90 protein-coding genes and 1 pseudogene (2 of these 91 only partly in view) are annotated in these 115,343 nt (G+C 43.2%); 26 read left to right on the top strand and 65 right to left on the bottom strand.

Going from position 1 to position 115,343, the window contains the following annotated elements; genetic code table 11:
- The 5 genes from DL796_RS10655 to DL796_RS10635 form a co-directional block, all read right to left on the bottom strand.
- A protein-coding gene (locus DL796_RS10655; RefSeq protein WP_110201688.1) for an efflux RND transporter permease subunit crosses the window boundary here: on the bottom strand, positions 1-3,090 show its 5' portion. The gene continues 105 nt to the left of window position 1, outside the view; the window shows 3,090 of its 3,195 coding nt (coding positions 1-3,090); it begins with the start codon at positions 3,088-3,090; the stop codon falls past the left edge of the window.
- Positions 3,091-3,106: 16 nt separating this feature from the next.
- A complete protein-coding gene (locus tag DL796_RS10650) occupies positions 3,107-4,417 on the bottom strand; it encodes an efflux RND transporter periplasmic adaptor subunit (protein WP_110201822.1) in 1,311 nt (436 codons plus the stop codon).
- 16 nt (positions 4,418-4,433) lie between these two features.
- The gene (locus DL796_RS10645) at positions 4,434-5,666 is read right to left on the bottom strand and encodes a TolC family protein (RefSeq protein ID WP_110201687.1); all 1,233 of its coding nucleotides are present in this window, start codon (positions 5,664-5,666) and stop codon (positions 4,434-4,436) included.
- Positions 5,667-5,764: 98 nt separating this feature from the next.
- A complete protein-coding gene (locus DL796_RS10640) occupies positions 5,765-6,130 on the bottom strand; it encodes a hypothetical protein (RefSeq protein ID WP_012801194.1) in 366 nt (121 codons plus the stop codon).
- 120 nt (positions 6,131-6,250) lie between these two features.
- The gene (locus DL796_RS10635; RefSeq protein WP_018624881.1) at positions 6,251-7,201 is read right to left on the bottom strand and encodes a DNA-binding protein; all 951 of its coding nucleotides are present in this window, start codon (positions 7,199-7,201) and stop codon (positions 6,251-6,253) included.
- A gap of 176 nt (positions 7,202-7,377) precedes the next feature.
- On the opposite strand from DL796_RS10635, the gene DL796_RS10630 reads away from it, so the two are divergent.
- The 3 genes from DL796_RS10630 to DL796_RS10620 all read left to right on the top strand — a co-directional run bounded on the left by DL796_RS10630 (position 7,378) and on the right by DL796_RS10620 (position 11,991).
- Positions 7,378-8,319 carry a site-specific integrase gene (locus DL796_RS10630; protein ID WP_018624882.1) on the top strand — a complete coding sequence of 314 codons (942 nt, stop codon included), beginning with the start codon at positions 7,378-7,380 and terminating at the stop codon, positions 8,317-8,319.
- A 261-nt stretch (positions 8,320-8,580) separates the two neighbouring features.
- A complete protein-coding gene (locus DL796_RS10625; RefSeq protein WP_110201686.1) occupies positions 8,581-11,556 on the top strand; it encodes a Tn3 family transposase in 2,976 nt (991 codons plus the stop codon).
- Positions 11,557-11,811: 255 nt separating this feature from the next.
- On the top strand, positions 11,812-11,991 hold the full coding sequence (locus DL796_RS10620; RefSeq protein WP_110201685.1) for a DUF2219 family protein: 180 nt from the start codon (positions 11,812-11,814) through the stop codon (positions 11,989-11,991).
- Positions 11,992-12,010: 19 nt separating this feature from the next.
- Here DL796_RS10620 and DL796_RS10615 read toward each other — a convergent pair whose 3' ends face one another.
- Positions 12,011-12,367 carry a winged helix-turn-helix transcriptional regulator gene (locus DL796_RS10615; protein WP_110201684.1) on the bottom strand — a complete coding sequence of 119 codons (357 nt, stop codon included), beginning with the start codon at positions 12,365-12,367 and terminating at the stop codon, positions 12,011-12,013.
- Between the two features lie 123 nt (positions 12,368-12,490).
- Between DL796_RS10615 and DL796_RS10610 the strand changes: the two genes are divergently transcribed.
- The 3 genes from DL796_RS10610 to DL796_RS10600 all read left to right on the top strand — a co-directional run bounded on the left by DL796_RS10610 (position 12,491) and on the right by DL796_RS10600 (position 14,329).
- Positions 12,491-13,084 carry an NAD(P)H-dependent oxidoreductase gene (locus DL796_RS10610; RefSeq protein ID WP_110201683.1) on the top strand — a complete coding sequence of 198 codons (594 nt, stop codon included), beginning with the start codon at positions 12,491-12,493 and terminating at the stop codon, positions 13,082-13,084.
- The gene (locus tag DL796_RS10605) at positions 13,084-13,626 is read left to right on the top strand and encodes a redoxin domain-containing protein (RefSeq protein ID WP_110201682.1); all 543 of its coding nucleotides are present in this window, start codon (positions 13,084-13,086) and stop codon (positions 13,624-13,626) included. Before DL796_RS10610 ends, DL796_RS10605 begins: the two co-directional genes overlap by 1 nt.
- 79 nt (positions 13,627-13,705) lie before the next feature.
- On the top strand, positions 13,706-14,329 hold the full coding sequence (locus DL796_RS10600; RefSeq protein ID WP_110201681.1) for a LysE family translocator: 624 nt from the start codon (positions 13,706-13,708) through the stop codon (positions 14,327-14,329).
- Between the two features lie 125 nt (positions 14,330-14,454).
- Here the strand turns inward: DL796_RS10600 and DL796_RS10595 are convergent, their stop codons facing one another.
- The 7 genes and pseudogenes from DL796_RS10595 to DL796_RS10565 all read right to left on the bottom strand — a co-directional run bounded on the left by DL796_RS10595 (position 14,455) and on the right by DL796_RS10565 (position 20,311).
- Positions 14,455-14,619: a DUF1328 domain-containing protein gene (locus tag DL796_RS10595; protein ID WP_110201680.1), complete on the bottom strand. Its 165-nt coding sequence runs from the start codon at positions 14,617-14,619 to the stop codon at positions 14,455-14,457.
- A gap of 431 nt (positions 14,620-15,050) precedes the next feature.
- Positions 15,051-15,901 (bottom strand): annotated as a pseudogene (locus tag DL796_RS11840) (pirin family protein).
- 30 nt (positions 15,902-15,931) lie between these two features.
- Positions 15,932-16,255, bottom strand: coding sequence for a GNAT family N-acetyltransferase (locus DL796_RS10585; protein ID WP_110201679.1), 324 nt, complete (start codon positions 16,253-16,255; stop codon positions 15,932-15,934).
- Between the two features lie 157 nt (positions 16,256-16,412).
- Positions 16,413-18,173: a cation:proton antiporter domain-containing protein gene (locus DL796_RS10580; RefSeq protein ID WP_196597999.1), complete on the bottom strand. Its 1,761-nt coding sequence runs from the start codon at positions 18,171-18,173 to the stop codon at positions 16,413-16,415.
- A gap of 96 nt (positions 18,174-18,269) precedes the next feature.
- A complete protein-coding gene (locus DL796_RS10575) occupies positions 18,270-18,815 on the bottom strand; it encodes an NADPH-dependent FMN reductase (protein WP_110201678.1) in 546 nt (181 codons plus the stop codon).
- 143 nt (positions 18,816-18,958) lie between these two features.
- Positions 18,959-19,393, bottom strand: a complete 435-nt coding sequence (locus DL796_RS10570) for a YqaA family protein (protein WP_110201677.1) — start codon at positions 19,391-19,393, stop codon at positions 18,959-18,961.
- A 12-nt stretch (positions 19,394-19,405) separates the two neighbouring features.
- Positions 19,406-20,311 carry a LysR family transcriptional regulator gene (locus DL796_RS10565; protein WP_110201676.1) on the bottom strand — a complete coding sequence of 302 codons (906 nt, stop codon included), beginning with the start codon at positions 20,309-20,311 and terminating at the stop codon, positions 19,406-19,408.
- 123 nt (positions 20,312-20,434) lie between these two features.
- Between DL796_RS10565 and DL796_RS10560 the strand changes: the two genes are divergently transcribed.
- From DL796_RS10560 to DL796_RS10540, 5 genes are all read left to right on the top strand, one after another.
- Complete coding sequence (locus DL796_RS10560; RefSeq protein WP_110201675.1) at positions 20,435-20,866, top strand: DoxX family protein; 432 nt, start codon at positions 20,435-20,437, stop codon at positions 20,864-20,866.
- Positions 20,867-20,895: 29 nt separating this feature from the next.
- Positions 20,896-21,597 (top strand): pirin family protein, encoded by a 702-nt coding sequence (locus DL796_RS10555; RefSeq protein ID WP_110201674.1) that lies wholly within the window; start codon positions 20,896-20,898, stop codon positions 21,595-21,597.
- A 142-nt stretch (positions 21,598-21,739) separates the two neighbouring features.
- A complete protein-coding gene (locus DL796_RS10550) occupies positions 21,740-22,198 on the top strand; it encodes an AtaL-like protein (protein WP_110201673.1) in 459 nt (152 codons plus the stop codon).
- A 14-nt stretch (positions 22,199-22,212) separates the two neighbouring features.
- Positions 22,213-23,820, top strand: a complete 1,608-nt coding sequence (locus DL796_RS10545) for an MFS transporter (RefSeq protein ID WP_110201672.1) — start codon at positions 22,213-22,215, stop codon at positions 23,818-23,820.
- Positions 23,821-23,928: 108 nt separating this feature from the next.
- Positions 23,929-25,896, top strand: a complete 1,968-nt coding sequence (locus DL796_RS10540; RefSeq protein ID WP_110201671.1) for a pyridoxal phosphate-dependent decarboxylase family protein — start codon at positions 23,929-23,931, stop codon at positions 25,894-25,896.
- 119 nt (positions 25,897-26,015) lie between these two features.
- Here the strand turns inward: DL796_RS10540 and DL796_RS10535 are convergent, their stop codons facing one another.
- The 8 genes from DL796_RS10535 to DL796_RS10500 all read right to left on the bottom strand — a co-directional run bounded on the left by DL796_RS10535 (position 26,016) and on the right by DL796_RS10500 (position 35,588).
- On the bottom strand, positions 26,016-27,326 hold the full coding sequence (locus tag DL796_RS10535) for an APC family permease (RefSeq protein ID WP_110201670.1): 1,311 nt from the start codon (positions 27,324-27,326) through the stop codon (positions 26,016-26,018).
- A 26-nt stretch (positions 27,327-27,352) separates the two neighbouring features.
- Entirely contained in the window at positions 27,353-27,817 is a 465-nt protein-coding gene (locus tag DL796_RS10530; RefSeq protein ID WP_110201669.1) for a nuclear transport factor 2 family protein, read from the bottom strand.
- 11 nt (positions 27,818-27,828) lie between these two features.
- Positions 27,829-28,701: a CopD family protein gene (locus tag DL796_RS10525; RefSeq protein WP_110201668.1), complete on the bottom strand. Its 873-nt coding sequence runs from the start codon at positions 28,699-28,701 to the stop codon at positions 27,829-27,831.
- A gap of 2 nt (positions 28,702-28,703) precedes the next feature.
- Positions 28,704-29,063: a copper resistance CopC family protein gene (locus DL796_RS10520; protein ID WP_170114251.1), complete on the bottom strand. Its 360-nt coding sequence runs from the start codon at positions 29,061-29,063 to the stop codon at positions 28,704-28,706.
- 8 nt (positions 29,064-29,071) lie between these two features.
- Complete coding sequence (locus tag DL796_RS10515) at positions 29,072-32,194, bottom strand: efflux RND transporter permease subunit (protein ID WP_110201666.1); 3,123 nt, start codon at positions 32,192-32,194, stop codon at positions 29,072-29,074.
- Positions 32,187-33,704 (bottom strand): efflux RND transporter periplasmic adaptor subunit, encoded by a 1,518-nt coding sequence (locus DL796_RS10510; protein ID WP_110201665.1) that lies wholly within the window; start codon positions 33,702-33,704, stop codon positions 32,187-32,189. The genes DL796_RS10515 and DL796_RS10510 overlap by 8 nt, the downstream gene beginning before the upstream one ends.
- Positions 33,697-35,085, bottom strand: a complete 1,389-nt coding sequence (locus DL796_RS10505) for a TolC family protein (protein ID WP_110201664.1) — start codon at positions 35,083-35,085, stop codon at positions 33,697-33,699. Before DL796_RS10505 ends, DL796_RS10510 begins: the two co-directional genes overlap by 8 nt.
- A gap of 131 nt (positions 35,086-35,216) precedes the next feature.
- Positions 35,217-35,588, bottom strand: coding sequence for a hypothetical protein (locus DL796_RS10500; protein ID WP_110201663.1), 372 nt, complete (start codon positions 35,586-35,588; stop codon positions 35,217-35,219).
- A 386-nt stretch (positions 35,589-35,974) separates the two neighbouring features.
- Between DL796_RS10500 and DL796_RS10495 the strand changes: the two genes are divergently transcribed.
- Positions 35,975-36,886 carry a pirin family protein gene (locus DL796_RS10495; protein ID WP_110201662.1) on the top strand — a complete coding sequence of 304 codons (912 nt, stop codon included), beginning with the start codon at positions 35,975-35,977 and terminating at the stop codon, positions 36,884-36,886.
- Between the two features lie 27 nt (positions 36,887-36,913).
- Here the strand turns inward: DL796_RS10495 and purT are convergent, their stop codons facing one another.
- Positions 36,914-38,095 (bottom strand): formate-dependent phosphoribosylglycinamide formyltransferase, encoded by a 1,182-nt coding sequence (gene purT, locus DL796_RS10490; protein ID WP_110201820.1) that lies wholly within the window; start codon positions 38,093-38,095, stop codon positions 36,914-36,916.
- Between the two features lie 162 nt (positions 38,096-38,257).
- Here purT and DL796_RS10485 point away from each other — a divergent pair, with 162 nt between their 5' ends.
- Complete coding sequence (locus DL796_RS10485; RefSeq protein ID WP_110201661.1) at positions 38,258-39,004, top strand: HesA/MoeB/ThiF family protein; 747 nt, start codon at positions 38,258-38,260, stop codon at positions 39,002-39,004.
- A 9-nt stretch (positions 39,005-39,013) separates the two neighbouring features.
- On the opposite strand, the gene DL796_RS10480 is transcribed toward DL796_RS10485, so the two are convergent.
- From DL796_RS10480 to DL796_RS10355, 26 genes are all read right to left on the bottom strand, one after another.
- Entirely contained in the window at positions 39,014-39,949 is a 936-nt protein-coding gene (locus tag DL796_RS10480; RefSeq protein WP_110201660.1) for a zinc transporter ZntB, read from the bottom strand.
- Positions 39,950-39,955: 6 nt separating this feature from the next.
- A complete protein-coding gene (locus tag DL796_RS10475; RefSeq protein ID WP_110201659.1) occupies positions 39,956-40,852 on the bottom strand; it encodes a mechanosensitive ion channel family protein in 897 nt (298 codons plus the stop codon).
- A gap of 115 nt (positions 40,853-40,967) precedes the next feature.
- On the bottom strand, positions 40,968-43,151 hold the full coding sequence (locus DL796_RS10470) for a carboxy terminal-processing peptidase (RefSeq protein ID WP_110201658.1): 2,184 nt from the start codon (positions 43,149-43,151) through the stop codon (positions 40,968-40,970).
- A 184-nt stretch (positions 43,152-43,335) separates the two neighbouring features.
- A complete protein-coding gene (locus tag DL796_RS10465) occupies positions 43,336-44,514 on the bottom strand; it encodes an acyl-CoA dehydrogenase (protein WP_110201657.1) in 1,179 nt (392 codons plus the stop codon).
- 201 nt (positions 44,515-44,715) lie between these two features.
- The gene (locus DL796_RS10460) at positions 44,716-47,190 is read right to left on the bottom strand and encodes a S8 family serine peptidase (protein ID WP_110201656.1); all 2,475 of its coding nucleotides are present in this window, start codon (positions 47,188-47,190) and stop codon (positions 44,716-44,718) included.
- A 145-nt stretch (positions 47,191-47,335) separates the two neighbouring features.
- On the bottom strand, positions 47,336-47,971 hold the full coding sequence (locus DL796_RS10455; protein WP_110201655.1) for a response regulator: 636 nt from the start codon (positions 47,969-47,971) through the stop codon (positions 47,336-47,338).
- The gene (locus DL796_RS10450) at positions 47,971-48,702 is read right to left on the bottom strand and encodes a sensor histidine kinase (protein ID WP_110201654.1); all 732 of its coding nucleotides are present in this window, start codon (positions 48,700-48,702) and stop codon (positions 47,971-47,973) included. Before DL796_RS10450 ends, DL796_RS10455 begins: the two co-directional genes overlap by 1 nt.
- Positions 48,692-52,075: a serine/threonine-protein kinase gene (locus DL796_RS10445; RefSeq protein ID WP_110201653.1), complete on the bottom strand. Its 3,384-nt coding sequence runs from the start codon at positions 52,073-52,075 to the stop codon at positions 48,692-48,694. Before DL796_RS10445 ends, DL796_RS10450 begins: the two co-directional genes overlap by 11 nt.
- Before the next feature lie 67 nt (positions 52,076-52,142).
- Positions 52,143-53,042, bottom strand: a complete 900-nt coding sequence (locus tag DL796_RS10440) for an FHA domain-containing protein (RefSeq protein WP_110201652.1) — start codon at positions 53,040-53,042, stop codon at positions 52,143-52,145.
- A gap of 15 nt (positions 53,043-53,057) precedes the next feature.
- Positions 53,058-53,891 carry a DUF6689 family protein gene (locus DL796_RS10435; RefSeq protein ID WP_110201651.1) on the bottom strand — a complete coding sequence of 278 codons (834 nt, stop codon included), beginning with the start codon at positions 53,889-53,891 and terminating at the stop codon, positions 53,058-53,060.
- Positions 53,892-54,056: 165 nt separating this feature from the next.
- The gene (locus tag DL796_RS10430; RefSeq protein ID WP_110201650.1) at positions 54,057-56,522 is read right to left on the bottom strand and encodes a S8 family serine peptidase; all 2,466 of its coding nucleotides are present in this window, start codon (positions 56,520-56,522) and stop codon (positions 54,057-54,059) included.
- A 195-nt stretch (positions 56,523-56,717) separates the two neighbouring features.
- Positions 56,718-58,781, bottom strand: a complete 2,064-nt coding sequence (locus DL796_RS10425) for a S8 family serine peptidase (protein ID WP_110201649.1) — start codon at positions 58,779-58,781, stop codon at positions 56,718-56,720.
- Between the two features lie 130 nt (positions 58,782-58,911).
- The gene (locus DL796_RS10420) at positions 58,912-59,700 is read right to left on the bottom strand and encodes a TatD family hydrolase (RefSeq protein WP_110201648.1); all 789 of its coding nucleotides are present in this window, start codon (positions 59,698-59,700) and stop codon (positions 58,912-58,914) included.
- A gap of 82 nt (positions 59,701-59,782) precedes the next feature.
- Positions 59,783-60,133, bottom strand: a complete 351-nt coding sequence (locus DL796_RS10415) for a PilZ domain-containing protein (protein WP_110201647.1) — start codon at positions 60,131-60,133, stop codon at positions 59,783-59,785.
- A 35-nt stretch (positions 60,134-60,168) separates the two neighbouring features.
- Positions 60,169-61,191, bottom strand: a complete 1,023-nt coding sequence (locus DL796_RS10410; RefSeq protein ID WP_110201646.1) for a DNA polymerase III subunit delta' C-terminal domain-containing protein — start codon at positions 61,189-61,191, stop codon at positions 60,169-60,171.
- Entirely contained in the window at positions 61,188-61,832 is a 645-nt protein-coding gene (gene tmk / locus DL796_RS10405) for a dTMP kinase (RefSeq protein ID WP_110201645.1), read from the bottom strand. Before tmk ends, DL796_RS10410 begins: the two co-directional genes overlap by 4 nt.
- A 9-nt stretch (positions 61,833-61,841) precedes the next feature.
- Complete coding sequence (mltG, locus tag DL796_RS10400) at positions 61,842-62,843, bottom strand: endolytic transglycosylase MltG (RefSeq protein WP_110201644.1); 1,002 nt, start codon at positions 62,841-62,843, stop codon at positions 61,842-61,844.
- Positions 62,844-62,861: 18 nt separating this feature from the next.
- Entirely contained in the window at positions 62,862-63,668 is an 807-nt protein-coding gene (gene pabC, locus DL796_RS10395; RefSeq protein ID WP_110201643.1) for an aminodeoxychorismate lyase, read from the bottom strand.
- A gap of 182 nt (positions 63,669-63,850) precedes the next feature.
- Positions 63,851-65,089: a beta-ketoacyl-ACP synthase II gene (gene fabF, locus DL796_RS10390; RefSeq protein ID WP_110201642.1), complete on the bottom strand. Its 1,239-nt coding sequence runs from the start codon at positions 65,087-65,089 to the stop codon at positions 63,851-63,853.
- Positions 65,090-65,309: 220 nt separating this feature from the next.
- Positions 65,310-65,549, bottom strand: coding sequence for an acyl carrier protein (gene acpP / locus DL796_RS10385; RefSeq protein WP_046561130.1), 240 nt, complete (start codon positions 65,547-65,549; stop codon positions 65,310-65,312).
- 454 nt (positions 65,550-66,003) lie between these two features.
- Positions 66,004-66,750: a 3-oxoacyl-ACP reductase FabG gene (fabG, locus tag DL796_RS10380; protein WP_110201641.1), complete on the bottom strand. Its 747-nt coding sequence runs from the start codon at positions 66,748-66,750 to the stop codon at positions 66,004-66,006.
- A 49-nt stretch (positions 66,751-66,799) separates the two neighbouring features.
- Positions 66,800-67,726 (bottom strand): ACP S-malonyltransferase, encoded by a 927-nt coding sequence (gene fabD, locus DL796_RS10375; RefSeq protein WP_110201640.1) that lies wholly within the window; start codon positions 67,724-67,726, stop codon positions 66,800-66,802.
- A gap of 261 nt (positions 67,727-67,987) precedes the next feature.
- On the bottom strand, positions 67,988-68,950 hold the full coding sequence (locus DL796_RS10370) for a beta-ketoacyl-ACP synthase III (RefSeq protein WP_110201639.1): 963 nt from the start codon (positions 68,948-68,950) through the stop codon (positions 67,988-67,990).
- Between the two features lie 47 nt (positions 68,951-68,997).
- Positions 68,998-70,032, bottom strand: coding sequence for a phosphate acyltransferase PlsX (plsX, locus tag DL796_RS10365; RefSeq protein WP_110201638.1), 1,035 nt, complete (start codon positions 70,030-70,032; stop codon positions 68,998-69,000).
- 45 nt (positions 70,033-70,077) lie between these two features.
- On the bottom strand, positions 70,078-70,242 hold the full coding sequence (rpmF, locus tag DL796_RS10360; RefSeq protein WP_110201637.1) for a 50S ribosomal protein L32: 165 nt from the start codon (positions 70,240-70,242) through the stop codon (positions 70,078-70,080).
- A 14-nt stretch (positions 70,243-70,256) separates the two neighbouring features.
- Entirely contained in the window at positions 70,257-70,781 is a 525-nt protein-coding gene (locus DL796_RS10355; protein WP_110201636.1) for a YceD family protein, read from the bottom strand.
- Between the two features lie 262 nt (positions 70,782-71,043).
- Here DL796_RS10355 and DL796_RS10350 point away from each other — a divergent pair, with 262 nt between their 5' ends.
- Entirely contained in the window at positions 71,044-71,631 is a 588-nt protein-coding gene (locus tag DL796_RS10350) for a Maf family protein (protein ID WP_110201635.1), read from the top strand.
- 46 nt (positions 71,632-71,677) lie between these two features.
- Here DL796_RS10350 and DL796_RS10345 read toward each other — a convergent pair whose 3' ends face one another.
- From DL796_RS10345 to DL796_RS10330, 4 genes are all read right to left on the bottom strand, one after another.
- Positions 71,678-71,908, bottom strand: a complete 231-nt coding sequence (locus DL796_RS10345) for a hexameric tyrosine-coordinated heme protein (protein WP_110201634.1) — start codon at positions 71,906-71,908, stop codon at positions 71,678-71,680.
- A gap of 193 nt (positions 71,909-72,101) precedes the next feature.
- Entirely contained in the window at positions 72,102-72,851 is a 750-nt protein-coding gene (locus DL796_RS10340; protein ID WP_110201633.1) for a fructosamine kinase family protein, read from the bottom strand.
- Positions 72,852-72,873: 22 nt separating this feature from the next.
- The gene (locus tag DL796_RS10335; RefSeq protein WP_110201632.1) at positions 72,874-73,377 is read right to left on the bottom strand and encodes an O-acetyl-ADP-ribose deacetylase; all 504 of its coding nucleotides are present in this window, start codon (positions 73,375-73,377) and stop codon (positions 72,874-72,876) included.
- 26 nt (positions 73,378-73,403) lie between these two features.
- A complete protein-coding gene (locus DL796_RS10330) occupies positions 73,404-73,946 on the bottom strand; it encodes a GNAT family N-acetyltransferase (protein WP_110201631.1) in 543 nt (180 codons plus the stop codon).
- Positions 73,947-74,039: 93 nt separating this feature from the next.
- On the opposite strand from DL796_RS10330, the gene DL796_RS10325 reads away from it, so the two are divergent.
- The gene (locus DL796_RS10325; protein WP_110201630.1) at positions 74,040-74,567 is read left to right on the top strand and encodes a peroxiredoxin; all 528 of its coding nucleotides are present in this window, start codon (positions 74,040-74,042) and stop codon (positions 74,565-74,567) included.
- Between the two features lie 4 nt (positions 74,568-74,571).
- On the opposite strand, the gene DL796_RS10320 is transcribed toward DL796_RS10325, so the two are convergent.
- Both DL796_RS10320 and rluC read right to left on the bottom strand, forming a co-directional pair.
- Entirely contained in the window at positions 74,572-75,210 is a 639-nt protein-coding gene (locus DL796_RS10320) for an HAD-IIIA family hydrolase (RefSeq protein WP_110201629.1), read from the bottom strand.
- A 5-nt stretch (positions 75,211-75,215) separates the two neighbouring features.
- Entirely contained in the window at positions 75,216-76,172 is a 957-nt protein-coding gene (gene rluC, locus DL796_RS10315; protein ID WP_110201628.1) for a 23S rRNA pseudouridine(955/2504/2580) synthase RluC, read from the bottom strand.
- Between the two features lie 611 nt (positions 76,173-76,783).
- On the opposite strand from rluC, the gene rne reads away from it, so the two are divergent.
- Positions 76,784-79,786 (top strand): ribonuclease E, encoded by a 3,003-nt coding sequence (gene rne, locus DL796_RS10310; RefSeq protein ID WP_227593060.1) that lies wholly within the window; start codon positions 76,784-76,786, stop codon positions 79,784-79,786.
- A 100-nt stretch (positions 79,787-79,886) separates the two neighbouring features.
- Here the strand turns inward: rne and DL796_RS10305 are convergent, their stop codons facing one another.
- Positions 79,887-80,465 carry a SixA phosphatase family protein gene (locus DL796_RS10305; protein WP_110201626.1) on the bottom strand — a complete coding sequence of 193 codons (579 nt, stop codon included), beginning with the start codon at positions 80,463-80,465 and terminating at the stop codon, positions 79,887-79,889.
- Between the two features lie 122 nt (positions 80,466-80,587).
- Here DL796_RS10305 and DL796_RS10300 point away from each other — a divergent pair, with 122 nt between their 5' ends.
- Both DL796_RS10300 and DL796_RS10295 read left to right on the top strand, forming a co-directional pair.
- Positions 80,588-81,481 carry a hypothetical protein gene (locus tag DL796_RS10300; protein ID WP_110201625.1) on the top strand — a complete coding sequence of 298 codons (894 nt, stop codon included), beginning with the start codon at positions 80,588-80,590 and terminating at the stop codon, positions 81,479-81,481.
- Positions 81,478-83,637 carry a diguanylate cyclase gene (locus DL796_RS10295; RefSeq protein ID WP_110201624.1) on the top strand — a complete coding sequence of 720 codons (2,160 nt, stop codon included), beginning with the start codon at positions 81,478-81,480 and terminating at the stop codon, positions 83,635-83,637. Before DL796_RS10300 ends, DL796_RS10295 begins: the two co-directional genes overlap by 4 nt.
- 65 nt (positions 83,638-83,702) lie before the next feature.
- On the opposite strand, the gene ligA is transcribed toward DL796_RS10295, so the two are convergent.
- The 3 genes from ligA to smc are packed head-to-tail and all read right to left on the bottom strand — an operon-like array spanning position 83,703 to position 90,295.
- Complete coding sequence (gene ligA / locus DL796_RS10290; protein ID WP_110201623.1) at positions 83,703-85,724, bottom strand: NAD-dependent DNA ligase LigA; 2,022 nt, start codon at positions 85,722-85,724, stop codon at positions 83,703-83,705.
- A gap of 23 nt (positions 85,725-85,747) precedes the next feature.
- Positions 85,748-86,770, bottom strand: coding sequence for a cell division protein ZipA (gene zipA / locus DL796_RS10285; protein ID WP_110201622.1), 1,023 nt, complete (start codon positions 86,768-86,770; stop codon positions 85,748-85,750).
- Between the two features lie 27 nt (positions 86,771-86,797).
- Complete coding sequence (gene smc, locus DL796_RS10280) at positions 86,798-90,295, bottom strand: chromosome segregation protein SMC (RefSeq protein ID WP_110201621.1); 3,498 nt, start codon at positions 90,293-90,295, stop codon at positions 86,798-86,800.
- 144 nt (positions 90,296-90,439) lie between these two features.
- Between smc and cysZ the strand changes: the two genes are divergently transcribed.
- Positions 90,440-91,219: a sulfate transporter CysZ gene (gene cysZ, locus DL796_RS10275; RefSeq protein WP_110201620.1), complete on the top strand. Its 780-nt coding sequence runs from the start codon at positions 90,440-90,442 to the stop codon at positions 91,217-91,219.
- Positions 91,220-91,296: 77 nt separating this feature from the next.
- Positions 91,297-92,574, top strand: coding sequence for a diguanylate cyclase (locus DL796_RS10270; RefSeq protein ID WP_110201619.1), 1,278 nt, complete (start codon positions 91,297-91,299; stop codon positions 92,572-92,574).
- On the opposite strand, the gene hrpA is transcribed toward DL796_RS10270, so the two are convergent.
- Together hrpA and DL796_RS10260 are read right to left on the bottom strand one after the other, a co-directional pair.
- Positions 92,571-96,458, bottom strand: coding sequence for an ATP-dependent RNA helicase HrpA (gene hrpA / locus DL796_RS10265; RefSeq protein WP_110201618.1), 3,888 nt, complete (start codon positions 96,456-96,458; stop codon positions 92,571-92,573). The two genes, DL796_RS10270 and hrpA, sit on opposite strands and share 4 nt — an antisense overlap.
- A gap of 98 nt (positions 96,459-96,556) precedes the next feature.
- Positions 96,557-97,420, bottom strand: a complete 864-nt coding sequence (locus DL796_RS10260; RefSeq protein ID WP_110201617.1) for a hypothetical protein — start codon at positions 97,418-97,420, stop codon at positions 96,557-96,559.
- Positions 97,421-97,592: 172 nt separating this feature from the next.
- Between DL796_RS10260 and DL796_RS10255 the strand changes: the two genes are divergently transcribed.
- Positions 97,593-100,007 carry an acyl-CoA dehydrogenase gene (locus DL796_RS10255; RefSeq protein ID WP_110201616.1) on the top strand — a complete coding sequence of 805 codons (2,415 nt, stop codon included), beginning with the start codon at positions 97,593-97,595 and terminating at the stop codon, positions 100,005-100,007.
- Positions 100,008-100,644: 637 nt separating this feature from the next.
- Here the strand turns inward: DL796_RS10255 and DL796_RS10250 are convergent.
- Positions 100,645-101,091, bottom strand: a complete 447-nt coding sequence (locus DL796_RS10250; protein ID WP_110201615.1) for a hypothetical protein — start codon at positions 101,089-101,091, stop codon at positions 100,645-100,647.
- 15 nt (positions 101,092-101,106) lie between these two features.
- Positions 101,107-101,751, bottom strand: a complete 645-nt coding sequence (locus tag DL796_RS10245; protein WP_110201614.1) for a site-2 protease family protein — start codon at positions 101,749-101,751, stop codon at positions 101,107-101,109.
- A gap of 139 nt (positions 101,752-101,890) precedes the next feature.
- On the opposite strand from DL796_RS10245, the gene DL796_RS10240 reads away from it, so the two are divergent.
- Positions 101,891-103,195 (top strand): amidohydrolase, encoded by a 1,305-nt coding sequence (locus tag DL796_RS10240; RefSeq protein WP_110201613.1) that lies wholly within the window; start codon positions 101,891-101,893, stop codon positions 103,193-103,195.
- A 107-nt stretch (positions 103,196-103,302) separates the two neighbouring features.
- On the top strand, positions 103,303-104,316 hold the full coding sequence (gene ansA, locus DL796_RS10235) for an asparaginase (RefSeq protein WP_110201612.1): 1,014 nt from the start codon (positions 103,303-103,305) through the stop codon (positions 104,314-104,316).
- A gap of 98 nt (positions 104,317-104,414) precedes the next feature.
- Here ansA and DL796_RS10230 read toward each other — a convergent pair whose 3' ends face one another.
- Positions 104,415-104,735, bottom strand: a complete 321-nt coding sequence (locus DL796_RS10230) for a YeaC family protein (RefSeq protein ID WP_227593059.1) — start codon at positions 104,733-104,735, stop codon at positions 104,415-104,417.
- A 235-nt stretch (positions 104,736-104,970) separates the two neighbouring features.
- Between DL796_RS10230 and DL796_RS10225 the strand changes: the two genes are divergently transcribed.
- Both DL796_RS10225 and DL796_RS10220 read left to right on the top strand, forming a co-directional pair.
- Positions 104,971-106,176: an HD-GYP domain-containing protein gene (locus DL796_RS10225; RefSeq protein ID WP_110201610.1), complete on the top strand. Its 1,206-nt coding sequence runs from the start codon at positions 104,971-104,973 to the stop codon at positions 106,174-106,176.
- Positions 106,177-106,323: 147 nt separating this feature from the next.
- Entirely contained in the window at positions 106,324-108,240 is a 1,917-nt protein-coding gene (locus DL796_RS10220; protein ID WP_110201609.1) for a cation:proton antiporter, read from the top strand.
- Positions 108,241-108,402: 162 nt separating this feature from the next.
- On the opposite strand, the gene DL796_RS10215 is transcribed toward DL796_RS10220, so the two are convergent.
- Both DL796_RS10215 and DL796_RS10210 read right to left on the bottom strand, forming a co-directional pair.
- Complete coding sequence (locus tag DL796_RS10215) at positions 108,403-110,436, bottom strand: GGDEF domain-containing protein (protein WP_170114250.1); 2,034 nt, start codon at positions 110,434-110,436, stop codon at positions 108,403-108,405.
- 207 nt (positions 110,437-110,643) lie between these two features.
- Positions 110,644-111,978 carry a hypothetical protein gene (locus tag DL796_RS10210; protein ID WP_110201607.1) on the bottom strand — a complete coding sequence of 445 codons (1,335 nt, stop codon included), beginning with the start codon at positions 111,976-111,978 and terminating at the stop codon, positions 110,644-110,646.
- A 182-nt stretch (positions 111,979-112,160) separates the two neighbouring features.
- Between DL796_RS10210 and mfd the strand changes: the two genes are divergently transcribed.
- A protein-coding gene (mfd, locus tag DL796_RS10205) for a transcription-repair coupling factor (RefSeq protein WP_110201606.1) crosses the window boundary here: on the top strand, positions 112,161-115,343 show its 5' portion. 282 nt of this gene lie beyond the right edge of the window; 3,183 of the gene's 3,465 nt are visible here — the first part of the coding sequence; it begins with the start codon at positions 112,161-112,163; the stop codon falls past the right edge of the window.

Raw genomic sequence — 115,343 nt, 5'->3', positions numbered from 1 at the left:
GGCAAGCGGTTTTTGTATCTCTGCTCCAACGCCATTTGATAGCAACATCGGTATTAGGCCTAACGCAGATGTTACTGCTGTCATCAATACCGGTCTAAGCCTGGATACGGCACCATCAAAAGCGGCTTCACTGACAGGTAGGCCATCCTTGATACGCTGATTGATACTTTCAACCATCACTACACCGTTAAGTACCGCGACGCCAAACAGGGTAATAAATCCGACCGAGCTGGGCACTGATAAATACTGCCCTGACAGCCAGAGTGAGAATACCCCACCAATAATGGCTAGAGGTACATTTACCAGAATCAGCATAGCCTGACCAACCGAAGCAAAGGCAAAATAAAGCAACAAGGCGATAAGCGCCAGCGATAATGGCACGACCAGCGACAGACGCTTTTGTGCTCGCTGTTGATTTTCGAATTGTCCACCTATATCCACGGAGTAACCCGTTGGCAAATCAACTTGTTCAGTAATCGCTGCGCGAATATCTGCTACCACGCTGCCCATATCACGCCCTTGCACATTGGCCTGAACGACTACTCTGCGCTGAACATCATCGCGGCGAACCTGCGGCGGGCCGGAAGCAATATTTACAGAGGCTACATCACCAAGGCGAACCCAGGCTCCTGAAGGTGCCTGCAAACGAAGGTCAGCAATAGTTTCGCGATCTTGGCGAAAACGTTCATCCAACCGAACATAGATATCATAACGTTCGTTACCATTGATGATTTGTCCAGCGCTGGCACCGCCAAGCCCATTTCGAACCACTTCCATGACATCCGCTACGTCGAGTCCATAACGAGACAATGCGCGGCGATTGGGCTTTACGACCAATTGAGCTTCACCGACAATTTGCTCCATGGCAACATCACGCGTACCGTCGATCTTTTTGACCACTGCCTCAATTGCCTGCCCTTTTTCAGCCAGCACATCAAGATCTTTACCAAAGAGTTTTATCGCTAGTTGCGCTTTAACCCCCGATAACAGCTCATCCACACGGGTGGCAATTGGTTGTGAAAAATTGAACAGCAATCCGGGATGTTGTTCCAGCTTTTGCTCCATCAGGGATTGAAGTTCATAACGATTATCGGCGCTGGTCCATTCTGGCACTGGCTTAAGACCAATATAGATCTCAATGTTATTCACTGGCTCTGGATCACCGCCAATTTCGGCACGTCCAATGCGTGATAACGCATAGGTGACTTCCGGGAATTCCATCAGCATTGCTTCGAGTTTTGGAGCGACTTCAAGCGCAGTATCCAGGCTGGAGGACGGAGCGAGAGTTACCCGGAGGTTGACCGTTCCTTCTTCGAGTTCAGGCACAAACTCGGTACCCAGACGCGGTATTACTAAAGCTGCCGCAACCACGAGCGTTACAGCAATACCAACGACGACCTTACTGTGGCTCATAGCCCACGACAAACCCTTGCGGTAGAGTTTATCAAGTGGTTTCAAGACGAAACTCTCCCGCGGGCGTATCCCTTTGCGAAACAGGTAGGTGGCTAATGCTGGGACTATGATTAAAGCTACAACCAGCGCGGACAGCATAGACAGCATGATACTGATAGCCATCGGCTGGAACAGTTTGGCTTCGACCCCTTCGAAACTGAATAGCGGCATGAAGACAACTAAAATAATTGCTGTCGCAAAAAATATAGGTCTTGCTACCTCTCTGCCAGCTTCTTGCAAGCGTAAAGCAATCCCATGGCTATCATGAGCTGCATCAACAGGATCTGGATCATCCTGAACCATTGTCTGTCTATCTTTGTCATGGGTGGCATCGGGATGGGTCAAATGTTTGAACATGTTTTCGACCATCACTACAGAGCCATCCACGAGCATGCCAATGGCCACGGCAATACCGCCTAGAGACATTAAGTTTGCCGAAAGACCAAACCACGCCATCACCATCAAAGCAATACCGATGGAAATTGGAATTGAGATCAGTACCAGTAAGGTAGCACGCAAATTCATTAGGAACAGCGCCAAAATGACCACAATGAAGACAAACGCCAGTAACAGAGCATTGACAACGGTATCAACCGCTTGCGTCACCAGATCGGCCTGATCATAGTAAGCCTCGAACTTAACTCCTTCCGGTAACGCCTGATTAATACGCTCGATACGGGCATTAACCCCATCAATGGTGCTTTTGGTATTGGCGCCTAAACGTTTTAATACAATGCCTGAGACGACTTCGCCTAGTGTCTCAACTTTCCCATCCAAAGTTCGGCGTGTCATGGTCACTGCGCCCTGGCGGATTTCGCTACCCAGATTCACTTTGGCTACATCCGATACGGTGATAGTGGTGCCATCCACCGTTTTCAGGGGAACTTGACGGATCTGCTCCAGCCCTTGCTTGCCATGATCGAGCCAGCCGGTACCTCGGATCACCAATTGCTCCTGACCACGGTTCATATACCAGCCGCCAACATTGGTGTTGTTACGCTCCAGAGCCGCCATGATATCGTCCTGGGTCAGATCGTAAGATAACAGCTTTGACGGATTCAGATCGACCTGATACTGACGCACCTCACCGCCGAAAGACAGCACATCAGTCACGCCTTCGGCCGGGATAAGCAACAACTTGACCACCCAGTCATTTAAGCTGCGTAGCTCCATGGCATCGAAACCCGAACCGGGTTCGGCAACCAGTAAATACTGATAGACTTGCCCCAGCCCAGAAGTGTTTGGCCCCATTTCGGGTGTACCAACGCCCTCTGGAATCAGCTCTTTGGCAGCCTGAAGTCGCTCGAATACCAGTTGCCGGGCAAAGTAAATATCAGTGCCTTCCTTAAACACAACAGTAACGCCAGACAAGCCAGTCTTTGAAATAGACCTTACTTCTTCTACATCAGGCAGAGCGTACATGACAGCTTCAATCGGATAGGTTATCAGCTGCTCGACTTCCTCAGCAGCCAAGCCAGGAGCTTCAGTATTGACCGAGACCTGAACGTTGGTAACATCCGGAAATGCATCAAGATTCAGCCTTGGAATAATAAAAAAGGCGCTGACCGTTAGTGTAATGAGCGCAATCGCCACCAGCAAACGGTTAGTGACCGCCCAATCGATAATTCGATTAAACATAGAGTCTCCTTAATGCTTAGTGGTTATGCGGATCAAAACCGCCTTTGGCGATTTGTGAAGCAACAAAAAAGGCACCGTCGGTAACAATACGTGTTCCGGGAACAATGCCGTTAATTTCACGCAACGAACCTAGTGCTCGCTTTAGTTCAACTTCTTGAGAGCGAAACTGCCCTGGACTCTCTTCTACAAAAATTGCCCAGTCTCCATCGGGATTTCGCATCAGTGCTGACTCTGGCACAGCCAATACCGGCTCTTCTGTACGAAAACGGAAGAAGACCTCTGCAAACTGTCCCGGATGCAGCCTATGCTCCAGGTTGTCCACCAATAAGCGCACTGTTCGGGTTCGTGTAACGGGGTTTATGGTATGTGCTTCTTGGGATACCTTGCCTTGAATTCGGATATCACCAGCCACAATGTCAGCCAATGTACCGAGCGGAAGTGATATAGACTGATCTGCTGGAAGGTGTGCTTCGACCCAGAGCTGCTTCTCATTGGCCAGCTTGATCAGAGGAGAACCAGCTTCGACGCGCTGCCCCTGCTCGAAGTCGTCAGATAACACAGAACCATCGGTTTCGGCACGTAGGGTATATTCGCCCAATGCCTTAATATCTTGCGATGCCAGAGACTGCAAATCTGACTCAGCTAACCCATAGGCCTGCAACGTTGCCCGAGCAGCCTCCCAGCTGGTTTTGGCCTGGATATAACGCTGCTCTCCAACGGTTTTGCGACCGAGCTTGCGGACTCTTTCCCATTCAGGCCAAGCGGTGCGATAGTCTGCCTGGGCCTGCGCCACATCCTCACTGAACAGGGTTACCAGTGGCTGACCTTGTTCAACATGAGCGCCCAATGCTACGTGACGACGTAATACAACGGAAGCAACTCGCGGTGACACTATGTAGCTAGTGTATCCATTAGAAAGAACTTCCCCTGGTGCGTAGAACTCATAATCAATACGCTTGGCAGTGAGAGGAGCAACCTGGATATCAGCAATAGTCATTTGGGCAGTATTTAGTGCCGTAGTGGCAGAAGCTTCTTCTTGATGCCCATGTCCATCTTCTTCAGTATTACTTTCGCTGTGTCCAGCCTCATCATGACTTTCATTGTGGGAACTATCGCTAGACTCATGTTCTGTATCACCATGACGCTCATGTTCATCCGTGGCATTTGATGGGTGCTCCTTGTGAGACGCATCATCCTTATGCTCAATAACCTCTTGAGCAGTCTTGCTCTTATCATGTTCGTGCGCCTCACTACTCATTGTTTCTGCAAGCCCTACGCTTGGTGCAGTCATTGCGGCGCTTAGCATCACTATCAATAATCTATTCATGTTCATTGTCCTATCTTTAATTCAGTGGCTTAGTCGCAGTTGGTGCAACAGCTCTGAGCTGGCCGGAGTGCAGCAACACTTCGGTTAACGCAAGTTGTGTGTGCTTTTCGAGTGAGATTCCTGCCAGCAGGCTCTCCGAACGCTGGTTGAGAGCGAGCAGGTAGTCAGTTGTTGATAGATCACCGCTTCGCCACTGGCTTTCCAACAAGTCAGCACTATTTTCAACTCTGCCATGAGCCAGCTCGAGCCAGCGTCGGTATTGCTCGTCATAACGTTTCCAGGCAGCTTGTGCAGCCTGCCAGTCAAACCGTAGATTGCGATAAACGGCCAAGAATCGGGCCTCTGCTTCTAGTGCTGCACGATTAGCCACACGAGTTTCGGCACTGTAGTCATTACGTACATTCAAAGGAATCGAGAAGGTCAGGCCGACAGTATTTTCTCCACCGTCGCGACCAGCATTGACTCCAAAGGTCGGCTCTGCTTTGGCTGCGCGGCGGGTTGCTTCGGCCTCTTCCTTGATGGACTTCCAGCGAGCCTGAGCGCTGGCAACATAGGGATGTTGTAACAACTCCTGGTCAGTAATGGACACTGGCTCCGAAGGCCAGAAATCTTCGGGAATGCCTCCTTTTTCAGGAGTCCACTGTGGCAAAAGTTCGCGCACTCTGCTTTCGGCTTTTTGCAAAGCGACTTCAAGCTCAGCGACCTGTGCCAGCTGTTTTGATAAAGATAGAAAGGTGAGCTCAGCATCAATAGTGCCTATATCCCCTGCTTTTTGGCGCTTTTCAGCCACTTGCAATAATGCATTAAGCTGCTCTTTTTGTGCCTGAGCAATAATGGCGGCTTGATTACTGGCACGCCACTCAACCAATGCTGATAGAGCCTCAGCAGTCTTACTCATAACCTGTTGCTGATACTGGGCTTTGGCTGCTTGTCGGATAAAAGCCGCCTGCTGCTGTTTAGCACCTCGTCTATCCCACCAGTCAACCGTTTGAGAAACACCTACACGGTAGTTATTTTCTTCACCAACCTGTTCCAGCTCAGAAGATAACTCCGGGTTGTAAAGTGGCTGTTCCGCTGCGTCCGCAGTAGCTTCCGAGCCTTGCAGTTGCTCGCGGGCCGCGATGATGTCTGGGTGCTGCTTTATCTGTGATGCCAGCCAGCGCTCCCAATCAACGGGTTGCGCTTGCGCTGAAGCCGACAGCAAATAAATAACGGCACACATCGCATAAGAAACTGATAGTTTCTTCATGAAATTTCCTCACAATTAAAATCAAAGTACATCAGGCACAGCTGGGTTGGCATTTGCACAACGCTATACCTCAGAATAAAAGTTTATTTGTACTGTATTTAACTGATCGGAGGGGGATTATCAGGGAATGCTATATGGGAACTGTAATGGGAAGGGTTGCCTAAAATAGCCCCCTTTTGATAAAGAGAAGCAGAGATATCTTGGCGACCCAGAAAGAAAGGGTGTGATGAGCCATGACAGTGACAACAATGGTGGCAATCAAGCTGGTAGCTTTTGCTCTTTTCTGATTCTAACCAACGCTTGTCATCATCTGGTATTGGAGAGGAGTGAGCTTTTTGATGCTCGTGATCAAAAGTAAGATGCTCAGAACCGGATTGATGAAACTGATGGACGTCCGCCACAGCAACTACCGATTGCAGGGCAATCAATATGGCTAGAGCGAAAGTTAAAAGTTGACGGTTCACGGTAAAAAAGAGTCTCTACTCGTTCTCATAAATGCAGGGCAGTAGACTAGCAGATTATCAGTTAGTTCACAAGAGATAAGTGGATACTAACCAACTATTACACAGCTTTGTGCTTAAAGGCTAGCTTTTAGACTTGGCTACTTCCTGTTTTTTTGCGAGTTTCTCGGGCGATTTCAATTCCTCAACCTCATGCTCTAGCTGAACAACGGAAGTGTTTAGCTCATTGTTTTCTTTGGTTATAGCATCAAGTTGCGCTAGTAGCTCCTCTCTGTCAGTACTGGCTGACTGCACCTGTTCAGTTAACGCTTTTAATGAGTTTTGAAGTTCGCGCTGTGACTTGGCCAACAACCGCTTTTCGGTGATTAGCTCAGCGTTCTGACGGTTCAACTGCGTGAGTTCTGACTGTTGAGAGGCAATGGTTTGCCCCAGCTTTCGCTGCTCTGCTCGCAATCCCGACACTTCTTCAGCGTGCTTGCGCTCTTGTTGATCACGCTGTTCTTTAGCGGATTCGCGGAAGTGGCTCAAGTTGTCATAACTGTGTTGCAGACTCTTCTCCAGATCGATAATTCGTTCATCTTTTTGTCCACAAACGGCTGTAAGTTCTTTCAAGTCACTTTGAATACCTTGCAACTCAGTGTTCAGTTGCTCACTCTCACGGCTGGCAGTATTGAGCTTCGCCTGTAGTGAGTGAATGTTATCACTTAGAGCTTTATTTTGCTCTGTGGCTTGGCTTAACGACTCCTCAAGTCCTGACTTTTCTTGATTCCAAGACTTACGCTCTTTATCAAAGGCTTGCTCCATGTCTTCAATGGTTTTATTCGCTTCAGCGTTGAGCCTGGCAGCAAGCTGGCTTACCAGGTGCCCAATGGCGTCGGAGACTTTGACCTCGGTGAGTGTACCGTTAGTACGGGTCTTTTTAATGTCTTTGAGGTATTTTGAGATGGTGGTTTTGGAGCCAGTGTTACCCAGCTCAGCTCGTATTGCATCAATTGATGGGTTATTTACACCCTGTGAAGTCAATGATTTATATGCTTTTTCAACGTCAAATTGAGAGATGCCTGTGCGCGCCATTTTTTAAGTCTCTGATTATTTTGTAATGTAATACATAATATGTATATACATATTATTACTGTGTCATCTACGTGTCTATAGCTTTCGAAAATTCATTTTAGATAATAGTAGATTATCTATTGTGATGTGCGTTTTTGGGCGATATGATGAGGCAAAGCCGTACATAACACGCAATCATGCCCGATTCTAAAAATACTGATTTAGTCAGCTTTTACGTCAACGCCGCCACTCGAGAACACACGGTACGCAGTTACCGTGCCGCCGTTGAGCACTATGAGCGTCACTGGGGCGGCCTGTTACCTGCAACACCTGATGCGATTGCGCAGTACCTCAGTCACTATGCCGATAAGTTGTCGTCCAGTACCTTAGCACATCGTTTGGCCGTACTCGCTAAATGGCACAATGAGTACGGTTTTCCCGATCCCACGAAAGCTCCCCTGGTTAAACAGGTGATGAAAGGCATACGTCAAACGCATCCGTACCAACCTAAGCAGGCTCGACCGCTTCAGTTAGAAGAGCTCGACACCATTATTCAGTCGTTGGATTCATTGATTACAGAAAGTAAAGATTACTGGCAGCGCTTAAGGCATATCCGAAACAAAGCCATTCTGCTGCTCGGGTTCTGGCGAGCCTTTCGTGCAGATGAACTCACCAACATCTACATTGAGCACGTAATCGTGATCCCCAATAAAGGAATGTCATTGTATTTGCCAAACTCCAAAGGCGATAGAAACAATAAAGGTACGACCTATAAAGTACCGGCTCTGCAAAAACTCTGCCCAGTCACCGCCTATCAGGACTGGATAACAGCTGCTGAATTAACCGAGGGCCCACTGTTTATCGGGATCGATCGCTGGGGGCATTTCAACCAACACAATATGACGCCGAATACCATCATCAATATCGTGCGCGATTGCGCCAGGGATGCAGGGCTTGAGCATCCTGAGAGCTTTAGCAGTCATTCTTTACGCCGAGGATTTGCTTCATGGGCAGACAGTAATGATTGGAGTCTCAAAGATTTAATGGAGTACGTTGGTTGGAAAGATCCCAAAACGGCTCTACGCTACATAGATTCATATAATCGAATTCAGCAACGCTTTATTGAGCCACTCAAGTAGTGCAATACAATAAAACTGGAATGAAGACTACAATGTTCCACAGGCCTCATGAAATATGAATGTTAAGCATTAATTCAATATAGAGTGAACTTGAGCACGAAATGTCTAGGGCGGGTTCATTAAACTGCGCAACATTAAATATTACTATAGGTAAGGTGCAAGGTGTAGCGACTGAGCTAAACAGCTGAACCTTTAAAAGGTAACCAAATGATCAAGCCACCTAATTGGCCATGATATCCGTGGACGTTATTTTATATCTCTATGACAACAATCAATGAAACCGCTTACCCGCGCATTAAACCCAACATGAGTCAGTCTGAATTAGAGTCTGTATATACACCGACACCAGAGGACATGGCCTATATTCGCCAGCATCGCCGGCGCAAATTAGATCAGCTTGCCCTGTTAGTTCATATTAAATTAACTCAGCGCTTAGGGTATTTTCTCAAATCTTCTGACATCCCAAACAAGATTGTTACTCATATTTCTGAGCTGATGAAAATGGGCGACACTCCCAAAAAGTACTTAGCACGCTTTGACAGGGGTGGGAGTCGAACCCGTTTAAAGATTTTAGTGAGGCGGTATCTAAACATTAAGCTTATTGAGAATAATAATACAGCAACATTATTGCTTCATAAGCTTTCATCCGAAGCATCAGAAAAAAAGCATGAGCTCGCTGATGTTATCAATGTAGTTATCGAGGAGCTGGTTAAACAGCGCTATGAATTACCAGGCTTCTCAACTCTGGTTAAACATGCCAAATCAGCTAAAAAGCAGGTCAACGATACCTATTTCAAGCAAACACATAAAAAGCTGAATCATGAGATGACAATTGAGTTGGATAAAATGCTCAATAGCTCTGGAAGAAAAACGCGCTGGGACTCGATTAAACGAGAAGTTAAAAAACCCACGAATAAAGAAGTCAAAAGCTACCTTCAACATTTACAATGGTTACAAGGCCTAGTCGAACGCTTACCAAATATGGAGTTCCTACCGTTAACGAAAAAACACCATTACACTTTAGAAGCTCGTTCACTGGATGCTTTTCACTTAAAAGAAATGAAGCAAGCTAAACGTTACACACTGATGGTGCTATTGATCCAGTCAAAATTAAGTCAATCGTTAGACGATGTGGCGGGTATCTTTAAGCGTAAACTGAATAAGTTGCACCAGTCTGCGGAGACTCGGCTGATGGAATACCACCAGGAGCATACTCAGCGAACGGAAAAGCTCATCAACCAATTTCGTAATGTCTTAAAAACTTATGGTGATAATGAAGCTGACATACAGCCGTCACTGGAAGATATCCGAAACGCCATGAGCGAAGAGCCAGCGATACTATTAGCTGAGTGTGAAGAGCACTTAGCCTATGCTGGAAATAATTATTATCCCTTTATGCTTAAATTGTATAAACCGCAACGTGCCCAGCTTCTGAACTGTTTGGAGCTTTTAGAGTTAGGGTCATCATCTGAAGATAGCTCGATTCTACTGGCGCTAGAAACCATTCTGGAGTATCGAAATACCCACAAGCAGGAACTGGGTCACTATGAGGAGTTTGTCGCGCAGCCCTGGGTGAACGATAAATGGAAGAAGCTGATATTCAACGCAGACACGAAAACGGTCAACCGTAAATACTTTGAGTTGTGTGTTCTGTCTCGGATCAAGAATGAACTCAGCTCAGGTGATTTATTCATTCGTTACAGCCTGGAACATTCAGATTATCGCAAAGAACTAATCAGTTGGGATGAATACGAGCAAGGTTTATCTGAATATACTGACATGCTAGGTTTTTCAAAGGATAGCAAAACCTTTGCAACTGAATTAAAGAAAACTCTCAGCGAATTATCAACTCAGGTGGACGAGCAATTTCAATCCAATGAGTTTCTTGATTTCAATAATGATCAGCTTGTGATTAGAAGACATCAGAATATCCCTGAGCCCCAACAACTCAAGAAGCTTGATGAAGCCTTACGGGACTCTCTTGAGGAAAAGAGCATTGTCGATATTCTGGTAGAATCCGAGCAATGGCTGGACGCCCACAAATTGTTTAAGCCTGTATCTGGATTTGAAAGCAAACTTGATAATCCTCGTAAACGCTTTATATCGACCCTTTTTTGTTATGGCTGCAATCTTGGGCCAACTCAAACAGCTCGCTCAATCAAGACCTTAAGCCGTAAGCAAGTTGCTTGGCTGAATTTAAAGTATGTCACTGAAGAGAAACTTGAAAAAGCTATTGTAAAAACCGTGAATGCTTATAACAAGTTTGAGCTGCCATCCTTCTGGGGATCAGGTAAATCAGCATCAGCTGATGGTACCAAGTGGAACGTGTACGAACAGAACCTATTATCAGAGTATCATATCCGTTATGGGGGGTATGGCGGTATAGGTTATTATCACGTCTCGGACACTTACATAGCTTTATTCAGCCACTTCATTCCGTGTGGCGTTTATGAAGCTATCTACATCCTTGATGGCCTCATTAAGAATGAATCGGACATACAGCCGGATGTGATCCATGGAGACACTCAAGCTCAAAGCACAACCGTTTTTGGCCTGGCTCATTTGCTAGGTATTGACTTGATGCCCCGAATACGAAACATCAAGAAGCTGGTATTTTACAAAGCTGACGGTCGAACCAAGTACAAGCATATAAACCGTTTGTTCCGAGGTAATATCAATTGGTCATTGATTGAACGACACCTGCCCGATATGTTACGTGTGGCACTGTCTATTCAGGCAGGAAAAATATCACCGTCTACAATTTTAAAACGTTTGGGAACTTACAGCCGTAAAAACCGACTGTATTTTGCCTTTCGTGAGTTGGGTAGAGCGATACGAACTATATTCTTACTGAAGTACATTAGCGATGTGGAGCTCAGGCGCACCATTCATTCTGCTACCAATAAAAGTGAAGAGTTCAATAACTTCACCAAGTGGTTGTTCTTTGGGGGTGACGGTATTATTGCGGAAAATGTGCGACATGAACAGCGGAAGGTCATTAAGTATAATCAGCTTGTGGCTAATCTGGTTATTTTGCATAACGTTCAATCCATGACAGAAGTTCTGTCGCAATTGAAACAACGTCAAATGCCAATTTCAGAAGAGGTGTTGAAGTTTCTTTCGCCATATCGAACTGAGCATATTAATCGCTTCGGCGATTACCATCTCGATTTAAGTAAAAAGCGAAAGCCCCTAAACTACAAACTTGACATCATAAAAAGCCAAAGCCCGCAGTAATACGGTTGGACGAGATTTTACATTTTGTTGTATACAGCGTCGGTAAATATATTAAATGGAAAACTTCAAATAGACTTATCTGATAACTTCGCAAAGCAAAATCAACAGTTTGACTTGAATTTTTCTTTTAATTCAAGTGGTTAATTATTTTATTGGTCGATTTGTTACGAATCGTGGCCGTACCTCTTCTTCTATGGGCAGTCTGTAATTCCTAATATTTAGTTCAAGTAGGAAGTTTTTTGTTGCTGGTTTCGAGTGACTTTCTCTGGTAGCGAACTTGAACACTTGATTGGCGAAGCCTGGGTTGGAGTGACGAAAAAAGTAGAAAACTACAGAGTTAGCTATGTCGTAAGGTATCAAACGAACGAAATTAAACAAGGTGTCGGTTCTCGCAACTCTTTGTGGGCGGGCGTTACTGTTTCTATCGATTACTAAACCGATCAATATTTAATGCTTACAACTTGTTAGATTCAGACCACACCCTAAGTTGTTCAAGTATGTTTAGTGCGGAATGACCAAACTCTGTCAGTTCGTAGGTTACAGCAACTGGTCTATCGCTAATGACTTTTCTAATAACCATACCCCTAGACTCGAGCTCTTTTAATCGTTGATCGATCATTTTTTTGCTCGCGCCTCCAAGCATCCGAGTTAAATCGTTAAAACGTACAGGTTCGTCTTTCAAGTGATAGATGATGGAGGCCGTCCACTTACCACCAATTAGACGCATCCCCTTCTCTATTGCACAAGGCTCTGTACAGGCGTTTAAAACTTTCTTCCTGCCCTTATTGTCTGTTTTAACAACACTTTCCATCACTTCACCTCTAAATAATTGCAGGTTACCAAAAGTATACTAATTGATTTACTAGTCTAGGTTACCATAATATACCTAAAGAAAACAATTCACCTAGTATTTTTAATTTAAAGGTAAGCAAAAATGAAGAACGTCTTAATTATTAATGGTCACCAGTACTACCCTTTTTCAGAAGGCAAACTGAACGCGACGTTAGTCGATAAAGCTGTGGCTATGTTAGAAACGAAAGGCTATTCCACTCGTGTCGTTACAATGTCTGAGACTATAAATGTTGAGAAAGAACTAGAAAACCATACGTGGGCAGATGCAGTAGTGTTTCAGTCGCCTGTTAACTGGATGGGCGTCAGCTGGTCGTTCAAAAAATATATGGACGAAGTCTATACGGCAGGTATGGGCGGTGCTTTATGTGTGGGTGATGGTCGAACGGAAGATGCACCTAAAAAGAACTATGGTATGGGCGGAGCTTTAACCAATACGAAGTACATGATGTCTTTAACTTTAAATGCTCCGGAAGAGGCATTTAATGATAGCAGTGAGTTTTTCAACGGTAAGTCTATTGATGATTTAATGTTCCCGATGCACATGAACTTCAAGTTCTTCGGTATGCAGCCATTACCAACGTTTGCTGCCTTTGACGTTATGAAAAATGCCGACGTTGAAAACGACTTTAAACGCTTTGAAGCTCACATCAATGAGCATTTTAAAGGAGCCGCTTAATGAGTATCGAGTACACCAATAAATTACACGCTGGAGCAGACTTTCCAGAAATCAAAGCAACCCTTCTTAATGGTGAGGTTAAAACACTAGCAACGCCAGAAAATGGTTTAGATTGGAAAATGATAGTGATTTATCGTGGTAGGCATTGTCCATTATGTACTCGATACCTTAACCATCTACAAGGCATGAAAGACACCCTAGCACAAACGGGTGTTGATTTAATTGCTGTTTCTGGTGATAGCAAGGCACAACTTGAAAGCCATTTACAGCAATTAGACGTGGACTTTCCTATCGCTTATGGATTGACCCTTGAGCAAATGAAAGAGCTTGGTCTTTTTATCTCTGATCCTAGGTCTCCTCAAGAAACTGACCATCCGTTCGCTGAGCCAGGCTTATTTGTTGTAAATAGCCAAGGGAAGGTACAGGTTGCTGATATTTCCAACAACCCCTTTGTTCGACCAGAGCTGAAATCTCTAGTTAACGGACTGGCTTGGATACGTAACCCGGAAAACAATTATCCAATTCGTGGTACGCATAAATAGGAAAGATGTATACGGATATTTATTCTATGGTAGGATTCAGTTTCCTTTTTAAAAGTACAGTCTTAAGACTTAACAATAAATGCTCGATACCACTCTACTCTTACTCTTTATTCCAACCTTTCTGGTGATATCTGCTACACCTGGAATGTGTATGACTTTGGCGCTGACGCTGGGCATGAGCATTGGTGTCCGTCGAACCATGTATATGATGTGGGGAGAATTAATTGGTGTTGCCTTGGTTTCGGTGCTAGCTGTTGTTGGTGTGGCCAGCATCATGCTGAATTATCCCTCTGCATTCCTAGTTTTAAAGTATGCTGGCGGTGCTTACCTTGTTTACCTGGGCATTCAAATGTGGCGTTCTCGCGGTAAAATGGCCATAAATCTTGATGATCACTGTCCTAATTCTGTTTCTGGCAAGCAATTGGCGATGCAAGGCTTTGTAACAGCAATCGCCAACCCAAAAGGTTGGGCTTTTACCGTATCTTTATTACCTTCATTTATAAACCCTACTCTAGCTATGCCACCACAATTGTCCGCCCTTGTGGTAATTATTTTGTTGAGTGAATTTATGTTTTTGATGATTTACGCTACTGGCGGAAAGACTTTAAGGCGTCTGTTACAACGCAGTAATAATGTCCGGCTAATAAATCGACTTTCTGGAAGCTTAATGATCGCCGTTGGTATCTGGTTGGCTTTAGGTTAAGAGTTTTTTTGGTATCAAATAATACTATTACCAGTTTTGCACTTAGTTATACAGCTACTTTTCTGCTCACAAATAAAAAAGGGCAAATTAATGCCCTTCTTCTTTATTTATTCTAGCTTGTATAGCTACTTCCCTTTAATTAAATGCATAACTGCAGAAATAACTAATAGTACTAGAAAAATATAAAAAATAATTTTTGCAATTCCTGCTGCTGAACCAGCAATACCACCAAATCCTAATGCCGCAGCAACTAATGCGATAATTAAAAATATTAAGGCATAACGTAACATGAGTATCTCCTATACATTTAATATTGATGTGTGGTTACTCGCTTGCTTAAAAACCACGATATCTAAATTAGCGGCCCAAAACAAATAATTGGCTGTAAAGAAATGTTAAATAGAAAAAACTTATTTCATTACTCAGGAGCTGCACAGAGGCTATTTAAAGACGTTACTGAAGCTATAAGTAGAGAGTGAAGAGCGCTTGGTTGTGTACATTCAAGGTCAATTAAAAGAAGATGGCTAAGACACTAGTACTTGTATGCTTTCAGACTTATTAGACAACTAATAGCCGCGCACACCGTTGATATAAAAAAATAGGTACTTCAATAAATAGCCTGCCCTACCTTTTTATGTCCAACTATTACAAATTTAATCTTTTTGAATTAACAAGCCGTACAAGCAATTGCTCATTTATATCAAGTCTTCGACTATAAAAGCTACCTAATAAAAGTACCATTATTAAAGTCTTCGAAGGCTTGTTTAATTTCTTCTTCTGAGTTCATCACAAACGGCCCATAGCCTACAACGGGGTCATCAATCGGTTCGCCGGTTAAGAGTAGTAACTTCACATCATCATTTGCTTCTATCTTTACGGTTTGTCCTTCGCGATGAAATACCGCAACTTGGCCTTGGCGTAAAATGTCTGAGTCGTTAATTTGAACTGAACCTGAGCGACTTAGAATGAGACAGTTATGCCCTTCTGGTATCTTGAATTCATAATCGCCTGTTGAGAGCATGAGATCCCACATATTGATCGGGCTGTGTACCTTAGCTGGCCCTTCAACACCGTCATAAATTCCAGCAATTACACTTAGTTTACTGTTATTGTCTAGCTCAACCGATGGGATATCGGCTCGGACAATTCCCTGGTAGCCTGGCTTGGTCATTTTATCTTTCTTAGGTAAATTAACCCATAGCTGCACCATTTCCATACTGCCGCCAGTTTTCGCAAAGTTCTCAGAATGATACTCTTCATGAATCACACCAGATCCCGCCGTCATCCACTGCACATCACCAGGGCCAATGGTTCCACCGGCTCCAGTGGAGTCTTTATGCGATATTTCACCTTCATAAGCTATAGTAACTGTTTCAAATCCTTATGCGGATGCTTCCCTACTCCTCTTCTTTTATCGGTTGGAGAAAACTCGCGAGGCTCAGCATAGTCTAGTAATAGGAATGGGCTGAGTAGCTCACTATAATTTTGATAAGAAAAGAGTGATTGGACGGCGAAACCATCGCCTACCCAATGCATTTCTCTACCTCTATGTATCGTTTGGACTTTTTTCATACTATTTTCTATAACGAATCTTAATCTTCTTTATAATTTTGGCGTCTCACCGGGCTCTGTTGTAAAAAGATCACTCCATTCTGGATGTCGTGCATACTGCGCTCTGACGAAGGGACAAATCGGAATTATTTTAAAGTTTTCTTTTTTAGCATCTTCAAGCATGAAGTTAAGTAATGCCTTTGCTATGCCCTGCCCTGACATACTTTCTGGAACACCCGTATGATCAGCGCTAATTACCTGTTCGTCTCGTATGGTAAAAGTGATTTCTCCTTCGCCTTCGCGACTATCGATACGGGCAACGTATCGGCCACCTTTATCACCATTTAGCTCTTTAGAAATTTTTATATCAGACATAATTAGCGAGTGTTGAATTGGTTTACACCTATCTTTCCATAAGATTTGGCGACTTGCAATGTAGCTCAATTAGCGACTTGGGGTTAGTTAATGTTGTTGCAATAATAGCTAACCCGGACGATGAATGCAGAGCCCGAGGCTGGTTATTGAGCTGATGCTATAAAGGTTCGGGTTTTACCGCTTTAATATGAACTCGATCCTTGCCTGAGTAACGATCGCCTTTGACCTGTTCCATTAGTCGCTCTTTGTCTCTTTGGCGGATATCGTTGATATGATCAAGCGCCTCGTTCTCATCCACACCAACCCCGATCAATACTTGTTTGCTTAGCTCTAATGCTGAGTCAAAAGTTTCTCTTACTGAAAAGCTAATGTCTTTTGAGTAAAGTTCGATAGAGTGAATGCGATCATAAGAGCGTGCAAAAATCTTCGCATTTGGGTTTGAAGCCTGGATCTTTTTAATAATATGGTTTGTGGTAGACGGCTCATCGGTACAGATAATTACTGCACTAAAGCGTGAGATGCCAGCGGCTTTAAGAATATCTCGCCTTCTGCCATCGCCAAAGTGAATTCTAAAACCGAACGTAGCGGCATCTCTTACGCGATCCGCGTCATTATCTAGAATAGTAATATCGTAGCCTTTAGAAAATAATGGCTGCGATACGACTTGTCCAAATCGGCCAAAACCTATAATCAGAACTTCGCCTTTTGTGTCGTTAAAGTCCTCGTCGATAATATCTTCGGGAGCTTTAGATAGAGCCAGTGGTGCTAACTTTTCAAACAGTGGTGAAATTGCCATAGAGACTGAAACAATGGCGATTAAAATTGATGAAAGCTCTGAGTCAAACACGCCAGCAACAACGGCCGCGCCGAAAAGGACAAAGCCAAACTCGCCTAGTTGAGCCAGTCCGAAAGAGGTTCGAACGCTGTTATTGTGAGCATTGCCGAAAAGTCTGGCAATTGTGTAAATTGTTATAGCTTTTACTAGCATCACAGCAGGTGCTGCCAACAAAATGATGGGCCAGTTTTGTACAACTATTTGTAAGTCTAGCGATAAACCAACAGCAATAAAGAACAAGCCTAGGAAAAGGCCGCGGAAAGGTTCAATGTTGGCTTCTACTTCGTGTCGATAGGAAGACTCAGCCAGCATCACGCCCGCAATAAAGGATCCCATTGCATAGGACATACCCACCGCATCCATTAGCATGGCCGCGAAAATAACCACGCCAAGGGCGCTAGCGGTCATGATTTCTTGAGTTCGGGTTTTAGCTAGAAGTTTAAAAAGTGGGTCCAACAAATATTTTCCAACGAGGATTAGAATACCTATGGCACTAATTGCCATGCCTAAATTGATTAAGCTTTGCTGGGTATCGATGCTTTCGCCTGAAGGTGAAAGCAACGTCACTATCAGGAGTAATGGGACAATAGCGAGGTCTTGAAACAGTAAAATACTAAAAGATTTCTTGCCATGAGCCGTGTTTTTCTCACCACTCTCTTCCAGTTGACTCATAACAATAGCTGTTGAGGATAGCGCCATACCGAGTCCAATAACGAGCGATACAGGAACGCTATAGCCAAGCGCTAAAGAAGCACCGCCAATCACGAAGCCACAGCCAAGCACCTGGAATAGACCTAAACCAAAAATATCCTTGCGCATATTCCATAGCTCTGAGGGTTTTAGTTCTAGTCCAATGACGAATAAAAAGAGCACCACACCGAACTCTGAAAAATGCAGCAACTCTTCGGGGTGTTCAGCAAACTTGCCGGAGAACAGCAGGTTGACCGTAATCCCTGAGACTAAAAAGCCGAGAATTGCACCAAGTCCAATACGCTTAAATACTGGCACAAACAGGCATGACACTACGATAAGCAGTAGTGCTTGGAGAAACATTAACTCCATATGATTAAAGTTTAATTCCACGCGTCCCTCTTTAATGATTGTTTAATCGTTCTAACTTACTGGCTATTAAAAGCTTTCAGCCCTATCTCACACCAACACCTTAACTATCGTGTGGGACTAGAGTGCGGCTAAAAACTCACTGACTAAGTTTTTTACTTTTGCTCTGGTTTCATCATCCAGGCGCCCGCTTTCTTTGTCAAAATGCTCATAAAATGAGGGCACGCTCAGAGTGTTTTTAATATCAGCGCCCCACCACGGCATGATGGACGATAAATGTTCGAGGTTGTTCATACCGCCTCTTTTGCCAGGAGATGTACTTAATAAACAAAGAGGTTTGTCATGGAAAACTTTGTTCTTCCCAAGATCTGGGTAACGAGAGCACCAGTCAACAAGATTTTTGAAAGCCGCGGGCATTGAGCTATTGTGCTCGGGAGTAGCGAGAATGATTGCATCACTATCTTGTACGTGCTGTAAAAATTCTAGCGCCGCAGCTGGGTATGGTTGGCCATCGCCTTCCAAGTCCTGACTAAATACAGGAAGGTCAAAGTCGGCCATAGTTTTAAAAGTGAAGTCGTTGCCGTTTAGATGCTGCACACATTCTTTAAGTAATATTTTGTTGATAGATTTGCTGCTGTTGCTGGCACAAAATGCGAAAACCTTCATCGAATCCCCTATTTATTGTTCTATTTATGGCATATATTTTTTTAAAATACCGTATATAAGCAACTAAATCCATGAATAGTAATAACTGATGTTTGAATTTTTATGTTCTTTTCAAACAAGCCTTTGTCAATAAGTCTTTATGATCAAACCAAAAGCAGATTTGCTAGCACATAATAGCGTAGAAACTTACCAATAGTGACTAGGATTAGAAACCATACTAGACGCACACGCATGACTCCAGCGATGACAGTCAAAGGATCGCCAATCACAGGAACCCAAGCAAAGAGTAAAACGGGTAAGCCATATTTATTGAACTTCTCTTCAGCTTTAACAAAGTCTGATTCCGACATTTTGAGCCATTTTTGTAGAACTATTTGACTTGCCCAATAGCCGAGCGCATAGTTTGTTAGCGAACCAAGTACATTTCCGATGGTTGCAACTATCACTAGAAGTTGTGGCGATAACCCATTGATAATTAATGCACCGAGAACTAACTCTGAGCTTAAGGGCAATATTGTTGCGGCAAGAAAAGAAGCTATAAAAAGCCCTATATAGCCGTAATCAACGAGCAAATCCATGATTAACTCTGCTTAAAAATTGTCATCACAAAAGGCTTTAATCTTGTCGATGAATAGTCGTAAACGGGTCGATATATATTGCCTAGTTGGGAACACAGCGTAAAGATTTCTTTCGGGATAGGAGCGGTAATCAGGAAGGATTTGTACAAGCTCGCCACTGTTTAATTCTTTTTTAACGAAAATTGCTGGGCAAATAATGATACCAATTTTTTGACAAGCAGCCTCAATCATCATCTCCGCAAAGTCAGTTTTGAAGGTGCTAGTTAGCGCAACCACACCTTCTTTGCCATCAGGACCCTGATAGCGCCATTCTTGCGCACCTTTATTGCGTGTATAGGCGACGACATTATGGGCTGATAAGTCTTCCGGAGTACTAGGTTGCCCATACTGCTCAATGTATTGAGAACTGCAAAAGGCTTGAATTGGCGCTGGCGCTAATCGCCTCGCGACCAAGCTAGAGTCTTGTAGCGCACCAATTCTTAGCACCAAATCAAAACGCTCTTCCGTGATATCCACCATTCGATCATCAAACGACACATCTAATGTTACATCAGGGTGCTCTTTTGCAAACTCTGCGATTGGCTTCTTTAAATAGTGAGTGCCCAAACTGGTAGGAATGCTGACTTTTAGGTTTCCGCGCGGGGTATCGCGAAGCTCATGGATTTCGTCGGCTGCTTCTTTTAGCTCATCAATGGCAAAACTTGCCCTTTCGAAGTATATGGCACCCTCCTCGGTTAGGCTGACCTTGCGCGTGGTTCTTGTGAATAGCTTAACTTTTAACTCGTCTTCTAAATGCTGAATTTGTTTAGAAACAGCCGAGCCCGTTAGCCCTAGGTTCCTCGCAGCGCCTGAAAAACTGTTCTCTCTGGCGACTTCGATAAAAATTTCTATTCTTGATAAGGAATTGATACTGATCACCCGATTAAGTCCGATATAGAAATAATTATATTACAAAGTTGGGGATTATCAACTTTAGGTTGCTGAGTTAAGATAGCTTCAACGGTGAACGAACCAACCAATTAACTTTTTAGGAGAGATATTATGAACAACACAAACGCACATAACCACGCAGCTTTTTTATTACGACTATCTTTAGGTGTGATTTTATTAGCACACGGTTTAATGAAAATTATGATTTTCACGATACCAGGTACTGTCGGTTATTTTGAAAGCATTGGTTATCCAGCCATTATAGCTCATTTAACTATTTGGGGCGAAGTCCTAGGTGGCGCAGCTATGATCATCGGCTTTCATACACGAATCGTTGCTTTATTAAGCCTACCTATGTTATTAGGCGCAGCATGGACTCACATGGCAAACGGCTGGGTCTTTAGTAATCAAGGTGGCGGTTGGGAGTTCCCTGTCTTATTAGTTATGTTAGCAGTTATTGTAACTATACAAGGTGGCGGTAGCTTCTCTGTAAAAGGTCTGCCACAGGTAAACAAGCGACTACCTAAAGCGTTACGAGCGTAAATAGTACTGAACAGATTAGGAGAATAGTTATGTTGAAAGTATATAAACACAGCGAACTTGGTCACGCCAACCACGGATGGTTGAATGCTCATCATCACTTTAGTTTTGCGAATTATTACAATCCAGAGCGTATGGGATTCGGTGCTTTGAGAGTTATCAACGATGACACTATCAAAGCTGGAACAGGTTTCCCGCAACACGGCCACAGAGATATGGAAATCATTACCTTTGTGCGCAAAGGTGCTATTACCCACAAAGACTCGAAGGGTAACGAAGGCCGAACTGAAGCTGGCGACGTACAAGTGATGAGCGCTGGCACCGGGATTTTACACTCCGAATACAATATGGAAGACGAAGATACAAAAATCTTCCAGATTTGGATTATCCCTAAAGAAGAAGGCATTGAGCCACGCTGGGACAGCGTAGCTTTTGCGGAAAGAGAAGCTGGCGATACATTGCCATTGTTAGCGAGCGGTTTTGAGGAAGATCAAAACTCAGAAGCTCTGTACATTCACCAAGACGCAGCTATTTATGGCGGCAAAGTGAGCAAAGGGCAGACGATTACTCAACCGATCAAAAATCAAGCTTACTTGGTTGTTTCAAGCGGAAACGTCTCCGTCGAAGGAGCTGAATTAAGCGAAGGCGATGGTTTGGAAGTAACGGACATGGACTCAGTAAGTATCACAGGTACTGATGATAGTGTTGTTATTTTGATTGACGTCCCTGCGTAACTCCTTCCAACTGAACTCTGGGTAGTCTCCCCTGCTACTCAGAGTTTTTTCTTAATTTGTTTCAATCTGACTAATCCGCTGTCCGTGTACTAAAATCTTTAGTAGCATAAATTAGGCGGTTAAACATTATTAGGGAGTCACTATGAAGTTTGAGCATCTCGTACAAATTAATGATCTAACTGATAAAGGCACTCCAAATTTATCAAAGCAACAGCTTTGGGATGGTCTCTTGTGCAGAGCTTTTGAGCCAGAAAAGTTTCTCATTGGCTTGGAAAGTTCTGACATCAAGAAAGTCAGCGAAACACACTTAAAGCGAAAACTCGACTTGCCCGGTGTCGTCGTCCATGATCAGGTTAAGGTTTATGAAAAGCGCGATGAAATTATTTATACCATAGAGCCAAACGACACTGTCGAAGAAGGCAAACTGACTATGACCATTGAGGAGCCAGAGCCTGAGTCCCTATTCGTTCGCTTTTCCTACTGCACCAAATATAGAATTGGGCTTGGCGATGAACTGCCCTACGATGACTTCGTGCAGCAGGCTTATCTATTAACAGATATCGATACTATTAAAATCATCCGCTCTTTTAGTTTTAATTAAACAGCTTAATTGATATGACAAACAAAAATACCGAGCAAACGTCAGCCCTCTCGCCTTTCAAGCATAAAAGCTTTTTAGTAATGTGGATCGCGACCCTGGTGTCGAATATAGGTACTTGGATGCACTCTGTGGGCGCAGGTTGGTTAATGACGGAACTCAGCTCATCGGCGTTGTTAGTTTCCCTGGTTCAAACCGCAACTACCCTACCTGTTTTTATTTTTGCTTTGCCTGCTGGAACATTGGCGGACTTGTTCGATAAGCACAAAATGCTGCTGGTGATTAATAGCTTTATGCTGAGTGTAGCGCTGCTTCTAGCGATTTTGGTGTTGAATGAAATGGTTACCCCAACATTACTGCTGACGCTAACCTTTTTGTTAGGGATTGGAACAGCGTTTATGGCGCCAACATGGCAAGCCGTTATTCCAAGTCTCATTCCAAAGAAAGACTTACCTCAAGCAGTAGCGCTCGGTAGTATCAGTATCAATGTCAGTCGAGCTATAGGCCCGGCCCTATCAGGTGTATTAATTGCAACGGTTGCTTTATCGTCACCGTTTTTTGTCAATGCCATTACTTTCGTTTTTATTATCATGGCACTTTTCTGGTTACTTAAAAGACGTGAAAAACAACCGACTCTTGCCTCGAAACGATTTTGGCCAGCGATTAAGGTCGGTGTGTCGCATTCGTTTAATAATCCCGCATTAAAAGCAACCATGCTTCACATCTTAATCTTTATGATTTTTGCCAATGCATTTTGGGCGCTACTCCCAATGATTATTCGCGACAACCTCGGTGGTAACGCTTCATATTACGGCATCGTGATGAGTTTGATCGGTATTGGTGCTGTTATTACGGCTTTGTATTTACCTAAAATTAAGAAGTACTTAACACCGAATAGATTAGTCCTAGTTGGAACTATTTTAGTTTCGTTGGCGACTCTTTTGTTCGCCTTAGTGAATAACAAAATCATCGCTTTAATTCTTTGCTTTTCGTTTGGTGTCGGTTGGATGTTAGTCCTATCGACAATTAACGTTTCGGCGCAACAGGCGCTTCCTGAGTGGGTTCGAGCACGCGGGCTGGCTGTGTTCATGGTGATATTTTTCGGTGGCATGAGCCTAGGCTCTGTGGCATGGGGCTGGATTGCAGAAATCAGCACCTTGAATACCGCCCTGATTAGCTCAGCTCTAGGCGGTATAGCTTGTTCCTTATTAATTATAAAGTTTAAGCTGCAGCAAGGTGCCAATATGGATCTATCTCCTTCTAGGCATTGGCCAGCGCCGCAAGTCCATTCTCAAGTCGAAAATGATAAAGGCCCAGTAAAAATCATTATTCACTACAAGATTAGCGAGGCTAACCGCGACAAGTTTTTATCCAAAGTTAAGGGCCTAAAGGCATCTCGAAGACGCAACGGTGCCTATAACTGGGGTATCTATGAAGATACCGAAGTTGAGGGGCATTTTATCGAGCACTTCATGGAAGTTAGCTGGGCGCATCACCTAATGCATCATGAAAACGTTACTATTGAAGACAAGCCCTTACAGGATGAAGTTAAAGCTTTAGATGAACGAGAAAATGGTCCTACCGTGAAGCACTATTTGTACCGCACTAGCAAAAACAGGCGGTAATTTTGCTCATGTAAGGTACTAAAAGCTTTAACCATTCTTGATCCTAATCAATAACAACGATCGTTCAAAACCGTATGGTGTTTATAAAACGCGAACGGACAAAAAAGAATGAATTTAGAATTTTTAGCACCATACTTTATCGGGCCTTATGGTGAAAATAATGACGTCTTCGAAGGAATACTGACAGAACTTATTCGCGATCATATTTATTGGCGCAGGAATATTCATCCTGAGGATTTACCCGCTATTTCGACCTTTGCTTCTCAGTCCCCTGAGTACCAAAGCGCTATCGCTAAAACTCGTGCTGAATTACATAAATTAACGGCTGATTTGAAACAGTCGGTTCCCTTCTTTAGTCCTCGTTATATTGGGCACATGTGCTCAGATCTTTTTATGCCAGGCTTAATAGCGCAAATGGTCACCACGCTGTACAACCCCAACAATGTATCGTTTGAAGCAGCCACTGTAACGGTTAATTTAGAGCTTGAAGTTGGAAACCAGTTCGCAACCATGTTCGGCTTTAATACAGACAAAAAACAGTCTCCGTGTGCCTGGGGGCACTTAACCTCTGGCGGTACCGTCGCCAACTACGAAAGCCTGTGGAACTTTAGAGCCGCGAAATTCTATCCTATCGCTTTAGCGCAAACACAAGAAAAGCTACAGCTAGACTGCCCTTCTAGTAAAGTTTTAAAAAGCCCCTTAAACAAAAGCACTTCATGGGAATTAATTAATCTATCGATTGATCAGGTCTTAGAACTGCGTGCTGAAACTTTAAAGTATTGGAAAGAAAAGTATCCTAACAAAATGGACATTATTGAGTCGGAAGTCGAACAGCAACGAATCGAACATTTGGGCATGGGCATTTTTTTTTCCAATCAATGGCAATGCAAGCAACCTTTGGTTTTAGTCCCAGCTTCTGCTCACTACAGCTGGGAAAAAGCGATGAAAGTCATGGGCTTTGGTTCAGCTCAGTTAGTAAAAGTCCCTATAAAATCTAATATGCGCATGGACATCGATGCGCTTGATGCCATTTTGACTAATGCTAAGAATCATAGTATTCCGGTACTAGCATGTGTCGCCATTATGGGCACTACCGAGTTTGGAACGATAGATCCTATTCACGACATTGTTGAGTTACGAAACAAGTACCGTGAGCAAGGACTCGACTTCTATATTCACGTCGATGCTGCTTGGGGTGGCTATCTCTCAACCATGTTCCGTAAAGAAGATGGCTCGACGATCAGTCATGACTATGCACAATCCATGTTTCGCTACTTTCCTTCAGAGGAAGTCTATCAGTCCATTACCCATGTCCACCAAGTGGATTCCGTAACTATTGACCCCCATAAACTCGGTTACTTACCTTTTGGTGCCGGTGGCTTTATCGCCCGTAATCGTGAGATCACTAAATTACTCACGCAAAAAGCACCTTACGTATTTGAGGAAGATAAGGACAGCGAAGCAACGATTCAGTTTGATAAATTAGGTCAATATATCCTAGAAGGTTCAAAGCCTGGCTCAATGGCGGCAGCCTCTTATGTCACAAACAAGGTTTTGCCGTTAGATGTAAATAATTTTGGTCGCCTAATTAAGCAAACCATCAAAACCTCAGAATACTTTTTCGACAAAGTTTTGGAGTTAAAGGAAAAGTTAAAAGATAAGGTTCATATCTGCCTGCCCTACACTCCCGATACGAATTTAATCTGCATTGCAATTAACCCAATCGGTAATAGCTCGATCACGACGATGAATGAATTTTCATCGAGTATTTACCAGAACCTGAAAATCCAAAAGGACGTAGCACCGAAAAATCAACGGTTTATCGGTTCTAATACCTATCTATTGCGCTCTAACGTTAGCGATGAGCTAGCTACAAACTTATGCGGCCTGTTAGAGATAGACCAAAAGAACTTCGTTAGCCGAGTTGAGGATGAAACCGTACAAAGTGACAAGATTTTTCTTTTGCGTCACACCATCATGAACCCGTGGCTAACAGATAACACCAATGGCGATGACTATATCACCATGTACTGTGACTATTTAGAGGAGCTAATACTCAAGCAGCTTGCGAGTTAGCGCTATTTTAATCTAAGCCCTTTTGCTAATTATAATACGTACCAAAAGGGCTGTTTCGGCGATTGCGGATATATTAATAACAATTAACTCATGACGGCTTTCAGTGTAATGTAAACAACTTACTTTGCATTCCTCTGTTGTAAAAACAGTCTTTCACCTAGAGTAATCAGAATAAGCCCGCCCAAAGTAACCCACAGGATAAGTGGATCGCTTTTGAATTTAATGTATGCAAACGCCAAGAGAACTATGGCATCCAAAATTATCGCTATAATTGGAATTGAAACATTAAGTTCCGCTTTATCTTTCAGCTTCGTTATAGCACCATAATGGATGGCAATATCCATAATTAGGTAAAAAATTGCGCCGATAGAGGCGATTCTAGATAGATCAAAAGAGATAGTTAAGATCATCGCGAGCACGACGATATACACCACTGAGTGCTTTTGGATCGAACCTGGCATGCCAAAGTGACTGTGAGGAACTAACTCCATTTTAGTCAACATAGTGAGCATTCTCGATACAGCAAATATACTGGCAATGACACCAGAAACTGTCGCGATAATAGCAAATAGCACGGTAATGGTTAATCCGGCCTGACCAAATGCTGGCTTGGCCGCCTCGGCTAACGCATAATCCTTTGCTTCAATAATTTCCGAGATGGAAAGATTTCCAATCACAGCCATTGTTGTTAACAGGTAGACAGCTAAGCAGATCGCTAATGAAATAATGATCGATCGGCCAATATTTACTTTCGGTTTGCGAATTTCGTCGCCACTATTGGTAATGGTTGTAAAACCTTTAAAGGCAAGGATACTCAGCGCTACCGCGGCGATAAATTGCACCACGAGATTTTCTGAGCTTGAGCTTTCTGATTGTCCTGAAAACTCAATCGAACTAAAGTCAAAACCAAAAGCCCAAAGACCACCAAGAGCTAGTAGCAATAAGCCAATAGTTTTGAAAAAGGCCATCACTATTGATAAACGCTCAATGTACTTATTACCAATGATGTTTAATAAAAAAGCAGCCGCTAATAAAACAACACCAAGGATTGGCGCTGCCCAGTCACCCAGACTTTCAAACTCAAACAACTGTAATGTGTATGAGCCAAAGGTTCGAGCAACTAAGCTTTGATTAATAACCATCGACAATAACATAAGCAATGCAAAAACCGCTGTCGGCAAGGATTTGCCATAAGCTTGCTTCAAAAACATTGCCACCCCACCCGATGAAGGGTGAATATGCGATAATTTTATATAGGTATAAGCACTAAACGCTGATACAAGTGCACCAGCGATAAACGCAATAGGAAAGTATGGCCCGGCTAGCTCTGCTACTTGTCCCGTTAGCGCTAAAATACCCGCACCAATCATGACTCCGGTTCCCATAGAAACGGAACCCAGTAAACTTAGTTTATTATTGTCGTTACTCATGCTAGCCCCCCTGCTATATGTGGATATTAAGACCAATGAACTCTAATGACTTTCCATATACCATCTATTTTTTTCAGAGTTAAAGTTTCGACCGTTATTTTCTCGAAAGCTTTGCCTTTATAGGTACCCTTAATTTTTGATCGAGAGCTTGAAACTGCGACGTTCCCTTCAATCAGAATATTTCGTTCCAAAAGCTTTACATCCATGCTTTTTAAAAACTTAATATCCGATTTCATATGATGGCTGGCATATTCCTCTAATGACCTTTCTGCACCAGCACCTTCAAAAATCAAAACCTTTTCATGCATAATGCTTTTTATCGTTGATTCATCACCACTTTGTAATGCTGAATGAAGTTTAGCGACAGCTTCGCCAACATCAGTCTCTACATTAACCATTTTCGAATCTTCTTTTTCTTCCTTATCGCCATGAGCTAAAACAGCCCCTGAGACAAACAGGAAAATCAATAATATATATCTGTTAAGTTTCATAAATACCTCTTTTAATGACTTATGCCGACTAACGTGGTTAAACCGGCAGTTATTAACAATACTAAATGTGCTACGTAAAGTTCTTTCTTGATCGATCGAGAAATATCAGCTTTATCGATTTTATTTTGCTTAAGCCTTTTAGTTAAAAAGAACTTATGGTAAGCGGCAAAACCGAGCATGACCGTGACTAACAGTAATTTCAATGAGAGTGTGAGTATGTAGTCTATTGCGTTTGTATTGCCATTGAAGATCAATAATTTAAGAATAAGCGCAATGCCAGCGACAAGCAAAAGTGATACTAACACGCTTCCGATAACCGAGTATCTTTCCAAAATAAGATGTATTTCATCTTTCTTGGCTTGCTCTAGATAACGTACCAAGGGGCCAATAGATCCTGCCCATGATAAGGCTACATAGGCATGAACTACTAGAAAAGCTTGCCAGTACCAACTTAAATCAGCCACATGGCCAACTGCTGTAAAAGACCACACCAAAGCGAGTATAGACGGCAGTAGTATAAACAATTGCAGCTTTTTTGAAGGTGGCTTTGAAGTCTTAGTTAGGGATAGAAATAGTATGAAGTAGCCAAGACCAACTACTCGCCATAATAATAAATCGCCGTTACCTGTACTTAGCAATATTTCAATAAGTTGCTTATCGAATACTCCACTAATTCCGCTATCAGCGAAAGCGCCAACCTGCAGGAAAAAATAAACTCCTATGGAGAGTATACCTACTATACTTAATGTGACTGCTGGAACTTTCAGGCTGGTGCTTAATCGATGATTAAGCACCGCTGATGTAGCGTATCCGAACACTGCAGCAACACCAACATAACTGCCATACTTTGTAAGTGTCGATGTGACCGTCCAAAAATCAAACATGGCTACTCTTCGACTGGACGAACTTTAAATTGAATGGTGTAACTCATTTTATGTGAGTCAGGGCCCATAATAGTCCAACTGAACTTATAGTTGCCTTTTTCAAGCTGGGGTAATGGAATAATAAACTCTTTAGCTGGTGCGTAATTTAATGAGTAATCCAGTTCAACTTCTTCACCATTTGCAATTAATTCGATTGATGTCAAACGCACATCAACACCATAGCTAACTGTAACGCTATCAGGCGATGTATCGAAAACCTGGCCGTCAGTTGGAGAGGTAGATAGAGTGCCAATATGCCCCTCCGCGGTAGAACTCAGTATCACAATTAATACCACGGCAGTAATGTAAAGTAACTTTTTCATAGATAACCTCATAGTTTTAATAATTTCTTTTTCCACAAGAAGAACACGGCAGGAATAACCAGTAGTGTTAAAACAACCGCACTAGCCATACCACCCACCATAGGAGCAGCGATTCGACTCATAACTTCAGAGCCAGTACCTGAACCATATAAAATTGGTAACAGACCCACAATAATCGACATGGCGGTCATCATAACTGGACGTACACGCAGTCCCGCACCCGTTTTAACTACGTCAATTAATAACTCTAAGTTAGGACTTCGGTTATTTTCTTGGCACTTGTCCAACATCTCTTTATAGGCTTGATTCAGGTAAACCAACATGATGACACCAATCTCCACAGCTACTCCCGCCAAAGCAATAAAGCCCACACCAACGGCTACTGAGAAGTTAAAGCCTTGTAGATACATTAGCCAAATACTTCCGACCATCGCCAGAGGTAAGCTGCCCATAATGATGGCGACTTCAGTAAAGCTTTTGAAGTTTAGGTAGAGAAGGAGCACGATAATTGCCAAAGTTAGCGGAATAACATAATTCAACTTTTCCTTGGCTCTTAACATGTACTCATACTGCCCAGACCAATTGATAGAATAGCCAGCAGGAAGCACCAGTTGCTCAGAGACAATTTGTTGTGCTTCTTCGACGTAGCTGCCTAAATCAACATCATCAATATCCACCAAGGTCCAACCGTTCAAACGCGCATTTTCGCTTTTAATCCCTGGAGGACCATCCTTGACAGTAATATCTGCAACATCACCAAGCATTACACGCTGATTGTTGGCAGTGATTATTGGCAACTCTGCAATTTTTTCGGGGGAATCACGATATTCTTGCGGGTAACGCAAGTTGATTGGGTAGCGTTCGAGACCTTCTACGGTATAAGAGACATCCATCCCCCCTATCGCGGCGCCAATGACACTTTGGATCTGCTGAATACTAAGCCCATATCGAGCCGCTCGAACCCGATTAATGTCAATATCGATGTAACGCCCACCAGCAACCCTCTCCGAATAGACTGAGCTGGTACCTGGGATATCCTTTAGAATAGTTTCTAGCTGCTTTCCAATATCTTCAATAACGGCTAAGTCAGGTCCTGCGACCTTAATACCCACTGGAGTTTTAATACCGGTTGAAAGCATATCGATACGAGTTTTAATCGGCATCACCCAAGCGTTAGTAAGCCCTGGGAATTTCACTAAGGCATTGAGCTCGTCTTTAATTGAGTCAATCGTTACTCCTTCGCGCCACTCTGACTTAGGCTTAAACTGAATAAAGGTTTCAATCATCGTCAAAGGCGCAGGGTCAGTCGCCGTTTCAGCTCGTCCAATTTTTCCGAAAACAGTGTCAACTTCCGGAACTGTTTTAATCAGTCGGTCAGTTTTTTGTAATATTTCTCGTGCTTCGCCTATCGACAAACTTGGATAGGTGGTCGGCATATACATCAAATCCCCTTCATCTAGCGGAGGAATAAACTCTGAGCCGATTTTATTCACAGGCCAAAACCCAATGGCTAAGACAACCAGTGCACTTAACAACGTTGTCTTAGGGAACCTTAATACTGTATTCAGGGCCGGCTTATAAATATAGGTTAGACCACGATTTACTGGGTTTTTATGTTCAGGACGAACTTTGCCCCTTACAAAATAGCCCATAAGCACTGGAACTAGCGTAATCGCTAAAATCGCAGCAGCTGCCATAGCATAGGTCTTAGTAAAAGCCAGTGGCGAAAACATTCGACCTTCTTGTGCCTCTAAGGTAAACACCGGAACAAAACTCACGGTAATAATGAGCAAACTAAAGAAGAGTGCTGGGCCAACTTCTTTAGCGGAGTTATGGACAATTTCCCATCGATTCTTCGATGTTAATGGTGTTCGCTCCATGTGCTTGTGCATATTTTCTATCATCACGATGGCCCCATCGACCATGGCGCCGATGGCAATAGCGATCCCTCCTAGAGACATAATGTTGGCGTTCAGTCCCTGAAGGTTCATGATGATGAAAGCCACCAGAATACCAATCGGTAAACTGATGATCGCTACTAAAGAAGACCGTACGTGGAACAAGAAAAAGATACAAACAAGGGCTACGATGGCAAACTCTTCGAGCAACTTAAACCATAGATTCGAAACCGCATCTTCAATCAGCCCCGAACGATCGTATACCGTAACAATTTCTACTCCTTCAGGGAGCCCTTTTTTAAGGTCTTCAAGTTTTGCTTTAACGCCGTTGATAGTTGCCTGTGCATTTTCGCCATAACGCATGACGACAATACCGCCGACGACTTCGCCCTGCCCATTAAAATCAGCGATACCACGGCGCATTTGTGGCCCTGTCGTAATTTCGGCGACCTCTCCTAATAACAAAGGCGTACCTTTTAGGTTCATGCCTAGCGGTATATTTTCTAGATCTTGAGTACTTTGCACGTAGCCACTAGCGCGTACCATGTACTCGGCTTCAGCTAACTCCACCACTGAGGCGCCAACTTCTTGGTTGCTTTGTTGAATGGCGACCTTTATGACATCGAGTGGAATATTCAGCGCTTTCAGCTTTTCTGGATCCACTTTAACTTGATATTGCTTGACCATGCCGCCAATTGGTGCAACTTCTGAAACGCCTGGAATCGTTTGCAACTCATACTTCAAGAACCAGTCTTGAATAGACCTAAGCTCACTTAGATCGTGTTCGCCGGTCTTATCCATTAGTGCATACAGATAGACCCAACCGACACCAGTAGCATCGGGGCCAAGCTGTGGTTTCGCCGTTGCCGGAAGATTGGGTGCAACTTGGCTTAAATATTCCAGAACGCGGCTTCTTGCCCAATACATGTCGGTGCTTTCATCGAAAATCACGTAGACATAGGAGTCACCAAAGAATGAGAAACCTCGTACCGTTTGTGCGCCTGGCACTGACAGCATGGCTGTGGTTAGTGGATAAGTAACCTGATCTTGAACTACCTGTGGCGCTTGTCCTGGGTAGCTGGTTTTTACAATAACTTGGACATCAGACAAATCTGGTAAAGCATCGATCGGGGTTTTCTTTAGGGAGTACACACCCAAACCTGCAATGATAACTGTCGTCAATAGCACTAAAAAACGATTTTTAATGGACCATTTTATGATGCTGTTAATCATGGTTATGCTCCATTACGCTCGAATGTACTTCCGTAATAAAAAATCCTTCATCGCGTATTTCAAAAGTAAAATCGATATTTTCGCCAACAACAAATAAATCTATCGACAAGGAAGAGTCAAGGTCAAAGTCCATGGTCATAGGCTCACGGTTCCACTTTTCAATAGCACCGCGGGAAATATTGACGGTATTGCTGTCAACATCCACAGAATTGATGAGTCCAGAGACTCGAGCGGATGGTACTGACATGTCCATATCATGCCCATGCTGGTGCTCGTGATCTTGAGCGTGCTGTTCGCCGAAACGCTTAAAATCTGACTCGATACTCGACTCAGAGTCGATAAGGAACTGGCCACTTAATACAACCTCATCGCCCTCAACCAAACCATCTAAAACCTCGATATTGTCATTGATTGTGCGCCCTAGTGTGACGCCAACAGATTTGAACTTACCATCGCCAAGCGCTAGTACGACTCTATTATTGTCTTCGGTTCGAATAACCGCTTGCTGAGGTACTTGTAATATTTGCTCAGTTGTCGCGGTATCTATCGAAACTTCGGCGAACATATTGGCTTTAAGCTCATGCTGCGGATTCTGAACCTCCAATCGGACTTTAGCCGTACGGTTACTCGGATTCACTATAGGGTAAATATAATCCACAGTTCCTTGCCAGGATTTAGCCGGTAAATAATCCAAAGTGATCGAAGCACTTTGCCCAACCTTAACGTAAGGTAATTGACGCTCAAAAAGCTCTACTTCAACCCAAACAGTATCTAAGTTGCCAATCGTCATTAAGCGAGTGCCGGGCTGTAAAAAAGCACCTTCTCTAACATCAAGTTCATCAACAAGCCCATTTGATTTGGCGTAGAAGGTAACGTTTTGTAGCGGTTTTTCTTGTTGGTTTAATTTTTTTAATTCTTTAGCGTCAAAATTTAATGAGTGTAAGCGCTGCTTAGCCGCCTTTAATAAACTATTATTGTTGCGCTTTTTGGCCAACAAATATTCCTGCTGTGCATTAACCAAAGCCGGTGAATACATTGTGAACAGCGGCTGGCCTGCTTCTATACGTTGGCCGGCGTGATTAACAAACAACTTTTCAATCCAACCCTCAGTTCGTGTATGCACTCGAGTAATTTTTGTTTCATCGTAAGTCACATAACCAACCGTTTTGACGGTGTTTACAAGTGAGTCTTTTCTAACTTCGCCAGTTTTAACACTAAGGTTATTCACAACATTAGGATCTATCTTGATAGTACCTGGGCTATCACCCGCCCCAGCACCCTCTTCATAGACAGGTACAAGATCCATGCCCATTGGCGACTTTCCGGGCTTATCACGACGATAGTTAGCGTCCATCGGCGCGACCCAATACAGAGGCTCATTAGCTTTTTTACTCTTTGAATCTGAACTGCCTTCCGAGGCCTGTTCTGTGCCGAAGCTTAGTAATAACCAAACCGCTAAGGCTCCTAAAATGAAACCTCCCAAACTAAAAACGAGTGATTTTTTATTCATGACTTTCTCCACTTAAAGCTTTTCTAGCTGAAGTGTTATTGATGGAACCTATGCGGGACAAATACTCTGTACTCGTTTCCGACAGGTAATAATTTGCTGCTAATTTACTTTTAGCGATTTCGACATCTATATCGAGTATCGTAAGCTGTACATTAATCTCTTCGACACGTGACCTAGCCAACTCGGCAAAGTCCCCTTTGTTATTGCTATAAGCTGTCATCAAGGTTGTCGCTTGCTGACTGACTTGTGGCGCAATAGTGCCTTGATAGAGTTCTTTGCGTTGCTCTAAACGGCCTAGGCGAGATAGTTGCGTGTTGTAAGCTGAACGAAGCTGTCTCAGCAACAAAGCTTTTTCTTCTCGCTTAGCCTCTTTCGTATAAACGGCGCTTTTCACATCAAGATCTTGTTTGTTCTCGGTAAATAATGGCACATCAAAGGTAACGCCAAGGCTAAAGAAGTCGGTACGCTTCATGCCATTAGGTGCGTCATCTCGAAGTGCATAACTACCATTCAGCGTGAATTGAGGTTTATAGCCTTGCTTTTTAAGCTCTACGTTTTTTGCTGATAAGTGGATATTACGATCAGCCGCCAAGACTAGCGGGTGACGTTGAAGCTTGGTTAAATTTTTCGGTAACTGAATACTTGGCAAGGTTTGGCTGACAAAATGATAATCAACATTTTGTGCACCAAATAAATACCCTTGTGGAAGTGTTACATATTGGTTTAACTGGTTTATAGAGGCGTGTAACTTATCCTGATAAACGGTTAATTGGTCATCAAGCTTCGCGAGCTCAAGCTGAGCACGAATAATATCCTCTTGCCCTGTTGAAGATAGGGCTGTGTTGTATTGAATCTCAGCAGCTTCTTTTAATTCCTCGAGTAAAGAATCTAGTTGGTTAATTAATTGGATGCTCTGTTGGGCTTTATAAATATCTAGCCACAAATCTCCAACCGTCATAATGAGCTGGTTTTTTCGATTAGCTCTTAGGTTCGGCTCAATTTTGGCTTCTAATTGATTAATCTTCCGTTTGATATTAAGTGAATCACCTCTCGCTAGCATTTGGCTAACGCCCAAGGATAGCTGAGTCATGCCTTCCTGATTAAAGCTAAAGCTATCAACCGGTAAATTGGCAAATTTCACAGAAACCTTAGGATCAGGTAAAGTCGCTTGCGATTCTGCTTGTGCTAATAGTGATTGCTCTTTGTATTGACTCTTCTTCAACCATGGGTCATTTTCAATCGCCATGATGACCGTCGATTCGAGCGTATAACTATAACCGAGCTCACTATCTGAGCTTTGAATCTCTTCTTGAGCTTTCGAGCTCAAACCTAACTGTGATGATAATAGTAATGAAACTAGTGTGACTTTAAATGCACTCATAACCTTGTCTCTAAATGATTAACAATTCTTGGCGAATTGAACGCCAAATTAGAGTTGGGTTGAGCGTTTTATAGGGAGAAAAGAGACTCTACAAACGCCCACCAATATTAAGCGGACAGATCTGTCCTGTATTAGCTTAGAATTGGTGGCTTATAGAGAGATTCAGGAGTTAAAGAGTGAAAAGTAGCCAGATATAGGTTTACTTGGTTAGATGTATTCGAATATTCGAACTGTTCAACCGATGCATGCATCATTGGAACGACGCAGGTCGCCATATCGCAACCCGTGGAGATATCACAACAAGGCATCTCATTCATTGTATCGGTTATAACAACTTTGATATGGGCGCTATGATCCATGCCTTCATGCTTTGCAGTATCCATTGCTTTCATTGGCTGACTGGCAGTCATCGACATGTCGCAATGAGGGTTTAAAGCCACAAGTTGTCCCACTACAGACAGTAGCGTTAGCAACAATAGGATTCGAACGGCTTTAATACTCATCGTTTGTTGAATATTCTCTTAAATAGTTTCTTGAATAGTGACAATTGTTTTTATTCTATTCCAGCTTACGTCGATAGGCAAATTTAAGGAGATGAAATAGAGGATTATTTACCTAGATTTACAATATAATCTTATTTCCACAAAATCTGTGAACAAGCCTGTGGACAAACCACCTAGCCCTATAAAGTATGGGCATTGAGCTGCTTTGTTGGATTTTTGACTAGCTTAAAATATGGACATTTTAATGCGAAAAATGAATAGTTATTGACCTATATTAATTAGCAATTTTGATAGACCTTAAGCATAGCTATTATGTTATTTTGAGATTTGTATATGATCGCGATTGTTGATAACTTTTGGTAATGAACTCTTAAAGGATAATAGTCATGAGTAATTTCTTAGAAAGTAAGCAAGAAGCAGAATGTACTGAAAAACCTTGCTCCGCGATAGAGCAAGTTATTAATCCTAAAGAAAAAGATCTTGGTGGTTTTTCCGTTCGCCGACTTTTCCCGACCAAAGATAGAAAACAAGTTGGCCCATGGGTCTTTTTCGATCATATGGGACCTGCGACCTTCGATCCTGGAATTGGAATCAACGTAAGACCTCATCCCCATATTAACCTTTGCACTGTAACCTACTTGTTTGAAGGTGAAATTCTTCATCGCGACTCTTTAGGAAGTTATCAGACCATTACGCCAGGCGATATTAACCTAATGGTTGCTGGTAAAGGTATTACCCACTCCGAGCGAGAGCGCCCAGAAGTCATGGAAAGCGAGCGAAATCTACATGGCTTACAGTTGTGGATGGCTCTTCCAAAAGAACATGAAGAAACTGATCCTGCATTCCATCACTATGAAGATGCTGAGATTCCCGCAACAGAGGTTGATGGTGTCGCGGTGCGAGTTATGATTGGTAGCGCTTATGGCAAAACCTCACCTGTCAAAACGTTTGCTGAGACCTTATACGTCGAGGCAAAGCTCACTAAGGGACAAACGCTAAAGGCTCCACAGGCTGAGGAATGCGCAATTTATGTTGCCGGTGGCGAAGTTGAAGTAGATGGCGTGACTTTGGAGCGTTATAACATGGCTGTTCTAAAAACAGACCGAGAAGTTACCGTCAAAGCGACAGATGATTCACGTATTGCATTTATTGGCGGTGAAAATTTAGGCAAGCGTTACATCGAATGGAATTTCGTTTCAAGCTCAAAAGAGCGCATAGAAAAAGCCAAAGATGACTGGCGTGAAGGACGCTTCCCTAAAGTGCCTGGCGATGAAGAGGAGTTTATTCCACTCCCCTAGTCACCTTTTCACATCTGTACTCACACCTCAGAGCTCAACTTTGATGGAGCTTGAAACCTTGGTGGCTTTAGCACGAGCATTTTCGATAGAATGAGCTTTGGCTAAAGCCACGCCCATACGGCGCTTACCACTAACTCCTGGTTTCCCGAATAGACGTAAATGTGTATCTTCCTGCTCTAATGCTTCTTCTAAATTGCTAAATCGTACCTGGTTAGAATCGCCTTCTACCAAAATAACTGATGAAGCTGATGGTCCGTTCTGGCGAATGACTGGAATTGGTAAACCTAATATTGCACGGGCGTGCAAAGCAAATTCCGAAAGATCTTGAGACACTAAAGTGACTAAGCCCGTATCATGCGGACGCGGCGACACTTCACTAAAAATAGCTTCATCACCTCTAATAAAGATTTCGACACCGAAAATCCCTAACCCACCTAATTCATCCGTCACGGCTTTTGCCATTGCTTGCGCTTTTTGTAATGCCTTCGTCGTCATGGCTTGTGGCTGCCACGACTCACGATAATCACCATCCTCTTGTGTGTGACCAATCGGTTGGCAAAACTGAGTGCCATTAACGGCTCTGACGGTTAGTAGTGTGATTTCATAGTCAAAATCTACAAAGCCCTCAACAATTACCCTGCCCTCGCCTGAGCGTCCACCTTCTTGTGAATATTTCCAAGCGCTATCAATATCCGCTTGGGACATAACTGTTGACTGCCCTTTGCCAGAGCTACTCATTACAGGCTTAACAACACACGGAATTCCCACACTTTCTACAGCTGCCTTATATTCTTCATAAGTATCGGCAAACTGATACGGCGATGTTTTCAAGCCTAGAGTTTCAGCAGCTAAGCGGCGAATACCCTCTCTGTCCATAGTAAGATGAGTCGCTCTAGCAGTAGGAATAACCGTAAAACCTTCGCGCTCCAGTTCCAATAATGTTGCCGTTGCGATTGCTTCAATCTCTGGGACGATTAAATCCGGTTTTTCTTTTATCGCTAATTGTCGCAAAGCATCACCATCTAGCATGTTTATAGTAAAGCTTTTATGAGCCACTTGCATCGCCGGAGCGTTTGAATAACGATCAACTGCAATAACTTCGACACCATAGCGCTGTAGCTCAATAGCGACTTCTTTTCCAAGCTCACCAGAGCCTAGCAGCATAACTTTTTTAGCGGTATTAGATAGAGGCGTTCCAATCTTAGACATAATCATCACGGTTATTAATTTTAATGCCATAAGATTAGCAGTAGCCACAGCGCAGTGCAATTTTACTGAGCTATTTGTCTATAGGCTATTTGTCTATAGGCTATTTGTCTACAGGCTAAGGGCTGTGCAATAATTGCATCAGTAAATTCAATAAAAATTTTTATGCTTACACAAGAAGAACTCCTCCAATACAGTCGCCATATTATCCTTCCCGAAATTGATCTTGAAGGCCAAGAGCGTATAAAAAACAGTCATGTTTTAATTATTGGGGCTGGTGGTCTTGGCTCACCGGCAGCAATGTATCTTGCCGCCGCAGGTGTTGGGAGGTTAACGCTAGTCGATGATGATCATGTGGAACGTTCGAATCTACAGCGTCAAATTATTCATAGAATAGGCGCGTTAAAGTTACCTAAAGTAGTTTCCGCCAAAGAAAGTTTGAACAACATCAATCCAAATGTAGATATTCGGGCCATTGAAGCTAGAGCTACAATAGACTTATTAGATGAACTACTTAGTTCCGAAAGATATAGTGCGGTTTTGGACTGCACAGATAATTTTGAAACACGATTTATGCTAAATAAGGCTTCAGTAAGGACTAAAACGCCTCTGGTTTCAGCCAGTGCAGTCGCTTTTACTGGGCAGTTAGCTGTTTTTAACTTAGAGCCAGAGCACGCTTGCTATCAATGCTTATATAGCGATAATGAACTACCTGAGGGTGATTGTACTGCTCAAGGAATTTTATCCCCAGTTGTTGGCACCATGGGTACCTTACAAGCCACGGAGGTGCTTAAAATCATACTTGACCTTAGCTATCCTTCTTCAAGCTTTATGATGAATTATCAAAGTTTACACAGTGAGTTTAAAACTTTTAAAGTAAAAAAAGATCCAAATTGTACTGTTTGTGGCTAATACCATTAGCTAGTACCACTTTTTTATTTTAAACCAAATCATCAAGCCCACAGCGATGATTAAACACAAACCAGACACTAGCCAGAAAGCACTTTCATTCTCCACTCCGGGCATACCCGCCACATTCATGCCGAGTAGTCCTGATAAAAAAGTTAAGGGCAAGAATATGGCTGATATAATGGCTAAAACATAGAGCCTGTTATTTTGCTCATAGCCGATCTTAGCCAATAATTGTTCTTGTAACGCCATTGAGCGCTCGCGTGAAAGCTCTAAATCTTCCAGAAGTCGTGCAAATTTATCTCTATCATCCTTCATATCCTCTAGGATTTGAGGCGTCAGCAAGCTACTATCTGTTTTAGTGAGCTTTTCTAAAGCATCTTTTTGTGGCATCAAGTATCGCTTCACTGTGGCCGCTTGCCGGCGCAGATTACCAAGGTCAGTCCCTAAATCACGACTATTGAATGTTTCAATATTATCTTCTTGTATATCTAACTGCTCTTCAAACTGCTCAAAGAAATCTTCGATTCTAATTGCTAATCGTTCGATTAGCGTTGCTAAAAAAGCTCCGGGTGTTTTTGGTCCAAGACCGTTCTCTAAACTTTTTTGAATGTCTTTTAGGGATAAACTGGAGCGATTACAACTGGTAATGACGGTATTATTATTAATCCATAGACGTATTGAAATCATATCCTCAGGATCAGCACCAGCATTTAAGTTAACGCCTCGTAAACACAATAAAATTGACTCTTCATCTTGATAAACGACTGGTCGAGTTTCAGCTTTTAATAGCTGCTCTTTAAAAAGATTATTTAAACCAGGATATTCATCGAGCCACTGGCAGTCATCATCTTGACTGTAATTCATTTGATACCAGCGGTATGCTCGAGGCGACTCATGTTCTTCTGTAATCAAGCTACCTTGGTTGGAAATATCGTAATTTTTCATCGCACCTTAACCTTTATTATCATCCTGATTCATACTGTTTTTAATAGCGACAGGGAAGCTTTCCTCTGCGTCACTAAATTTAAAATGTAGATCGCGCTGAGGATAAGCAATAACAATACCCTCTTTCTTAAACTGCTGGTTAATACTAAATCGAATATCACTTCGAATAGTTCTAAGATCGCGGACTTCTTGAACACTTGCCCAGAACCATATTTCGAAAATCAAAGCGCTATCACCAAAATCTTCGAAGATTATTGATGGTGGCGGATCATCGATAACCAATTCATGAGCTTTCAATATTTCTTCGAGAATTTCTTTCACCCGAACCACGTCACTATCGTAGCCAACCCCGACTTTTACAGAAGTTCTAATATTAGGGTCAACCAGTGTCCAGTTAATTAAATTCGCCTGTAACAAACTGTTGTTTGGGATTACCATGTGAGCACCATCGATGCGACGAATCAGAGTGGAACGATTTCCAACTTCAATTACTCGACCAATTTGCCCTTCATATTCGATAATATCTTTAATCCGAACAGGCCGTTCAGACATTAATATCCAACCACTTATGAAGTTATCCATCACCGTTTTAGCAGCGAAGCCGGCACCAATCGCCACTGCACCAGAAATAAAGGCAAAAGCAGTCAGTGGAATATTAAAAAAAGATAAGGTAGTAACAACGATAACTGCGAGAAAGATAAAGAATAAAAGCCTTTTAAAAACAACTAAGTCGTCTTCTGCAAGCTTAAATTTTGCTAGAACTTTTCGAGTTAAGACTTTTGAAATATAGTGGCTGAATAAAGCTGCTAAGATGACAAACAAAATTGCCAGTAAGATCTGAGATGCGTTAACGTCGAAGTTCTCACCGATAGAAAATAATGGTTTGGATAGGAGCTTTTGCATCGTCTTAGCCACTTATGGGATATAAAACCATCATAGTTTATTCGAACTAACGAAACAATAAAAAAGCCTTAACTATTTGTAAGTTAAGGCTTTTATTTATAAGACTATAGGTGGACTATAGCTCTTTAATTTCTTCCTCAAAAGAAGCGATAAGCTCTGGTTTCGCCTTAATAGCTATCAAATCGGCCAAGATGTTTGCGGCCTCTTTTAATAAGACATCAGGCTCATCGGCTTTATCTTCTTCGCCAGCGCTATCGTCAGCCTCTTCGTCTTCTTTCGCAAGTTCCGCCAAAGGCTCAAGCCCCTGTAGTTTGCGCTTAATATTTTCGCGCTGTAATCGTAGCTTGTCGTTTTCTTGCTGCTTAGCTAAGCGAGTTTCATAGTTCAAAGAGACTAGCTTGTTGTCGCGCTCAGTTTTTGCTCGCTCAACATCATCAACAAAAAATGCAAACTCCTCATTTGACTCTCTACGCTTCTCGTGGCGATATTGAAGATATGGCATAAACTCTTTCAAACTACCAGTTTTACTAAAGTCCGCTGGCTCAATAGTGTCCCAAGCTAGTGCATTGTCATACGAGCTTTCGCCATATTTTTTTGCATCATAAATTGATGGGAACATGATATCTGGTTGCACACCTTTATTTTGCGTGCTTTCACCTGTGATACGGTAATACTTCTCGATAGTAAGCTTTAAAGCACCTACGTTTAGTTCAGGGTTGCGCAAATAACGGTTTAAGTCAGCGATGCTCTGTACGGTTCCTTTACCGAATGTATTCTCGCCAATCACAATTCCTCTACCATAATCTTGAATGGCACCTGCGAAAATCTCCGAAGCGGATGCACTTGAACCATTAACCATAACAGCTAATGGGCCGTCATAAACGGTGCCACCTGTCTTGTCCTTAAGTACACGAAGCTCTCCGCCGATTCTCTGGCCTTGAACAACGGGACCTTGGTCAATAAATAAACCAACCAGGTCGACAACTTCGCTTAAAGAACCACCGCCATTATTACGTAAATCAATAATTAGACCGTCTATTGACTCTTTTTTAAGTTCTTTAATTAAGCGTTCAACATCTTGTGTTGTGCTGCTGACTTCTTCACCTTCCTCTTTGTTACGAGCTGCGGCCTCGGAGTAGAAAGATGGCAGTTCGATAATACCCAGATTAAGCTTTTCGCCATCTTGCTCGACTTCAATGGTATTAGACTTCGCAGCTTGATCTTCCAGCTTTATCTCTTCACGCACGATTCGAACAACTTTCGGCATACCATCACCGGCATCGGTATAAGGAATAATTTGTAATCTAACAACGGTGCCAGCTTCGCCTCGAATAAGGTCTACGACATCGTCATTTCTCCAACCGATGACATCAACCATCTCACCCTTATCACCTTGGGCTACGCCAATGATTTTATCGTTTTTATGGATCTGACCTGACTTTTGAGCTGGGCCTTTATTAACTACAGATACGATCTTAGTAAACTGATCTTCCTGTGTTAATACAGCACCAATACCTTGAAGTTTAAGGCTCATGTTTATCGCAAAATTCTCAAAACGACGTGGTGTGTAATAAGTCGTATGCGGATCGATTGCTGAACTTATCGAGTTCATAAAATAGCCAAAAACATCTTCGCTTTTAGTCTGCGAGAGACGACGAATGGCCGAACGATAGCGACTGGTTAACTTTTCCTTAATTTCAGCGTCGCTTTGCTCTGCCAACTTCAAGTTTAAAGCATCATTTTTAACACGTTTACGCCAGATTTCATTAAGTTCTTTTTCGTCTTTAGCCCACTCTGCTTCAGTTCTGTCATAAGCAAAGCTTTCATCAACACTAAAGTCCATTGGCTCTTCAAGTAGCTTCAGAGCATACTCATAACGCTCACGGAAACGGTTTTCAAATATTTCAAAGAAAGTATAAGCCAGCTCAATCTTTCCAGTTCTCAAGGCATCGTCAAACTTATCCTCAAATACTTTTAATTGATCGATGTCGCTTTGGTAAAAGTAACTTCGGTTTGGGTCGAATGACTTGATGAGCTGTCTGAATGCTTCTTCTGATAGTTTGTCATCAAACTTGGGATGTGAGTAATGGCTTTGCATTAATAGAAATGCTACCAAGCGACCTGTTTCACCAAATTTCACTTCCGGCTCCATATTCAAGCTAGCTGGCGCTGGCAGAGAATAAACCTCTTGGTGTAATTCCTTGTCAAACTTTTTAGGCGACTTTTGGACGCCAGTATCGGCTGATGCCCCAAAAGATAAACCTAACAATACGGCTAGTAGCCATTTTTTATCAATCATTCAATAACCTTTCGTTAATTTTTATCGTCTCTAAATAGACTCTCTTACCCTCTTAAGGTTGCGTAAATTTACGTAAAATACAAGCCTTAGAGTGTTAAAAAGTGTGATTCAATTAACTCAGAATTAAAAAAAGGGGCTATAAGCCCCCAAATTGTATATTAATCAGACACTTCCGAACATGGTTCTACATAAAAGCTTGTAAACCTGTTTGCGAACGGCCAAGGATTAGCGCGTGGATATCATGGGTTCCTTCATAGGTATTAACCGCTTCAAGGTTCATTGCATGACGAATCACATGGAATTCATCACAAATACCATTGCCACCGTGCATATCACGCGCCATACGAGCGATATCAAGCGCTTTACCACAAGAGTTACGCTTTACTAAAGAAATCATTTCTGGTGCAAAACGCTTTTCATCAATCAAACGACCTACTCGCAAAGCCGCCTGCAGTCCAATAGTGATCTCAGTTTGCATATCAGCAAGCTTCTTCTGATATAACTGCATCGAGGCTAGTGGCTTGTTGAACTGTTTGCGCTCTAAACCATACTGGCGTGCTGCGTGCCAACAGAACTCAGCTGCGCCCATCGCACCCCAAGCAATACCGTAACGTGCTCTATTCAGGCAGCCAAATGGTCCACGTAACCCTTTTACCTCAGGGAACATATTTTCTTCTGGAACAAACACTTCATCCATGACAATTTCGCCTGTGATTGAGGCTCTGAGTGAAAACTTGCCTTCGATTTTTGGTGCTGAAAGACCTTCCATGCCTTTTTCAAGAACAAAACCACGGATATCACCGTTGTCATCTTTGCCCCACACAACAAACACATCAGCGATTGGTGAATTAGTGATCCACATTTTTGTACCGCTGATGATATAACCACCATCGACTTTCTTAGCGCGAGTTTTCATGCTCGCCGGATCTGAGCCCGAGTCTGGCTCAGTCAGACCAAAACACCCTACCCACTCGCCAGTGGCTAGTTTGGGTAAATACTTTTCTTTTTGTGCATCTGTACCGTATTCATTAATCGGATGCATCACTAAGCTAGACTGCACAGAAAGCGCCGAACGATAGCCCGAGTCCACACGCTCAACTTCACGCGCTACTAAACCGTAAGCTACGTAAGATGCTCCGGCACAACCATAGCCATCAATCGTTGAGCCTAATAAGCCGAGCTCACCAAGTTCACTCATGATTTCACGGTGGAAAATCTCGTGACGGTTTGCTTCTAAGACACGAGGCATTAATTTGTTTTGGCAATAATCTCTTGCCGTATCACGAATCAATCGCTCTTCTTCGGTTAACTGCTCGTCAAGTAGTAGGATATCATCCCAATGTTCTAGTAAGGCTTTAGACATGTTCGTTTTAGTTCTAAGGAATGTTGAATGGAATATACGCAATCTTAACAGATATCACCAGCCCCTATACACTGGTCTGATGAGGGTAATTGCATAAGCTCCTGAAAAGAAAAGACCAGCTCGAAAGCTGGCCAATGTAGGAATAAAAAGTCCGTCCCTGGATAAAGTCTCCCACTGGAGATTTAAAACTCTGAATGCTTCCTAGTTTTGCGATAAGTAATAACGGCTCATTGCTACAGCGAAGTCAGCACGGCTCATTAATTCTTGTGGCGAGAAGTGAGCTACAATTGTTGGCTCTAGGTCAAATGGACCTTGCTCAACGCTGAAGCTTACGCCTAACACACCACGGTCAATCGCATGTTGTACATAGTGCTTAAGACCTTCTGGAATCATGTCTTGATCAGCAACTACAACGCGCTCATCGCCGAAGGTAGCTGTTAAGTTTGTACCGTCATAGCTCGAATCAACACCTTCAAGACCTAGCGACTGCATTAGTGAGTAAGCAACATCAAGCTTGCTCACTTTGCCTTTAGGGTCGAAAGTTGAGCCATTACCAGTCATAACTGGAGCTTGCTCTTGTACGCGGTCTTTTAGCGCACTACCGTTTTGCGTTACAGCATTAATGCTAGCGGCATCTTTTGCTTTGACGTCAACGAAAACCTGGTCAGCAGCACTGTTAGACTGACGGATACCAGCGCCTAAAGTTAAGTACTCAGCCATCTCAGCACGTGTTAATAGTCGATCTGGTTTGAAACCATTAGAGGTACCATCGACCAGTTGCTCGCTAACTGCGTGCTCGATGAAACCTTGTGCTGGGTGACCAACAACATCGTCTAGGCCAACAAAGCCATCAGTACGGATCATTTTGATATTTGCTTGAATAGTGCCAGGTGCAGCATAACCATTCGTTACGCCTGCTGGGTCTAGCGGTACACCTGAAACAGAGCCGATACCACCTGCTTTAATAACCCACTCACCCGCTTCACCAGGAGCTACTACTGCGATGTTCTCGCCTAGTACTGGTAATGCGATGCTTGAACCATAACGCTTACCTGATGGGCTAGTTAAGGTTAGTGCTACAGTGTTATCAGAAACTTGAGCGCTCGCCATAACTAATGAAATATCATCAGCTACGTTGAATGTAGTTCCTGGGTTATCGCCTACTGGAGAAAAAGGAACGCTTGTTGGAAAATCACGCGCTAAAGACGTAAGTGAAGCTGCGTTAAAGTCACGATTTACCTTAGTGGTTTGGCCAAAGTTTTGACTTTCGTCAAGCACAGCTTTAACCGCCGCATAAGCGTTAACATAACCAGCGCCCGCTTCCCATGGCTCTAGACCAGGCATATTAGTAGCTGTATCTTCTAAGATACGCTTAACATCACGCCAGTTTAGCGATGGATCCGCCTCTAACATTAAAGCGACAACACCTGAGATGTGTGGCGCTGACATTGAAGTACCGCTAGAGTGTGTGTAATAAGGAACTTGTGCTGCTGGTAGCAAATCAACATCATCAGTGATGCTCAACCATGAAGTACTGCCTAAAGAAGCGCGAGCTGAAGCAATATCAACACCAGGAGCAGTAATTGTTGGGCGGTCTACCCATTCAAAAGTCTCACCGTCAACTTCAACAGTTCCGCCTTTGCCTTTAACACCGCGCGAACTAAAGTCAGCTAAGTTGCCATCTTTATCGCCTGCAGCTACTGTTACAACCCAAGGAGCTTTTTTGAAGTTACCCGTAATAGTGCTTTCACCATTACCTGAGTTACCTGCTGAGAAAACAACGATTACACCGTTATCGCTCAATTTTTTCGTTGCAACGTTTGTAGGGTGATCAGGGTTGAAGTCTGAGCCTACGTCACTTGTGCTACCGAAAGAGTTAGAAATAACGCGGATGTTGTATTCATATTGATGGCTTAATGCATAATCAAAACCACCAAGCGTATCAAGAATAAATAGACCTGCGCCTGAACCATAACCGATAATTTTAGCGCCTGGAGCAACACCTTCTTGCTCGCCGCTAGACATACTACCATTACCACCAATAGTGCCCGCTACGTGAGTACCGTGGCCGCCACCAATATCAGTATTAGCAACGTTTTCTTGATAAGTGATAGGCGCTAGGTCGCTGAAAGAACGCAAGTTTGTTTGCGCCAATACGTTCTGAACAACGTGATTAGGGAATTTCAGATCAGGGTGTGTACCATCAACACCTGAGTCATTAACAACAACACCAATGCCACGACCAGAGAACGGCATACCTTGGCTACGCAAACTACGGTCTTCACGTAAACGATCAACACCTGTAATTTGTGTCGCGCCTTGGTTTTCATAACTCAACTCTGAGTTGTGCCATACAGAGCGAACATCGTCACGCTCATAAATAGCTTCGATTTGCGATTTTGTGGCTAACATACCCACAATCGGTAAATTCTGTAAGCTGATGCCGGTATTAACACCAAGCTGCTCTAGCGCGTCTAACTGCAATGGTGATGCAGGACCGTCGCCTTCGAAAGTGACAATAACTTCGAATACTTGAGAATCAGAAGCCACAGGAAGCATTTCGCTCAATTGTGGACCAAGAGATTTTGCTGACAAGCCTAAAGAACTTACGCCAAGACCAGCAGCTAATAGTGCTGCGTGGAGTGGTTTTGAATTAAAAAGTGATGACTTTTTCATGTTTTACTTACCCATTTAGTGATTACGCAATGAGCATGACATGAAACAAGATATGAGAGGTATCGGGGAAACCCCCTATTTTTTATTTGGTTTGCTACCTAATTAGGAGATTTTCAACAAGTTACAGGTGGTAAGACCTTTGCTTTTAAATCAAGAGCTTATGTTGAGCCGCATACTTTACGAGCTCAGCAGAGTTAGCCACGTTTAGTTTATCCATGACTTTGCCACGATGGTTTTCCGCAGTTTTAACACTGATGTCTAAAGCTTTCGCAATATCTTTAGTTGTTTTACCATCAACCACCAAGTGAAAGACTTCCCTTTCACGCTTGGTCAGATTCTTATAGGGATCACTCCATTTTTCAGGCTGTGTGTACTGATTCGCGAGCACCTGGGCTGCATACTGACTAAAATAACTTTTACCATTAGCCAGTGTTTTCACTGCTTTTATAAGCTCTTCGCTTGCGCTGTCTTTAAGAAGATAACCGGAGGCACCTGCTCGAACCATGTGAATAACATACTCTTCTTCTTCATGCATGGTTAGTACTAGAATCTTGCACTCAGGCAGCTTCTTGTTGATACGCTTCACCACTTCCATGCCGTTAAGCTCTGGCATGCTAATGTCAATCACAGCTATCTGTGGCTCTAATTCCAAAACCTTTTCGACGGCTTCTAAGCCATTTGATGCTTCACCTACAACCATGCACTCATCGTCCTTAGCCAAAATACTGACCAATCCTTGTCGCAATATAGTGTGGTCATCAGCCAGTAACACTCGTATCATCAGCTATAGTTCCCCATTAGTACCATTTTAATTTCGCTACCTTCGCCTAACTTAGACTGTATCATTAATTGGCCTCCAAAAGCTGCAACACGGTCTTGCATTGCTGAAAGGCCAAATCCTTCCGGACCTAGTGCCTTTTCAGTATCCATGCCAACCCCGTCATCACTAACTTTCACCATAAGTAGGCTTGGCTGAGCCACAGCCTGCACTTTTATGGTTGAGGCCTTTGCGTGTTTTACTGCATTATTGATAGATTCTTGCACGATGCGGAATACCAAAGTTTGAGTCTCGCCATCAAGTTCATGATCTAGCTGCGCCTGTAACACAATGTCTGTCTTTTCTTCCTCTTTCATTACCCGAGTTAGCCACTTTAAGGCAGGCTCTAGGCCTAAGTCATCAAGAATTCTGGGACGCATTAAGCGAGAAATTTTTCGAGTATCGCTTAAGGCTTGTCTAGCGAGCTCCAAACTATCTTGCAAACTTGTTTGTAATTCGGTAGAAATATCTTCTTGCGTAGTCATTTCGAGCTGGTTGATTAGCGCTGTTAGCAACTGTCCAACTCCATCATGCAATTCTCTCGCTATATGTTTACGCTCGTCTTCTTGAACCCGCCAAACACGCTTAGCGAGGCTGCGCATCTGAGTATTACCCGATGCTAAATTCTCTGCGATCTGACTTTGCTTTAAACTTAGCGCATCTAACATTTTTCCAATTTCATTACTATTTGTCATAAAGTTGCTCCATCATGTTGTCGTTCTTAAAGTAACGTCCTTGCAATGAAATAAAGTGTTGCCTTTGTTGTTCGGGTAATTGTTGTAATAGTTCTGTTATTTTCGCTACAGCTTGTTGTGAGCTTTCTTGGGCTTCTGCTGTATTATTATTAGTTTTATAGTAAATGCTTTGCAAACGGTCAACCTGGTAGCTTCTCCAATAGGTACCAACGCCACGATTTAGTAGCAAGGTACGATTCAACGTTTGCTCTAACTGCTCAATATCATTGTGCTGAGCAAAATAAAAGCCACTCAGAATTAGTTTTCTTAAATGGTAAAACTTATGAAGATCTAAGTCATACTGCTTAAACAGTATATCTGCTCGATTGAAAACCATGTTTTTATTAGCGTCAGTATCATTGCTTAAAACCGCATATTCAAAAAGGTATATGAGGTGCTCTAAGCCCGCCTTAGCAGTAATGTTATCGAGACTTATTTCTTGTGGTATTCCGCTATCTTGTCCACGATAGAGCTCTAATCGAGCTTGGTAGGTCTGATAAATTAATTGTTGAGAACGATTGTTTTCCTGCACCATTAAAGGTTCAAGCTCTTTCAACACTGCGTCGGACCGCTCGTAATCTCCAATTAGAAGTGACCATTCAGCGAGCCATAAACTAAACTCAACCTGACCACGGACATCTTGGCGATCCTTTAACTCGTCTTTGATGGTTTCAAGTTCTTGCAGAGGTGACTCAAAGTTACTCTGAAGAAATGCAATTTTAGCTAAATAAGCTTTAGCTACTATGGCTTCTTCTAACAAATTTAACTCTTCAGACTTTTTTAGAGCCGCTTGATAACTTTGATACGCTTTCTGCCAATGTCCTTTTTGTAAATCTAATTGGGCCATATTTTCATCGACGCGAATCACGCCAACAGGATCATCAACCTTTTGATAGTAAGCTCTAGCTTGCTCCCAGTAAATGGTGGCTTGTTCCTCATCGGATAATAAGAAGAAAATATATGCCACATTATTGAGACTTTCCGCCTTCAGCCAGTCATCATCAAGCTTCATACGAATACTCAGGGAAGCTCTAAAGTGATCTAACGCTTTCTGATAAAAGCCCTGCTCTTCCGCTATCACCCCCAGCTCATTAAACAGATCGGCCTGTTTAACCGCATCATTTCGAGACTTATTTTCTTCTAAAGCATTTAACAAACTGGCTTCAGCTTTTTCGTAATCACCTTTAACCGCATACACTGCGGCAAGATTCGACAAACTGGTGACCACACCTCTTGCGTCCTTTACGGCTTTTCGAAAAACGAGCCCTTGTTGGTAGTAATCAAGAGCATCGTCAAGTTGTCCGAGACGATGATAAGCCACACCAAAAGCATTAAGGACATCCCCTTCGAGCTGTTTATCTTTAAGCTTCTTGGCTGTCACCAATGCTTTAACCAAATAGTTGTCGACGGCCTCCTGGGTATTGCCTTGCCAAATCGACACTTTTGCTAACTCATACCAAGCTTGAGGGTGGTTTTCATCACTTTTTACTATGGTGTTTAATTCTCGCTCAGCCTCTTCAAAGGACTGCTGCTCAATAAATAATTGAGCCAGGCTAAAACGTGTTTCGTGGTTATTGGGTAGTTGTTTCAAAACCTCTTGGTAGGTGTTAATGGCACCATCAATATCTTCGCTTAGTAACTGGAGTTCTGCCTGTGCCATGCTCTTCACTAGCGAATTTTCTCGAGAAAACTCGAGTGCTTTTTGTAAAGCAGGCTCAGCCGATAATATATTACCTTCGGCTGCTTCTATTTGACCTAACTGTAACCAGCCCCTGGCGTAACTAGGTGTGGCTTTTAATAACCCTTTGAGCTCGGCTTTCGCTTTAGACAAATCCCCTTTACCCAATAAAAACTCGATTTCTGATAGAGTTTTTAAGCTAATCCCTTGAGGTAGAGTTTCAATATCCTCAATGGTCTTAAGACCCAAGCGGTTACTGACCATCTGCGGAACTTGATTAAACTTTTGTGCAATTGCATCTTTTTTGGATTGGAAACTATACACCGAGTCGCTTTGCAAACCGCTTCCAACAACTTGGATTAGGTTTACATCCACCTGAAACTCTGTAGGGCCTATCGCAATGATATTGGTTTGAAGCAGATAGGAGCTTTGAGTAAGTTCCGCAATAACTTTTAGCTTGGCATCATCTAGCGGTTGTTTGTAACCTAATAAATCTAAGGTTTCTTTAGAACGTTCAAATCCAATTATGCGCAGCTTCGGTGAACCGGACAGCTCATTGGAGACAAAGATAGGCAGGCCGTTGGTCAACCAAGGCTCAGCGCTTGTGCCTTCTGTCACGAATGGCAAAATAGTTAACGATTTAGTTTCTGATTGCGCTGTTGCGACAAGCTTTCCAGCTCCTTCTTCTGTTTTCGAGCTATAAATAAAGTATCCAGCAATTCCGGCAATGGCAATTATAACTAAGCCGAACAAGGCCTTTAATGATGTTTTATTCGCACTTTCTGGCTTTAAGTTTTCAGATATCAGCTCTTTGACTTGCGCAACAGATTCAGGGCGCGCTGTATCTAACGGTGACGTACAGGCCCCAATAACTGCATTATATTTACTATATTTAGAATCTAAATTGAGCTTCTGTTGTTGATACTTTTCCTGAATTAACTGCTCTTGAGTTTGAGCTTTATAAGGTGCTTTACCAGTAATTAACTCATGCAGAATCAAACCAAAAGCATAAATATCTATCGATTTACTGACCTTTCCTGACTCTAAATATTCAGGTGGAGAATAATGCGGAGTGCCAGCGATAACCGAGGAGGCTTTTTCGCCAATAGCGGTCGCGATGCCGAAGTCGGCAATATACAACTGCTGTTGCTCGTCGATCAGGATATTCTCGGGCTTTAAATCTTTATGGTTTATCCCTTTTGACTCGGTAACGGAAAGCGCTTGGATAAGCTGCTCTACAAGACTATCTATAAGATCAGCGCTGAGAGGATGGTGCTTTTCTAACCAGTCATTAAGGCTATCCCCTTCTATCCAGTCCATCGTAATAAAGTGGCAATCATCACTTTCATAATACTCATGGACTCGAACAATATTCGGGTGAGAAAGCTGGCGTAGAGTAAGAATTTCGTTTTTAAAATTGCGTAGAGAAGTATCAGACACTAAGTGCTGGTGAAGCACTTTAATCGCTACGTCTGAATCTAGCTGAAGGTCTTTCGCCTTATAAACACAACCAAAACGGCCACAACCCTGTAGAGATAGTACTTTAAAGCGACCCACTAAGATGCTATTAGTTTCTAGAGTCGCAAGTTTAGATAATATCTGCGTTTCTTTTAACGAATCGGACTTAGTATCTTTATCTAAGTCATCATGCCCCATTAATCACTGCTCCTGTGGCTAGTAGCCAAAATAATAGGTTTCAGAGGTTGCCGTAATAAATTAATGATTAATGTACGGCTAATATTTGCTCTTTAATAAGTTGTTGTTCGGCAAATATTTGTTCTGGAATATTATTTAATATAGCAGATATTTCATTTTGTAAAACAATAGCTTCAGAATTTATTTTAATTTGTTCAGAAATTAAGTTTAAAATCTCAAGGTCGAGTTCAGTCAAAATCTTATTCGCTTCTTTGCTATCGGTATAAACGATGCCTACCAAATTGTTATTAGATAACAAAGGAATGCAGGCAAGAGCTGCGATCTGTTTACGTTGAATACTTTCACGAGCTGCTAAGTTGTTATCAAGCTTTACGTCCATAGCCAATACAGGACTTCTGTTTGATATAGCGCGCTGCATAGCTCCGACGCTACCTTCGAATGATTTTTCGTGGAATTCTTTTCGCGTCATGCCTTTTGAGGCACAAACCGTTAAGGTGTCTGGAGAATTTCCAAGCATGACCAAACCTCGCTGAGTACCCGTTAAGTTCAACAGCGAATAAAGTTGCTCATCAAGTGCCTCTAACAAGGACTTGCGAGCTAGCTCGTTATAATCTTTTCTGGATTGTTGTATACGCCATTCATTATGAGCATCAATAGCATCAAGTTGCTGTTTGGTTTTTAACTCAAACAAACACTCTATATCGCCAAGCGATATAACGTCGTTTGCAGACAAAAGATGGTCACTAACTGATCGACCATTAACTTTTATACCGTTAGAACTTTCAGCATCTTTCAGGTACCACTGCTCGCCTTTTGTGATGACGCGCGCATGCTTGCGAGACACACTGGGGTGGTTCAGTCTAACTTCACAGTCTAAGTCTCTCCCTACTTGATACTGCGAATCTTCGAAAAGTAAGCTTTCCTTAGCCGGCTTATCAGGATAACAAGCAGTTATTCTGGCTGGCATAACATAAAACCTCTGTTAATTAATCAGACGCAAACTAAAGCGAAGAGTATTTGCAAGTGCCATTAATTCGCCGGCGACATTATCAATATCACGGCTTGAGCGCCAAACATCAGGAATATCGAGGCCTCTAGCGGCTTCGACAATTTGCTTAAACTCGTTCAGCTTATCACTTGCCTGAGTATAATTTTGAACGGCAATCAGTTGCTGAACTTCGTTAAGCTTTGCACTTAATGCAGTGTATGTTGCTGCTGACATCTGCGTTGAGAAGTTGCTCAAGTTGGTTGCCAGGTTGCTCATCTTAGTATTAACAACGGTTGTTGGAAGTCTAAGATCAGCAAGAATTAAGAACTGAGAGAATTTGCCAGTAGTACCACGAGCGCGGTAACTACCAGAGCCCATAGTCATGGTAATATCTTTGAATTCGCCACCTAGCGGCGCTTTAAACAAGCGTAGTGGTGTGCCTGCTGTATATTCAAGGTTGTGGGTATGAATATCCACTGTAACCAGTCCTTCAAAGGATAAACCTTGTGAAGATAGCGGCTCTACGGTAATCAGCATAGGAAATGCTGATAATAAATTGGTATCTAAGACCGACGGTAATCGGTTCAGAAGGTTTAAATCTGTAATATCCACCACTTCGGCAGAAAGACCAATGCTTTCTTCGTTCAATCCAATGACATTTTCGAAAGAAATAGTAAAGTCAGCTTCAATACCACCAGCCAACTCAATTACTGCTTCAATCTTATTCCCTCCATTGACAGTCAACTCTACAGGTGAACCCTGCGCACTAGCAAAAAAGCAAAGCGCAGAAATGGTAACCGCTAAACGGCTAAGGAAATTCGTCATCATATTTCTCCAGTGTGTTTACAGTCTTACAATTCGCCGAAACATTACATCCAGTAATAAATGGCGCATGTTCAAAATACTGACATTTATCGCCTATTGCAAGATTTAATACCTTTTGGTAGGTGTAAAGCAGGGTTTACACCCTGCCTCACCGTACCTTTCAATAACTTACTTGTAATAGCTGTCGTAAGTTCTAGAAATGATTACTGCGTATTCACCGCGAGTCATCGTTTCTGATGGCTTGAAACGTGCCACTAACGTTGGTTCTAAGTCATACGGACCTTGCTCTACATCAAACTCAACACTGAGTAGTGATAGGTTTAACGCAGCTTGTACATGGCCACGAAGCTCTGCAGGAATGCTATCTTGGTCAACAACAGACACTGCTTCACCATTATATTGAACCGTGATGTCACCAGTGTATTGCTCAGCTTCGGCTTGTAGACCTAATGCCTGTACTAACGAGTATGCTAATTCAGCACGATTAACACTTGTATCAGCGTCAAAGCTAGATCCAGTCGTTCTAACAACAGGGTCTTGAGTACGCTGCGCATCTTTAAGAGCACCTGCTGGCGCGCTAACTGCTTCTGCAAAAGCTGCATCGCTGCCTGTTACATCATCAAAGCTAATGCTTGGCTGATTCAATAGGTCACGATATTGACGAACCGCCGCACCCATAACTAAATATTTAGACAAGTCGCCTTTAGTTAAGTCTGCATCAGGTTGGAATGAACCATCTTCAAAACCGTCCACTAAGCGCTCGCTTACAGCAAACTCGATAGCACCTTTCGCTGGATGACCGTTGATGTCGCTTAGGCCTTCGTAACCGCCTGACTCAATAAGAGTAATCTCACCAGAAATAACGTCAGGAAGACCTGGGCCGTTAGTAATACCTAGTGGATCTGGCTCAACACCTGAAAGTGAGGTTAAACCGTAACCTTCGATACTCCAGATACCTTGTTGACCAGGTGCAGATACACGCATGCCTGTCTCTAACACTGGTAGCGTCAAGTTACCGTAGTATTCAGTACCATCTGGTGCCGTTAATTTAAGCTTAGTGGTATTAGCCAAGTTATCAGCCGCAGCAGATACAAATGCTACTTCTTTACCAACATAAAACTCAAACTCGTCTGGGTTGCCAACTGGGATATAATTTACCGAGAAAGGAATCGGCTCATCCGCTGGGATTAAAATTGCATTAGCGTTAAATTCATTCAAGTTATTAACAGTAACATCGTAGTTGCCGTCATAATTAAGAGCTGCTGCGACTGCTGCTTCAGCGTTAACGTATCCCGCACCTACTTCCCATGTTTCATAGCCAGGAATGTTTGTCGCCGTTTCCATCATCAACTTCTTAATATCTAGCGGTGATAAATTTGGATTAGCTTCCAACATAACAGCAGCGATACCAGCAACATGAGGCGTTGCCATCGAAGTACCTGAAATCATAGTGTAATAAGGAAGGTATTCAGCTTCTATAGCGTCAACGTCGTCTGCGCCACCGTTCGATACAGCGTTTGTTTTAGCACGTGTAGAGATGATGTCTACGCCTGGAGCTACGATTGAAACTTCGTTTTTATAAGTCCACTCGCTGCCGTCTGGCATGGTGAATGTACCCTCTTCTCCTTTTTTACCGCGAGATGAGAAGTCAATTAGTGTGCCGCTTTTTGTACCCGCACCTACTGACATACCCCATGGAATTTGAGCGTATGGGTTATGAGTGTCTTCGCCTGGACCTGAGTTTCCAGCAGCAAATACTGACAATAAGCCGTTTTTGTAAGCAACGAAAGAAGATACGGCAATAGGACCTGCTGGATCGAATTTGCCACTAGAGCCCCAAGAGTTGCTCATAATACGGATTGGGCTGTTGAAGTCATAAAGGTGAGTTAAGGCATAATCATAACCGCCTACAGCATCAAGGATTGATAGACCTGCACCTGAGCCATAGCCGACTAAGTCTGCATCTGGAGCTGCACCTTTGTGCTTGCCGTTAGAATGCGCGCCCGTACCAGCAAGTGTTCCAGCACAGTGAGTACCGTGACCTACGTTTAAATCGGTGGTTAATTGATCTTCAATCCAAGTACCACGAACTGGTGTTAATGTTAATGCTTGAGCATGAGTTACAGCCTGCACGTTTTGAACAACTTTTGAACCAAACTTCAAATCATCCAAAGTCGCATCAATTCCTGAGTCATTGACCATAACCGTCACACCTTTACCCGTAAAGGTTGTGCCGTTTGCCGCTCTGAACTCATTGCTTTGAACTCGATCGACACCCGTAATAACACGTGACTCAGCGTTGAAGTACTCCAAGTTTCTGTTGGCAAATACTGAGCGAACGCCCTCTAACTTACTAATTGCATCAATTTGTGCTGGTGTTGCTTTAACACCAACAATAGGTAGCGACTGAAATTGAACGCCTTCAGTCAAACCAAGGTTTAGTAATTGTTGCATCTGGTTGCTGCTTACTTTGTCCATTTGGTCAAAAGTTACAACCGCCATGACAGAATCTGTTGGGTTCAAACTTAATAAGTCCTGCTTCAACTGGCTACCGATAACAGCATCGGCAGCAGCATTCAAACTAAACCCTGCTAGGGCTGCTGATAGTGCAAGCTTGGTTACTGCGTTTCTCATACTCAAAACTCCGAATCAATGAATAAAAATTATCTTTATTATTAGCTGACTTCATTCAAACTGATTCTAGGTACAAAAGGAATAAGGGTTATCCCCTACAAAATTAGAGTCAATTTCCCTAAAAGCTAATAAAGCGTGACATGTATCACAAAAAAGGCTCCTGAAAAGGAGCCTTTAATTGCACTATTAACGCTATTAGTTGCTTACTAACTTGGTTAATGTTGTGTTGATACGGTAGTTAGTTAAAACACTAGCGTAGCCGTTCACGCGTAATGTGTAGTAACCCGCTTCCGTAGGAGCATAACCAATCACTTCTGGGTTACCTAAGCTCGCACTTGAAGCGACAGACTCACCGTTCGGGTCTAATAACTCATAATCTAGGTCAGCAACGCCATCCCAGCTCAAATCTGAATCAATAAATGAAACAGAATCATCTGCGTAGAAGCGGAAGTCTTGAGTTTGAACATTCTCAGCCGATGGTCCGATTGTACCTTCAACATAGAACTCTTCGTTTACTACGGTCATGCCGTTATCCAAAAGCTCACCATCAACTTTTAGTCCATCTAGGTTGATTTTACCTTCCACATGGCGAAGTTCTACTGAGTGGATATCTCTCGCTGAAAGATCACGAACTGCAAAAGTACGTGTTTCTGGAGTTTGGCTGTAGAAGTCTACTATGCCTTGACTGCGACCATCTACGAACAACTCACCGCGGCCGCCTGTGTCGTTAGCCTGGTATACTAGTTGAAGACTTTCGCCAACAAAATCAAACACGGCTTTTGAACCACGCTTTTTAGTTTGAAGGTATGAACCACCAAAACTATCGCTAGAGTTTACAAGCTTCCAACGAGAGGTGTAGTCGATATTTGAATCAGACTGATCAATATCTCTCCAGTAACCTTGGCTAGACCATGCCGTTTGACCGTTTAAGAAGTCACGACGGTTACCTTCCGTATTACGCGCAAGCTCAACAGCGGCTTTAACGTTTACATAGCCATCACCCACTTGGTGGAACTTATAACCAGGCATGTCGTCAGCTGTTTCACGGATAATACTTTCAACCTGATCAGGAGAAAGATCTGGATTAACTTCTAGCAATAACGCTGCAACACCAGCAATAAATGGAGTCGCCATCGAAGTACCGCTCATACCTGCATAATATAGATGATAGTCAGGATAGTCTGGCTCAATTACTGGACTAAGAGCTGGTAATGGAGTACCTGCTGCGCGAGTAGAAATAATGCCGCTACCTGGAGCTACGATATCAACGTGCTTAAAGGTATCACCTTCAACACCACGGCTAGAAAAGCCTGTCAGTTCTTTGTCTGGGTCACCAGCACCAACATTAATTACCCAAGGTGCCAACCCATATGGGTTAACTGTATCGTCATCCGGACCGTCGTTGCCTGCTGCAAACGCTACAACCATGCCTTTCTTATATGCTTCATAAGATGCTTGGTTAATCGGGTTATTTGGATCAAAAGCAGCGCCGCCGCTTGAACCCCAGCTGTTAGTGATAATGTCAATTCCTAAGCGTTCACGGTTAGCAATCGCGTAATCAAAACCACCAAGCGAGAACAAAATTGAAATTGCTTCACCAGCACCTAAACCAACAATGTTTGCATTTGGGGCAATACCATCGTGATAGTTTGCACGACGCGCATCCGTAGCAGAAGCAGCACCTGTACCAGCTACAGTACCAGCAACGTGAGTACCATGGCCTGAACTAGTATCAGTGTTTGGGATACCTTCTAAGAAGTAGTTGCTACCGCCTAGTAAGTCCAAGTCACCCAAAATTTTGACGTTTTCGATAACTTTAGAGTTCATTGGTAAATCTGGGTGAGTTGCGTCAACACCTGAATCAAGTACCGCAACGGTAACACCCTGACCAGTAACACCCTCAACATCATGAACGTAGTGACCACCAGTAATTTCACCTGAAGTAAAGTTGTAATACTTTAGTGGCTTGTCGTAATAAATACTCTTTACACGATCATCGTTAGCGATGTTCATGATTTGTAACTTATTAAGCGAAGCACCAGCCATAGGTAGCGCTTGCATGCTTAGATAAGGCGCGCTAACTTGAAGCATCACTGAATCAAGATCATCTTTTTCATGAGTAGTGATAATGACTCTTTTGCTTTCAAGAAGGTTTGGCAACATCTCTTGTAGATCTGGGCCAATGATGGCGTCGGCTTGGGCACCCCCAGCTATTGCTGTTAAAACACAGGCTGATAGCAGTTTAAATTTTGTTTTCATAGTTTGGTCCTATCGTTATTTATTTAACGCTAACCACTATGGAGAATGCAAAATAGAATTTATATCGGGGAAAACCCCTAATAAAAGATGTGCATAGCACCCAGACAAACGCTAGGCGCTATGAAAGTTACTAGCTAACTTTAGATTTTGAGAATAGACGCTGATAGTTGGTAGAGGTAATCTCGCATAACTCTTGGTAGCTGAGACCATGTAAATCGGCAACGAATTGGCCTACGTCTTTAACATAACCCGGAAGATTGGACTTACCACGATGCGGCACTGGAGCTAAATACGGCGAGTCTGTTTCAATTAAGATTTTATCCAAAGGAACCTTGCGACATACGTCACGCAACTCTTCGGCGTTCTTAAAGGTCACAATTCCTGAGAAGGAAATATAAAAACCCAGTTCCATAGCTGCTTCAGCCATTTCCAAGCTTTCGGTGAAACAGTGCAAAACACCGCCGCACTTTTCTGCATTTTCTTCTTTAAGGATCGTAATGGTGTCTTCACGCGCATCACGAGTATGAACAATAATGGGTAGATTCGCTTGATTAGCTGCTTGAATGTGCTTACGGAAGCTTTGTTGCTGAAGAATATGGTTTTCAGGTTCTTTATTATAGAAATAATCGAGGCCTGTTTCGCCAATCGCCACGACCTTTGGGTGCTGTGCTTTTGTAACAAGATCCTCAACATCCGTATCCTTAACGCCATCATAAAGCGGATGAACACCAACCGAGCAAGAAATATCGTCATGTTGCTCGGCTATGGATAGAACATCTTGAAACTTATCCATAGAAATACACACACATAGCATGTGTTTTACGCCCTGCTCTCGCGCATGGCTTAATGCACCGTCTAACTGGCCATCAAAAGCTTCTAAGTCAAGACGGTCTAAATGACAGTGGGAATCAATCAACATAATTTGAAATTAATAAGGAAGCCAAAATTCAACTGGCTAGGGTAACACGAGAGCCCATAAAGTGATATGGGCTGGGTAGAATTTACATGGTGTGGGTTGGCTTATCGGATTGCAGTTTACCAGCTAATATAGTTTCGATGACATTCTTAGCTTTACCCTTGTCTTGATCGCTAAACTGGATGCCGATTCCCGCACGGCGGTTGCCTTGTGCACCAATCGGTGTGACCCATACAACTTTACCTGCGATAGGTAACTTCTCAGGTTCATCGACCAAGGCCAATAACATAAATACTTCATCACCTAAGTCATATTGCTTGTTGGTTTGAATGAAAAGACCACCGTTGGTAACAAAAGGCATGTAGGATGAATACAAATCTTCTTTGTCTTCAACATGAATCGTCAAAATTCCTGGGCCTGTTCTTTCTATTCTCATCCAAGATTTCCTTTAAATGGGTAAAGTGCTTTAAGTTATTGTGCTAATGATTTGTATTTTTTAGCAATTTGAGCGCTGAAAATCAGCAAGCTCTGCCATGATGCTCCTAGATTAGCCGGACTTTTCAGCTTAATCAACCGTTGAAGCTCAATAATTTTATTAAGCAGTAACATGATACCTTTGGCAGATATGCTATTAGCGATCAGCTCAACCGCTTCATGCTGTTGCTTCAGCTGCACCTCACTTTGCCCAGCTCCCTGTTGTACAAAGAGCACATCTCGGAACATTAACTGGCACCAGAATATTGCGTTTGGCAATTCTTCAAGCCATTTATCAGCAACGTCCATTGGCGATTGCTGTTCTTGAATCACATCAGCAAAGTCAAAAATAAACTCGGAGCTTTTAAAAGCTTCACCCTGCTCAACAAACGCCTCAACCTTATAAGGAGCCCCAGGAAACAACTGAATCGCGGTTTCCATATCCTGTTCAATAAATTTGTGGCGCTGATTAAGCCACTCGCGAGTCATACTAACATCGGTCACGCCAACCTTACGGATTTGCGCCCTGCTTTTGATGGTTGCAGGTACTCCTTGTAGCTGCTCAGCCTGAATAATAAGCAGTGTTTGTGGCTGCGGCTCTTCTAATGTTTTTAATAGCGCATTAAAGGAACTGGCGTTTAGTGCATGGACATTGGTAATGTTTGCCAGCTTCCAGCCGGCTTGGTGCGACGACTCTTGCATGTGCTCAATAAGCTCACGCACTTGTGCCACTGAGATTTGGGTCTTACCTTCTTCAACCGCCAACTTATGGTAGTCAGGGTGGGTTTCAGCTTCAAACAACTGGCAGCTTTTACATTGCCCACAAGCGCCACTGGCTTTATCGTCAGCAGCACAAAGCATCCACTGTGCCACAAACTCGCAAAAATCCTCTCGTCCGACGCCATCTTCACCTAACATCAAAATCGAATGCGGTAACTTTCCTTGTTGAAATTGCGAAGTAATTTGTGCGAAAGGCTCTTTTTGCCAAGGTGTTAGGCGTTCTTCACCAAATAGACTCATGATGCAACCTGCTGATAAAACTTTTCAAGGGTTTGCTCAATCTGCTGCTGTACTTCAGCAACACTACCGCGGGCATCGATCACCTTCATCCGCTCCGGCTCAGACGCTGCAATATCGAGGTAGCCTTGGCGAACTTTACTAAAGAACTCGATTTTCTCTTCCTCAAACCGATCTACAGGGCCACGCTTCTGCGCTCGCTCCAAACCTAGCTCAACGGGCAAGTCCAGCATCAGCGTTAGATCTGGCTTAAAGCCACGCAACGCCCATGCTTCAAGCTCTTTAAGCTTATTAAAACCAAGTCCGCGGCCTGCGCCCTGATAGGCGTAGCTAGCGTCAGTAAAGCGATCGCATAGAACCCAAGTACCTTGCTCAAGTGCCGGCAGAATTTTGCTATAAACATGTTGGCAACGAGCTGCAAACATCAATAAAAGTTCGGTATGACTATCTACCGATTCATCACGCTTAGCCAGCAAAAGCTCACGAATTTCTTCGGCTAAAGGCGTGCCTCCCGGCTCGCGAGTGTGGATGACGCTATGCCTTTTGTTCTCCAACCACTGCTTTACGAAAGCCATGTTAGTGGATTTACCGACGCCTTCAGTGCCTTCGACAGTGATAAAACGGCCCATAGTGTTAGCTGTCATAAATAAACCTTAACGCTTTAATTGGTATTTTCGAACAGCTCGATTGTGCTCAGCCAAGCTCTTACTAAAATGATGACTACCATCGCCCTTCGCTACAAAGTAGAGGGTATCGCCTGGTGCTGGGTGCAGCGCTGCATGAATTGCGTCACGACCTACTATCGCAATAGGCGTCGGTGGTAATCCTTTGTGAACATACGTATTCCACTGATGGGGGTTACGAATATCTCGACGACGAATGTTACCGTCAAAATCTGGCAGTAAGCCATAAATAATGGTCGGATCGGTTTGTAGCAACATACCCCGTTTTAAACGTCGCACAAAAACACCGGATATTTGAGCGCGCTCTGAGGGTACTGCCGTCTCTTTTTCAATAATTGAAGCCATGATTAACGCCTGATAAGGCTGTTCATAGGGTAAATCCTCGGCTCTGCTGGCCCACTCCTCGTCTAGGACCTTATTTAGACGTTTGTGTGCACGCTTGAGGATATCGAGATCGGTGTCGCCCTTGGTGAACTGGTAAGTATCGGCGAAAAACAAGCCCTCAGGGTATTCTTTGCCTGTAAAACTGAGCTGTTGCCAAACGCGTTCAAAATCCTGCTTGCTATCGATGGTATGAACCAAGTCTTCATTTTTCGCTAAAGCTGCAAGCAACTCGTAGATATTAGCCCCTTCAACTAAGGTCACTTGGTAGCTAATCACATCCCCCGCCACAAGTTTTTTCAGCACATCAACAGCTGTCATGTCAGGGGTGATTTCGTAATCGCCAGCCTTGATGTGCCTTAAATCTGGATCTAGGCGCATTAGAATTTGGTAGTAATAAAAATTATCGATTAATCCTTGTTCGTGCCACTTTTGGCCTAATCCAAAGGCACTTTGGCCTTTTTCTACCGATAACTCTTGCGATAAACCTAAGGGTTTATTAACAAAATCTTTGTAACCGTTCCATAGAAAAGCCGTTGCGCCAGCAAAAGCCATGAGTACAACAAGTATAAAAAGTAATATTTTTTTCATTAATTTGAATGTATTTTGTTATGTCAAACTACTGTGTTCGTAGCTGTTTCGTAATTCTTCTAGCTTCGAATATTTAGCGTATCGATGGTGACCGATCTTGGTCACTGGAACCAAGCCGTGTAAGGCGTTGCTAACCATGCAATATTTAGCATCACTCAAGATATCTAACCCTAAGTTAGCTTGGCTAAAGTCTGAACAAGTCGCTAAAAGCCAACGTCTAACGGTACCATCCACCCCAGCATCATGCAGTGTTGGAGTTAACCAAACATCATCACGATAAAAATAGATATTAGTTTTGGTTCCACCAATTACCTGCCCATTGGCCAACATAATACCATCAAAACAGCTTTCTGCTACTTCTTCCTGCGCTAAAACCTGCTCTAAGCGATTCAAGTGTTTTATCCCTGCCAGTGCCGAGTTGACGCTATAAGGTGTTTCGCAGATCGATAATTCCACGCCACCCTCGACAGCATCAAAGCTTGGCGTAAAATTTGACCAACTAAGAATACGTTGAATCGCAGCATTTTTAGGAGCGCGGTAACCTCGTGCTCCAGTCCCTCGGGTAATGGTAAGCCTAATAACGCCATTTGAATCTGCTTGCGAGTCAATAAAGTGAATTATTTCTTGTTCAAGAAGCTGGATATCAAGCGCTGGGAAGTGAAGCCTAGTTGCGCTAAAGCTTATGCGCTCCATATGTAACGGCCAGTGCTCGATTTGATTGTGACGAACTTTCATAGTGGTAAAAAATCCATCACCGTACAACAGGCCTCGATCTGAAGCTACGACGCTTGATGATTCTTGTCCGTTAATATGAATAGTCGCCATTCGGGCAGGCACCTTATGAAGTTATTACGCTAAACTATTGATAATGCAATATAACTTACTTAAAAGCTAAAAAGAAGGCAGTGATAACCGCGAGCTGTTTACGCTACTAATAAATACAAGGTAATAAAAAAGCGACATTCGTCGCTTTTTTATCTGGGCTTACTGTCAATCAATGCGAAGGACTAAACTTTGCTGAACAGTAATGAACCGTTGGTACCACCGAAGCCAAAGGAGTTACACAAGACGTGCTTTAACTCAGCTTGACGCGCTGTATGTGGTACATAGTCTAAATCACAACCTTCACCAGGGCTATCAAGGTTTACCGTTGGTGGCGCGACTTGATCAACCAGCGCCATAACACTGAAAATCGACTCAACCGCACCAGCGGCACCTAGTAAGTGACCCGTCATAGACTTTGTCGAACTTACCATTACTTTTTTGGCGTGGTCACCAAACACAGACTTAATTGCATCGGTTTCCGCAATATCGCCAGCAGGAGTCGAGGTACCGTGAGCGTTAATGTACTGAATGTCTGTAGCATTAAGCTGTGCGTCATTAAGAGCATTTTCCATAGCAGAGGCTGCACCTTCGCCACCTGGCGCCGGAGAAGTCATGTGATACGCATCAGCACTCATGCCAAAGCCTGTTAATTCAGCGTAAATCTTGGCGCCACGAGCTTTAGCGTGCTCATACTCTTCAAGCATCATCACTCCAGCACCATCACCCATCACAAAGCCATCACGATCTTTATCCCAAGGGCGACTTGCAGCATGAGGGTTGTCGTTACGCGTTGAAAGTGCTTTAGCCGAACCAAAGCCACCTAGTGCCGTTGGTGTGCTCGCTTTTTCAGCACCGCCGGCTAGCATAGCGTCAGCGTCGCCGTAAGCGATCATACGAGCGGCATGACCGATAGTATGAACACCTGTAGTACAAGCAGTCACAATCGCAATATTAGGACCTTTAAGACCATAATTAATCGATAAGTGACCTGAAATCATGTTAATAATTGAGCCAGGAACGAAGAATGGCGAAATCTTACGTGGTCCAGATTTGTTCCATAGAAGCGTGTTTTTCTCGATAGTTTCAAGACCACCAATACCCGCACCAACACAAGCACCGATACGACGCTCATTCTCAGGAGTGACTTCTAGCCCTGAGTCTTCCCAAGCTTGCGCTCCAGCAACAATACCGTATTGGATAAACTTATCCATACGACGCGCGTCGCGCTTTGATACTGCTGGCTCAGAGTCAAAGTTTTTTACTGAACAAGCAAACTTAGTGCTAAAATCGCTGACATCAAAATCCTCAATAGGACCTGCACCACTACGACCAGCTAGAATACCTTCCCAAGAATCTTGAATATTATTACCCAATGGGCTCAACATCCCTAGGCCAGTTACTACAACTCTACGCTTACTCAAGGAACACCTCTCGTTCTATGTTTAATCTGTCATTATAAAGCTGGGGTATAGATGACGCTGTGAACTCTTTAGTGTCATATAGGATAAAATCCAGCTCGGATAACGATCTTTACTATCTATAAAAAAAATGGGCAAAACACATAAGTATTTTACCCATTATATTCGTCTACTATTACAAAAAGATGTATATAGCTTTCGAAATGATTACAGACGAGTTGGCTTACGCGTCAACATTAGCCTTGATGTAATCAATAGCTGCTTGAACAGTGTTGATCTTTTCAGCTTCTTCGTCTGGGATTTCAGTGTCAAACTCTTCTTCAAGAGCCATAACTAGCTCAACTGTATCCAATGAATCAGCACCTAGATCGTCAACAAAAGAAGCTTCAGCAGTTACTTCGTCTTCTTTAACACCTAGTTGTTCAACAACGATACCTTTTACGCGTTCTTCGATAGTACTCATCTGTATAAATTCCTCGTTAATTTCCACAGTATTACACTGCGTGGGTAGTTTAGTTAACTGAACCAAAGTTGCAAGTGCAAATTACTTTTTTCTAAAAAGGTCAGACCACACACCTTATACAACTTCAAGCTAAAAATCTAAAGCAGATAATAACAAATATTACCTACTCGTCACAAAATATTTACTTAAAAAAACTGACGGTTATGATTAAAACTTAACAAATCAAATGACGTAAATAGCATTAATCACAATTTAGAGACATTGTTTTTTTAGTGCTTTACAATAAAAGCAATCCTCAAAATGATCTCTTTAAACTTACTTAACACGAAGTTCTAAAGCCGAAGATTTTGTTTGCTGGCAAGGCTTGCTGATTACATTGTTCAGGAGTGGATGGTTAATCCATGACTGATAAAATTTAATCAGCGTAACAAAGTCAGCGAGCAAAATAGTCGCTTTAGATCATGTGCATCCCGCCATTGACGTTAATCGTTTCACCCGTAATATAACCCGCTTGCTCAGACGCCAAAAAACCAACCGCATTGGCGATTTCTTCTGGCTGACCTAAGCGTGCCATTGGGATTTGATCAAACATTGCCTGGCGCTGATCATCATTGAGAGCTTTCGTCATATCTGTGTCGATAAAGCCTGGTGCGACAACGTTAACGGTAATGCCGCGCGAACCAACTTCGCGAGCAAGCGACTTAGAGAAGCCGATTAAGCCAGCTTTAGCTGCCGAGTAATTAGCTTGACCAGCGTTACCCATAGTGCCAACCACTGAGCCAATAGTGACGATACGTCCCCATTTAGCTTTCATCATGCCGCGTAAACATGCCTTTGAAAGACGGAAAATAGAGGTTAGATTCGTTTCTAGAATGCTATCCCATTCGTCATCTTTCATGCGCATTAGAAGATTATCACGTGTGATGCCGGCATTATTGACCAAGATATCAGGAGTTCTGCCCTGCTCGTCTTTAATACCATCCAGCACTGATTTAACGCTGTCGGCATCAGTAACGTTAAGGCATAAGCCTTTACCGTTTAAGCCTGCAGCTTTGAAGTTTTCTGTGATGCGTTCAGCACCAGACTCAGAAGTAGCTGTACCGTATACCACAGCACCAGACTGGGACAAATTGTGAGCAATCGCTTGACCGATGCCACGACTAGCACCTGTTACTAGTGCAATTTTTCCTTCAATACTCATATTTTTATATACCTACCTACAATCTTCGTTATTTTTACATTAACTTTGTTTAGCCTTCGAGGGCAGCTTCGAATTTATCTAATGTTCCAAGAGGCTTGCCAGTTAAGCTACGATCGATACGTTTAGCTAGGCCACAAAGAACATTGCCTGGGCCACATTCGTACAAAGTTTCAACACCCTCTGCTTTTAAATGCTCTACCGTTTCAGTCCAACGCACAGGGTTATAAAGCTGTCGAATAAGCGCGTCTTTGATGGCGTCCGCAGTTGCTTCCGCTGACACATCCACATTGTTAATCACTGGGATCTCTGGAGTGTTAAAAGTAATAGACTCGAGCTTTTCAGCTAGTTTTTCAGCCGCAGGCTTCATCAAAGCACAGTGTGAAGGAACGCTAACTGGAAGTGGCAAGGCTCGTTTAGCACCGGCTTCTTTACAAGCTTCCATCGCACGCTCAACAGCCGCAGCGCTGCCTGCGATAACTACTTGACCTGGTGAGTTATAATTCACGGCTTCTACAACTTCATCACTGGCACTATCTGCGCAGGCTTGACGAACTTTATCATCGTCTAACCCGATGATGGCGGCCATTTTACCAGTACCCGCTGGTACTGCTGCCTGCATGAATTCGCCTCGAGCTTGTACTAACACAGCCGCATCTTTCAGCGATAGAACTCCAGCAGCCACTAAAGCGCTGTATTCACCCAAGCTATGACCAGCTAGGAAGGATGGTTTATCGCCGCCCTTTTCCAACCATAAACGCCATAGTGCAATACTTGCCGTCAACAGTGCAGGCTGTGTGTGTTGAGTCTGATTCAACTTTTCCTCATCATTTTGAACCAGATCCCACAAGTCATACCCTAAACCTTCGCTTGCCTCAGCAAAGGTTTGCTCTACCAAAGGACTTGCAGCCGCAACATCCGATAACATACCCAATGCCTGCGAACCTTGCCCCGGAAATATAAATGCTGTTTTACTCATAACTCTGCTCAACTTAATATCTATTTTGTTTTATATCAGTTAGTTAAGATAATTAATTAAAGTACATTTTAAACACTCTAGATCCCGCGGTCGAGCCGTGGGATGACGTTTATCCTGTTTTTTAGGAGTATCCTTCAGACCTTAAAATTAGCGAGCTAGCTGAGACAAGGCTTTCACATTTAAAAAAAGCGCAGTTTAGTGAACTAAATGAGCATTTTTGGAAATCTGTATAACGCAGCTCTCAGCAACGCTGCAGCAATTTTAATACTTTATTAGAGCGGACCCCCACGTAAACCCACCCCCAAAACTCTCAAGAAGACAAATATCACCGCGCTTAATACGGCCATCTTCAATCGCTTCACACATGGCTAATGGGATAGAGGCACTAGAAGTATTACCGTGTTTATCAACGGTTACTACGACTTTATCCATGCCAGCGCCTAGCTTCTTGGCCGTTGCTTGAATAATGCGGATATTAGCTTGGTGTGGGATTAACCAGTCGATATCGTCTTTGGTCATGTTATTCGCTTCGAGTGTTTCATCGACAATCCCGCTTAAGGTCTTAACCGCGACTTTAAACACTTCGTTACCGCGCATAACAATTTGTGGCTCAGGGAAATCACCTAACTGATCACGTAAACCGTTATTACAATACAATAAGTCACCATAACCGCCGTCGGCGTGAATATGGGTCGATAGAATACCTGGCTCATCTGAGCTGGTTACTACAGCGGCACCGGCACCATCACCAAAAATAACGCAGGTTGTGCGATCTTCCCAGTTTACAAGGCGCGAAAGAACTTCTGTGCCTACCACTAGTACGTTTTTGCGGTGACCAGTTTTAATAAATTGATCGGCAATACTCAAGCCATAAACAAAGCCTGGGCATGCTGTGGTGATATCAAACGCAGGGACGCCACCAATACCCAGCTCATGCCCGATATAACAAGCTGAACTAGGGAACATTTTGTCTGGAGTTGCTGTACCGACAACGATCATGTCGATATCTTTAGCCTCAATACCCGCATCAGCAATCGCTTTTTTTGCTGCCTCGACACCAAGGTGAGATGCTGATTGATCATCAGCCGCAATGTGGCGGGTTTTAATACCTGTACGTTCAGTAATCCACTGATCTGTAGTTTCTACAATTTTTTCTAAATCGGCGTTGGTTAACACCTTCTCTGGTAAATAACTTCCCATGCCTAAAATTCGAGAATGTTTCACACTAACTACCTTTAATTAATCGACTCTTTAATCTTCAAATCAGAGTCTTACTCTTCATCTTCATTATCAGTATTCAATAATAGCTGAGCCACTTGGTCTTGGATAGCCTGTGGCACTTGTCTTTCGATTTCTGTGATAGCCTTGTTAATTGCGAACAAAGTCGCTTTACTATCAGCAGAACCGTGGCTTTTGATGACAATTTCCCGTAATCCTAACAGACTTGCGCCATTATACTGGTCGGGGTTGATGCGTCGCTGAAAACGCCTAAGAATTGGCCAAACCATGGCTGAGACTGCTTTACTCCACCAATTACTGGTGAACTCAGTCTTTAATTGATCATACAAGAATCGGGTAATGCCTTCGCAGGCCTTGAGAACATTGTTGCCAGTAAAACCATCACACACGATAACATCAACATTACCATCATATATTTGATTAGCTTCGATGTAACCCACATAATCAATTTGACTTTGATTAGAGAGAATATCGCTCGCTAATTTTATACTGTCGCGCCCTTTCACCGCTTCTTCACCTATATTCAGCAAAGCTACCCTTGGGTGCTCTACATCATCAGCTAATTGACTGAAAACATGTCCCATTATAGCAAAACTGGTCAACTGCTCGGCGCTGGCGTCAATATTGGCGCCTAAATCAAGCATATTGGTTACTGTGCCTTTGCGATTTGGTAGCTCCGCAGTGATGGCTGGACGCTCTATACCAGGTAAAGTACCGAGCAAAACAGTCGCTAAAGCCATTAAAGCGCCGGTATTGCCCGAACTGACACAGGCATCTGCATGACCATCGCGAACGAGCTCTAAGCTTTTACGCATCGATGAATCTGGCTTACGACGTAAAGCTGATGAAGGCTTTTCTGACATACCAATGACTTCAGATGCGTTCTGAATATAGAGTCTATTACCAAAGTCTGGGGATTTTTTTAGGTGTTGCTGAAGCTCTTGTTGGGGGCCAACAAGATATATTTTGAGATCGGGATGTTGTTGCAGCGCAGAAATTGCTGCTGGAATAATAACAGAGGGGCCGTAATCGCCCCCCATGCAATCAATCGCTAATGTTTTTGTCACGGAAGATCCGCTTGTTCAAAAACCAGTAAATTTAATAGAAAACTATTAAACTACTTTACGACCTTTGTAGTAACCATCTTTAGTCACGTGGTGACGACGATGGATTTCACCTGTTTCGTTCTCTACTGACAACGTAGGTGCAGTCAAAGAGTCGTGCGAGCGACGCATACCACGCGTTGAGCGAGTCTTGCGATTCTTCTGTACAGCCATTTTAAATCTCCTGCTTAATCAAACTTTAAATCTTTTAAGGCATTAAAAGGATTGTCTTTTTCCGCCTCTTCAATACTTTCTTGCGGAAGCTCTCCAATTTCGAAAGCATCCATGTCTTTGCACTCGCCGTATAACGCTACAGGAGGCAACGATAAAATTAACTCATCTTCGACAACAGACTTTAAATCTAAACCGTCGTCATCGACTAAAACTGGGTCACCGTCATCAGGTACTGTTTCCATCCGCTCTTCCGAGTAAACTGGATAGATGATAACTTCGTGTTCGACTTGATATGGGAAAGGCTCTAAACAGCCCTGACAAATCAATTCGACTTCCCCCTTGAGACTTAGCTCAAGTAAAGTGACACGAGTATCTTCAACTCTAGCTCCTTTAATACTACAAGCAATTTCGCCTTTATCGGAAGCTAATTCCTGACGAAACCTGCTCAAGTATTCCAGATCGAGTGTGGCGTTTATTTCTTTCTCTTGATCCGCAAACTTGTAGGGATCAACAGACGCCGGTAATCTGCGACTTGACATAGGCGCGCAATAATACAGATATAAAGGGTTTTAGTCAAAGTAATCCCACAACTTTTAGTGTTTATTTGCCGAATAATCGATTATTTGGTTGATTTCTTAGCAAATTCACACAAAATGTGGGTTAACTGCTTGTAATTGGAGCTGATTTTACCACATAAAACCTTTCAGTTTCACTTAAATTATTATCCTAATTCAGCTATGCCGTAGAAGTTATCATCGGTCGTTTATATTTGGATTCAGCGCCTTAAAAAAGATAAAGCTTATGACGAAAACAAACAACATCGTACTCGCCTCCTCTTCCCCTTATCGGAAAGAGCTACTGAGTCGTATTCTAACCGAGTTTAAAACCGAGTCGCCTGATATTGACGAAACACCCTTTCCCGATGAAGAGCCTGTTGAGCACGTGGCTCGCTTAGCTGAGCAAAAAGCATTAACAGTGTCGCTGAACCATCCGCAAAGTGTTGTTATCGGCTCAGATCAAGTTTGTGTACTCGAAGGCAAAATTATTGGCAAGCCACACACCAGAGAAAAAGCCATAGAACAATTACATGCCTCTAGTGGCAAAACCGTAATCTTCTACACCTCTCTTTGTGTTTTAGAATCAGGCAAAGAAGGCCAAGACCTAAGCGTGGTGATTACAGAAGTGAAGTTTAGAGAGCTAACTACCGAAGAAATTGAACGTTATGTGGACAGAGAGCAACCGCTTGACTGCGCAGGCTCCTTTAAAGCAGAAGGTCTTGGCATCGCATTGTTTGAATCTTTAGCGTCAAAAGACCCTACCGCTCTAATTGGGTTGCCCTTAATAACCTTGGCTGAAAGCTTGAGAAAGCTTGAAGTGAACTTTCTATAAACTGATAAGCCCCAAGCGTAGACTGAACTTGGGGAAATTTATCTCTTTAATCTTTCCAATAATTATTAGCTGCCGATACAGTCTGGAAGTTTATTGCTATCACTTGGGATGATGCAATCAAACCATTAGCATCTTCGCCATATTCAGGTCTCAATTTCGCTCTAATCTCATCAGAAGGTTGAGTATATTTCACGCCCATTCTTGATAGTTTGATTGCGAGCTCATAACCCTCTTGAGGCGTGTCCGTTATTAAACTTGTTAACCATTGTTCAGACATATTTGATACCCCTTCAATGTTCCATTATGAATGAATATTTATCAATAAATTAAGTGCTACTTACCGTCTTGCTAATTACCTTTTAGCAAAAAAATAATGCACATTCTCAAACTCTACACTATTTAAACGGTATATGTCTAATAACTAGAGCTTTACCACGTTAACGTCAACTTTTAGTAAAGATAGCTGGAGCTTATAATTGCTTTATAAACTTCAGCACCCGCTGACAAGCAGATAAATAACCTTCTCCAAACAAGTTGTAGTGATTTAAATAGTGATAGAGATTATAAATCACCTTTTTAAAGTCGTATTCTCTACTGCGAGGTAGCGCCTCATCATAAGCATCGTAAAAATGATGGTTAAAGCCACCGAACATTTCTGTCATCGCTAAATCAACCTCTCTATCAGCAAAATAAACCGCAGGATCTATCAACCAAACGTCCTGCTTATCAAACATAACGTTCCCAGACCATAAGTCGCCATGGACAAGGCTTGGATATTCGCAGTGCTGATTTAAGCAGTTGATTAAAACGTCTTTTTGCTCGCTTAGGATCGTTTGGAAATACTCTCGTACTTGGGTAGAATCTATCATATTAACCTGATAGTTAAGCCGTTTCTCGTAAAAGAACGCCCCCCAGTTGGTGCTGTATCCGTTTAGTTGAGGGTTAAGGCCAATAAAGTTATTGGTTTCAAAGCCATATCGCTCATGCTTAATGCTGTGTAACTTGGCTAACTCTTTACCAAGTTGCGCCATTTGCTTATCGCTAGGGCTTGCCGAATCAATAGCCTCAAGCTCTAATCTTTTATCATCAACGCTTAAAACCCTCGGCACTCGTAGATTAATATCATTAGACTCAATCGTTTCTCTAAGTAATTCAAGCCCTTCTGCTTCTTTAATCAGTTGGTCTTTATAACGCGAGTTGTTTATTTTGATAAACGTCATAGCTCTTTATTAAGAACCTCTATTAAGCAGCTCGATTAAGAAGCTTTTTATAAATTTCGATATCTTCTTCACCAAAACAACAAAAGGTTATATCAATCTCAGAACCCGTATCTACAAGATATGATTTGCAGGTAGAAATGGCAATTTCGGCGGCCGCTTGCTTAGGGAAGCCATAGATACCGGTGCTGATGCAAGGAAACGCGATGGTGTTAATATTGTGCGTGTCGGCGAGCTTTAAAGACTCACGGTAACAGCTAGCGAGAAGCTCTGCTTCACTAGCTTCGCCACCTTTCCAGATAGGGCCAACCGTATGAATAATGTATTTCGCGGCTAAGTTATAGCCTTTGGTGACTTTGGCTTGACCAGTTTCACAGCCTCCTAGAGATTCACACTCCTTGAGTAACAATGGCCCCGCGGCGCGGTGAATAGCGCCATCAACGCCACCGCCGCCGAGCAAAGATTTATTGGCAGCGTTTATTATGGCGTCAACTGTCAATTGAGTAATGTCACCTGAGTCCAGTTTCATATTCGCTTCTGCACCCGTTAAATCGTCTAGTTAGAGTAATATTCTTTTGCCGTAATCGAATAAACATCAGCTTCTTTCTCAAAAACCGTGATTCGTTCTTCTAGTTTTTCACCAATCCGACTAGCTACAGCAACCGAAGCATCATTACCCGGTTGAATCAAACTGATAATTTTCTCAAGTCGCATTACTTTGAAAGCATGATCAAGCGCGGCTTTAGCCGCTTCGGTGGCATAACCCTTGCCCCAAGCTTTGGGATGCAAGACCCAACCTAGCTCTTTCCCAGGCCAGCCTTCTGGCTCGATAATGCCGCAGCGACCGACAAAATCACCGGTTTCTTTCTCTTCGATTGCCCATTGACCATGGCCTCGAATAACCCAGTGCCCTGCCATACCAGCGATGCTGCGCCATGCTTCACGTCGAGACATAGGAATTCCAGGCACCAAATATCGGGTGATATTAGGATCGGCCATCATCTCGTAATAGGGTTCTAAGTCATTTTCTTGATAAGACCTAAGAACTAGGCGTTCGGTTTGTAGAACAGGGATCTTAATTACATCAAATAAGTCCATTAAGGAGTCCTTAGTAGAATGGCTTTATTCACACAAAATTGATGAGATTTTGTTATCCTACACCAATACACCTTTCTAAAAAATGGTAACCGTATGTCACGCATTATATTTTTAGTTTTAAGCTTAGTTTTATCATTCAGCGTCGTTGCTAGCTCGAACTGGGTCGGGGCGCTAGCTCCAGATTTCACATTGGATGATCAAAATGGCGACAGTAAAAGCCTAAAAGACTATAAAGGGCAATGGTTGGTGTTGTATTTTTATCCGAAAGACGACACACCAGGCTGCACAACAGAAGCAAAAAACTTTAGGGATAAATATCAAGAATATCAAGCGTTAAACGCCGAAATCGTTGGCATTTCCTTAGACGATGTCAGCTCGCATAATGATTTCTCAAGCGCTTACAAGTTACCTTTCACCATCCTAGCGGACGTCGACCAAGAAGCTAGCACAGCTTATAAAGTATTGGCTGGATTTGGCCCGATGGAATACGCTTCGCGCGAAACCTTTATCATCGACCCAAGTGGCAATATTGTGTATCACTACGAAGATGTTGATCCTGATACTCACGCCGAAGAAGTTTTAGAAAAGCTTAAATCATTGCAAAGGGAATTAGCGGGATAGGCTTCTATTCTATTAATTGACGGATATCGTCAATAATCGCAATCGGGGCGTGTTTTTTTAGAGAATCAACGCTGTGCGCCCCGTAAGTTACAGCGACACCATGAGAACCCGCATTCTGTGCCATCTTCAGATCATGGATGGTATCGCCCACCATCACGGTTTGATCTGGCTTTAGCGCAAAATGTTTCATTAATGTATGCAACATTGCCGGATCGGGCTTACTGTTCGACTCATCGCTGGCAATTGTTTTATCAAAGAAATGCCTGAGTTTCGACTCATCCAAAACACGATCTAAGCCATGTCGTGCTTTACCTGTCGCCACAGTCAGGTAATAACCCTGCTCTTTTAAGCTCGTTAAAACCTCTTCGACACCTTCGAATACTGGACTAGGCGTTTTATCGCCATCAACATATTGATAACGATATTCCTCGGTGATCCAATCATGGTCATCAACGCCCGGAAATAGCAGTCGGTAACAATTGCTCAAACTCAAGCCAATAATTGAACGTACTTCATCGTCACTCGGCACTGGTAACTTTAGATTTCTAGCAGTTGTCTGCATGGCAGAAACGATTCGCCCAGTCGAATCCATCAAGGTTCCATCCCAGTCAAAGACGATTAGCGGTGTTTCGAGAGTAAGCATAAAAGTTACAGTTTCCGCAGTTGATTGACTGTATGCTGGAGATCTTCTGGTAAAGGAGCTTCGACCTTTATCCGCTCCTTATCATCAGGACGCACCTTAAATTGCAGCGAATAAGCATGCAAGAAAAGCCGTTCACATAAGCCTTCACGCTTAAACTGTTGATTTAAACTATCATCACCATATTTGTCATCACCTATCAAGCTACAACCAACAGACTGTGCATGCACACGAATTTGGTGAGTACGCCCCGTAATAGGTTCCGCCGACACTAAGGTCAAGTCTTTAAAGCGCTCGACTACACGAAAGCTCGTTAAGCAGGCCTTACCATCATCACTAACTCGAACCAGTCGCTCGCCAGACTTAACTTGGAACTTTCTAAGCGGTGCATCGACAAACTTCTGCTTAGCCGGCCAGTGACCTTGAACTAATGCCCAATAACGCTTGGTAATCTTCTTTTCTTGTAATTGTTTATGGATATAGCGCAAAGTGCTACGACGCTTTGCGATCATCAAACAGCCCGATGTATCACGATCTAGGCGATGCACGAGCTCAAGAAATGGCGCGCCTGGACGTAACGCGCGAAGTGCTTCAATAACGCCAAAACTCATGCCGCTACCGCCATGCACAGCCATACCTGATGGCTTATTAAGGACAATGATGCGATCGTCTTCAAAGATAATAGCGTCTTCAAGCGACTGTACTACGTTTAACTTAACCGGAACTTCTTGCTCGCGCTGCGCGGTTTGTACAGGCGGAATTCTAACCGTATCACCGGCTTCGATTTTATATTCGGCTTTCACACGCCCTTTATTGACACGTACTTCACCTTTACGCAACATCTTATAGATACGCGACTTGGGAACGCCTTTTAGCGTTTTAACTAGATAATTATCAATGCGCTGCCCTTCTTCTTCGGCACTGATTTCAACAAATCTAACTTTCGGGCGGGAATCATTACTCATCGGCGGAACTATACCCTAAAACGCACAATAACAACACCTTAAAACACCCCAGCTGTTCGACAATGACTACATGATAATGAAAACAAATCAAGAACTTAAACCTATTAAAGATTGTAGGATAAGAATTATCTGTTTATAATGCCCCCACGGGACTAAATAGAGTTCCGATGATAAGTGAGGCAATTGGTTAAAGAACAAAGCCAATCATGAATAGTGCCTCAACCTTTGGTGAAGGATGTAAACCCAGAAAGCGTAAACATATTGTTATTAACGCCTGGTTATACCAACGCCCCAAAAGAATTTAAGTATTAACACCGAAGACGGTGAAGTAACAGAATAGTAGAGTCTGAAATTATTCTAAGACTCGGTTGGTTTGGCTTCTTTTATGCACAAAAGCGGTAAGACATAAAATAGCCAAGCGGGAAATAACTGGTTAATTTTAAGCGTGGAAAGACTGTAATGAAGGACTTTTTAGTCGCAAGAAGTTTGTCACAATTAAGCAAGGAAACTATTGTCTAAACAACAAGTTAGACGGTAAACCTAAGCCTATTCCTAAGATTTCTGTTCTCACTCTCACTGTGTTCGCGGTTTAAAAAGAGAGTTTTTATACAATGAGACGTATGTTAATTAACGCAACTAATCATAACGAAGAGTTGCGTGTAGCGATGGTCGATGGCCAGCGTTTATATGATTTAGATATCGAGTTAGCGGGAAGAGAACAAAAGAAAGGCAACATCTACAAAGGCAAAGTGACTCGTATTGAGCCAAGCCTTGAAGCAGCTTTTGTTGATTATGGAGCCGAAAGGCATGGCTTCCTACCTTTAAAGGAAGTTGCCCGCGAGTACATGCACAACCCGCCTAGCAAAGGTCGCCCTACCATCAAAGATGCCTTGAAAGAAGGCCAAGAAATCATCGTTCAGATTGATAAAGAAGAGCGCGGTAACAAAGGCGCAGCCTTGACCACTTCTGTCAGTTTGGCCGGTAGTTACCTAGTTTTAATGCCGAACAACCCTCGCGCTGGCGGTATTTCTCGTCGCATCGAAGGTGAAGAGCGTACAGAACTCAAGCAAATCATGGGCCAGCTGCAAACACCAAAAGGTATGGGCTGTATCGTCCGTACTGCGGGTGTTGGCAAGAGCCTTGAAGAAATCAATTATGATTTCAAGTATTTGTTAGAGTTTTGGAAGAATATCAAAGAAGTCGCTAATAGTCGCCCTGCTCCTTTCCTAATTACCCAAGAATCTGACGTTATCACACGTGCTATCCGTGATTATTTACGCCCAGATATTGGCGAAATCATTGTCGATCGCAAAGAAGTTTATGATCGAATTAAGACTGAGCTTCAATATCAGCGTCCTGATTTCGTACAAAAAGTTAAGTTTTATAAAGACGAAATCCCATTATTTAACCGTTACCAAGTAGAGAGCCAAATTGAAAGCGCATTCCAACGTGAAGTACGCTTGCCATCTGGCGGCTCAGTAGTCTTCGATCAAACGGAAGCCTTATTATCCATCGATATCAACTCAGCAAAAGCAACCAAAGGTGGTGATATTGAAGAGACAGCTCTTCACACCAATAAAGAAGCTGCTGAAGAAATCGCTCGCCAATTACGTCTACGTGACATTGGCGGCCTTATTGTTATCGACTTTATCGATATGGGACCTCCTCGCAATCAACGTGAAGTCGAGAAGGTACTGAAGAACTCTGTAGCACGAGATCGTGCGCGTATCCAAATCGGCCGTATTTCTCGCTTTGGTTTGCTTGAAATGTCACGTCAGCGTCTACGTCCTTCGCTAGAAGAATCAAGCCAGCACGTATGTCCGCGCTGTAGTGGCTCAGGTGTGATTCGTGGTACAGACTCGCTAGGTCTTTCTATCTTACGCTTGATGGAAGATGAAGCGATGAAAGAGTCCACTGCAGAAGTACAAGCAGTACTCCCTGTAGAAGTGGCTACGTTCTTATTAAACGAAAAGCGTCGTAAAATCGAACAAATTGAAAAACGCCAAAAAGTACGTTTAGTTGTCGTTCCAAACCCACACATGGAAACACCTCATTACGACGTATTGCGCGTAAAAGGTGGCGAAACGCTAGAAGACAACAGCTACAGCTTAATTGGTAAGCCGCCAGAGACTGAATTGGTAAAAAGCACTATGCAACCAGTTCAGCCAATAGACGAGCCAGCACTTAAAGGCCTAAAGCATAGCTCACCTCCTCCAGAGCCAAGCAAAAAGCCTAAAAAGAAAGAGAAAAAGGCGAAGAAGAAAAAGCCGAGCTTATTCAAACGCTTGTGGACTGCCCTTTTTGGTGACGATAAAAAGAAACAAAAAGGCAAAGGCAATAAAAAGCACAGCAAAAACTATAAAGGCAAAGGTCGTCAAGACAATCGCCAAAACAAAAACAACCGTCGTGGTAATTCAAATTACAAAGGCAACCGCCGCCGTAATGAAAATCGTCAGGACAATCGTTCTCAGGACAATCGTTCTCAGGACAATCGTTCTCAAGACAACCGAAACAAAGGTCATGAGCAGCGTAAGCAGGACAATCGCCAGCAAAAGCAAGGTCAGCAGAACCGTGGCCCACAGCAAAAAGGTGGCAACCGTCAGCAGACTCAAAACCAAGCGCAAGGCCAGTCTCAGGACAACCGTAACAACAACCGCGCTCAGCAAAAGCCACAGCAGCAACAGGCAAAGCAACCGGTTGAGCAACGTCCGCCACGTAAATCACGTGCCGAGCGTTTAGCGTCAGTGCAAAAGCCGGTGGAACAAGCTAAGGTTGAAAACAAGCAGCCTCAAGCTAAGCCACAGCCAGAAACTCAGCAAGCAAAACCTCAAGAGCAACAGGCTAAGAACCAAAAGCCACAAGCTCAAGAGAAGCAACAAAGTCGCACTAAAGCAAAGCCAGAAGACATCATGGTCTATAAAGCTCACAAGTCATTAGAGCGTACTTTGTCGGAAGTATTGAAAAATGAAAAGCTTCCAGAAGTTTCTGAAAGTGCTGTTGTAGCAAATAATCAAGGCAATAACACTGAGCAAACTACTGCAGAGCCACAGGAAAAAGCAGAGCAAAAAGCTGAAGCTAAGCCAGTAGCAAAACAGGAAGCTTCGGTAGAAGCAAAGGCTGAGCAGAAAGCAGAGCCAGTGCAAACTACTGCAAACTCCAGTGACTCATTAGAGCAGAAACAATCTGAAGCTAAGGAATCACAACCTAAGGTAGAAGCGCCTTCACCTAAGGAGCAGGTTTCTACTCAGGCCGAGACGGCAAAAGAAACTGCTCAAGCAGCTAATTCTCAAGAAGCTGATTCTCAAGAAGCTGATTCTCAAGAAACTGATTCTCAAGAAACTGAGGAAGCGTCAAAAGAAGTGGCGCAAGCAGCCTCTAACGAAGCGAGCAGCGAAGAAGCAAAGAAAACTGAGTCAAAGGTTGCAGTTAAAGCCGAAACTCAGAAGGTTGAACTTCAAGCCAGCGCACCGGCTAAAAAAGCCGTAACGTTAGAAGCTATCGAGCCAATTGCTTTTAAGCCTCAACCTTATAGTTTCGACAATAAGGTGACGGAATCAGCTAGCGACTCTTCGCGTGAGCAAAGTTCGTCACAGGCAGCAAAAACGAGTTCATAAATAGAACTGAACAAAAAATCCCACGGTGATTCGTGGGATTTTTTTTATCTAAAGCATACTTGACTGGTGTAGAAAGAGTTAATCACTACCCTCTCTTGAACTACTTTCTCAGCTGCACCTTTGTCTGCCCTTTTGGATTTAGCTGATATAACTGCTGGTGAAGTCTTTCGTTATGGAATGTCACCCTGAAAATACTGCCATAATCCTTCTCGCTTAAACTAACGCTTGGTGTCTGACCTAAACTCTTCCCTGCATAGCTCACAGTAAAAGCGCCACCAAAGGCCGACACAAGATCAGGTACTGTATTTGAGTGACCTACTATGACAACTGTTTCCCCGCAATGCTCGTCTTTGACTTTTCGAACAAGTTGTTGTGGCTGACTGGGATCGTAAACGTTTTTCTCAGCCTCGATAAACTCTAAAGTCTCATAAGTTCTTTTGTATGGCGTATAAAAAGCATGATCGATATTACTAAATAGCGTTAGCTCAGCCAGTTTCTTAGCATTTTCTTTTCCTAGTTTGCTTAAGCTAGGGTCTTTCGTCCCATCGTTGTCTTTTTCGAGGTGACGCAAGATAAAGACATCATAGTCTTTGCAACCATTGAACTCTCCAGCGGCTTGCACCGAAGTATCAATAAATGTGAAAGCCGCAGTGGCTATGATAGCCGTTAAAAAGCGCATAGGTTCTCCTTTGCAAATGTATGTGCTTGACACCCTATGCTAATCTATATGGCTAGACATTTACAAATACTATACTTTTTTGCGGTAAATCGTTATATTAACTGCAAAAAGAGGGAGTTACGATGCACGTTAGAGACTTACAAGCCGGAGATGTTCTCCTATTCTCCGCTGAAGAAGGTAGCTGGATTTCAAAAGCAATTACTTGGCTAACCGATGCCCCTGTCAGCCACGCAGCAATGACCTATCAAATCCCAACTAAAATGATTGAGGAAACGCCCCCCGCGGTTCGTGTTGCGGAAGCCACTATGCGCTTCCCTGGTCGAACGGTTCACGTCATGCGCTTGAACAAGCCTATTGATGATTTTAAACCAGTGATGGATGTGGCTGCTCAATACCTCAATGGTGAAGCACCCTACGCAACTAATAACCTGTATTTATTAGGAATTTTACTGCTTTATAAGAAATTCACACCAAGCGACACCACGCAAAAAGTCATAATGCGAATCCTTAAGCGGCTTACAGAAAGGCTCCTAAACGCTATCAACCAACATAAGTACCCGGATAAACATCCAATGGTGTGCTCGCAATTTGTGTTTGAGTGCTATCAAGAAGCTGGAAAAGCATTTCAGCTAACGATTAAAAGTGGCAACCTACAAAGTGATAACACACGCACCAGCATATTGCAAAAAGCATTCAAACATAAGCCACAAGCTAGCCAGCTTGGATCTCTACAGTCTGAACAAGCTAGCGACGAGGAGCTTGCTAAAGAGCTATTTGAAGCAATGAACAATGAAGCATTACTAGCTTCAGGAACTGTTGCAGATGAATTACTGGAAGTCGTTCATGACTTTGCAAAAGTACTGCATGGTGTTAGCCAGCAGGTCGATATCGATAAAGCTGACTCGAAGCAAGGAATAGCAATCCTTCAAGCCCAATCATCAATGTTTGTTACACCAGGTGACCTGCTTCAACACTGCCCAGAGTTAAGGCATATTGGGGATATAAAAATCAAATGATCGGTAGATTACACTACGCAACCATAGCCATTAGCATTTTGCTGGTGGCTTTGCTTGTTGGTGTATCAACTATTATCTCTAATAAAAATTTAGCGCCGATTCACTCGTCTTTCGAAAGCTACAATCTAAACCAACACCATGGCCCTCTGAGCGGCCTACATAATATCAAAAACATAGAATCCGATGTTTTAGGAACGAACAAAACAAACGCCACCAATATTCTTTATAAGCTACCTAAGAGAATCGATACTGAGCTCCCTTTGCTTACTATTAAGCCTGGGCACGTATCGCTTACTGCACTGTATGAGCTAGATGGCCAAGAACTAACATTAGTTAGTAAGAAGACTCGCTTTGACTTTGAAAGCGCGCCAGAATTTATGGCCTATCAACACTCTTATAATCTAGATAAACTCTCCACAGGTGAACGTTACTTATTGGTAAGCCACGAAAATAAAGTCGAACCCACTATTGAAATTTGGGATTACAAAACCTACAACCGGATCGACAATCAATATAACCAATTATTTACTGCAATTATCTTCGGCATACTTTTACTCATTTTAGTAAATGCCTTCTTTTACCTGATTATTAAACGCCGTGAATACCTACTATATATATTCTATAACACCACGTTCTTGATATTTCTGATGGGAACGACCGGTTATATTTATCAGTTTCCATCCATATCATTTCTAGCAGATAGTCGAAACATTCTATTTGTTTTTTTATGCATCAGCATGTACGCCCTATACACCTTCACTCAGGCATTCTTATCCACTAAATCCTTAGCCCCTTTCGAGCATAAACTCTTTAACGGCTTTCGACTCGTTATGGTTGGCTATTTAATTACCGGCATAATTTTATATCCTGTTCCTCAGCTATTAGTTAACTTTACAAACTTCACTTTGATACTGGCATTCCCATTATATGTATGGGTCGTTTTTAAGCTCTTGAGAAAGGGAAATAGACAAGCCTTTTTCTTTGCCCTAGCTTTCGCTTTATTGACAACCTCAGGATTCCTTAGAGCTCTAGCAATATTTGGGGTACTTCCACTGAACTTTATCACAGCTTATGGCTTTGCAGTTGCCTCGTTATTGGAAGCAACAATATTTACGCTAGGCTTAGCCGATAGAGTGCTACAAATTAAAGCTCAAAGAGATGATGCCCAAAAAGAGTCACTCGAACGAACACAAGCCTACGAATTGCAAAAGGAGTTTTCAACCCTACTCAACAATATCAACCAAAAGCTTCATAAAACAAAAGCTCAAGATTATGAAACTGTGGTGGTTCGAATTTTTCTGAAAGAACTGGCTAAAAGAGTCAAATTTGTCAGTGGAGCAGCTGTTTATCAAATGGATACACGGCTGTCGCTTTATACGAGGTCTGATACTGAGCGACAAAAGTTCCAGCAGTTAATTAATGACAGCTCACTACAAATTAAACGAATTTGTGACTTAGATACGCCACAAAAGCTCGAAACTGATATTTTGTATGACAATATGTTTATCATACCCGTCAGTATGCGAAGCCATGAGTGGAGCTGCATCATTCTGGAAGTGCATGATGAGTTTGAGCCTACAGAGTCGATGTTAGACTTTTTACAGCACTATGCAACCGAGCTGATACGTTGTCTACTAAACGTAAAGAGCCTGCGTTTGATTCAATCCAAAGCTGAAACCGATGAACTAACCCAGCTCTCAAATCGTGGGGCGACCCTAGAGCGCTTAGGTTTACAATTTATGAAGGCATTACGAAGTAACCAACAGTTATCGATAGCCTTTGTTGATGTTGATGATTTTAAGAGTATTAATGACTCGTTTGGCCATGAGGCTGGCGATCGTTGCCTAAGAAACTTAGCAAAACTGTTGCGTGATGAGCTCCCTAATACATGCACCGTAGGCCGCTATGGTGGCGATGAATTTTTAATCGTATTGCCTGAGATGAATAAGGTTGAGGCTAAGCGTTATCTTGAAATTGTAAGCGCCAAGATAATTCCAATGATAATCGAAGGTCAGAAATGCCAATACACGATAAGTATCGGTATTTCTGATCTTAAAGATACCACTAAAGATAAGTTACAAATGATAAGGGAAGCCGATAAGGCGCTGTACGTTTCAAAGGATCGCGGTAAAAACCAAATCAACCTCGCCAGATAGCGCCCCTCTTAATTAGCTGTAGATTACTAGAAACCCTAATAACCTACTGATAGTCTAACTATTATTTAAGACTCAAGGCTTTGCACAAAACTAATATCAAGAATCTCAATTCCAAGCGATTCGGCTTTGGTCAATTTGCTTCCCGCTTTTTCACCAGCAATTAAAGCTGTTGTCTTTTTAGATACTGAGCCTGCAACCTTGGCCCCTAATGACTCAAGCTTGTCTTTAATCTCAGCACGACTAATACCTTCAAAACTGCCTGTAATGACATAAGTTTTATCCTTAAGGGGAAGCTCATCATCAGACTTTGCTTCTATCTCTGGCCAGGTTACACCCAGTTCAATCAGCTCTTTGACTTGTTGTCTATTATCGGGGTTTTCGAAAAAGACTTTGACGTGCTGTGCGACAATAGGGCCTACATCAGAAACAGCTTCTAAATCTTGAATGTCCGCGTTCATTACCGCATCAATGGTGAAAAAATGATTGGCTAGGTTCTTAGCGGTTACTTCACCAACTTCACGAATACCAAGAGCGTATAAAAACTTGGGGAGTGTAGTAGTTTTACTTGCTTCTAATGCTGTTAATAAGTTTACTGCTGATTTTTCGCCCATGCGATCAAGTCCAGCAATTTGTTCTTTTGTTAGACGATAGAGATCGCTAATTGACTTGACGAAGCCCTTCTCCGTAAAAATCTCCACAAGTTTGTCACCCAGACCATCAATATCCATAGCCTTGCGCGATGCAAAATGCTTAATAGCTTCATTACGCTGAGAAGAACAAACGAGGCCACCTGTACAACGAATGACTGCTTCGCCTTCAGTTCGTTCAACCGCTGAACCACAAACAGGACATTCCACTGGCATCTCGATGGCCTCAGCATCATCCGGGCGCCTATCTAAAATCACGCTAACCACCTGAGGGATAACATCACCAGCACGGCGAATAACTACCGAGTCTTTAATTTTCACTCCAAGACGAGTAATTTCATCCATATTATGCAACGTTGCGTTACTGACCGTAACGCCACCGACAGATACTGGCTCTAAGCGCGCTACTGGGGTTAAAGCGCCTGTGCGCCCTACTTGAAAATCTACACCTAGAAGTTGGGTGATTTCTTCTTGTGCTGGGAATTTATGAGCAATAGCCCAACGTGGAGCTCTTGCCACAAAGCCTAATCGATCTTGTAACGCAATACTGTTAACTTTATTAACGACGCCGTCAATTTCATACTCTAACGAATCGCGACGCTCAGCAATATCCTCATAATATTCAAGACAGCCTGAAATTCCTTCAACAACTTTAACCTCGCTAGACACTGGCAAGCCAAGTTCCTTAATTTGCTCCAAACGATCATAATGCTTGTCTGCAAGTTTAAAATCGTCAGACACCAACCCCACAGAATACGCATAAAAAGATAAGTTTCTTTTCGCTGTTATTTGAGGATCGAGCTGTCTTAAGCTACCTGCAGCAGCATTTCGTGGATTAGCAAAAACTTTAGCACCAGTATTACGAGCTTCCTCATTAATCGCTTCAAACGCACTTTTAAGCATAAAAACTTCACCACGCACTTCTAAACGTTGCGGTGGATTATTGGTTCTAAGTTTAAGCGGTATAGGGCGAATAGTTCTGGCGTTCAAAGTGATATTTTCACCTTGAGAACCATCGCCGCGAGTAGCTGCCCGCGTCAGTAATCCATTTTCGTACAACAAACTAATAGCCAAACCATCAAGCTTAGGCTCGCACACATACTCGATATTCTCCGACTGAGCTAATCGCTCCTTAACCCGGCGGTTAAAACTCTTCATTTCGTCAGAGTCCATAGCATTATCTAGCGACAACATCGGAAGCTCATGAACCACTTCGGCAAAGCCTGTATCGGGTTTGGCACCTACACGCTGAGTCGGCGAGTCTTCGGTAATCAAATCAGGATGTTCAGACTCTAGCTTCGATAATTCACGGTATAGTCGATCGTACTCAGCATCAGGCACAGAAGGATCATCTAGTACATAATATTGATAATTGTAGTTGTTAATAAGCGAGCGTAACCGCTCCAACTCTTGTACTAGGTTGTCGGCTTTATTAGTCATAATCGTAAGGTGTGTTGAAGTTTTTATTTTTGCAGAAGTTGTTTACGTTCAAATTCGCTAATCTGTTCACGATGATGCGATTCAATCTGTTTACTAAAATTACTTTTAGTCGCATCTAAAACGTAACCACCTAATTCTTTAGTAATGCCTTGAGCAGTTTTCACCATTAAATCATACGCCTTCATAGGCTTTTTAGGACCGGGTAATGTCATGAACAAGGCTAAACCACGAGTTTCAAGCTCATCAATCTTCTTCAAATCAAAGATTCCTGGCTCTAATGCATTGGCCAAACTAAACTGAACCGCACCACGGCCGTTAGCTTGTGCATGACGATGGAAAATATCCATCTCACCGTGACGCATCCCCTGTTCGACTAAGGACTGCACCAACTCAGGTCCTTTAAAAGGACGCTCTTGCTCTGCCACAACAAACAGCGAAAAAATCAGCTCAGGCTCGGTCTCAATAGTAGGTTCATCCTCAATTTCATCACTCGGATCGTCGAACAGTGTTGTTTGTTGCGGTTGAGACACCTTTGGCTCTTTTTTAGCCTCTGACACTTGAGCTTCATTCAAGATAGACTGATCTTTTTTGAGGCTTTCTTTGGTGAACTCAAACAGCGCATCATCTAAAACAGGAATGTCTGTTTCAGAAATTGTTGGCTCTAAGGGCTCTTGTTTTTTATTTGCTACTGGAAGCTCCGAGCTTTGACGCTCAACAGTTGACGCTTCTTGACGCGGACTTTCATCGGCCGTATCTACTGACGGTTCCGATAGTTCCGGCTGTTTCTTAGAAGTAACCACAGGCTCAGAAATAATTTCGTCTGGAGCATCATCATGGGAGCTTTTACTGCCGCCCACGACTCTTACCTGACCAACACCATCATCGTCAAAGCCTTTCATATCACGGCTTTTTTCTAAACGCTCTTGATATAGCTCACGCTCAACTCGTTCGCGTCGCACTCGTGATCGTCTTTTTGCATCAAAATAAATAAAGCCAATAATGACTAGGCTTACTAAAGCCAGCAAAATCGCCAGTTGCCACTCCATTAAATCACCCTTAACCAGATTTATTATTTAGGAAGCTGCTAAAGCCGCAGCTTCATCGACATCTACTGAGACCACGCGAGAAACACCTGGTTCACTCATAGTAACACCAAGCAGAGTTTCCGCCATTTCCATCGCAATTTTATTGTGAGTAATAGCAATAAACTGCAAATGCTCACTCATTTCTTTTACCAAGTTGGCATAGCGCCCCACGTTCGCATCATCAAGAGGTGCATCAACCTCATCCAACATACAGAAAGGTGCTGGATTTAGCTGGAATATTGAGAATACTAACGAAATCGCAGTCAGTGCTTTTTCGCCACCTGACAATAGGTGAATCGTAGAGTTACGCTTTCCTGGTGGACGCGCCATTACTGCAACACCAGTATCTAACAGGTTTTCACCAGTCAACTCAAGGTAGGCATGGCCGCCGCCGAATACTTTAGGGAATAACTCCTGCACGCCCTTGTTAACTTTATCGAAAGTTTCTTTAAAGCGTGTGCGTGTTTCATGATCAATCTTACGGATGGCACTCTCTAAAGTTTCTAGAGCTTCCTCAAGATCATCGTTCTGTGCATCTAAGTAAACTTTCCGTTCTTCAGCTGCTTTAAACTCTTCAATTGCGGCTAAGTTAATCGCGCCCAATCTTTGAATGCGCCCTGTAACCTGCTCAATTTGTTCAAGCCAATCACTTTCTGAAGCATTCTCCGGTAGCGACTCCAATACTTCCTCTACCTCACGTTTGGCATCTTTTAAGATCTCCGCCTGCGTGTTTTGTCGGGTCTTTGCTTCCTGCCAGTCCATTCGTAACTTTTCTAATCGTGAACGAACACCTTGTGCGCCCTGCTCAGCTTCGTGTCGTAAACGTTCCAGTTTACGCATCTTCTCATCAACCTCGCTGAGCTTGTTTCGAGCTTGCTTCATTTCCTCTTCGACCACTAAGCGTTTCTCTAGAGCCTCTTCAAGCTCCATCTGATACTCTTCAGTCGGGTCACTATCACTGCTTAAACGATTTTCAAGCTCGACCTTGCGCGACGTTAGCTCACCAATTTGTGAATTAACGCGCTCAAAACCCGAACGAGTTGAGTTCACTTCAGCTTTCAAAGCACTTACTCGAATGGCTAACTTTTGCTCTGCTTCTTTAGCTTCGCGCGCTTGTGTGCGACGAGTTTCTAATTGTTGGCGTCGCTCTTCACGTTCAGCCATTAATTGTTCACGTTTGTCGCTGTCTTGTTCCATCGAGTCTAATAACTGCTCAATAAGTTGACGACTTTTTGCGAGCGCAGCTTCGTCATCTTGAACCTGCTCAACGATATTTTGTTGTTCACGCTTTAAGCGCTCTAAACGCCCTTGAGTTTGCTCTAACTTAGCTTGCTGCGTACCAACTTTGGCTCTTAGCTCGCTATGTTTCTTGTTGGCTTGCGCCAGCTGAGACTGCTTTGTCTGCCACGTCTCTTCGTAGTTACTTAACTGCTCGGAAAGTTGTTCTTTGGTCTCTTCAAGCTGCTCTAGAATTGCTTCTTGTTGCTCAATCTTTTGATAAATTTCTTTAAGCTCAGCTTCACGCTCTAAAATTCCAGCTTCATTATCACTAGCACGAGTGACTCTTAACCAATGCTTACCAAGCCAAACGCCATCTTTAGTAATGATTGACTCATGTTCAGCCAGGTCGCTGCGCTTTGATAAAGCTTCAGACAAGTCTTCGGCAACAAGAACGTGATTTAAAGTACCGTTTAAGGCTGATGCACCTTTGACCTTATCGGATAAGCGACCTGATTCAGCGCTTGCATTTGATTCACCATCGACCAATAAAATTGAGCCAGAGGCCAACTCTGACAAACTACTGGCGTAACTTTCAGGAGAGTCCACAACAACTGCTTCTAAGTATTGTCCTAGAACAGTTTCAGCTGCCACTTCCCAACCAGCATCTACCTTTAAGTTTTGTGCTAAACGCGCCTGACTATCGAGCTTCTTCGACTCTAGCCACTTCACCGCCTGCTCATTGTCAGAACCTAGCGCCGCGCTTTGTAGCGCCTCTAAGGAGACTTTGCGTGATTCTAAAAGACGTAACTCTCTACGTGTTTCTTCGAGCTTTTGATTATGGGTGCGCTGTTCTTGGCGTGATTGATTAATCTTTTCAACAGCATCCTGGACATCGTTCTCAAGCTTTTCAGCCTGCTCTTCAGCGATGCTTAGTTCTTGCGCAACTTTGGTTAGTTCAGATTCCATTGAGCCAGACTGTTGCTGCCCCACTTCCTCTTTAATTTCTTCTAAACGTTTTTGGTGACGCGACAAATGCGACTCTAGATGCTGAATTCGAGTTTTTTCAACTTCAGCTTTTTGTGCGTTAGCGCTGGCTTGCTGGTTGAAAACATCCCAATCTTGCTGCCAAATGCGCATATCTTCTTCTAAGTCGGTGAGTTGCTGTTGCTGCTCTTCTACCTGCTCAGAGTTCATTTCGAGCTCAGGCTCTGCCTGTAAAAGCTCAGTCATCATCTCTTCAAGTTTAGACTCATCGAATTTTAATTGATCGCGAAGCTTATCTAAAGACGATTCAACCTGAGCCTTGTCTTCGAGTAGCTGTGATTTCTGTTGGCGCGAATGTTCGATAGCCTGCTCAAGTCTAGCTATATCAGCGGCAATACCATAAAAACGTCCTTGGACTTCATTGTGAACGTCGGTTAACTCAATGTGTAGCTCGCGTGATTTTTCGATTTCGCTGTCAGAATGACGTTGATCGGCAATTTTAGACTCGACCTCAGTCTCCATCTTCAAAATGGCTTCGTCCAACGCTTCAATTTTAATGTTGTATTGTTGCCAGCGAATAGCAGCTAGTTGCGCTTTAAGCTCACGCTCTTCAGCTTTATATTCTTTATAACGCTCGGCGGACGTCGCTTGGCGTTTCAAGTGAGACAGTTGTTTCCCTAGCTCTTCACGTAAGTCGTTCAGGCGATCTAGGTTGTCTCGGGTATGGCGAATTCGGTTTTCCGTTTCACGGCGTCGTTCTTTATATTTTGAAATGCCAGCGGCTTCTTCTAGGAAAACACGTAGTTCATGAGGTTTTGACTCGATAAGTTTCGAGATCATGCCCTGCTCGATAATGGCATAACTTCTTGGACCAAGACCGGTACCAAGGAAAATGTCGGTAATATCTTTACGTCGACAGCGAGTACCGTTTAGAAAGTAACTGGATTGGGCTTCGCGATTAACCATCCGACGCACGGATATTTCATTATAGTTGGCATATTCACCTTTTACTGTGCCATCGGTGTTATCGAATACCAACTCAATACTCGCTTGACCGACTGGTTTTCGCCCAGTAGAACCGTTAAAAATCACGTCGGTCATAGCGTCACCACGAAGGTTTTTTGCCGATGACTCCCCCATTACCCAGCGTACTGCATCAATCAAGTTAGACTTACCACAGCCGTTTGGGCCTACCACAGCAGTCATATTACTTGGGAACGATACGGTCGTTGGGTCAACGAATGATTTAAATCCTGCTAATTTTATTTGTTTTAATCGCATTTATTCTCTTACGTATTCTCTTATTTGTCTCTTAAATAGAGACTTCTGTAAGGGTCTGTAACAATTTTAGGGTTACCTTCTAAAGCGTTTAAGTGTAAATTATTTTGCATCATTTAGCACATAGTAAGTGTAAAAAATCAATTTATGGCACAAAATAGTTTCGAAGGTGCTCATTATTTAGCCAGTGGCTTCAGAATGTTGCTCCAAAAAGGCATCAAAAGATACGTTTTTATCCCTTTAGGCATTAATTTAACTCTTCTAACTATCGCATTGATTTACCTTATAAATCAAATATCTTCGTGGGCTAGTTGGATAGAAAATACTATTACAAGTTGGGGCGCTTGGGAATGGCTCGGCACAGCTCTTGCTTGGCTTATCTGGCCTTTAGTTATTATTGGCGCCGTACTCTTCATTTTCTTTTTCTTCTCGATGCTCGCCAACTGGATAGCCGCCCCTTTCAACGGCCTATTAGCTGAAGCTGTCGAGCGAAAGTTGCATGCCGAGCATGGCAACCAAGATACACCGATTGAAGACCAGGGTTTTAAAGATCTTATTAAAGATACGCCAAGGTTGCTTAAACGCGAATGGACCAAGCTCAAATATTATATTCCGCGAGCATTGGTCTGCCTTCTAGTGCTCTTTATACCAATTCTTGGTGCAATCGCCTTTCCTATCATTTGGTTTGTGTTTAACGCTTGGATGATGTCAGTTCAATATATTGACTACCCTATGGATAATCACAAAATATCTTTCGACGATATGCTCAAAACCTTACAGACGTCACGAAGCGGAACGCTCGGCTTTGGTAGTCTGGTGATGTTATGCACCATGGTTCCCATTCTAAACCTTCTGGTGATGCCTGCCGCGGTTTGTGGCGCTACACAGTTGTGGTATGAGAACTATCGCTCAACCTACATAAAATGAGGCTTTAAACCTATTAATTGCACAGGGATAGTCTATAATCGTTGCCGACGGGAATACTGATACTGGCAAAGGATCTAATGAAAAAAGTTATAGTTGTTGACGACAGTAAGTTTTTTTGCGCGATAGTAGAAAAGCAAATTATTGAACACACTTCTTTCGGTGTTATCAGTTGTAGCACCCTAAAAGAGGCGACTACCCTGTTGTCACACCTCGATCCAGACACCATTCACGCCTGTTTAGTCAGTTATCGATTGCGCGATGCGCTAAAAGGCGAAGCAGTAGAACTTTTCCGCAAGCAAGACATCCCTACCATCGTATTAATTAGTGATATTACAGCTTCGCTGCGTTCTCGCTTTTGGCGCTTAAAGGTTGTTGATTATGTGATCAAAAACGATCGCTATGTCATCAATGAGATCGTAGAGACGCTCACACGCCTAGAGCGTAACCCCGACAATAAAATTGTTATCGTTGAAGATTCACGAACTTCAGCCAAGCTGTTACAAATTCTATTAAAAGTTCATAAGTACAAGGTTCTTCACTTTACCAACCCCAAAGAAGCTTTCGAGTATGTAAAGTATCACCCAGATGTGAAGATGGTTATTACAGACTATCAGATGCCGGGTATGGATGGTTGTGAACTTACGCGTCGCTTACGCCGTATTTACAGCAAGCAAGAACTGGCTATTTTGGGAATGTCTGGAGCCGGCCAAACCATTATGGCGGCTAATTTCCTCAAACACGGCGCCGATGACTTTATTATTAAGCAGTCCTTTTTAGCTGAGGAGTTTTACCTGCGTATTAACTCCTATCTCGATAGCCTTAATACTTTCCAGAAACTCGCCACAGCGGCAAGTTTTGATTATTTGACCAACGTGCCTAACCGACGTCATTTCTTTGAGGTGGTCGAGGCTATGCATGATTCGGCTTGGCGCCATGAAACGGCTGTAACTTGCGCCATGATTGATATTGATAAGTTTAAATCCGTAAATGATAACTACGGCCACTCCGTTGGCGATGCCGTGTTGCGAGAAGTGGCACATATTATTAAAAACTCAATACGTAAGTCCGATGTAGTAGCTCGATTCGGCGGCGAAGAATTCTGTCTTTACATGAATGGTATGTCCGCTCAGCATTCGTTGGAGTACTTTGATGAGCTTAGAGAAAAGATTAGTGATGCAGTGATTGATGCTGAAGATCATAAGCTTCAAGTTACCGTTAGTATTGGTATCTGCTCAACCATTAAGTACAACTTAAATGACATGATCGAAGATGCTGACAAGGCGCTGTATCGAGCGAAAGAAACAGGCCGAAATCGAGTCATCCGAAGCGAAGAACCCCTTAGAATGACTCGTTAAATATACTCTCGGTTTAAATTATCAATAAACTTCTGCAACCTTTTACTCGAAATTGGAAAACGCGTCTTTTGCCCTTGTGCAAATAGCGAAATCCGATATTCCTGCAACATCCAGCAATACTCATCAACTTCAAACTGTGGAATCTTCTGGTTTTGCTCCAGCTGTTCTACTTGCTCTAACCAAGGTTGGTATTGCTGCATAATCTGCAAATCCTTAAGCGGATTATGTTTAATACGCTCCAGCCTAAGCTGTATGGCTTTTAAATAACGCGCATAGTCTCGCACATGCTCCGCCCCGAAGCGATAGCAAAAGCCTGGCTGAAACAGAAATTCAAGCTGCTGCTTGATATCGTCATAAGCTGCTGAAAAGTTTTTGCCTAAAGCTTTGGCATCGGCTAAGCAGCTGTTTCGTTGTTTTAGTGTGCCAACAAGCTGATCTAAGATCTTGTTTGAGTCAGGTACAATGTTTTCTTGCACCTCTTTTAAAACACTATCATAGCCAGCTTTATCATAAGGAACCTTACGAGATACATGGTCTTTAATTACAGACATCATGACATCGTTAATCAAATCCTCTGGCGAGTATAACGAAGCGCAAGCTAACATTAACTGCTGTCGGTTATGATACTTCTTCTGTAGATAACTAAAGGTCTTACTTTCGGACAAAGCCATTAAGCGGCAAACGCCACGAATGTGAGTTTTCTCAGCTTGGCGCTGATTAACCACTGGTATGATTCTAACTTTATCCTTTGCATCCTCAATCGCGTTAAAAATAGGAATGTCAGTCCCCGCCTCCTGCATAGTGCCCTTCTGTACAAACTCCTCAGGCCAAGAAGTATAAGTCACATTTTTAACTTTTTTCGAAGGTTTGGACTTAGCCTTTTCCACCTTGCGAGGTTTAGCTTCCAAACTTCGAGAGCTATACAGCAATTTTCCGGCATCATTAACCACTTCAAAACGCATTAAGAAGTGCTCAGGAAGATTTAATTCAGACCATGCTTCTTGCGGTAAAATTACGCCCGTCATGGTGAATAGGTGTTTGGTAATGATATCCACCAAGCGCCCTTTGCTCTCTAAAACCTTTTCATAACAGGCTTTAGCGAAAGTTGGCACTGGCACAAAGTTTTTACGAAAGCGCTTAGGTAGAGAGCGGATCAGAAACTCTATCTTCTCTTCCAGCAAGCCTGGAACCAAACGTTCAAAATCACCATCACTAAACTGTCCAACAAGGGATTGCGGCAGGCGTACTGTAACGCCATCTTTTTCATGACCAGGCTCAAAGTGATACTTTAGTGGTAGCTCCACACCCTTCGCTTTTATAAACTCAGGATAAAGTCCTTTGTCCTCTTCTTGCTCTTGAGGTAATAAAACATCAGCTGAAAGACTGATTAAGGCGTTATGCTTCTTCGGATCTTTTTTGAGCCAGTTATTCAGGCTTTTTACGCTGTTAATGTGATCAGGTAACTTGCGTTCGAACCATTGTGCAATAGTGGTTTCATCCGCCCAAAGGTCTGCTTGGCGAGCCTTGGCAATTTCTTGCTCAACATCTTTCTTAACCTGTACATTATGTTTATGGAAAGGCTGTTTTGACTCTAAATCTTGTCGAACAAGCGCGTGCAGAATAAATAGTTCGCGGCAAAGCTCCGGTTCAACAGCACTGTAATTAACAGTTCGATTAGTAACAATTTTCAGGCCAAGCAAGGTTTGCTGCATTTCAGCAACAACCGCTCCCCGGTTCTTGCTCCAGTGTGCGTCGTAATAGTGAGTTTTAATTAAATGCTTAGCGATTTGCTCTAACCATAGAGGCTCGATAGCCGCCGTCATCCGCGCATAAGCTTGGGTCGTTTCCACAACCTCGAAAGTCACCAACCAGGCAGGCTGCTTTTTAAAATTGGTAGACTGTGGATGCACCATGAACTTACTTTGGCGAGTACCTTGATAGCCTTTTTCTAAATCTTTTTGGCCGATAAAACTGAGCAATCCACTGAGTAATACTTGATGCAGGTTTTGGTAAAACACAGGATCTTCTTGCTCAAACTCCGCAGTCTGCCACTCTTTCGGGGTTAGCTTTTTGTGTGATTTTGACTGTTGCATCAGGCTTTTTAGCTGACGATAAGTACTTTTCCATTCACGATACGCATTAAAGTTAATAAGCTCTTCGCCACAATAACGGCGAAATTGGCTATTGCTGAGCTCGGCCTGTTGTTCATGCAGGTGGTTCCACAAATTAATGATGGCGATAAAATCAGAAGTTTTATGCTTATATTTAGCGTGCTTTTGTTGAGCCAACTCTTTTTTATCGAATGGCCACTCGCGTGGGTCTTTTACGGATAAAAAGGCGGCTAAAACCAGTGCATAGCTTAAATAGTTCCTTTCTTCGCTTTCTAGCAATATGCGAGCTAAACGTGGCTCAATCGGCAATCGCGCCATTTGTCGGCCAATATGAGTCAACTCTTTATCTTTGCTGATGGCTTGTAGCTCGTTCAGTAGATTAAGACCATCGCTGACCTGCCTATCCGCCGGCGGATCAATAAATGGAAAGGCCTCGATATCACCAAGCTTCAACTGCTTCATCTGCAAGATTACCGCAGCTAAGTTAGTTCTTAGAATTTCTGCATCGGTAAACTCTTTGCGCTCATTAAAATCTTCTTCGCTATAAAGTCGAATACAAACACCCTCAGCCACGCGGCCACAGCGACCTTTACGCTGGTTCGCACTAGCTTGGGAGATTTTCTCGATCGGTAAACGCTGAATCTTACTGCGCACCGAATAACGACTAATCCTCGCCAAACCTGGGTCAATGACGTAGCGTATTCCTGGCACGGTCAAAGAAGTTTCCGCCACATTAGTCGCAAGTACGATACGCCGTTTTCCGCCAGAAGGTTTAAAAATACGCTCTTGTTCAGACATCGACAACCGAGCATATAATGGTAATACTTCGCAGTTCTTAAAAGCTTCTTTGCGCAGGTGTTTCGCGGTATCGCGAATATCGGCTTCACCAGGCAGGAATATCAAAATATCTCCCGGCCCATGCGCCATAATTTCTTCTACCGCATGACCAATATGATCGGTTTGTGGTAGCGGATTTTCTTCATCATTAGGTCGATACCAAACATCTACGGGATAAGTACGACCACTAATTTCCAGCACTGGCGCAGGTTTACCATTGGTTTTGAAGTGCTCAGAAAAACGTTCAACATCAATAGTTGCTGACGTAATGATGATTTTAATGTCTGAGCGTTTTGCAATTAGCTGCCTTAAATAACCCAGTAAAAAGTCGATATTTAGGCTGCGCTCGTGAGCCTCGTCGATAATGATGGCGTCGTACTGTAGTAATAACGGATCATGAATAATTTCATTCAACAAAACACCGTCAGTCATAACTTTTACAGGAGTGACAGCGTTGGTTTGATCATTAAAACGAATGTTGTAACCAATGACCTGACCGATCTCGCTTTTAAGTTCTCCAGCAATACGACGTGAAACGCTGGTCGCTGCCACACGTCGTGGTTGGGTATGACCGATACGCCCTCTTCGGCCCAAGCCTAGCTCAAGACAGATTTTAGGCAGCTGAGTTGTTTTACCCGATCCTGTTTCACCAGCTATCACCACAACTTGGTTGTCTTTAATCAGCTGGGCAACTTTTTCTCTGGATTGAGAAACGGGTAAGCCATCATCATACTCAATGTTTTTAGGGATAATGGCGTCGCGCTGGCTCACAAGTTTCGACGAATCGTGCATTAGCTTACTAAGCTTTTCTTCGAGCTTAGTTGCTGGTAGCTGTTGTTGGGTGCGCTTTTTAATGGCTTTCTGAAGATTATTAATATTGGATAGATCGCTTAATAAACAATCCTTCAGACTGATAGCCGAATTCTTTTCAGACATAATTCTCTTTAGATTTAATTTTCTTTGGCAGATCTCTTTTAGACAATACGCTTTTCAGAAAAACTCTTTATGACAGACGATTGTAACGTTTAGAGCATTTAGTTTGGGTTATCAGACGAATCCCAAAATTCTTTTACAGCTCTTAATTCGCCTAAATAGTCAGCAACTGGTCGGTAAAAGTCTTTATCTTCCCAGTAACCAGTATGGCAGGCTGGATTCCACGATGTTCTGGCACTGCCGACGTTGATTTCTAAGTCTTCGCTGACGACTCTATGGTACTCGTCGCTGATGTTCTTCATAGGATAAGCGACTACATCATCTTTGTCATAAAAATTTAACCATTTTACATGCTCAACCAGCGCTGGGTCAGTTTCACTACCTACTTTATCGATAGGGCTCGGTAAGCGCTGTGTCAAACTGTCATAAATCGCTAACGGACTACCACAGGTAATAATTCCGGCTAAAGTTCTGAAGCTTTCGAGATGACTCAGCTGGCTAAATTTCGCACTGTCTTTGGCCTGATTAATGTCTTGAATGTAGTGCGACATGATAACTGAAGCGAAAGAGTGCGCTAAAAGCACCACAGGGGTATTGTCTGGGTCAACATGTCGGTGTGAAGCAAGTTTTTTCATGCTTTCAGCGATACGGTTATGGATAAGCTGATAAAGCCCCTGCTCATCGTGACGATTATAAGCTAGGCCCAAGCTCATAGAATCTATAAACAGCTGGCGAAATGCGGTGTAGGTCAGTTCTTTACGATAATCGAGGGTATCCAGCAAATCATCATTGTCATGCTGCAACAAATCGCCCCAATAAATTTCATGAAACAATAAGTCATCCTCACGGCGTTCATGCCCGTTGCCCTTTAAATAACGCTCAACCACACGGTGCTTAAACTCCGTTGAATAATGCTTATTTTCTGAGCCAATCCCATGGACAATTACCACTGCCAGACGTTTCATTCAATAGTTACCCCGTTAACCTTTATAAAACTGTGCCATAGTCTTACAAAACCTGTTTAACATCAAGTCTTTACAGACGATCCCACAGAATTAGCAGTTCCCTAAAAATTCACTTCAACTGGTACGAGCAGTTGTGTTAGACTGAAAGAAGTTTAATATCCAAGAGGTTGCTATGTTAACTATAATATTACTTCTAACCTTGATGATAGCGCTCTATCATCGCGCAAGCCTCAAAATTACTAGCTTAATTCTAGCTGGTATTTTGGTGCTTTGGAGCCTATACGACGGTATTCCGTATGTACATTGGGCCATTTTCCTGATTATTTTCGTACCACTAAACTTAAGCCCTATTCGCCGCAAAGTGTCGGCTAAGCTGCTTGATGTGTTCAAAGGTATCATGCCACGTATTTCTGATACTGAACAGGAAGCACTCGACGCTGGTACTGTGTGGTGGGAAGCAGAAATGTTTGGTGGTAAACCGAACTGGAAACGCTTCCATAGCTTTGAGAAAGCCAAGCTGACTAAGGATGAGCAAGAATTCTTAGATGGCCCTGTTGAAGAACTGTGTAGCATGATTAACGACTGGCAGATCACTCACATTGATCGTGATTTACCGCCAGAAGTCTGGGACTACATTAAAAACAACGGTTTCTTCAGCTTCATCATCCCTAAAGAATACGGCGGTCTAGGCTTCTCCTCTTATGCCCAGTCGCAAGTTCTGACCAAGATTAACTCGCTAAGCGCGACAGCTGGAAGTATCGTTTCAGTGCCTAACTCGTTAGGTCCTGCTGAACTATTAATGCACTATGGTACGCAAGAGCAGCGCGACTATTACTTGCCACGCTTAGCCAAAGGTCAAGAAGTGCCATGTTTCGCACTAACAGCACCAGAAGCTGGCTCTGACGCAGGCGGTATTCCTGATAAAGGGATTATCTGTAAAGGTCAGTGGAATGGTGAAGAAGTTGTTGGTATGAAACTGACTTGGGATAAGCGTTATATCACTCTAGCGCCAGTAGCTTCCCTACTCGGTTTAGCCTTTAAGCTTTATGATCCAGAAGGCTTGCTTGGTGACAAAGAAGACCTGGGTATTACTTGTGCCTTAATCCCTACAGATACTGACGGTGTTGAAATTGGTCGTCGTCACTATCCAATGAGCACGCCATTCCAAAACGGCCCGACTACCGGTAAAGATGTGTTTGTGCCTTTAGATTACATTATTGGTGGCCCTAAAAATGCAGGTCTAGGTTGGAGAATGCTGGTCGACTGTTTATCAGCAGGTCGCGCCATTTCATTGCCGTCAAGTGCAACCGGCGGCTCAAAAACGATTGCCTACACCACAGGCGCTTACGCTCGAATCCGTCGCCAATTCAATGTGCCAGTCGGCTACATGGAAGGTGTGATGGAAGCGTTAGCACGAATTGCCGGTAAAACCTACCTTATCGACGCGGTTCGTACCTTCACTGCAGCCGGTATCGACAGTGGTGAAAAGCCATCAGTTGCCTCGGCGATTGTAAAGTGTCACACCACAGACATGGCGCGCGATATAGCCTGCGATGGTGTTGATATTCATGGCGGTAAAGCCGTTATGATGGGGCCTAAAAACTATGCAGCACGAGCCTACCAAGGCGCGCCTATCTCGATTACGGTCGAAGGTGCTAACATCCTAACTCGTAGCTTAATTATCTACGGCCAAGGCTCAATTCGTTGCCACCCTTACGTATTAAAAGAAATTCAAGCGACTCAAAACGAAAACCGCAAAGAAGCCGTTAAAGACTTCGACAAGGCCTTATTCGGTCACCTTGGTTTTGCCATGAGTAACAAGATCCGCACCTTCTGGTTAGGATTAAGCGCCAGCTTGCTGGTGAAGAAACCACAGTCTGACTTCACTGGCCGCTATTATCAGCGCATCACTCGATTCTCAAGCGCCCTAGCCTTCTTGTCAGATGTCACCATGGGCGTCTTAGGTGGCGAACTTAAACGTCGCGAAATGATTTCTGGTCGTTTAGGTGACATGCTAAGTAACCTCTATATCGCAAGCTCTGTGTTGAAGTTCTACCACGACAAGGGCCGCCCTGAGCACGATAAAGAAATCGTTCAGTGGTCGTTAGAGCACTGCTTATACGAAACACAAATGGCGGCTGATGGCGTCTTAAAGAACTTCCCAATTGGCTGGTTAGGTAAAGCCCTAAGACTCATCGTTTTCCCGCTGGGATTACCGCTTTCGCCACCATCGGACAAACTACAGCGTAAACTCGCGCGCCAGTTACAAGAACCAGGCGCTATGCGCGAAGAGCTGACTCACGGTGCTTACAAATCAGAGTCCGAGTACAGCAACCTATGGAAAGTTGATAAAGCACTACGCTTACAACTTGAAATGGAGCCAATCGTCAAGAAATTCTCGAAAGCACTCGGCAAACGAGCAGGCAACCACCAAGTGGTTCCTTTCGCCAAAGAAGCACTCGACGCTGGCCACATTACTCAAGACGAGTATCAGCTAGTTCTCGATGCCGAAGAAGCACGCTTAGAGATTATCAACGTTGATGATTTCAGCCCTGAAGAAATGAAGCATCACGACTCAGAGGCTTAATGATTCCATCATTGCGAGACCTTTAGGTCGCAGCAATCTCTAGATAGCAAGGGATCGCCACAGTCGCTTCGCTCCCTCGCGAAGACGTGCAAACGCCGTTTACTGAAAAGTAAGCGGCTTTTTTATATTCATTATTTCTTCGACCTAAGTTTTCGATTTTTATCGAGTTCCTTTTCTTAAATGGCTAAGAAAAGGAGCCAAAAGAATGCCACCCCGTCGTTAGGCCTTTCAGGCTTCCTTCGTTCACAAAAGTTACTGACGCGCCGTCAAACTCAACATTCCCCTTCGAGGGATTCCATAAAGTCACCTATTCGTTTTGACTAAATTTGGCGCTCCTTGCCAAATTTGCGCTATAACTTTTTATCACTCAGCTAACTCCAAGGGGAATTAGTGGCCCATCAAGTAACTTACTTCCCTTAAATTGAGCTAGCTTCATAGCAAAATATAGCAATCAAAATCAGGACGATTTTGATAAGAGTTTTCAGCACAGGGAAGTGCTGTAAACTCTGATGCGTTTAGTATTTTGCTATGAAACTAGGAAGTCATGCTTGCATGACCTCAATATAGGGTGGTCTTCTCTTTGGTTACTTTCTCTTGACCACGCAAGAGAAAGTAACTCGCTTAAGAAGCGAAATCATTATTTTTCTTTATAACCAAATATATCAAGCACCTCTTTACAGAGCTTGTGCCGTGTAACACTCGAGTTTTCTGCATCCCTAACTAATGTATTTCCTATATAATTCAAGTTTTGACTTGAAAGAAGCAAATCTTTGCTATTGGGGAGTTTAGAAAGATAACTTACAAAACTATAAAGAGGAATTATGTCTTTATTTCCAGATATCCTAGCTGATAGATCAAAATAGGAGTTAGACAGTTCTTCGCACTTTTGCTTGTAAACTTCATCTTGCTCAAAGCGACTATAATCAATTGATGATATAATTATCCCCTCATCTCTTTTTAATTTTGTAATCACCTCTACCTGTAAAGCTTTAAACTCAGCTACAGGTTCTATCCATAGCTTCAAGACGAGCTGCCCAATAGTAAAAACACCAACACCAGCGACAATAGTAAAAAAGACTTCCACAAAAAACTCCTTTAATCAAACAACAAAATTAATCCACCCCGACATGGTCTGCGCGGCACTCCATAAGAAACTAAAAATCGGTACCCCTAATATACTGAGCACAATTAGGGCCATGAAGAACATGGTGCCGTATTTGCCGTTTAGTTGATGGTATTTATATTTTAATGATTTCGGTAATAACCACTCCATGACGTAGTGTCCGTCGAGAGGCCCTATCGGTAATAGGTTAAATAACATCAGTAGGATGTTGATTAGTGCGAGGAACGTGAGCGATGTTTGCGCGACTTGTGATTGCAGCGCGCCGATATCAAACACCCAAGCGGCGGCCTGTAAATTAACGGCGACTAGAGCTATTAGGAAGTTCATCAATGGGCCGGCAGCGGCAACAGCGGCACTCGCCCAGTTAGTTCGAAGCTTGCGGTGCGTTACGGGTACTGGCTTGGCATAACCAAAACCAATTAAAACCACGGCGATTAGGCCCACTGGATCGATGTGGTTAATGGGGTTTAGGTTTAGTCGACCCATTTTTTCAGCGGTGTCATCGCCAAGAAGTTTAGCTGAATATGCGTGGCCAAACTCGTGTAGCGTCAGCGAGAAGATGATAACAAAAAGTACAATCGCAAATATCGCGTATTGTCCGTTGTATAAAAGTGGAAGCATGCTAGTTCTCTATTAATTTTAAGTGCACTGTGAGGATAGATGATTGCAATCTATGGCCTGTGACAATTTTTTGCAAGTGTGAACCAGTTTGCATTTTTCTAGTAAAGGCTGTAAAAGTAATTAAAAACGGAGAGCGACTATGAAGACACTTATCTTTGGCTTATTGGCATTAGCAGTAGCGCACCCTGTCAGTCAAGCAAGTACCCATAAACAAATACAATCTGGCGCAGAGGCAATCGAGCATAAAGTTATCGAATGGCGCCGTCATTTACATCAAAACCCTGAACTTGGTAATCGTGAGTTTAAAACCAGTCAATACATCGCTACACACCTTAAAGCACTTGGCTTAGAAGTCGAAACAGGCGTCGCTCACACCGGCGTTGTCGCAGTGTTAAAAGGTGGCAAGCCAGGCCCAGTAGTTGCTCTACGTGCCGATATGGACGCTTTACCGGTTAAAGAACGCGTCGATTTACCCTTCGCTTCTACCGCAACTGGTGAATACATGGGCAAAGAAGTGCCTGTTATGCATGCCTGTGGTCACGATACTCACGTCGCCATCGTAATGGGCGTGGCTGAAATTTTAACCGGCATGAAATCTGAGTTGCCGGGCACGATTAAGTTTATCTTCCAGCCCGCAGAAGAAGGCCCGCCGCCCGGCGAAGAAGGCGGTGCTGAGTTAATGGTGAAAGAAGGTGTACTTAAGAACCCTGATGTTGATGTAATTTTTGGCTTACACATTGCAGCTGGCACCGACGTCGGCACCATTAATGTCCGTAAACGTGGCATCATGGCGAGTTCAGACGATTTTAAAATTACGATTCATGGCAAACAAGCTCATGGCTCTACACCTTGGGACTCGGTCGATCCTATCGTTACCGCTTCGCAAATCATTAACAGCCTACAAACTATTGTCAGTCGCCACATGCCACTGACACAACAAGCATCGGTCGTAACAGTGGGCTCGATTCATGGTGGCGTACGCTCCAACATTATTCCTGAAAAAGTCGAAATGTTAGGTACCATTAGAACCTTAAGCGAATATGATCGTCAGCAGATTCATGAGTTAGTGCGCAAGAAAGCCACATTAATTGGCGATACTATGGGCGCTAAAGTCGAAGTCGACTTACCCTTCTCTTCCGCATACCCTGTAACTTATAACGATCCTGAGCTGACAGATAAAATGCTACCTACCCTCAAAGCTGTAGCAGGCGCTGAGAATGTGCAAATCATTGCCCCAATCACTGGCGCTGAGGATTTTTCTTTCTACGCACAAGAAGTTCCCGGCATCTTCTTTTTCCTAGGGGGAAAGCCCAAAGATTTACCAGCCACCAAAGCGGCGCCACACCACACACCAGATTTCTTTATTGATGAATCCGGTATGAAATTAGGGGTAGAAGCTTTATCACAACTCGCACTCGATTATATGCAAGCCAACGCTGACTAGCTCACAACAAAAGGGCATACACTAAAGTTATGCCCTTTTTATCTTTCCTGCTTACCGCTATACTCCCCACCAGATATTTTCGTTAATTAATGATTGGTATGTAAGACATGGCAAAAAAGAAGGTCTATATCGCTTATACCGGTGGCACCATTGGTATGAAACCTAGCGCTAAAGGGTTTGTACCACAAAAAGGCTTTCTCGGAGCGACACTACAGAGCTTCCCTGAATTCCAGCACCCTGATATGCCGGAAATTACGATTCACGATTATGCAGAGCCTATCGACTCAGCTAATATGTCGCCGGAAGACTGGCATAAGATTGCTGAGGATATTGAGCGTAATTATGAGCAATACGATGGCTTTGTGGTGCTGCACGGTACTGATACCATGGCTTACACCGCATCTGCCCTATCATTCATGCTCGAAGGCTTACAAAAGCCAGTCATTTTCACAGGCTCGCAGATTCCTTTAACTCAGTTAAGAACGGATGCGCGAGACAATATCATCAACGCCATGTACCTGGCCGCAAACTATCCGGTCCCAGAAGTCAGCTTATTTTTCCACGATCATTTACACCGCGGAAATCGTACAAGAAAAACTGATGCGGACGGTTTTGCTGCCTTTAGTTCACCCAATATGCCGCCACTCGCCAGTATCGGCAGCACCATTAAAGTTCGCGACCATTTGTTGTGGCAGCACAAAAGCAAAGAACTTACGGTTAGACGCTTTGCATCGCCAAAAATCGCCATATTGACCCTGTTCCCCGGAATTTCTGATGAGTTAGTTCGCGACTTTTTAGCTCAGGACTTAGACGGCGTGGTTTTGCAGAGCTTTGGTTCGGGCAATGCGCCAATCAGCAATAAACCACTGATGAAGGCTATCGAAAATGCCACCAAGCAAGGTATGGTTATCGTTAATTGTACTCAGTGTTTAAAAGGCTCCGTCAACATGAGCACTTATGAAACTGGCAAGGTTCTGATGGATGCGGGGGTTACCTCTGGCTTCGATATGACTACCGAAGCGGCATTGGCTAAACTGTATTACCTATTCAGTCGCGGACTTGATGTAGAGACCATTCGTGACAATATGGTTGTAAGTTTGCGTGGCGAACTCAGCAATTAGAAACGATTAAAGAGCTTTGGCTCAAGATACAAAAGGCGACAAGAAACTGTCGCCTTATTAATGTCGCAAAGCTTTAATTCTTGGGAAGTTTCTTCGAATTAATGCTTGTTGGTATTAGGGATGATTAAACTCGGATCAACAATAAAGGATTCTTTTGATTCACGCTCGTTGGAAGACTGACCAGGGTATTCAGCACGCATTTTCTTACCAGTAACCATATTGCCTTCCTTTGTTACGGTAAAAGGCTCTTCCTCATCACTCGAGTTTTTTGCTTTATAAAGCATAATCGCCTGCATACAGGTTTCTTTCTGTTGATCCGTTAGCTTAGTGCCATCAGGCCACTTTCCGGTTTCAACAGCACTTGTGAAACGCTCGATCATGTCAGGAGTTAATGTATCTACCAGTCTTGAGAAGTCCATAGTGATATAAAATAAAGCAAGATTGGCGCAATTATGCAGAATTTATTGATAATTTGCCAGTGGCCAGATTGGGATTAAGAAATAAAGCTTAATTCGCCTGGAATCCCTTACCAGATTAAGCATGAGAAGCCCAAAACAAGCCATTGATTCACAAAAGCTTTGTGATATAGTTAACAATATTTACTGCGAAATTCTGCAGTATGGGGAAGCTACAACCACCATATAAGAGCTGTCCATGGCGTTAATCAAGGCTAAAGTGCCTACTGAATCAATTGATATCGGTATGTTTGTCGTTGAACTCGACAGGCCTTGGACAGATGTTCCTATCGCTTTTCAAAAGTTCGAAATCACAACAGAGCGAGAACTAAAGATTCTGCAAGAATATTGTAGATACGTGTATATTGAGATTGATGCTTTCCTGTGGGAAAAGAAAAAACAAGAACTTTCCGAGCACACTTCAAGTAGTACTTTACCCGAAAACACACCGATTCATCATGAACTACCTCGCGCTTCTTCCACATTTCAAGCGGCTAGAGAATTTACCATAGAGCTATTCGAGTCTGCGAAGCTGGGGCTTACGGTAGATATAAAACAAAGCAAGAGCATTGTGAACAGCTGTATGATCAGCATTCTTTCTAACGCAAATGCCCTCTTCTGGCTCACTAGAATTAAAGATAGAACCCAACATACTGCTGAACACAGCTTGCGCGTATCAGTTTTAGCAATTGCCTTCGGAAAATATCTTGGCATGAGTAAAGCGGAACTCGAGCTGTTGGGGCTCTGTGGTTTGCTACATGACTTGGGCCAGACACAAATCCCTGATGATATCATCAATAAACCAGGTCCATTGAATGAAGCCGAATACCGAGTGATGCAAAAGCACACCATACTCGGACACGAGCTAGTCATCCATGATAGCGAGATTCATGCCACCATCAAGGACGTCATTAAAAATCATCATATCCACTTTAATGGCAATGGTTATCCAAAAAGCCAAGTGCAGACGCCTTTAAGCCTATATTGCAAAATCATCAGTATCATTGACGCCTACGATGCAATGACGAGCGAAACGCTTTATAAATTGAGCAAGTCTCCACGTGAAGCGTTAAAGATTCTTTTTGACCAAAGGGATAAGCAGTTTGATGGCAAGCTAGTGGGTAAGTTTATTCAGATGCTTGGGATATATCCGCCGGGCAGTTTAGTGCGCATGACTAATGGCGAAATTGGAATCGTCACTTCCACTCACCGCCAACATAAGTTGCTGCCCAAGGTTGAGTTGGTGCAAGACAAAGATGGAAAACTAAAGCGCTCTATCATTATAGATTTACGGAAAAAACCAAAAGATGCTGAGGGCAATGTCTATAAAATTGCTGTATCACTTCCCGATGGTGCTATGGGCTTTGACATGCGTCAATACATCCAAACTACCCATCAATGCTAGCTTATTGAGCCTTTACCTACCGCCATTTTAAACAGATCTTTTAAGCTTTTACTGGACACATAGCCCCGAGTCCATCATCATATAGCACATTCAAACAAGTCATACGTTGCATATACTCAATCCATAACGGACCTAATCACCAACACTATGCTTACACTCGACCTTGCCCTTATATTATCTGGAATTTTGGCACTGGGCATCGGTGCCCAATGGCTATCTTGGTACTTAAAACAACCTTCGATTCTATTATTGCTACTGATCGGCATCGTTATCGGCCCTGTCTTTGGTTTTTTCGATCCTGACCAAGCCTTAGGCGACTTACTCTTCCCTTTTATATCGCTTGGTGTTGCGGTAATTCTCTTCGAGGGCTCACTAACTCTAGAGTTTCACGAGGTTAAAAGCCACGGGCGGGTGGTACAATTGTTAGTGTCCGTTGGGGTGCTAATTACGATTACCATAGTGTCATTAGTCGCCTATTTCTTATTCGAAATGGACCCTAAAATAGCAATTTTGTTTGGTGCTTTGGTCTGTGTCACCGGCCCCACCGTGATTGTCCCTATTTTGCGCAGTGTACGCCCCAATAAAAACATCAGCAATATTCTTCGTTGGGAAGGTATTATCATCGACCCTATCGGTGCTATCGCTGTAGTACTCGTGTATGAATACATTATTTCAGGCGGTTCGGGCGATCACGCATTGCTAGTTTTTGGTGAGATATTACTCATCAGTAGTGTTATCGGAATGATTGGTGCCTATGTTTTAGCTGTCTTATTTAAAAAGCACTTAATTCCAGAGTACTTACGAAACGTATTCGCGCTAGCTTTTGTCTTGTTGTTATTCTCAATTTCGAATCACATCGAACATGAGTCAGGCCTTTTAACCGTGACCATCATGGGTGTCGCCTTAGCTAACTGGCCAAAGTTTGAGAAAGACGACCTACTTGATTTTAAAGAATCTCTATCCCTACTCCTAATTTCGGTACTGTTTATTGTCTTAGCGGCTCGCTTAGATTTAGAAAGCCTACTTTCTATCGGCATCCCAAGTTTAATTCTTTTAGCCGTAGTGATGTTTGTGGCTCGCCCTATTTCAGTCTGGGCATCAAGCATTGGCTCTAAACTTAAGTTAAATGAAAAACTGATGATTAGCTGGATTGGACCACGCGGTATCGTCGCGGCAGCAATCTCTTCTTTATTTGCCATCAAACTCGAAGAGTACAACCTTGCGGGCACAGAATATTTGGTACCTTTGGTTTTCGTTATCATTATTGGCACAGTGCTTATTCAAAGTCTTGGTGCAAAACCTATCGGCAACCTGCTCAATGTTCGCGAAGCTTCCGATAACGGTGTATTAATTATTGGCAGTAACCCTGTGGCCTTGAAGGTCGCTCAATCGCTTCGCGATTCAGGTTTTGATGTCATCATGGCGCACAACAACTACACCAACATCTCACGCGCGCGCATGGAAGGTGTTAAAACCTATTTTGGTAACCCAGTCTCAGACCACGCGGATCGCAACTTAGACTTAATTGGGTTCGGACACCTTTTCGCCATGAGTATGGATCGTGAACTGAATACCTTGTGCGAAATTAATTATCGCCACGACTTCGGCAAGAAAAATATATACCGGTTGAAATTTAACGACGACCGCTCTAAAAATAATGGTAAAAACAAGCAAAATGGCGAGAAAAAGAACAGTCGCCAAGAGCGTACAGATTATTGGCAGTCAGCTTGGTTGTTCGGTGAAGAGGTTAACTATGGCAAGCTAGCCAGTATGATCGCCAACAACGCTAAAATTAAAACAACCAACATTACTGATAACTACAGTTATGAACAATATCGTGCTGACAATAAAAACCATATCGCACTCTTTATGATCGATAAAAGCGGTTCGCTGCAGGTATTTTCATCAGAAACGGGTAAAAATATCGATAGTGGTACTAAGATCATTGCACTGGTGCACGACCCAGACAATAAGAAAAATATCCCGAATGATAACCCAGCGAACAAGGGTCAGAAGAAACTAAAGACCTTAGCAGATAAAGAGAAAAGCATTGATGATGATTAGTCGTCAATGCACACTTTTATCAATGATTGAGTTTGCTTGATAGACATTAGTTGCTTCTCGACAACTCTGGAGAAGTACTGAAAAGAAGAAAAGCATTAGGGATTGACCAACAAACTAACCTCTTGTCGGTCATTTCTTAAAACCTAAGTGCAGTAACTGTTCTTATTCTTCTTCTGATTTTTCGAAAGAAGAGCTAACCGTCACTTCCCTAGTCTCGACTAACTGCGCAAAGTCTTGCGCTAGAAGCCTGTCCCAGCTTTCTGGCTGCACAATCGACTCGATACATACCCAGCAGTCTCTTTGTTTATGTTTTCCGTAATATAGCGCCATATCTGAAAGCTTAACTAATTTATTCCAGCTAATATCCATGGTGCTCTTATCGGCACAAGGATAGATAACCGCACCAATAGTGCAAGTAACCTCAATTTCAGTATTTTCATCAGCTTTAAACGGAGCCTGCTTTACGGCTTCTGAAAGCCTGTTTGCTAAAGCCATCATGCTTTTCTGACCATGCTCCAGTCGTGCCACTAGAAGAAACTCTTCACCGCCCCAGCGCACGAACAAATCAACATCGCGGATTGCTGTATTGATGCGGCGGGCAAACTCGATCAGAACCTTATCACCAGCGGCATGCCCATAAGTGTCGTTCACTTGTTTAAAATGATCGATATCGATTAGGTAAATACCTAGCTCATTGCTTTCCTTTGTCCCTTGAGTGCGCTTAATATAACCCAGCTCTCGCTCGATATTTTGCTCAAGGAAGCGTCGATTCTTAAGGCCAGTTAAAGTGTCAACAATGCTAAGCTCTTTATACTGTCTTGCTAAACGTCGCTTCTGGCTAAATCGAATATAAACCAACAGCATTAAAAGTATCAGAATAAAAGACATTGCTACGACGAGGCGATATTGTCCTTCGATTTGTTTTTGTTGTGCTGTTTTAAGAGCCACTTCTTTTTCAAGAAGCTCATTTTTCAACCGGTCTTCTTGCTGTTGTCGATAAAGCTCCGCTGTGGAAGCAACTGGCGAAGATGACTGTTTAAGGCGTTTCTCAAGCTTATCAATGAACAATTGATAAAAATGCTCTTGCCCCTGACTACGAAGTGATTCGTCGTCTAATTCCGAAATTCTCTTATAAACATCAATCTTAACTTCTAAAGGAGTATTGTCGTGTAAGGGTAAACACGCATTCATATCCGCATCTTTACCTATCTTATGCCTCACTAACTCGCGGTAACAATACAAATAGTAAAACTCTGTACTGTCGACTTCAGGCTGCTTATAAGACTCGGCTAAGTATTGCTCGGCTTCGACAAATTCATCGAGATATGCCGCAGACATAGATGAAAACAGCAGTGAGGATAATTTTACATTAGGAAGACTGATGTCTGTTGAATTGACTAACTTAAACCATTTCAGCGCCTCCCCATAATCGCGTAAATGGAGCGCATAAGCCACGCCAGTATTAAAACGGGCTACTACAAGGCTGGATTTAAGATAGGTAGCTTCACCTGGCTCATCTTGAATTTTTTGTTGGAGTCTTTTTATCGTTTTCTTATGTAATTCAATCCCTTTGCTCACATAATTTTCGTCACCATGGATCACATAAAGCGAAGCAAGATTCGCCATTGCATCATTCAGTGCGTAAAAATCGAGGTGTTCTCCAAGTGATAAGGCTTCGTTATAACTTTCAAAAGCTTGCTTAATATCGCCATTTCCAGACTGCTCCCAACCTAAAGTCATTAAAACCTGGGCTATAATCACCTCGTCGCCGACCTCAGTCGCATCCTCATACAGCTTTAAATAAGTATCAATGGTCGTCTCATAAGATTCATCAGCCGCCATAGCGCATAGATAGCGGTAAACTAAATCAAAGGACAATGGTGCATTTGACTGACAATATTTATCCGCCTCGGGGCTTTGAAAGTGAGAAAAATATTCAAAGGCTAAAGAGCGTCTAAATCGGTATAATTCAACCGCGTCATCAGTTTGTTCTACTTGGGAGTTTAACCAGTCGATACGAGCCTCTGGTGACATGGCCTGATATGCATCTGGGTAGGCTTCCAACTTTTCTAGCTCTTCTAAAGTAACAGCCTTCTCTAGGGGGGGCTCAGGGTTTGCGGTTATATGTTCCTCTTGAGCAAAAGCAACCGTTATTGAGCTATAAATGATAGCGAATCCAACAAGTACAACAGACATTAAGTTATTTATGGTGAGAAACATTTTCTGAATAATTATTCTAATCTTTATGGCCTAAGACCATAATAACAGTCTAAGTACGCAAGTCCACCGCAAAAAAAACTAAATATGTATAAAAAACAACCAGCTCAAGGTTCTATCTAATCCTTTTTATCAAACAATTTGAAGAAGCAAAATAATATAAAATGAGGTATTATAGACGCACAATTAATAGCCGTCTGAAAACAAAACACGCTGCACACCTGTAATAGTCCAAGGCCCTTCTCCACCAGCAGGTAATGGCATTGGAGCGTAACGTTTTTCGCCGTTAGCTTTGGTTTCTGTATTCAGAATATGCACTATCTGATTTGCTAGTTTGCTTCCTGCAACTTGGGTTTTCCATGAGCGATAACCTGCGGGCCACTCTAGTGTGTATTGGCGTGGGCGTGTGCCACCATACCCTGGAACAGTTCCTATATTTTTAAAGCGTTCGCCTAGTTCAGTTACACCGGCTTCTGCAAGTAAAAAATCTAAGCGTGAAATAATAGAGCTAGCGACGCGACTGCACCACCAAACCATTGGCAGTCGCCCTTCTTCATAATCCAAATAGGATGTTGCAGCAGAAGCGAGGAATGACCAACCAGAGTTCATCTTAGCGGTAGAGTTTTCGTCTTGATTTAAAGCGGCTTCAATAACATGATGAACATTCTCAAGCGTGACATCTTTTTGAGGCGTACCGCTAACGTCGAATAGCTCAACAGCTGTTTTAACGGCCATGTGTCGCCACTCTTTATCCCAAGGCACTTGTCCCTCTACAGAGTCAGAACTATCTACACTTTTCGCTAATTCAATTGCGCGATAATACAGAGGATCAATTGTGGCTTCGTAGAGACCATAACCAATTCTAGGTTTAGGCCAAAAGAATCGAAGTAAGCGTTGGTTCCAGCCTGCAACCGCATCTCCGACTGGCTTTTTCAAATAAATAGGTTGATGGGGAGCATCGTCTATCCATTGCACTAAGGCTCTTATAAACTCATCGTCAGTTGCATCAGCAGACGGAACAAAAGGTGGATAGGTATCTTCACCAATTAGTTCAATGCCCTGATCGTCAAGAACCACAGGATCGCTGGATGGAGCTTCAATATCTGCCTGCACACGCGCTTCCGCGTAATTCATAAAGTCGTCTTGAACCACAAAAGCTAGGCTATCCCAGTATTCGACCGCACGCTCCGTTAAACAAGCGGCTTCGACCTCTTTGCCATTATCATCAGTGATAGATGTTAACTCCAACCACTTTGAGTATTGGCGGACAAATTCAGTGCTTACCTGTGAACTATTACGATACGCCCACGGCACCATCATTCGCGCGAGCACCTCTAAGCTAAAACGGCTTCGTTGCCGAATTAGTTCGCTGAGGCTATCATCGCTCTCCCCGAGTGGCATCTTGGCGTACTTCCACTGCTGTGGATGCTCTGAAAATCGTTTAAACCATACCTTCCAACCGGCTATAAATAGAGCCGGTGTTATCGAAAAGTCCTTGGCGTGTTCAAAACTTATATTCATACTGGCCTAAATGGTTACTCATAGCTTTTGATTAATAAGCTAGGTATAGGTGGTAGATTCCAATACCTTATCCAGAATGGAAGTTTTGTGCAAATACTTGTTCAATTACTGTTCACGCTTGTCTAAGATCGCTATAATTCGCCAGCGACAAACACCAAAAGCAACGATTCAAAAGGCTGTTCATGCTATTAGCTCTGCCCACATTACAAAACAAAAAGAACTTTATTAACCACTGGCAAGGCTTTGCTGGTTCAAGCCGTGCGCTTGCAATTGTAGAACAAGCCAAGCAATCAGATCGGCCGCTTGTTGTAATTTGTAATGAAGCGTCACAGGTGTGGCATTTGCAGCTCGAAATTGAGTATTTTCTCGGCAAAGATGCTAAGGCGGAAGCCAAACTCCCTGTTTTCAGTTTCCCAGACTGGGAAACACTGCCCTACGATAACTTTAGCCCACACCAAGATATCGTCTCCCAGCGACTGCTGACGCTTTATCAGCTTCCCCGTTTAAAACAGGGCATTGTCTTAATTAGCGTAAGCACCCTACTGCTTAAGCTCCCGCCACGTCAGTATATTGAGCAAAACAGTTTAATCATGCGTACAGGCCAAGAGCTGGATATGCATGAAGTGCGGAGCCTCTTTGAGCAACACGGCTACCATGCCGTAAATCAAGTCTACTCACATGGTGAGTTTGCGGTTCGTGGCTCAATTCTTGACGTTTTCCCTATGGGCTGCGATAAGCCGCTTCGTATCGATTTTTTCGATGACGAGATTGATACTATTCGATATTTCGACCCAGAAAGTCAGCTATCCGAAGAAACCATCAACAATTTCGAGCTACTCCCTGCGAAAGAATTTCCTTTAGATAAAGAAGGAATTGAAACTTTTCGTCAGAACTTTCGAAGTGCTTTCGATGTAGATCTACAAAAAGTTTGGCTTTACCAAGAGGTCAGTAAAGGTAACGCGCCTGCAGGGATCGAGTACTACTTGCCCCTGTTTTTTAATCAGCTCGATGAAAACGGCCTCGAAACACTTTTTGAATATTTGCCTGAAAGCTCAATAATCTGCTCGCTAGGAGTGCATGATGAGGCTATCAACAGTTATTGGGATGAAATTAACGAACGATATCAGCAGCGACGCCATGATATCGAAAGGCCTATTCTCGAACCAAAAGAGCTGTATTTAGAAAAAGACCAGCTTAATGGCCTACTGAAAAATAGCATTCGTATTCGGTTAGAGCCCTCGTCGCCTGATCAAGAATCTCTGACAAGCCCAGTGCCACAAATGCCAATTGAGCATAAAGCTGAAGATCCTGCACACCACTTGCGGAATTTCTTGAGCCATTGGCAAGGTCAGACCTTAATTGCCACAGAATCCCCAGGGCGCCGCGAAGCCTTGAAGGACCTGCTTGAGCGACATGACATACATACCCAAGTTTCGAATAGTTGGGAGTCTTCAAGCCAAAATGTTACCGAAAACCGTGTAGAAGTCGGCGTAGCCCCATTAACTCAAGGCTTTGTAGTCGGCAAACTAGCCGTTATCACCGAGATGGAGCTGTTTGGCGAACAAGCCATTCAGCGACGAACCGTTGAGCGCGACCAAAAGCCATCGATTCAAGCCGAAGATGTCATCCGTAATCTGGCAGAGCTAAAAGAAGGCGATCCTGTGGTTCATGTTGAACAGGGAATCGGGCGTTACCGTGGCCTTGAGAAACTCGCTAGTGGTGACTTGGAAGCTGAGTATTTAATGATCGAATACTCTGGTGGCGATAAACTCTATATCCCCGTTCAGTCCCTACACCTCATTAGCCGCTACTCAGGCACTAACCCTGAATTAGCTCCATGGCATAAACTGGGTACAGAAAGTTGGGATAAAGCGAAAACCAAAGCCGCGGAAAGAGCACGCGACGTTGCTGCCGAGTTGCTTGATGTTTATGCGCGCCGAGAAGCCAAGAAAGGCTTTGCTTACCCACTCGATGAAGCTGAATATAATCGCTTTAGTAGTGAATTCCGTTTTGATGAAACGCCCGATCAAGTCACGGCTATTAACTCAGTCATTAGAGATATGACTGCGCCACAGCCAATGGATCGTTTAGTTTGTGGTGATGTTGGCTTTGGTAAAACAGAAGTTGCCCTGCGTGCTGCCTTTATCGCTGCTCACGCTGGCAAACAAGTGGCGGTTTTAGTGCCAACCACCCTGCTCGCACAGCAACATCTCGAAAACTTTAATGATCGGTTTGCCGATTGGCCAATCAAAGTCGCGGCTCTTTCACGATTCGCTACTGCCAAAGAAGTCAAAGAAACGCTAAAAGGGCTTGAAGATGGTACCGTCGATATTGTGGTGGGTACCCATAAAATCATACAGCAAGACGTTAAATTTAAACGCTTAGGCTTGCTAATTATTGATGAAGAACACCGTTTTGGGGTGCGCCAAAAAGAGCAACTAAAAAAATACCGCTCAGAGGTGGATATTTTAACGCTGACAGCCACACCAATCCCAAGAACATTAAATATGTCAATGTCTGGCATGCGAGATCTGTCCATCATCGCAACGCCACCGGCCAAACGTTTATCGGTCAAAACCTTTGTCCGTGAGCACAACAAAGCGCTTATCCGCGAAGCTGTTTTACGTGAAATTCTTCGTGGCGGACAAGTCTATTTTCTGCATAATAGCGTTGAAAGTATTGAGCGAACGGTGCGAGAGCTTGAAGAGCTGCTGCCGGAAGCACGAATACAGTTTGCCCACGGGCAAATGCGTGAACGCGAGTTAGAACAAGTCATGCGCGATTTCTATCACCAGCGTTTTAATCTATTGGTGTGTACAACAATTGTTGAAACAGGTATCGATAATCCCAATGCCAACACCATGATTATCGATCGTGCTGATAAATTTGGCTTAGCACAGCTGCATCAACTGCGCGGACGCGTTGGCCGCTCACATCACCAGGCCTACGCCTACCTGCTTACGCCTGCCGAGAGAAAGATTACACGCGACGCTGAAAAACGCTTAGACGCCATCGCGTCGTTAGAGGACTTAGGCGCAGGCTTTACCCTAGCGACTCACGATTTAGAAATTCGCGGTGCTGGTGAATTACTCGGTGAGGAGCAGTCTGGTCAGATGCAGGCGGTAGGTTTTACCCTGTTTATGGACATGCTTGAGCAAGCCATTAAAGACATTAAAGAAGGCAAGGAGCCGAGTTTACAGCAAACTCTTAGCCAGAAAACGGAAGTCGAACTAGGCGTTTCAGCCATCATTCCTGACGATTATATTGGTGATGTGGCAACTCGACTATCGCTTTATAAGCGTATTGCTAGCGCCAAGACAATCGACGAGTTAGATCGCTTACAAGTCGAGTTTATCGACCGCTTT

Origin of the sequence: Kangiella spongicola (assembly GCF_003194565.2) — a bacterium.
Lineage (GTDB): Bacteria > Pseudomonadota > Gammaproteobacteria > Enterobacterales > Kangiellaceae > Kangiella > Kangiella spongicola.
This window is presented reverse-complemented; position numbering and strand designations above follow the sequence as displayed.

Excerpts from the sequence above, each read along its gene's own strand:
- DL796_RS10650 (WP_110201822.1), bottom strand. The coding sequence starts at position 4,417 with ATGAATAGATTATTGATAGTGATGCTAAGCGCCGCAATGACTGCACCA.
- DL796_RS10645 (WP_110201687.1), bottom strand. The coding sequence starts at position 5,666 with ATGAAGAAACTATCAGTTTCTTATGCGATGTGTGCCGTTATTTATTTG.
- DL796_RS10635 (WP_018624881.1), bottom strand. The coding sequence starts at position 7,201 with ATGGCGCGCACAGGCATCTCTCAATTTGACGTTGAAAAAGCATATAAA.
- DL796_RS10630 (WP_018624882.1), top strand. The coding sequence starts at position 7,378 with ATGCCCGATTCTAAAAATACTGATTTAGTCAGCTTTTACGTCAACGCC.
- DL796_RS10625 (WP_110201686.1), top strand. The coding sequence starts at position 8,581 with ATGACAACAATCAATGAAACCGCTTACCCGCGCATTAAACCCAACATG.
- DL796_RS10615 (WP_110201684.1), bottom strand. The coding sequence starts at position 12,367 with ATGGAAAGTGTTGTTAAAACAGACAATAAGGGCAGGAAGAAAGTTTTA.
- DL796_RS10610 (WP_110201683.1), top strand. The coding sequence starts at position 12,491 with ATGAAGAACGTCTTAATTATTAATGGTCACCAGTACTACCCTTTTTCA.
- DL796_RS10605 (WP_110201682.1), top strand. The coding sequence starts at position 13,084 with ATGAGTATCGAGTACACCAATAAATTACACGCTGGAGCAGACTTTCCA.
- DL796_RS10600 (WP_110201681.1), top strand. The coding sequence starts at position 13,706 with ATGCTCGATACCACTCTACTCTTACTCTTTATTCCAACCTTTCTGGTG.
- DL796_RS10595 (WP_110201680.1), bottom strand. The coding sequence starts at position 14,619 with ATGTTACGTTATGCCTTAATATTTTTAATTATCGCATTAGTTGCTGCG.
- DL796_RS10585 (WP_110201679.1), bottom strand. The coding sequence starts at position 16,255 with ATGTCTGATATAAAAATTTCTAAAGAGCTAAATGGTGATAAAGGTGGC.
- DL796_RS10575 (WP_110201678.1), bottom strand. The coding sequence starts at position 18,815 with ATGAAGGTTTTCGCATTTTGTGCCAGCAACAGCAGCAAATCTATCAAC.
- DL796_RS10570 (WP_110201677.1), bottom strand. The coding sequence starts at position 19,393 with ATGGATTTGCTCGTTGATTACGGCTATATAGGGCTTTTTATAGCTTCT.
- DL796_RS10560 (WP_110201675.1), top strand. The coding sequence starts at position 20,435 with ATGAACAACACAAACGCACATAACCACGCAGCTTTTTTATTACGACTA.
- DL796_RS10555 (WP_110201674.1), top strand. The coding sequence starts at position 20,896 with ATGTTGAAAGTATATAAACACAGCGAACTTGGTCACGCCAACCACGGA.
- DL796_RS10550 (WP_110201673.1), top strand. The coding sequence starts at position 21,740 with ATGAAGTTTGAGCATCTCGTACAAATTAATGATCTAACTGATAAAGGC.
- DL796_RS10545 (WP_110201672.1), top strand. The coding sequence starts at position 22,213 with ATGACAAACAAAAATACCGAGCAAACGTCAGCCCTCTCGCCTTTCAAG.
- DL796_RS10540 (WP_110201671.1), top strand. The coding sequence starts at position 23,929 with ATGAATTTAGAATTTTTAGCACCATACTTTATCGGGCCTTATGGTGAA.
- DL796_RS10535 (WP_110201670.1), bottom strand. The coding sequence starts at position 27,326 with ATGAGTAACGACAATAATAAACTAAGTTTACTGGGTTCCGTTTCTATG.
- DL796_RS10530 (WP_110201669.1), bottom strand. The coding sequence starts at position 27,817 with ATGAAACTTAACAGATATATATTATTGATTTTCCTGTTTGTCTCAGGG.
- DL796_RS10525 (WP_110201668.1), bottom strand. The coding sequence starts at position 28,701 with ATGTTTGATTTTTGGACGGTCACATCGACACTTACAAAGTATGGCAGT.
- DL796_RS10520 (WP_170114251.1), bottom strand. The coding sequence starts at position 29,063 with ATGAAAAAGTTACTTTACATTACTGCCGTGGTATTAATTGTGATACTG.
- DL796_RS10515 (WP_110201666.1), bottom strand. The coding sequence starts at position 32,194 with ATGATTAACAGCATCATAAAATGGTCCATTAAAAATCGTTTTTTAGTG.
- DL796_RS10510 (WP_110201665.1), bottom strand. The coding sequence starts at position 33,704 with ATGAATAAAAAATCACTCGTTTTTAGTTTGGGAGGTTTCATTTTAGGA.
- DL796_RS10505 (WP_110201664.1), bottom strand. The coding sequence starts at position 35,085 with ATGAGTGCATTTAAAGTCACACTAGTTTCATTACTATTATCATCACAG.
- DL796_RS10500 (WP_110201663.1), bottom strand. The coding sequence starts at position 35,588 with ATGAGTATTAAAGCCGTTCGAATCCTATTGTTGCTAACGCTACTGTCT.
- DL796_RS10495 (WP_110201662.1), top strand. The coding sequence starts at position 35,975 with ATGAGTAATTTCTTAGAAAGTAAGCAAGAAGCAGAATGTACTGAAAAA.
- purT (WP_110201820.1), bottom strand. The coding sequence starts at position 38,095 with ATGTCTAAGATTGGAACGCCTCTATCTAATACCGCTAAAAAAGTTATG.
- DL796_RS10485 (WP_110201661.1), top strand. The coding sequence starts at position 38,258 with ATGCTTACACAAGAAGAACTCCTCCAATACAGTCGCCATATTATCCTT.
- DL796_RS10480 (WP_110201660.1), bottom strand. The coding sequence starts at position 39,949 with ATGAAAAATTACGATATTTCCAACCAAGGTAGCTTGATTACAGAAGAA.
- DL796_RS10475 (WP_110201659.1), bottom strand. The coding sequence starts at position 40,852 with ATGCAAAAGCTCCTATCCAAACCATTATTTTCTATCGGTGAGAACTTC.
- DL796_RS10470 (WP_110201658.1), bottom strand. The coding sequence starts at position 43,151 with ATGATTGATAAAAAATGGCTACTAGCCGTATTGTTAGGTTTATCTTTT.
- DL796_RS10465 (WP_110201657.1), bottom strand. The coding sequence starts at position 44,514 with ATGTCTAAAGCCTTACTAGAACATTGGGATGATATCCTACTACTTGAC.
- DL796_RS10460 (WP_110201656.1), bottom strand. The coding sequence starts at position 47,190 with ATGAAAAAGTCATCACTTTTTAATTCAAAACCACTCCACGCAGCACTA.
- DL796_RS10455 (WP_110201655.1), bottom strand. The coding sequence starts at position 47,971 with ATGATACGAGTGTTACTGGCTGATGACCACACTATATTGCGACAAGGA.
- DL796_RS10450 (WP_110201654.1), bottom strand. The coding sequence starts at position 48,702 with ATGACAAATAGTAATGAAATTGGAAAAATGTTAGATGCGCTAAGTTTA.
- DL796_RS10445 (WP_110201653.1), bottom strand. The coding sequence starts at position 52,075 with ATGGGGCATGATGACTTAGATAAAGATACTAAGTCCGATTCGTTAAAA.
- DL796_RS10440 (WP_110201652.1), bottom strand. The coding sequence starts at position 53,042 with ATGCCAGCCAGAATAACTGCTTGTTATCCTGATAAGCCGGCTAAGGAA.
- DL796_RS10435 (WP_110201651.1), bottom strand. The coding sequence starts at position 53,891 with ATGATGACGAATTTCCTTAGCCGTTTAGCGGTTACCATTTCTGCGCTT.
- DL796_RS10430 (WP_110201650.1), bottom strand. The coding sequence starts at position 56,522 with ATGAGAAACGCAGTAACCAAGCTTGCACTATCAGCAGCCCTAGCAGGG.
- DL796_RS10425 (WP_110201649.1), bottom strand. The coding sequence starts at position 58,781 with ATGAAAACAAAATTTAAACTGCTATCAGCCTGTGTTTTAACAGCAATA.
- DL796_RS10420 (WP_110201648.1), bottom strand. The coding sequence starts at position 59,700 with ATGTTGATTGATTCCCACTGTCATTTAGACCGTCTTGACTTAGAAGCT.
- DL796_RS10415 (WP_110201647.1), bottom strand. The coding sequence starts at position 60,133 with ATGAGAATAGAAAGAACAGGCCCAGGAATTTTGACGATTCATGTTGAA.
- DL796_RS10410 (WP_110201646.1), bottom strand. The coding sequence starts at position 61,191 with ATGAGTCTATTTGGTGAAGAACGCCTAACACCTTGGCAAAAAGAGCCT.
- tmk (WP_110201645.1), bottom strand. The coding sequence starts at position 61,832 with ATGACAGCTAACACTATGGGCCGTTTTATCACTGTCGAAGGCACTGAA.
- mltG (WP_110201644.1), bottom strand. The coding sequence starts at position 62,843 with ATGAAAAAAATATTACTTTTTATACTTGTTGTACTCATGGCTTTTGCT.
- pabC (WP_110201643.1), bottom strand. The coding sequence starts at position 63,668 with ATGGCGACTATTCATATTAACGGACAAGAATCATCAAGCGTCGTAGCT.
- acpP (WP_046561130.1), bottom strand. The coding sequence starts at position 65,549 with ATGAGTACTATCGAAGAACGCGTAAAAGGTATCGTTGTTGAACAACTA.
- fabG (WP_110201641.1), bottom strand. The coding sequence starts at position 66,750 with ATGAGTATTGAAGGAAAAATTGCACTAGTAACAGGTGCTAGTCGTGGC.
- fabD (WP_110201640.1), bottom strand. The coding sequence starts at position 67,726 with ATGAGTAAAACAGCATTTATATTTCCGGGGCAAGGTTCGCAGGCATTG.
- rpmF (WP_110201637.1), bottom strand. The coding sequence starts at position 70,242 with ATGGCTGTACAGAAGAATCGCAAGACTCGCTCAACGCGTGGTATGCGT.
- DL796_RS10355 (WP_110201636.1), bottom strand. The coding sequence starts at position 70,781 with ATGTCAAGTCGCAGATTACCGGCGTCTGTTGATCCCTACAAGTTTGCG.
- DL796_RS10350 (WP_110201635.1), top strand. The coding sequence starts at position 71,044 with ATGACGAAAACAAACAACATCGTACTCGCCTCCTCTTCCCCTTATCGG.
- DL796_RS10345 (WP_110201634.1), bottom strand. The coding sequence starts at position 71,908 with ATGTCTGAACAATGGTTAACAAGTTTAATAACGGACACGCCTCAAGAG.
- DL796_RS10340 (WP_110201633.1), bottom strand. The coding sequence starts at position 72,851 with ATGACGTTTATCAAAATAAACAACTCGCGTTATAAAGACCAACTGATT.
- DL796_RS10335 (WP_110201632.1), bottom strand. The coding sequence starts at position 73,377 with ATGAAACTGGACTCAGGTGACATTACTCAATTGACAGTTGACGCCATA.
- DL796_RS10330 (WP_110201631.1), bottom strand. The coding sequence starts at position 73,946 with ATGGACTTATTTGATGTAATTAAGATCCCTGTTCTACAAACCGAACGC.
- DL796_RS10325 (WP_110201630.1), top strand. The coding sequence starts at position 74,040 with ATGTCACGCATTATATTTTTAGTTTTAAGCTTAGTTTTATCATTCAGC.
- DL796_RS10320 (WP_110201629.1), bottom strand. The coding sequence starts at position 75,210 with ATGCTTACTCTCGAAACACCGCTAATCGTCTTTGACTGGGATGGAACC.
- rluC (WP_110201628.1), bottom strand. The coding sequence starts at position 76,172 with ATGAGTAATGATTCCCGCCCGAAAGTTAGATTTGTTGAAATCAGTGCC.
- rne (WP_227593060.1), top strand. The coding sequence starts at position 76,784 with ATGAGACGTATGTTAATTAACGCAACTAATCATAACGAAGAGTTGCGT.
- DL796_RS10305 (WP_110201626.1), bottom strand. The coding sequence starts at position 80,465 with ATGCGCTTTTTAACGGCTATCATAGCCACTGCGGCTTTCACATTTATT.
- DL796_RS10300 (WP_110201625.1), top strand. The coding sequence starts at position 80,588 with ATGCACGTTAGAGACTTACAAGCCGGAGATGTTCTCCTATTCTCCGCT.
- DL796_RS10295 (WP_110201624.1), top strand. The coding sequence starts at position 81,478 with ATGATCGGTAGATTACACTACGCAACCATAGCCATTAGCATTTTGCTG.
- ligA (WP_110201623.1), bottom strand. The coding sequence starts at position 85,724 with ATGACTAATAAAGCCGACAACCTAGTACAAGAGTTGGAGCGGTTACGC.
- zipA (WP_110201622.1), bottom strand. The coding sequence starts at position 86,770 with ATGGAGTGGCAACTGGCGATTTTGCTGGCTTTAGTAAGCCTAGTCATT.
- smc (WP_110201621.1), bottom strand. The coding sequence starts at position 90,295 with ATGCGATTAAAACAAATAAAATTAGCAGGATTTAAATCATTCGTTGAC.
- cysZ (WP_110201620.1), top strand. The coding sequence starts at position 90,440 with ATGGCACAAAATAGTTTCGAAGGTGCTCATTATTTAGCCAGTGGCTTC.
- DL796_RS10270 (WP_110201619.1), top strand. The coding sequence starts at position 91,297 with ATGAAAAAAGTTATAGTTGTTGACGACAGTAAGTTTTTTTGCGCGATA.
- hrpA (WP_110201618.1), bottom strand. The coding sequence starts at position 96,458 with ATGTCTGAAAAGAATTCGGCTATCAGTCTGAAGGATTGTTTATTAAGC.
- DL796_RS10260 (WP_110201617.1), bottom strand. The coding sequence starts at position 97,420 with ATGAAACGTCTGGCAGTGGTAATTGTCCATGGGATTGGCTCAGAAAAT.
- DL796_RS10255 (WP_110201616.1), top strand. The coding sequence starts at position 97,593 with ATGTTAACTATAATATTACTTCTAACCTTGATGATAGCGCTCTATCAT.
- DL796_RS10245 (WP_110201614.1), bottom strand. The coding sequence starts at position 101,751 with ATGCTTCCACTTTTATACAACGGACAATACGCGATATTTGCGATTGTA.
- DL796_RS10240 (WP_110201613.1), top strand. The coding sequence starts at position 101,891 with ATGAAGACACTTATCTTTGGCTTATTGGCATTAGCAGTAGCGCACCCT.
- ansA (WP_110201612.1), top strand. The coding sequence starts at position 103,303 with ATGGCAAAAAAGAAGGTCTATATCGCTTATACCGGTGGCACCATTGGT.
- DL796_RS10230 (WP_227593059.1), bottom strand. The coding sequence starts at position 104,735 with ATGGACTTCTCAAGACTGGTAGATACATTAACTCCTGACATGATCGAG.
- DL796_RS10225 (WP_110201610.1), top strand. The coding sequence starts at position 104,971 with ATGGCGTTAATCAAGGCTAAAGTGCCTACTGAATCAATTGATATCGGT.
- DL796_RS10220 (WP_110201609.1), top strand. The coding sequence starts at position 106,324 with ATGCTTACACTCGACCTTGCCCTTATATTATCTGGAATTTTGGCACTG.
- DL796_RS10215 (WP_170114250.1), bottom strand. The coding sequence starts at position 110,436 with ATGTCTGTTGTACTTGTTGGATTCGCTATCATTTATAGCTCAATAACG.
- DL796_RS10210 (WP_110201607.1), bottom strand. The coding sequence starts at position 111,978 with ATGAATATAAGTTTTGAACACGCCAAGGACTTTTCGATAACACCGGCT.